The organism is Haloterrigena sp. KLK7 (genome assembly GCF_037914945.1).
Classification (GTDB): domain Archaea; phylum Halobacteriota; class Halobacteria; order Halobacteriales; family Natrialbaceae; genus Haloterrigena; species Haloterrigena salinisoli.
The window spans coordinates 1-113,444 of record NZ_CP149790.1 but is presented as its reverse complement, the minus strand read 5'-3'; the positions used below and the strand labels follow the sequence as shown (position 1 = coordinate 113,444).

Here is a 113,444-nt window from a genome sequence, read left to right as displayed (position 1 = left end):
TGCAGGCGCGGGAACGAGCCGAGACCGACCGGTTCCGGGAACTCATCCGGGGCTCGACCCCGCATTCACGGTACGTTCTCCAAGCGCTCGCGGTCCTCTCGCTCAACACTCCCGACGAGGACGGCTTTCGGACGACCCGGATCTTCGACGTCTACGAGGAGATCTGTCGGCAGGAGGGGTCGGACACGCTCTCCTTGCGCCGCGTCCGCGACCTCCTGAAGGAACACGCCTTCCTCGACATCATCGAGCAGTCCCGCCAGAGCGGCGGCAGCGCCGAGGGGAGCTACACCGAACACCAGCTGCTCGAGGATCCGGACGTCGTTCGGAAGGTGCTCGTCGAAACCGACGACGCGTAGTCGTCGAGACGCCGGCAGAACGAAGTCTCGAGGCCTCGTGGGGCGGGTTCCACCGGAACTCCGGTGTCGGTTTCAGCGGAAGTGCGGCCGCTATTTCAACGGAAACACGGTGTCCCCGTTTCCGGCCGCACGCGTCGGTCGCCCGCCAGCGACCGGAGCTCCGAACCGCTCCGGTCACGATCGAACGTCGTCGCCGGTCTCCCATCCGCGCGGCGAGTCGTTCAGCCGTTCGACGCCGTCCTCGGTGACGACGACCAGATCCTCGATTCGGACGCCGAACTCCCCCTCGAGGTAGATCCCCGGTTCGACGGAGAAGACCATCCCGGGCTCGAGCTCGCGCTCGTCGTCCGCGACGATGTAGGGCGGTTCGTGGACCTCGAGGCCGACGCCGTGGCCGGTTCGGTGGACGAACGCGTCCCCGTAGCCGGCCTCCTCGATCACGTCTCGAGCTGCGCGATCGATCGACCCGGCGGTGACGCCGGGTTCGACGGCGTCGACCGCGGCCCGCTGGGCCTCGCGGACGGTCTCGTGGACCTGCTCGTACCGCTCGTATTCGGCGGCGGGCTCGCCGACGACGATCGTCCGCGTCTGATCGCCGGGATAGCGGCCCGTTCCGTCCTCGAGGTCGGCCTCGACGAACGCGCCGAAGTCCAGCACGATCGGATCGCCGCGCTCGATCTCCCGGTCGCCGCTGTGGTGGTGTGGCCGCGCGCCGTTCGGTCCCGACGCGACGATCGTTTCGAACGCGGGGTCGCCGCCGCCGTGCTCCGCGAGCAGCCGTTCGATCTCGTCGGCCAGTTCCGCTTCGGTCGTCCCGACCAGCTCGGTCCCGCGCGAACGGATCTCGAGTGAGACCCGATCCGCGATCGTTCCGGCTCGCCGGAGCGCCTCGAGTTCGACGTCGTCCTTCCGGATACGGAGTTGCTCGAGGACGCGGCTGGCGAGGTCGAACGTCGCCGCCGGCGCGCACTCCCGCAGATCCTGCGTGAACGTCGCCCACATGCGGTCGTCGACGAGGACCGTCGGTGAGCCGTCGTCCCCTGATGAGCTGCGACCGTCATCGACAGTCGCCAGCAGCTCTGCGAGGACCGCCTCGATCTCCTCGAGTGGATCGTCATCGTCGTCCCACAGCCGCACCGCCAGCGTCTCGATCGGCAGCGTCCGGAGCTGGGCGTCGTACATCGACGGCGCGACGACGACCGGATCGCCGATCTGCGGGACGAACAGCAACAGGTGCCGCTCCGACGGTGACTCCTCGAAGCCGGTCAGGTAGGTGAGGTTCGGGCCCGGAACGAGGACGGCCAGCGCGGCGTCGACGCGCTCGAGTCGGCGCTGACACGCCGCGATGCGGTGTTCGAACGGGGATCGCATACTCGAAAGTTCGGTCGGCCGGGGAAAGAACGTTCGGTCGGGAGGGGTGACTCCATCCCGTCTGTGACCTCATCCCGTCTGTGACCTCATCCCGTTTGTGGCCCCATCCGTCCGTGGCCCCATTTCGGCTGGGACGCGATATCGACCAGAACCGCGATGTCGATGTGAATAGCGATCGGCCCCGAACGGCCCGAAATCACGGTGTAGCGCCCGTCAACGGATACCGATAGGTAACAGCTCGTATATGACTTCCATGCGGTTGCAGGCCGCGGACCGACCCGCGACGAGGTTGTCAATAGCAGCGAATGCGATTTACCGATGCGCGGTTGCCGTCGACGCATCCGAGCAATCGTCAGTTACGGGCCGACGGATACGGCCGCGCGACTGCGGATTCGCGGTCCGACGATTCCGTCTGTCCCGGATCGCTGATCGTCGTTTCGAACCGCCAGCCGTATCGCCACGAGTACGAGACGGAGTCGCAAGGTTCCGGTAGCGGAGACGAGCGATCGACCGGTAATTCGTCGATTACGGTCGACGAGCCGACTGGCGGACTGACGGCTGGTCTCGATCCCGTGGTGCAGGCGTCCGAGGGAACCTGGATCGCCTGGGGCGACGGCGAGGCCGATTTCGACGTCGCCGACGACGACGGCTGTATCGCGGTGCCGCCGGGCGACGAGTCGTACACCCTCCAGCGGATCGATCTCTCGGAGGAGGCGGTCGACTCCTACTACTACGGGTTCAGCAATCGCGTGCTCTGGCCGCTCTGTCACGGGTTTGTCGATCTCATCGAGAACCGGTCGAACGACTTCGAGTGGTACCGAACGGTCAACGAGCGCTTCGCCGACGCGGTGGCCGAACACGCGGAGGCCGACTCGATCGTCTGGGTACAGGACTACCACTTCGGCCTCGCGCCGCGGATGATCCGGGAGTCGGTCCCGCAGTCGACGACCGTCGCCCAGTTCTGGCACATTCCGTGGCCGACGACGACGACCTACCAGCACTGTCCGGCCGGGAGAGACATCCTCGAGGGACTGCTCGGCAACGACCTGCTCGGGTTCCACATCGAACGCTACGCCGAGCGGTTCCTCGACTGCGTCGAGCGATACCTGCCGGCGGCCGACGTCGATCGAACCCAGCGAACGGTCTCCTACGATGGGGGAACGACGCGGGTCGTCGCGACGCCCATGGGCGTCGATGCGCCGTCGCACGACGCGAACGCGCGCTCGATCGAGTCGTCGCAGATCTCGTCGCTGTTCGACCGCTACGACATTTCCAGCGACACCGTCCTCGGACTCGGCGTCGACCGCCTCGATTACTCCAAGGGAATCCCCGAACGGCTGGCGGCGATCGAACGGTTCCTCGAGCGCAGTCCGGAGTGGCACGGCGAGTTCACGTTCCTCCAGACGGCGACGCCGTCTCGGACCGACATCGACGCCTACCAGCGCTACGGCGAACTCGTCAGGAGTGAGGTCACGCGGATCAACCGGCGGTTCGGGACCGACGACTGGGAGCCGATCGTCTACACCGAGGACTACCTCTCGAACGAGGAACTGTCCGGGCTCTATCGCCGTGCGGACCTGATGGTCGTGAGTCCGCTGGTCGACGGGATGAACCTGGTCGCCCAGGAGTACGTCGCCGCGAACGTCGACGGCGACGGCGTGCTCGTCCTGAGCGAGGGGACCGGCGCCCACGAGCGACTGGGGTCGCACGCGCTGACGATCGATCCCACCGACGTCGACGGCTTCGCGACGCAACTCGAGGCGGCGGTCGCGATGCCGTCCCGCGAGCGGCAGCACCGGATGAACACGCTCCGAAACCGGGTCTTCGACGGCGACCTCGAGTGGTGGATGGAGACGCAGTTCGACTGGATTCGCCGGGTACACGCCGACGGAGGACACGACGGCGGTACTCGAGACGACGATTCCAGTTCCGACCACGGCTCCAACCCCGATTCCGACGCCGGCCCGGGTTCTCGGACGGATCGGAACGTAGACCGGACGAATCGATCCGGATCTGACTCGCAGTCGGACTCGGACGTCGACCCGAACGAACCTCCCTCGACCGTCTGATCGATGTCTACCGAAACGCCTCCCCGCCCGGTCGAGACGGAGCGGGAACGGATCCGTTCGCGGCTCACCGCCGGATCGAGGGTGTGCTGCTGTCTGGACTTCGACGGCACGCTCGCGCCGATCGTCGAGGACCCCGACGCGGCGGCGCCGACGGCCGAAAACGAGGCGGCGGTCGCGTCGCTGGCGGCCGACCCGGCGGTCTCGACGGCCGTCGTCAGCGGTCGCGCGCTGAGCGACGTTCGCGATCGCATCGACGGGCCGTCGATCTACGCCGGCAACCACGGGCTGGAACTCGAGCGAAACGACTCGGTCGCCGTCCATCCGGTCGCGCGAAAACGCGCCGCGCGTATCGACGAGGTGTGCGGAATCCTCGAGTCGGTCCTCGAGCCGATCCCGAACGCCCGGATCGAAAACAAGCGATTGACGGGAACGGTACACTATCGGTCCGTTCCGTCCGCGATGCGGCCGATCGTCAGGCGGCGGACCCACGCGGTCGTCGACCGTTTCGGCGGCGACGCCCTCGAGGTGTCGTCCGGGAAACGCATCCTCGAGATCGGGCCGTCGATCCCGTGGGGGAAGGGGAACGCGGTCGCGTTGATCGCGGCGGATATGCCGCCGGGGACCGTCCCGATCTATATCGGCGACGACGTGACCGACGAGTCGGCGTTCCGGACCGTCGAGCCCGACGGCATCGGGATTCGCGTCGGCGGCGACGAGCCGTCGGCCGCGTCCTACCGGCTCGACTCACCGGACGCCGTCGCTCGATTCCTCGAGTGGCTCGAATCGATCACCGCCGAAACGCTCGAGCGAACCGTCTCGCAGGCGAGCGCGCCGGCCGAATCCGCGAGCGGAACGACGAGCCACTAGCCACTGGATGACCGTTCCCGCTCCTGTCCGTCGAGCGGCCGATCACCTGTCGGTACGGGATCATTTCTCGGTCGCATCGACAGCTTACCGCCGTTCGGGATCTCGGTCTATCGATTACCCGGACACTGAAACGAAAGCTGTGTAATTTCTCACTACTCCGTGCGAACACATTCGATTATTCGCCGCTATATTCCGCTTTCAATACCTATCTCAGCGTATAACCCAATCGATAAAGCCGAAAGTATTAGTTACCACTGGAAATATAGTTCCTACCGAGAGTGAACGATAGTGAAACTGCGTCAACCTACTGATTTCCTGATCCTCGAGGCGCTCGAAGAGAAAGGGCGGAACGTCGCGACGAATCTCGCCGAACACACGGGTAAGAGCCGCAAGAACATCAATACCCGACTGCCGGTACTCGAAGATTACGGGCTGGTCCGCAAGATCGGTCCCGCCGAGCGGTCGGGGCTGTACGAGATTACGCCGACCGGAAAGGCGGCGCTCGTCTATCGGGACCGGTACGACGAGGTCGACGATTTCGATTCGCTCATCGAAGGACCCAGCGCCGGCGGCGTCGACGACAACGGGGAGCCACAGGCGAGCTTCGTTCGCGGCGAAGACGAGACCGACGACGACGAGTAATCCGTTTCTGCGCCGGTTCGTCCGGACGGTCGCCGCCTCGAAGTGCGGGTAGCGTGGCGTTGGGCCACTGGGTCCGCCGGCAGTCCGATGCCTGACCGATCGATCGGACCGATCGCCCTCGAGTGGTTCGGGACCGCGATTCGACTCTCGTGTTTCGCTACCGTTGGACGTGAGTATCGCACTCCGTCGTTGCTATCTTTGCCTACCGGTGCCCGCTGCTGTACTCGCTTACCCTATTCCGCTACCGCTGTACGCGGCGAGCTCGCGCTTCGCACAGGGCGAAAACGCCAGACTGAGCTTTCGTCGGTGGTCCGCCGGCTCCGGATACGCGCTCCCGCACGCCGAGCGCTCGACGTCGACGTCGCCGTTCCAGGCGTAACTGCTCAGCATCGGCGTCGCGACGATGGCGTCACCGTCCCGGAACGAGACGCCGTGCTCGTGATCCAGTCCGAGCGCGTGCCCGATTTCGTGGACGAGCACCTGCATCGAGCGCGTCGGCGGTTCGTTCGGGACGATCCACCGGTCGGCGTCCGTCGCCGGCGCCGAGCAGAGTTCGTCGAACGACTCGAGCGAGGCGAGGTGTCGGGCGCCGCCGACCGACGCGACGTGTGGCAGCCCGTACCCGGTCGGCGTCCGTCTCATCTGTCCGTCCGTGACGAGCAGGTTGACGTCGGCGGCGGGAGCGACCGCACCCGGTCCGATCGCTCCCGCTGCGAGCGTCAGCGGCCACTCTCCGTGGCTGGTGACGCGGGCGCCGTCTTCGGTCGAGACGTCGACGGTACCGCCGATCGAGCACTCGAGCGTCCAGTACTCGAGGTCGAAGATCCGCTCGAGGTAGTCGCGGATCCGTTCGCCGACGCCGTCGTACTCCGCGGCGCCGCTCGAGAGCCAGACGCGGATCTCGAGGGTATCGACCGGTTCGCGGGTCGTGTACGCCAGCGTGCCGACCGAGGTGAGCGACCCGACGGCCCCGAGAAACGCGCGTCGTTCCATACCGACGGCACTCGCGGCCGACATCCAGTCCGTGTCGGTTCATATATCCACCGCTTATCGGTGGTCGCGACGGGTGATCGTAACGCGGCGGTCTCGACGCCTGAGTCGCGAGCGGTTCGTCGACGGCGCCGGCTACTCCGGTAGCGACCCGTTCGGGACCGGCCGTCGCGTATCGACGACGCGAGCGCCGCGGCCGTCGATTCGGAGTTCGGCCCAGGCCGGGAGCTCGTCGGTCGGCGTCAGCAACAGCAACGAGCCGTCGCTCGTTTCCACCAGCCGCCGGTCCGGATCCCGCTGTCGAATGCACGGCGTCCAGCGGCCGGCTCGGAGCCGTCGCTCGAGCTGACAGTCGGTGTAGTAGCGACCGTTCGACCCCTCGTAGAGGCGCTCGACCGGGACGTCCGACGTCACGTCTCTGCACCCTCCCGCGAGCAGCGGCCGGTATCCGCCGCCCGAATACTCGTCGTTCTCATCGCAGTCGGAGGACGTCGACGCGTTCGCATTGCCGCTCGGGTTCATATGGGCCTCTTTGAAGATCTCGTGAGTATCGTCACCCGTGATGTGTTCGCCGCCGCGTTCCCTCGTCGAACGCTCCGGTTTCGGCTCGACACACCGCGTTTCCGGTGAACGAACGGTGGCGATCGACCACCGAACGGTTCCGCCGACCGGTCGCCGGTCACGCCGACCGATCGACCCTCGTTCAGGTCGGCTCGGCTCCGCCGCCGGCTTCGAAGAACTCCTCGAGCACCGCTTTCAGCCCCTTTCGGAGGTGCTGGTGCATCGTCGGCGGTGAGACGTCCATCGCGTCGGCGATCTCCTCGCCGGTGCTCTCGCGGGGCCAATCGAAGAAGCCGCTGTAGTAGGCCAGTCGCAGCGTCGTCAGTTGTCGGTCAGTCAGTTGATCGAAGATGCGATCCCGTCGCTGTGCGGCGGTTCGTACCGGGCGGTCGATCTCGCGGCGCGCGACGAGTTCGGTGTTCTCGTAGATCACGGTCAGCGCCTTCGCGATCTCGCGGACGTTCGCGTCTTGGGAGACCTCGACCAGACAGGTTCCGACGCCGTCTTCGACGGTGACGTCGCGGAACGTCGCCCCGTGGTTCGCCAGCGTCTGGACCCCCGACTCCGCGAGGCGCATCTCGATCGTGCAGTTCTCGCAGCCGTCGTGAATGAGCCGACAGCTCTCGACCGACGGGTGTGCGTCGGCTTCCTCGAGGACGGTCTCGCCGTCGAGGCCGTCGATCGTGACGTACTGGACGGTGTGCCCGTTCGCCGTCGTCCCGGCCCACTCCAGTGAGACGGTACAGTCGTAGCGTTCGGAGAGATCGAACGAGAAGGTGTCGCCGCCGTCGATCCGGAACTCGAGCTCGACGACCGTATCGGCGAACAGCAACTGCCGGTTCTTGACGGCCATGATGGTGAAGCCGATCGTTTCGCCGAGCAGCCCGAACCCGGCTCGCTCGTCCTCACCGAAGGCGTCCTCGCGGCCAGCGAGGACCGTCAGGACGCCGTACACCGCCTCGTTGTGACTGATCGGGACGGCGATCGCGGACCTGACGCCGTCCGTCCGGGCGGCCGCGCGAAGCGCTTCGGGCATCGAGTCGCTCGCGGGGATGTTCGTCTCCGTCTGGATCTCGCCCGTCTCGACGGCCTGCTGGACCAGACACGCGTGGCCCTCGTCGAGCTCGCTCGCGCGATCGAGGTACGTGTCCACGTCGCCGGCACCGGTTCGGTAGGCGAGCGTCCCCTCGCCCGTCCGCTCGGCGATCCAGGCCCCGCAGTACAGCTCCGACTCGACGAGTTGGGCACAGACCTCCCGCTCGATGGCGTCCCGGGACGGGGCTTCGACCAGCGTGTCGATCACCTGCCCGACGACCGCACCGATCCTGTTGAGGGTCTCGAGTCGGTCCCGGCGCGATCGCAGTTCGCGCTCCCGTCGGACCCGCTCGGTGATGTCTCTGGCGAGCCAGACGACGGCGTCCTGGTCGTCGATTCGTTCGTCGATCGGGACGACTCGGCCCTCGTACCGGCGGTCGCCGTCGGTCGTCGCCGTCTCGTATTCGATCGACTGCACGGTACCGGTCCGAATCGTTCGATCGATACAGGCCTGCAACTCCGCGGCGACGTCGTCGGGGAACACATCCGTGAGGTGTTCCCCGGGCAGTTCGTCGGCCGACGTCGTGTAGAGATCGGCGGCGTCGGGCCGGACCTTCGCCTCGAGATAGGTGCCGTCAGCGGTGATAACGAAGGCCTCGTCTGGCAGTTCGTCGGCGAGGATGCGGTGGTACTTACCGGCCGACTCCGCCGACGGCCGGCCGGTCGCCGTCGCGGCGACGCCTGCGGCCGGGCCTGCACCGTTCGTCGCTCTCGATCCGTCCGTCGGTTCGTCGTCGGTCTCGCGACCGTCGACCGTCTCCCGGTCGCCGGCCGCCTCGCTGCCCGGTCGAATCGCGTCGACGATCCGCTCGACCGGATCCCCGTCCCCGTCGAGCGGCGCGTACTCGTCGGCGTCGCCTCGCAGTGCCGCCGTCGCGAGCGCTTCACTGCCCGTCGGTGGGGCGACGACCGTCGGAACGTCCCCCCACTCCTCGGAACACCGTTCGAGAACGGACCGCACCTGTGTCGGACACTCGAGTTCGAGGACGACGCCGACGGGAACCGGCCTCTCCGTGTCGGCGTCGCTCTCTCCTTCGGAGACGGTGTCAGACTCACTCCCCGCTTCGGAGACGGTGTCAGACTCGTTCTCACCTTCGGAGACGGTCCCGAGACCGTCCTCGAGGGCCGTCAGTGAGATCGATCGGACGTCGTACGGCGCCGCCTCGCGAAGCCGTCTCTGGAGCGACTCCGATTGGGACGCCGAGATGTGCACGATCGGTCCGAAACGAGTCTCGGGGGACATACGATGAGGACGGGGACGTCGTGACTAACTGAAAGCGTCACTTCGACAAAAGATTCCCTTGGAATAAAAGCGTACTGGTAGATATTCGCTATCCGGTCTCGCCGAGTCGTCGAACGGATCGAACGGGTGGTAGACGGCACGATGAGCGGTCTCTCGAACTGCACCGTGTACACATTCTAAAATGTGTGGACATTCTAGATAGTATCAGTATTTTGTACGATGTATTCGTCAGTACAGGCCGATCGATGGCCGGCCGGAGTTCGATGACCGGCCGGAGTTCGATGACCGGCCGGAGTTCGATGACCGATCAACGGCGACGCTAATCGGACTCGGTCAGAGTCGGCGCATGAACTTCGGCAGGATCCCTCGTTCGCTCGAGTCGGCCGCGGCGGCCGGTTCGGTTCCCGGGTGGTCGAACTCCGCTCCGTCTTCGGTGGACGCGGACTCGTCGACCGAGCCGGCGCTCGCTCCGTCCCGCCCGGCCGTCGCCTGTCCGTCGGTGTTCGATCCGGCCGCTGACTGCGCAGCGGTGTTCGGTCCAGCGGGCTCGGTACCGGGCGTACTCGAGGCCGTCCCGGCGCCCGTTGGCCCGGTGGCTGCGGCGTCGGCGGCTCCACCGGTGGCGGCTCCGGCGTCAGCCGGCGATCCCGCAGTGACTTCGGTCTCGAGGACGGCCTCGAACTCCTCCTGCGTCCGGGGACCGAAGTAGAACGGCTGTTCGGGTCGGAGGTACTCGCGGAACTGGACGTTGGCGTATCCCGCTGCAGCCAGCGCGAGGACGACCAGCGGTTCGACGCCGATCACGGTGGGGCCGGCGGTCAGGACGACGAGAAAGACCGATAGCGGCGAGTACACGTAGTAGGCGAGGAGCCGAAACCAGGTACCCACGTAGCCGTCGACGACGTAGGCGTACAGCCCGTAGGCACCGACGGCCAACCCCGCGTCGGCGTAGAGGGAGACCAGCAGGCCGGCCTCGCCGGCGACGAAGATGTGAATGTGCGTGGCGAGTGCGCCCGTCAGGATCGTCGTCCGATTGACGTACGTCTCGTCTAAGGCCATCCCGACGACGAGCACCGCGAGCTGGATCACCGGCGCCGCTACCCACCAGGGGAGGGAACTGAGGAGGAACCCGAGGGAGACGTCGATCACAGCTGTTCGTGTAGCCGAACCCGTCCCGCTTCCTTTAACGTTCGCTCCGTTTCGAGACTCGATACGAACCGCGAGTCCGTCGCCACTACCTGTAATGGACTGGACAACTCTTCGAAACAATAATTAGTCCGCAGCGAGCATCGTATCCGTATGGCCAAAGATACCGTCAGGTACCCCGACGAGGTCGTCGAGGCGATCGACGAACTGGTCGACGACGGTATGTTCGAGAGCAAGTCCGAGTTCTATCGCTTCTCCGCGGAGTACGTGCTCACCCTACTCAACAACGATCACGAGGTGAAGACGTTCAACTTCGACGAGATCAAGGCCGAACTCGACATCTCCGAGGAGGATCACGCGAAGGCGCTGGGTGCCGACGGTGGAACCTTCTTCCTCGATGCCGTAATCACCGTTCGCAAACACGGGCTTCGAGGCGATTACGAGGCCGCCGAGCGGTTCATCGACACCCATTACGAGTCGACCGACCAGGAGTGTATCATCCTCGAGGAACTGCTCGGGACCTACCGTTCCGACCCCACGTAGACCGACTCGAGTCGCTCGTTCTCGCGGCTTCGCTGTTCGGTCCGTCTCGGAACCGTTAGCGACGCGCTGTCTCGTCCGTGACCCTCGGCTCACGAGTCGAACGGTGGTCCGAGCGCCTCGAGATCGACGTGCTCGCCGACCAGCGCCGCGGCGCGGTCGTACGGCGTCGGTCCGGCCGTCCCGTCATTGCGGCGCGGCCGGTCGACCCCCGCCTCGGACGCCACGGCGTCGAGAAACGCCGTCCGGACCGACTCGTTGTCGAACAGGCCGTGGAGGTACGTGCCGAGCACCCGGCCGCGGGCCGCGCTCGAGTCCCCGAGCGGCCGGGTTATCGCCTCGGTCCCGTCCTCGAGCACTCGCGTTCGACCGGCGTGGATCTCGTAGCCCGACGCGGTGCCGTCGGCGCCGGAAAGCAGCGGCGACGCCTCGCCGTCGACGGGGACCGTCGTCTGCGCGACGCGCTTGGTCCCCTCGAACCGCGTCTCGACCGGCAACAGTCCGAGTCCCTCGACGACGGCGTCGTCGCCGGTCCCCTCGAGATCTGCGTTCGTGATTCGCTCCCCGAGCAGCTGGTAGCCGCCGCAGACGCCGACGATCGGCCCGTCGAACGCCGCGAGCGCGTCGGCGAAGCCGGCCTCGCGGAGCGCCAGCAGGTCGTCGACCGTGTTCTTCGTTCCCGGCAGGACGACCGCGTCGGCGTCGACGTCGGCGAGCGGATCCTCCCGGGAGCCCTCGTCTTGCTCCGTTTCCTCGTCCGTCGGCTCCGCTTCGACCGGCACGAACGCGACCGAGACGCCCGGCTCCGCGGCCAGCGCCTCGAGGTCCGTCGCGTTCGAAATCCTGGGCAGGCGCGGCACGGCGACGGTGATCCGCCGATCGGCGGGGACGCCGTCGTCGTCGCCCAGCACGCCGCGTTCGCTCCGCGATGGCAGGCCGACGCTGTCCTCCTCGGGGAGCCCGGGATCGTCGTAGGGCAACACGCCCAGAATCGGGACGCCGGTCTTCGACTCGATCTCCTCGATACCGGGCTCGAGCAGCGACCGGTCGCCGCGGAACTTGGTGATGACCGCGCCGACGACCCGCTCGCGCAGCGAGTCCGGGAGGAGTTCGATGGTGCCGTAGAGGCTGGCGAAGGCCCCGCCGCGTTCGATGTCGACCAGCAGGAGGATGTCGGCGTCGGCGAACGCCGCGGTCTCGACGTTCGCGAGGTCCCGATCGTGGAGGTTGATCTCGCCGATGCTGCCGGCGCCCTCCGCCACGATCACGTCGTGGTCGGCCGCGAGTCGCCGGTAGGACTCCTCGGCGGCCTCGCGGGCCTCGTCCCAGAACTCCTCGTAGTACCGGCTGGCCGGGACGTGTTCGTGGGCCCGTCCCTGCAGGACCAGCTGGCTCTCCCCGTCGCCGCGGGGTTTGAGCAGGACCGGGTTGCAGTCCGTCGTCGGCGTTATGCGGGCCGCTCGAGCCTGGACGAACTGCGAGACGCCGATCTCGCCCCAGCGGTCGGCGTCCGCTTCGGTTCCGTCCTCGTTTTCGGTCTCGAGTTCTCCCGGCTCCACGCCCTCGGGCCGGACGACCACTCGAGCGTTGTTGCTCATGTTCTGTCCCTTGAACGGGGCGACGTCGACCCCGCGGTCGGCGAGCAACCGACAGAGGCCGGCGGCGACCGTCGACTTGCCGACGTGGCTCGCGGTTCCGGCGACGAGCAGCGTTCTGGTCATTCGCGTGGGTCTCATTCGCGCGGCGTTCGGTATCGTCCTATCGGTTCGGTTCGCTACTCGTCGTCCGATTCCAGCGGCGAGCCCCTCTCGAGGTCGACTTTCTCGTTACGGTGGAGTTCGATGCCCCTCTGTGTAGTAGGGAGGGATCACCAACCACGGAGCAGTGGAACCGAACACAGACACACACCACCGCTGCAAGTGAAACCGTTTCCGAGTGTTCACCGACGTTCGCTATTCCGATGGATCCGGGGTAGGGGTGGGGGAGGGGGGGATTCCAGTGTAAGCCCGATACATTCGACCGGTAGATACCGCTCAAACTGCAGAATTCATCTTCAGTGTCTGAGTTCGCTTCCTCGAGCGGTTGAGCAGTTCTACTCGCATATCGAATCGGTAGTCGACTCGAGCGGACGGCTTCTACAGTTCTTGTCACTGCACCCTGAGAGATTATGAAGCACGAGACCCCCAGTTCCAGTGTACGGGGGGTATTCCAGTGTAGACGTTATCTGCTCATCTCGCGGAGAATTTCCGCGACGCTCTCGAGATGTGGGTCTTCTGCAAGCGCTTCGATCGCGAGTTCGGGATCGATCGAAATCGAATAGAAGTTCGACATCCCGCGGCCCTGTCCACGACCGCGACGAGACTGCGACAGGATATTCTGATGGGCGAGATCGTTGAGTTTCTCTCGTACTGTTCGCTGTGAGACTTCCCCCTATCGATTTTTGTCCTCTTACGAAGCACGGACCAACCACTGTCTAGCGAGAGTCTCTCCTAACGATCTCGCTTGGCAACACTACGGTTCCCCTCTAATTGCTCACTGATGAGAGAGACACCACCCATCCAAACGCTTTACATCTTTTCTAATATTGCGTGTAGTGGGTATGTAGCCTCTCAACTGCAGATCTTCACTTGAATCAGTGGGGTGTCTGTTCCCAAAGGATTTCAGACTCGAGGAGAGGAAACCGATGTCGTGTCTGTCCACTCTACACTGGCAAACTGTCTTCGCGAATCGAAAGCTCCGGAAACAGTGGTGTGTGGATTGGCGTCTTTCCGTATCCGTCTGAGGACAAAAGCTTCGGAAATAGTGGTGTGTGGGTGGTATCTTTCCGCGCCGTTCTGGAGGGTCAAAAGCTCCGGAAACAGTGGTGTGTGAGTGGTGGCTTTTCGTACCCCTCGAGAACCGAAAGCTCCGGAAACGGTGGAGGGAGGGGAGGGATATCTGCGTTGCAGTTCCGTCAGGAGAGTCCTCTCACGAAGTAGTAGTAGTATCCAGAGGGACGGTTCCGCTATCCGAATCGCTCCCACAGCTGTTTTCTGCTCGCAGTCTCTCACGAAGCAACGTTGTAGAAATCGTCCACAGTACCGACTCAAATTACGTTCTTCACATGAAGCTGTGGGGTGTCTCGGAGGCGCTATCGGGACGTACTGCGACTACCGTTTTTCAGATAGCTGCGGCCTGAACCCGGCGGCTTCACGTGCAACGGTGGGGTGTCTCGAGTCTCGGCTGTTCACGTACAAAGATGGGTGCCCGATCGCCGCTCTTGTCAGCTACCTCGCTCTCACTCGCCATCTCGAGCCCGTTTCTCCCATCGCGGTCCGGCCCGACTCGAGAGAACTAATCCAACGATACCGAACCCGATCCCACCAACTCCCAGCGCCACCGCGACGGTCCCAGTAGGCGGCACCACGACGAACCCAGCGACGAGCGTCGGCACGAGCGCGACCCCCACGCCGAGCGTGAACAGCGAGAACCGCACGGCGTCGAAGAGGAACTCGTTGGGATCGAAGCCGGCGATGTAGACGGTCAGCCCGTAGTAGTACAGCGCGTAGCCCGCGAGCAGGACGGCGCCGACGACCGCGTCGACGAGCGTCGCTTCGAACCAGACCACGGCCGCGAGGTACGGCACCGCCACGGTCGGCGCGCCGACGAGGACGAACGCCATCCGTTTCGCTCGGAACACGTCGTCGATCGAGACGGGGTAGGCGAGGTAGGCCTCGAGCGAGTCGAACTGGGTCAGCCAGTTGTACGTCGTGAACGCGGTCAGCCCCAGCACGCCGCCGAAGAAGACCCCCGGTGCCGGCGCGATCCCAGTGATCGAGTCGACGATATCGACGAGTGCGGCCACCAGCGCCAGCAGGATGGCCGCGGAGACGAACGGCTTCGCGACGCCGCCCGAGGAACGGGCCAGATCGAGCAGCGTCTTCGAGACGAGCGCGCTGTCGGCGCCGACCGCCTCCACGGGGAGCGCGTCGCTGAGGCGGGCGAACCGATCGCTGGCGGTTCGCGACGGCCGCCCGTAGGTCGGATCGTACAGGGCGAGCGACGCCGTGCCGACGAGTCCGGTTCCGACCGCCAGTCCGATCGCACTCATCGGGCCGCCGTCGATCGGAACGAACGCGCTCCAGACGGCTCCGCCGGTTCCCGTCAGCCACGCCCCACTGGCGACGACGACGATGGTTCCGGCGATCGCCCACGTCGGCACGCCGCGGGTCCGGACCGCGATCAGCGCGACGGTCAGGGCCATCCCGGCGGCGAACGTCAGCGACAGCGAGAGCCACAGTGCTCCGACAGCCAGCGGCGCGGACGCGGGGCGGTCGACCAGCACCGCGTTCGAGAGCGCCATCGGCAGAACGAACGCGACCGCGTAGAACAGCGCGTCCTTCAGCAGGAAGACGCCCAGCAGCCGCCGCCGAGACAGCGGAAGCGTCGTCGACGACGAGAGGACGAGCGAGAGCTCGCCGAACACGTTCTCGAGCATGTCCGAGCCCGCGAATCCGGCGGTCCCGCTGTAGAGACCGAAGCCGAGCGCGAGGACGTGCAGGCCCGTCAGGATCGTTCCGTCCGCGGTCCCCGTCTCCCGCAGGGCGACCGTCGCGCCCACCGCCAGCACGGCGATGACGCCCGGGAAGAGCGCGAACCGCCAGCCGCCGAACAGCTGGGTGTGGAGCCGCCACTCCTCGCGGAAGAGCACGCCGAGCAGTCGCCGCGTCGAGGGCCCCGATCGGTCGGTCGTCGCTGCCCCGCTCATGCGTCGATCCGTTCGAGCGAGGGCAGGTCTCGAGCGTCCTCGCGTTCGACGCGCTCGAGGAACACCTCCAGGAGCGATTCGTCGCGTTCGCTCTCGACGTCCGCACCGCTCCCGTCGCCGGTGAGCGAGCGCTCGGTGACGATCCGGCCGTCGGCGACGATGCCGACCCGGGTACAGATCTCTTCGGCGACGTCGATGTTGTGCGTCGAGACGAAGACGGCGTTGTCGCCGGCGGCGTAGGAGACGAGGAATCGCTTGACCTGTTCCTGGACCAGCGGATCGAGGTTCGCCAGCGGCTCGTCGATGAAGACCACGTCGGGCTCGTGGATGAACGCCTGCGTGATCATCACCTTCTGCTGTTGGCCCCGCGAGAGGTCCGTGTGCAGCGTGTCGAGTTTGTTCTCGAAGCCGAGTCGCTGGGCCCAGTCGGCCGTCCGCTCGGCGACCCGGTCGGGATCGAGACCGCGAACGTCCCCGACGAACTCGAGGTACTCGCGCGGCGTGAGGAAGCTCGGCGGCGACTGTTGCTCCGGCAGAATACCGACCCGGCGTCGCGTCTCGATCGGCTCGGCCGCCGGATCGGTCTCGAGGACCCGAACGGTCCCCGCGTCCGGTCGGATCTGCCCCGTCAGCGTCCGGATGGTGGTCGTCTTCCCGGCGCCGTTCGGCCCGAGAAACCCGTACAACTCCCCGCGCTCGACGGTGAAGCTCATGTCGGCCACCGCCTCGACGGCTCCGTAGGACTTGCGCAGTCCGTCTACCCGAATTGCACCCATTGAACGTCGATCCATTCACAGGAATTGATAATAATTGTGTTGGTAGGTGAATAGTAACAGGATCGACGGGGCGAACGTTCGCTCGAGCGGCCGCCGCTTCCGCTCAGAATTCGGTTCCGCGCCGGGCCCGCTGCCCGTCGTCGATCGGATGTTTCTCTTTGCGAACATTCGTAACGAGATCGGCCCGGTCCTCGAGGTACGTCGGCTCCGTGTGGCTCCCCGACAGTACCAGTTCGAGGTCGTCGGGTTTCGCGTCGATCAGTTCGCGGACGTCGTCTTCGCCGATCAGGTCGCGATCCGCGGCGTAGAGAATCTCGTCGAGGAGCAGCATGTGCATCCCCGCCTCCGGCGGCGCGTCGAGATCGATCGGGGCCTCGAGGTCGGCCTCCCCAGCCGCCTCGAGTAGCTCGCGGGCGCGCTCGAGACCGGCTCGGGCCTGCGCCTCGTGGTCTTCCTCGTCGCTGCCGTCGGCCATCCCGTGCCAGCCGTAGTGGCCGAGGTTCTCGTAGCTGAGTCCCGGGAGCGCCGCGATGGCGTTGTACTCGCCGCGGACGGCGTCGACGCTCGAGGCGCCGCCCTTCATGAACTGGAGCATATGCACGCGGTAGCCGTGGCCCGCGGCGCGCATCCCCATCCCGAGCGTGGCCGTCGTCTTCCCCTTGCCGTCGCCCCACCAGACCTGTACGAGCCCGAACTCCTCGGGCGCTGCCGGTTCGATCCGTTCGGGTTCGGGCGTCCGTCCCTGCCCCGGCGTGTTCTCGACCGTCGAATCGGGCGTTCGCTCGTCGCTCATACGCGAGTCGTCGGGCCGACCCCACATGTAGTTGGCCACGTGGCCCGGCCGGTCTCCCCTGCCACGCATTTGCGGAACGATTGAACCGGTGGTGTGTCATCGCGATCTCCCTCCGTGGCCGACACGTCCGGCGCTTTCGGGACCAAACGTGTCTTTAGGCTCCGCTTCTAATGTGGTCGCAGTCTATGTCACTCGAGTTCTCATCGTCCGGCGATTCGCCCGATCTCGAGGGCGTCGCTGCCGTGCTGGACGATGCTGACTGTCGGGAGATCATCGCGCTTCTCGAGGCGCCGAAGACCGTTCCCGAGATCGCCGAAGCGGTCGATCTCCCGCTCTCGACGACCTATCGCAAACTCGATCGGCTGACCGACGCCGGACTCGCCAGCGAGACCGTCGGCGTTCGGGAGGGGCGCCACCACACGTCGCGGTACGTGGCGAGCTTCGATCGGATCGGGATCAGTCTCGACGACGAGCACGAGTTCCGCGTCGATATCGGCTGCTCGAACGACCAGTCGCTCGGCATCTGGTCGAATGCCCGCGAGGAGTTCTGACGGCGCCGTCTTCGATCCGGATCGCCCGCCCGACGCAGCTTTCCGGCCGGGCGCACGGCCGCGGCGTACCCTCGGTCGTTAGGCGCATCGGTTACGTCGATCGCTCCCGCAGTGGACGTCGATGACCGACGTTGCCGTACTCGGCGGCGGAATCGGCGGCCTCACCGCGGCCCACGAACTCGCCGAACGAGGGCTCGAGGTGACCGTCTTCGAGGCCACCGACCGCTTCGGCGGCAAGGCGCGATCGATCCCGATCGACGACGGGCCGGCGCCGTTGCACGGCGAACACGGCTTCCGATTCTTTCCGGCGTTCTACCGCCACGTGATCGACACGATGGGCCGCATTCCGGACGGCGGCGGCACCGTCGCGGACAACCTCGTCGAGACCGAAGCGACTCTCGTCGCGAGCGCGGCCGGACCGGGGCGGATCGCCGAGACCCGAACGCCGGAGACGGTGCGAGGCTGGCTCGAGGCGCTTCGACCGGCGTTCGCCGAGGACCTGCCCGCCGACGACGTCCGCTTTCTGCTCGAGCGGCTCCTGTACTTCCTGACCGCCTGCGAGCGGCGCCGAACGGAGGAGTTCGACGACGTCTCGTGGTGGGAGTTCATCGACGCCGAGAACCGCTCGCAGGCGTTTCGCGACCGACTCGCCTACGCGACGCAGGCGCTCGTCGCGTTGCGTCCGCAGGTCGGCAGCGCCAGGACGATCGGCGCGATCTACCTGCAGTTACTGTTCGGCCAACTCGACCCGACCCGTCCCACCGAGCGGGTGCTGAACGCGCCGACCAGCGAGGCCTGGATCGATCCGTGGGTTCGCCACCTCGAGTCGCTCGGCGTCGAGTTCCGGACGAACACGCCGGTGGCGCGACTCGAGTCCGACGGTCGACGCGTCACCGGTGCCGTCGTCGGCTCCGCGAGCGACCCCGAGGGGGCGGCTTCCGAGCGAATCGAGGCCGACGACTACGTCCTCGCCGTTCCCGTCGATGTCGCCCCGAAGTTGCTCACCCCCGACCTGACGCGAACCGCGCCCGCGCTCGGTCGGATCGAGCGCCTCGACACCGCCTGGATGAACGGGATCCAGTTCTACCTGACTGAGGACGTCGCGCTGTCGCGAGGCCACCAGGTCTACGCCGACGCCCCGTGGGCGCTGACGTCGATCTCGCAGCGCCAGTTCTGGTCGGAATCGGACTACGACCTCGAGGACCGCGCCGACGAGGTCGCGGGCGTCCTCTCGGTGATCGCCTCCGACTGGGAGACGCCGGGGGTCCTGTACGAGAAGCCGGCCAGACGGTGCAGCCGCGAGGAGATCGCCGCGGAGATCTGGGAACAGCTGAAGACCCACCTGAACGGTCCCGAGGAGCGGCTGCGGGACGACATGCTCGTCGACTGGTTCCTCGATCCGGCGATCGTCGAGACCACCGTCGCGTCTCCGACGCAACGGGACGACGGCGACGCCGTCGTTACCGGCGTCGAGAACCGCTCGCCGCTGTTGATCAACACCGTCGGCTCGCTGCGAAACCGACCGCCGGCCGACGTCGGCGTTCCGAACCTCGCGCTGGCCGGCGACTACGTCCGAACGAACTCAGATCTGGCTTCGATGGAGTCGGCCGACGAGGCCGGCCGCCGCGCGGCCAACGCCGTCCTCGAGCGTCGCGGCGTCCGCGCGTCACCGGCGCGGATCTGGGACCTCGAGGAACCCATCGTGTTCGACCCGCTCAAACGGGAGGATCGGGTTCGCTATCGGCTCGGGCTCCCCCATCCCGCGGCAGTGACGCAGTCGCTACGGACGGCCACGCGCGGGCTCGTCGGCGGTCGCTGACGCCGCCTCTCTCCCGATAGCGTCCGACACCGACGCGTCAGCGCCCGGTACCGACGCGTCAGCGTTCGGCGCCGACGGTGTCAGCGTCCGGTACCGACGAGATCCGCGTCCGTCGGCCCCTGTCCGTCGAACTCGCGGACGTACTCGTCGAGCGTCGACGGATCCGACTCGCCCGGGAGTTCGGTCGTCGCCGTGGTCGACTCGCCGTCGACGCCCAGTCGATCACAGACGAGATCCGCGGTCGCCTCGGCCATCCGACGATAGGTCGTCAGCTTTCCGCCGACGATGCTGGCGAAGTTCTCGACGCCGTCGGACCCCAGCGCCGGCGGGGACGATTCTTCGTTCCCGTCGGCGGCGTGGTCGAGCAGGTGAAAGCCGCGCGAAATTCCGCGTCCGCCGCCGCGAGCCGACTCTTCGGGCTCGTACAGCGGGCGCACGCCCCACCACGTCCGGACCTGGTCCGCCTCGGCGACGGCCGGGAGGATCGTCGCGCACTCGGCGACCGTCTGCTCGATCTCCCAGTCGGCGCGCTCGTAGTCGTCCGGGTCGTCGACCGGGACGCTCGTCGTTCCCAGCACGGCCTCGTCGGCGTGGGGAACGATGATATCGCCGTCGGCCGGATCGCGACAGCGGTTGAGAACGGGCTCGAGGCCGTCGTAATCGATCGAGACCATGACGCCCCGCGTCGGACGCATCGGGACGGTGACGCCGGCCATCGCCGCGATTCGGCCGGCGTGGGCGCCGGTGGCGTTCACGACGTACGTCGGTTCGACGGTCTTCCGGGCGTCGCCTCCGAGGGAGACCGACGCGATGCGGCCGTTTTCGACGGTCATGTCCGTGACGGGCGCGTGCGGCAGGATCTCGGCGCCGCGGTCGCGTGCGGCCGCCGCGTTGGCCGCGACCAGCCGCGACGGGACGACGACCGCGTCGGGGACCCACATCGCGCGCTCGACTTCCTCGGCGAGACCGGGAACCGCGTCTCGAGCCGTCTCGCCGTCGATCACGTCGACCGGGATTCCGACGTCCTCGCAGGCCGCGCGCTTCGCCTCGAAGTAGTGCGGATCGTCGTCGGCCAGCTGGACGAACAGTCCGCGGGTCTCCCGGACGCACGCGCCGCCGATATCGCGGAGGATTCGGTTCTCCTCGAGGCACTCGCGGGCGCCCTCGGGATCGCTCTCGGCGTACCGAGCGCCGCTGTGCAGCAGGCCGTGGGAGCGCCCGGAGGCGCCCGCCGAGAGCCCGTCGCGTTCGGCCAGCGTCACGTCTACGCCCCGCAGTGCGAGGTCCCTGGCGAGTCCCGTGCCGGTCGCCCCGCCGCCGACGACGAGGACGTCCGGATGGGCCGGTCGACTGTTCATAGTCGGACTACGGGCTCGAGCGGGAGGTACCTTTCATTCTTCGGCCGGCGGGTGGAGCGCGAGACGAGGCGCCTGAAAAAACGAACCGCTGTCGCTACGGACTGTAGTCGGGCGACTGGGCTTCGATCGTGTCGGCGACGTTGTCGAGTTCCTCGCCGATCGTCGCGATCAGGTCGTCCAGCGTCGCGATTCCGGCCAGTTCGCCGTCGTCGTCGACGATCGGGAACCGGCGCACGTTGTGTTCCTCGATCGCTTCCGAGATCGCGAGCGGATCGTCGTCCGCTTCGAGTGTCACCGGGTCTTCCGTCATAATCTCCTCGACCGGGGCCGAGCCGACGTCGTCGCGGTCGTGGATCGCGAGCGCGGCGTCGCGGTCGGTGAGCATCCCGATCGGCTCGTCGTCTTCGGTGACGACGAGCGCGCCGACGTTCTCGTCGTCGAGCGTCTGCGTGGCCTCCTCGAGGGTGCTGTCTGGGCTGGTCGTGACGACGTTTTCGGGGCCGAGTTTGCCGACGGACATGGGTCAGTGGGACCGACGCCGAGAAGGGTATTCAAACTGGAGCCTTCGAGTGACTACAGAACGACATAACCGCGGTGTGCTATCGGGCGTTCCTGCGTCGTATCGATGCGACAGCGATTACATGGCGACCGCTCGGTGGGGTATCGTTCGTCCGAAAAAACGGTGACAGCCGAGGATCGTAGCATGGTGTCAGGGCCGGGTACCGGCGTGTCGTGGGATCCACAGAGGCACAGTGTCACAGGACCACGATAGGTGTCTCGCGTCTGTCTTCTGTCTCGGTTTCTGTTATCATCACCACCTCGATACCAATTACTATCCATCCAATAATAAGGGTTTTTGACCGAGCAATATCTGTTCTGGAGGGGATAATAGTGGAAGAATAAGCGGATATAGGTCCGATAGATGTAGTGTTTTTAATTTTTCATTCGGCGTCGACTATTTCGTGGCTGTTTGCCGAATTGCACTCGGTGTGGCTTCCCTCGAGGCGATTCTATCGCATCCGATGCGACGATACTCTGGTAACTGGGTGCTAGTGGGCGCCTGTCATTCGGATCTCTGGCACGATGGAAACGCGGCGACTGAAGCCGGACCCACCCGGAGAGAATCGTTATCTCGGACGCGCAGTCGCATCGTCGACACGACGACGAAGCCTCGATTCGGGGGTGCGACCGTCAGGCTGACGTCCGTTCGCCCTCGCCCTCGACGTCCGCCGCGAACTTCTCGCGGACCTTCTCGACCTTCGGGGCCGCGTGCATCGTGCAGTAGGCGTCGTTGGGGTTCTTCTCGAAGTAGTCCTGGTGGTGCTCCTCGGCCTCGTAGAACGCCTCCAGCGGCTCGATCTCGGTGACGATTCCCTCGTAGAGCCCCTCGTTCTCGAGTTCCTCCGCGAACGCCTCGGCGGTCTCGAGCTGGTCGTCGTCGTGGGCGTAGATCGCCGACCGGTACTGGCTGCCGACGTCCGGCCCCTCGCGGTCCTTCGTGGTCGGGTCGTGGATCGTGAAGAAGACCTCGAGCAGGTCCTCGTAGGCGACCGCGTCGGGATCGTACTCGATCTTCACCACTTCCGCGTGGCCCGTCTTCCCGGAACAGACCGCCTTGTAGCTCGGGTCCTCGGTGTGACCACCGGCGTAGCCGGAGGTGACCGATTCGACTCCCTCGAGCTCCTTGAACGCCGCTTCGACACACCAGAAACATCCGCCGCCGAACGTGGCTCGTTCCATAGCCACGGGTAGGGCGCGCTCGAGGAAAGATGTGACGGGTCCGGACTCGAGAGAGAGAGAGAGAGAGGTTCTGACTCGATGGAGGGTCCGAATTCGAGAAACGGGCTCTCGGTAGACCGGCTCGGCTCGTCGGCCGCCCATCGTCCCGCTCTCGCGGACCGAGACTGCCGCGGTGCCAAGGGATTTCACGGCGGCCGATGAACCCCGGCGTATGTCCTGGGAGACCGTCGAACTCGAGTGGGACGGCGACGTCGCGACGCTGACCGTGGATCGACCCGAGGCACTGAACGCCCTGAACGTCGAGACCCTCGAGGCGATGGGCGAGGCGATCACCGAAGCCGCGGACGAGGACGCCCGCGCCCTGATCGTGACCGGCGCCGGCGACGACGCGTTCATCGCCGGCGCGGACATCGGCTACATGCAGGACCTCTCGTCCGACGAGGCACAGGACTGGGGCGCCCTCGGCCACGACGTCGCCGACGCGCTGGCGGCGTTCCCGGCACCGACGATCGCCGCGGTCAACGGCTACGCGTTCGGCGGCGGCTGCGAGATGGCCATCGCCTGCGACCTGCGGGTCGCCAGCGAGTCGGCCGTGATCGGGAACACGGAGATCGATCTCGGCATCATCCCCGGCTGGGGCGCGACCCAGCGCCTGCCGGAACTCGTCGGCGACGAGACCGCCCGCCGGATGATCTTCCTCGGCGAGCGACTCGACGCCGAATCGGCCGCCGAGGCCGGGATTTTCGGCGAAGTGGTGGCGGACGACGCCCTCGAGGAGACCGTCGACGAGTTGGCCTCGCGAATCGCCGCGAAACCGGCCGTCGCAATGCGCGCCGCGAAACAGGCGCTCAACCAGCGCCACGAGGGGCCGCAGGCGAGCGGCCTCGAGTACGAGAAGCGAGCGTTCGCGAGTCTGTTCGGAACGCCGGATCAGCGCGAGGGGATGGAGGCGTTCGTGGAGGATCGAGAGCCGGAGTTCGAATAGGTCGTTCAGTTGGACCACTCGTTCGAGTGAAGGTGGTTCTTTATAAAGACAGACACCCCTTCGTTCGAGTGAGTGCTTCGAATCTCCGCGTAGCCCCCGAAATCGTAGTAAAGCAACACCCCTTCCCAATTTGGGCCTGATATATTTACAGACAGTGCGGATACTGTTTATGCTGTACTATATTAAAAGCTGTCCTATAGATTAGAACTAGTTCAGAGAACCCTCAATCGAAACAAATTCACTTGAACGACGGGGTCTCTGAGTCGGTAAACAATATATAAATAAGCCACTCACTTGAATCACTTGAACGGGAGGTAGAAAATTCTAAATCCCCTCTGTGTGATTGCTATCGTAATGAGCCAATTCGCTTTCACACCTGACGACTTTCCGTTCCAGAATCGAAATGCTCTCTTGGACGATTATACTCCCGACGAGATGGTCGGACGAGACGACGAACTGGAGGCATATCACACTGCACTCCAACCGGCGATCAACGAAAGCCAACCTGATAACGTCTTTTTATATGGCAAAACCGGGGTGGGAAAGACTGCCGCTACCAAGTTTTTGCTTGATCGTCTTGAGTCGGCCAGCGAACAACACGATGTCTCGATCAGTACTCACGTCGTCAACTGTGACGGTGTCGATACCAGTTATCGGGTTGCCGTCGAACTCGTGAATTCCTTCCGTGACGATAAAATTAGCGAGACTGGTCATCCCCGCTCCAAAGTCTACGATCTCATGTGGGACTCGTTCGACGATCACGGCGGACTGTTCATCATCGTACTCGACGAAATCGACCATCTGCAGGACGATTCTTTGCTCTATCAACTCTCTCGAGCGCGAGAAAACGACAATATCAGTGATGCGCGAGTTAGCGTCGTCGGTATCAGTAACGATCTCACCTATCGGGACACGCTCTCACCGAAGGTCCGATCGAGTCTCTGTGAACGGAGTATTAATTTCCCCGCGTATACTGCCGACGAGTTGGAGGAAGTGTTGCGCCAACGCCAATCGATCGCGTTTCAAGAGGATATTCTCGCAGACGGCGTTATCCCTCTGTGTGCTGCGTTCGGTGCTCAGGAGTCCGGTGATGCGAGGAAAGCTCTTGATCTGCTTCTGAAAGCGGGAGACATTGCGAATGAAGAAAACGCTGAGATGGTTCGCGAGGAACACGTTCGTCGCGGTCGTAGTCTGCTCCAACAAGAGGAGATCACGAGTGGCATTTTGGGACTCAACATGCACGAGAAAATCCTACTGTATGCATTAGCGTCCTACGTTTCCTCAGATGACTCGCCCGTTCGCTCTCGTGATTTGTACCGACGGTACGAACGGTTTTGCACAGAAGCTGGTCACGATTCGTTGACGAGTCGATGGATGCACGATCATCTCGATGAACTCGAGATGCTCGGATTGATTGCCGTCGAAAAACGAAACGAGGGGAGTACTGGGGGCCAATACAAGACGATCGAGTTAGTTCAGGATTTGACCGCAGTACTCGATGCGTTGGATGAGACGATCGAATCGGTGGGCGTCCATCAGGCGGTACGGTCGACGTTGGATTCGTAATACGACTCGGGCAAGAAACTCCGAGTGGTCGGCTTTTCTAGACACAATCCCCGTCACAAACTCAGGAAACTGCTGTGTGGGAGACCGAATACCGCAGAAACACGGGAAACGGAGGGTATTCTCGACTAGTTTTTCTGGACGCCCCCGGGTCCCCCCCTCCCCCTCGAGGCTCCGGTCGCGAAAAGACACACGAAAACTGGGGTGTGAGAGACGACCGCCAAACTACCGATCAGCTGTCCACTGTCCAGCACAGCAACGCTCCCTCGTCCAACCGTTCGAGGCGCTCGAGACTGAGCGACGGAAACTCCTCGACGAACCCCTCGCCGTCGGCCAGCGTCGGCGCGTCGCGGCCGCCGATTACTTTCGGCCCGACGAACAGCCGCAACTCGTCGACCAGCCCGGCCTCGAACAGCGAGAAGATGAGTTCGCCGCCGCCCTCGACCATGATTCGCTCGAGGCCTTCCCGCTCGAGGGCCGCGAACGCCCGCAGGAGGTCGACCCGGTCGTCGCCCGCGGTCACGAGCTCCGCGTGGTCGGCCAGGTCCATCCGCGGACCGACGGGAGCGGCCTCGCTCAGGCAGACGTAGGTCGTCGCCGCGTCGTCCAGCACCGCGGCGTCGGTCGGGGTACGCCCCCGCGAGTCGACGACGACGCGGGCCGGCTGTTTCGGCTCTCCTCGCTCGAGTCGCCGCTCGCACAGCGACTCGTCTTTGACGGTCAGATGCGGATCGTCGGCGAGGACGGTACCGACGCCGACGACGACGGCGTCGCTGTCGGCCCGGAGTCGATCGACGCGCTCGAAGTCCGCCTCGCCGCTGATCGCGAGCTGTTCGCGACGGCGCGAGGAGAGTTTGCCGTCCGCGCTCGTGGCGGCGTTGACGACGACGTGCATAGGACTCCTGCGTGACGGACCGTAAAGAAACACCGTGTACTGACCGTGTCGTGGTCGAGCGACTCGACGGTCGCCCTACCGGTCGCAACTGTCGCCTCGATCGCGACTGTTGTCGGTCACGACCGCTCCGTCGATCGGCTACTGGACTTCGATGTCGCCGCTCATCGTCGCCTGGTGGGGCTCGCAGACGTACTGGGTCATCTCGCTCGTGACCTCGTCGATCGTGAGGGTCTGGGTCTCGCCTTCCTCCGACATGATTTCGGTCTCGTAGTCGTCGACGACCTCGTCGCTATCATTCAGGATCTGGATGTTGTGGCCGGCGCCGTCCATGTTCTCCCAGATGATATCGTAGGACTCGCCCTCCTGGAGGGTGAGCGTCGGGTTCTCCTCGCCGGCGATCTGGTCGGGGATGGCGCCCTGCCAGGCCTGCGTCTGGCCGCCGAGTCCGATCTCGCCGGGTTCCAGCGCCCCGCTGCTGCCGCCTTCCGACTCGTTACCGCCTTCCGATTCGTTGCCACCTTCTGATTCGTTCGTCTCGTTGCCACCCTCTGTTTCGTTCGTTTCGTTACCGGCTTCCGACTCGTTTGTCTCGTTGTCGCCCACCGACTCGTTCGTCTCGTTGCCACCCGCCGACTCGTTCGCCCCCTCCTCGCCGTTGCCCGACTGATTTTCCTCGCTGCCGTTTCCACCGGGACCCCCGCCGCCGCCACAGCCGGCGAGCAGGGCCGCTACGGCCGTACTTCCGCCGAGTCGGAGCACCGTCCGTCGTGACCGTTGATCGTCTCGAGACATGGACTCCCTCGGGATACGTTGACAAGTGTCATAAGACGATTCCCGGAAGATGCCGGGGTTAGACCGGTTCAGACGGCGAGTCCGACGTCGACGACGACCATCACGACGAATCCGACGACGAACGTCAGGGTGGCCTCGTCGGCGTAGCCGTGGCCGTGGCTCGCGGGGATCATCTCCCGGAAGATGACCGCGAGCATCGTTCCGGCGGCGAAGCCGGCCGCCAGCGGGAAGAGTCCGGTGACGACCGAGACGAGGGCGAAGCCGATCGCGGCCGCGGCCGGTTCGGGAACCGCACCGGAGAGCATCGTATAGAGTATCGTCTTCGGCTTCGAGAGCCCGGTTCGACTCGCCGGAATCGCCATCGCGAAGCCGTCGGGGACGTTCTGGACCGCGATCGCGATCGCGAGCGCGATCCCGACGCCCTCGAGGCCGCCCGCGAAGGCGATACCGATGGCCAGCCCCTCCGGGACGTTGTGAATGGTGATCGCACTGCCGACCAGGATCGCCTGCCGGAGGTCGTCGTCCGGCGCGGGAACGGCATCCTCGTCGCGCGCGTCGGTACCGTCGGTCGCCCCTCCGTCGGATTTCCCCTCGCCGGGCGGTGACTTCGGCTTGGCCTCGAGTTCGACCTCCGACCCCGAGATCGGCGGGTAGGTCCCGTTCGCTTCGCCCGTGATGAGCAGGTGGATGTGGGGAATGAGCCGGTTCGCGACCAGCAGGAAGACGCTCCCCAGGAGGACGCCGGCGACGACCTCCCACAGCGAGCCGAACTCGAGACCGGGGACGACCAGCGCGAAGACGGCCGCACCGAACATGATCCCGGCCGCGAGACCGAGCGCGGCGTCGTAGAAGCGGTGGCTGATCCGCTCGGTCACGTACACCGGTAGTGCGCCGATTCCGGTCGCCGCGCCGGCCAGCGTTGCGATCATCACGACTTCCCCGAGCGTGCTCACGAGTACTTCGACATCGCGGTTACTGGGGGAAAACGTTCACGATCGCTGAAATCCACGACTCACTCCCTCGTCGGTTCGATCTGGACCTCCGGCCGTCGGCCCGGAAAGCATATTACGTGAATGTATATATAGTAGTCAATGACAGTCCCCGTATGGAAACTCACTCGGACATCGTTCGGCCGCCGGGTGTTCGATGCGCTCGCGGATGTGGGGGTGATGTTCTCGCGACTCGAGCAGTTCACGTACGCGTTCGACGGTTCGGTACCGGAGATCGCCGTTCCCGATGCGATTTCCCTTCGCGTCGACGCGCCGGCGGCGTTCTCCCTTTCGGGCCGAATGAATCGACCGGAGCTCTCCGACCGAGACCGACTCGTCGCCGCGGTCGCGAACGGTCGCGTCGTCGGCGTCCAGCCCGTCACGATCGACCGTCCGTTCCCCGTCGAGCCGCTACAGCGAACGATCGAGTTCGACGGCGCGTACTTCTGGGGACTGTACGTCGATCCCGCGTGGCGCCGCCGGGGCGTCGCGACGGCGCTCGTCGCTCGAGCGCTCTCGTTCGTCGCCGAACGGACCGATCGGGCGCGCGTCCAGACGCTCGTCGGCAGCGACAACGTCCCGTCCAAGCGGCTGCTGACCGGTGTGGGATTCGAACGGACGCGCGTGCGCTCGTACTATCGGCTGTTCGGGGCGCGACACAGGGGCCAGCGGAGGGTCTGAGGTGCGCCGTCGACTCGCCCCCGCGGACTACGCCACGCTCGTCGGCTTGGGGCTGGGATGGACGGCGGTCACGCTGTTCCGGCTGGATCGACCCAACGCGGCCACCCTGACGCTACTGCTGGCGTTTCTCTGCGACAAGGCCGACGGCTGTCTGGCGCGGCGCGGCTACGGTTCGTCGCTCGGCCACCAGCTGGACGCGCTGGCGGATGTCGTCATTTACCTCGTTCCGACGGCGATCGTGCTCTCGGCGCTCGTCGCCGGGGCGCCCGTCCTCGAGAGTCTCGCCGGGACCGTCGTCGTCGGATTCGGCGTTCTGCGACTGGCCCGGTACTCCGTCGACGGTAGCCACACCGTCGACGGGACGCCGTACTACAGGGGACTCACGGCATTTCACGTCGCTGCATGGGCGCTCGTCGTCAGACTGGCCGTCGCGTTGACGGCCCTCCCCGCGCCGGTCGGGGCGCTCGCGATCGTCGTCGCGGCGCCGCTGATGATCGCCCCGATTCGGATCCCCGTGACGCGGCGTCAGTTCGTCGGCGCGGTCGTCGTCGGCGGCGTCATCACGTCGGGCACACTGATGTAGAGACGCCCGCGTGCGGGAACGCTTTTTACGTTCCCGTTCGAACTGCGAGTGATGGAACTCGATGACCATGCCGAGGATCTCGCCTCCGACCTCGGTGTCGACAAAGAGGAGGTCAAATCCGACCTGCAGAACCTGGTGGAGTACAGCGTTCCCGTCGACGAGGCCAAACAGAGCCTGCGACGGAAGTACGGCGACGGCTCGAGCGGCGGCGGCACTCCCTCGAGTAAGGACATCGCCGAGATCACGCCCGAGGACGGCAACGTCACCGTGACGGGCGTGGTCCTGACCGCCGGCAAGCGATCGATCCGCTATCAGGGCTCGGATCACGTCATCGTCGAGGGCCGACTGGCGGACGAGACCGGCGCGATCGATTACACCGCCTGGGAGGACTTCGGACTCTCGCCCGGCGACACGATCACCGCGGGCAACGCGGGCGTCCGCGAGTGGGACGGCGAACCCGAACTCAACTTAGGCGAGAGCACCTCGCTGTCGTTCCAGGACGAATCGCTCGACGTTCCCGACGCGTACGCCGACGAGATCGGCGGCGACGCCCAGTTAGCCGACCTCCAGACCGGCGACCGCGCGGTGACCGTCGAGGTGTCCGTCGTCGAGTGCGAGCGGCGGACGATCGACGGCCGCGACGGCGAGACCGAGATCCTGAGCGGCGTCTTCGGCGACGAGAGCGGCCGCCTGCCGTTCACGAACTGGGATCCCGCCCCCGAAATCGAGGAGGGCGGCTCCGTCCGGATCGAGAACGCCTACGTCCAGGAGTTCCGGGGCGTCCCCGAGGTCAACGTCTCGGAGTTCTCGACGGTCACCGCCGTCGACCGCGAGATCGAGGTCGGCGCGGACTCGACGACGATGGACGTCGGCGAGGCCGTACGGACCGGCGGGATCTACGACGTCGAACTCGTCGGTAACGCCATCGCGGTCCGGGACGGGTCGGGACTGATCCAGCGCTGTCCGGAGTGTTACCGCGTCATCCAGAAGGGTCAGTGTCGGACCCACGGCGACGTCGACGGGATCGACGACCTGCGCGTGAAGGCGATCCTCGACGACGGCACCGGCGCCGTCACCGTCGTCCTCGACGACGAACTCACTCAGGACGTCTACGGCGGAACGCTCGAGGACGCCCTCGAGCAGGCCCGCGAGGCCATGGATCAGGAGGTCGTCGCGGACACGATCCGCGAGCGCATCGTCGGTCGCGAGTACCGCGTGCGCGGCCACCTCTCGGTCGACGAGTACGGCGCGAACCTCGACGCCGAGACCTTCGACGAGAGCGACGACGACCCCGAGACGCGTGCCACTGCCTTCCTCGAGGAGGTGAGCGCATGAGCGCGAACGGCGACGGCGAAGACGACGAGGAGATTCCGGGGCGAGAGGTCGCCTACCGGCTGTTCGCCGCGGAGTACGACGACGCGTCGTTCTCCTACGCCGAGAGCGACGAGGAACGGGCGCCCAACTACGTCATCTCGCCGACCGGCGCCCGACTCAACCGCGTCTTCGCGGTGGGCACCCTCACCGAGATCACCGCGGTCAACGACGAGATGGTCCGAGCCCGCGTCGTCGACCCGACCGGCGCGTTCGTCGTCTACGCCGGCCAGTACCAGCCCGACGAACTCGCCACGCTCGAGCAACTCGAGCCCCCCGCGTTCGTCGCGGTGACCGGCAAGGCCCGAACGTTCCAGCCCGACGACTCGGACCAGGTCTACACCTCGCTTCGCCCCGAGAGCATCGCGACGGTCGACGCCGACACCCGGGACCGCTGGGTCGTCAGCGCGGCCGAGCAGACTCTCGAGCGCGCCGGCACGTACGCCGCGGCCGCAGAAAGCGGCGCGAGCGGGGACGCCCTGACCGAGGCGCTCCTCGAGGCTGGCGTCGATAAGGGCCTCGCAGCGGGGATTCCGCTCGCACAGGACCACTACGGGACGACGCCGGCCTACCTCGCGGCCCTGCGCGACTGCGCCCTCGAGGCCGTCGAGGTCGTCGCGGGCGAGCGCGATCAGGTCGAGGCGTTCTCGCTCGCGCCCGACGACTCGAGTCCCGACGCCGACGCCTCGTTCGCGTCGCTGGCCGACCTCGTCGACCTCGATCTCGAGGGTTTCGAGTCGGCGACCGCGGCCGGGGCGGAAGCCGAGCCCGAACTCGAATCAGAGCCAGAGCCGGAACCGGCCGCAGCGACGTCCGGAACCGGCTCGGCCGCAGGCACGGCGACCGGAACGGACCGAGAGTCCGCGTCAGACTCCGATCTCGACGTCGAATCCGAGATGGACGAGGCGCCCGAGGCCGAGGCGGAACCGCCGACGGAATCGACGCCCGAGAGCGCGGCACCGGCCGCCGAGACGGCCGAGGCGGCGCCGACCGGAACGGGCGTGACCGACACCGAAGCGGAGGCGACCGCCGACGTCGCTGACTCCGACGAACCGCCCGTTACCGACTCTGAACCGTCCGAAACTGCCGAACCGACCACCGGATCCGAGGAAACGGACGTCGGCGACTTCGAGACGACGGACGAACCCGCCGAGTCGGACGCTGATCTCGAGACCGGTACCGAGACCGACGTCGACCTCGAGACTGACGCTGAGACGGATGCCGGTCTCGAGACCGGTACCGAAGCCGACGACGAGGGCGAAGAGCTCGGCGACTTCGACGCCGACGACGTCGGCGACGGCGGCATGTACGAGATGGACGAGGAGGAACGCGAACAGCTCGAGGAGGAGTTCGGCGCCGAGTTCACGACCGGCGCGGAAGTCGAGGAGCCCGGCGAGGCCGACATCGACGTGCCGGAGCCCGACGACGAACCCGTCGACGAGTTCGAGACCGAACGCGAGGCGGCTGCGGACGCCGCGGCGACCGACGAACCTGCCGAACCGTCCGACTCCGCCGGAACCGAATCGGTCGACGACGACCTCGGCGCTCCGCCGGAGTCGGGACTCGAGGCCGAATCGGAAGCGGAACCGGCGGAACCGGATGACGACGAGACCACCGCCGAGTCGGCCGAGACGGAATCCGGTGAGGGCGCGGACGACGAACCCGCGGACGACGAACCCGCGGACGACGTCGACCTCGAGGACTACGTCGTCGACACGATGGAAGACCTCGACGACGGCGACGGCGCCGACCGGACCGAACTCGTCGAGCGAGTCGCCGACGAGACCGGCGCGTCCGAGGACGAGGTCGAGGACGCGATCCAGGACGCGCTGATGGGCGGGCAGTGTTACGAGCCCAACGACGAGACCCTGAAGGCGATCTGATCGGCGATCGATGTCCGACGCGCCTCGCTCCGACGCGGCTCGCGATTCGGCACCGCCCCGCGTCGAGCCCGTTCCCGGCGAACCGGCCGCGACCGCCACCGTCGGAACCGAGCGCGTCCTGCTCGTCGCCGACTACCACGCCGGCTACGAGGCCGGCCTGCGCTACGAACGCGGCGTCGACGTTCCCAGCCACGCTCCCGAGCGACGGGAGCGGTTGCTCGAGTTACTCGAGCGCACCGCTCCCGACCGACTCGTCGTGCTCGGCGATCTGATGCACTCGATCGGTGATCCGGGCGGCGCGGAGCGCGGCGAACTCGAGGTCCTCTTCGAGGCGTTCCCGCCCTCACTGTCGGTGACGGTGGTGAAGGGGAACCACGACGGCGGCATCGAGGACTGGCTCACCCCCGAGAGCGAACGCGAGGTCGCCGCGCTCGAGTTCGATCCGGAGTCCGTGACGGTCACGCCAGGCGCCGGCGTCGCACTCGGTGACGGCGCCGTCGGCGTCTGTCACGGCCACACCTGGCCGGCGCCGGCGGTCCTCGACTGCGACGTCGTCTGTCTGGGTCACGAACACCCCTGCGTTCGCCTCGAGGACGAGGTCGGCGGCAGCCGCGTCGAGCGGGCGTGGCTGCGCGGCCGGCTCGATCCCGCCCCGTTCCGCGAGCGTCCCGAGTACGAGGGCGTCTCGTGGCTCGAGCGAGACGACGCGGCGCCGCCGCGGGTCGTCGTGGTCCCGGCCTTCAACGACCTCGTCGGCGGCACGTGGGTCAACCTGGCGAACCAGTCGTTTCTCTCGCCGTTCCTGCCCGCGGGATTGGTCGACGGCGAAGCGTATCTGCTGGACGGGACGCGGCTCGGACCGTACGATTCGGTGTAGTCGGTTCTGGATTCGGCCGCGACACCGCCAGCGCATGTAAGCCGAATCACCATCCCGTGACCGCGAGAACGGGACGTATGCCCATGGAAACGTACCGGCTCGAGCTACGGGAAACGGAGACCAACGGGATCGACGCCGACGTCTACGCTGACGACGTGATCGAGGAATCGACTCGAGTCGACTACGAGGCTCACGACATCGAGCCGCCCGAGTCGCGCGACGAGGAGCCGGCCTACAGCGAAGAGGTCACGGCCGACGTGACGACGCTGGACCTGCAGTACCAGCGCGACGACGGCGGTTTCGAGTTTCGACTGCTGGGCGATCGGGACGAACTGACGCGAATCAGGATCGACGACGAGGAGTGGAATCTGAACTGAGGGGATCGTGGCCGCGATCGGTGCCGGCGATCGACCGTCGTCTCAGGCCTGCCGGGAGGCCTCGGGGAAATTGAGCTTTCGGGCGACGACCGCGGCCAGTCGCTCGGCCAGCGGACTGCGGTCGATCATCGCCGTCCGGTGGAACCACGCCTGAGCGAAACACGGGAGCGCGGCGGCGAGGCTCACGAAACCGCTCACTGCCCACGGTGTCCCGCCGGTTACGAGCCACGCGACGCTTCCGACGCCGACGAGACAGAGGACCGCGCCGCTGGCGACGTACGCCCGCCAGAGCCGCGGTGCTCGAGCCCGTTGCTCGTCGGTATACGAGCGCGCTTCGTAAACGGAGAATCCCCCGCCGACCACGAGGAGGAGCGAGAGGAAGCCGAAGAACACGTTGAGCATACTCGATAGTTCCCCCCGACTCCCCATAACTGTTTCCCGACCAACACGTGGACCGGTCGAGACCGGACGGTGAGAACGCCGTTTCGTAATTCGTGCCGGGTACCGATCCGCCACTGATCGCCGTTACTCCCGCTGGACCGTCTTCGACTCGATGCGGTCTCCGTCGCGCCACTGGTAATAGTAGTACGTCGTTCCGGCGATCTCCTTGACGGTAACCGTCGCCCGTTCCGGGACGTCTGGGGGGTACTCGCGGTCGGAATCGGTAGCGTCGCCATCGTCACTGGCGTCGTCGGTCTCGCTACCGGTATCACTGCCGTGTTCGCCCGGAGTCGAACTCGTCTCCGCACTCGTCGACGCCTCAGACTCCCCTGCGGTCGATTCCGTCCATGCCGCGAGCGCCTCGAGATACTCCCCGATAGCGCGGAGTTCGTCGGCGTCCCGATCCTCGAGTCGCGCCAGCGCCTCCCTGGCGTCGCGGTCGAGATCGGACGGCGGCGTCGGTCGGTCGCGATCGTTCGTCATCGGGTCGTCTCGAGGGTGGGTCGCCGCCGGTAAAACGTCCGCCGGTTCCGGACGACGCGCAGGTAGACTGGCCAGTCCGTTATCCCGGATCGTCTCGGACGTCGCTCAGCGCATTCGCTATCGACTCACACATTTGCTTTCCGACGAAATTCCGTCGAATACGGTACTAGACCCCTTTACTCGATATATACACAATCTACGTGTAGATTTATATACGCGAACGGGGACGATCCCGATGACAATGAGTTCACAGGAGCAGCGATCGCGATCCCGGATCGAACCGGTTCCCGACGACCTCGACTCCGCGCAGGCGAAACTCGTCTACCTCTGTCTCGAGGCGACGGGTGGCGCCACGGCCGACGATCTGGGCGACCTGCTGGCGATGAAGCAACTCTCGATCCTGAGTCTGCTGAACACGCTCTCGAGTGACGGATTGATCGAACAGCGCGGCGAGGAGTACGTCGTCGCGAACTGAGCGGTCGGATCGGAACTGAGGAACTAGCGAGCGTTCTCTGAGCGAACCCAATCACGTCTTCTCGGAGGTTCGATTGAGAGGGTCAGTTAGACGGAGACACCCACCCCATCGTGTTCAGTGTTTTCGACTGGAGGTGGTAACCTTATCGAGATCTACGACTCTATCGGCTAATTAGTGATTCTTTGAGCGTTTTAACAGAACCGACAAGAACTGGTAGCTGGGATTCCCGGGCACCCCATGTTTCCGCTCTATAGAATCCGAGTTCACTTTGTCGTCTCGCCAGTGCAACGGGCACACACCACCTTTCCGCTCTATACCTAACGGAGATACTCTATTGATGGATATTTATACGGAATATGAATAGGGGAGCTCTTCTATTGCGGAAAGAATCGATGATGGCGATACGAATCTGAACTGGAGCTGAGTTGCGAGTATAACTCGTCCTTGCAATCGTCTGAGAACGGTATTCCTGAATAGCCAGAATAGGATTATGCTACCTATATCGATAAATATATAAATAATCATTGAATCTCCGTAGCGCCTTCGAAGCAGTCGATGCTGTACATACCAGATTTCTCTGTGTGCCTCCCTAAGCGTCTCTTATGGATCTATAGAGCGGAAAGGTGGGGTGGGGGTGCTCAATTCTCCTTTCGAACTCATCTCTTGGTTCCTCGTTCAATGATACCACCCACTTCAGGTTCGTTAGAGCGGAAATGTGGTTTCGAAAGACACCCCTCCTTTCCGCTCTATAATCCCTCGAGAGCGCTTCTTCTCCGATCTTTATCTGATATAGAGCGGAAGCATGGCTCTATTTCAGAACTTTTATTTCAATATATCTCAACCAATAAAGTATGCCAACGGATTTCTTCGGAGGGATCTCATCGGTCTTTAAAAACAAGGATATGGTCCAAATAGACTACGTCGTTGACGAGGACCGAATTATCGGTCGCGATGACGAACTTGAGTCCCTTGCACAGTCCTTATACCCGGCAACGAACGGCTCCAAACCCTCTAACTGTCTCGTCTACGGGAAACCCGGGACCGGGAAATCGCTCTCTGTGAAGTTCATCACACAACGCCTCAAGGAAAAGGCCAAAGTAAACGACTACTCGGTCGGAATCGCATACGTCGATTGTTCGCAGAGTTCGAGCGAGACCGATGCGGTCATTCGAATCGCTCAGCAACTCAACGATCCAGACGTCTCCGGTGTCCGAATTCCCGATACTGGCCTATCTACTGGACAGTTCTATCAGCGAGCGTGGGAAGCGATGGACGCCACTCTCGACGTGTCGATCGTGATCCTCGATGAGATCGATAAACATCACTCCTACGACGATCTCCTGATGACGCTCTCGCGAGCGGGCGAGGCCAACAAATTGACTAACTCGTCTCTCGGCGTCATCGGAATCAGCAACAAACCGCGATTCACTGATAAACTCAACGAGCGGACGCTCTCGAGTCTCGGCGAGCGCCGCCACGTGTTCCCGCCGTATACTGCAACTCAGCTCAAGGAAATTCTCGAAGCCCGCAAAGACGCCTTCAAAGAGGGAGTACTTGAGGAGGGAATCACGGCGAGAGTCGCCGCCCTCTCTGCGCGGGAGTACGGTGATGCGAGAAAGGCGATGGATATTTTCAGATACGCCGGTGAGATCGCCAACGAAACCCAGTCTGAAGTCGTCAAAGATGAATTCATTGACGAGGCGTTTGAACGTGCCGAGCGCGATGAAATCCTCGAGATCATCTCGACGCTCCCCTATCATTCCACCCTCGTTATCCAATCGGTCGCCGCGTTAGCAGCCGATCGGAACACTGAGCAAGAGCCCGTCACAACGACAGAAGCCTACAGCCTCTATAAGCGGAAGTGCTCTCTCGAGGAAATCAGTCCGCTCTCGGAACGGCGGGTTCGTGATCTCCTCGAAGAGGCGGAGTTCCTCGAAATCATCACTCGAACTACCAAAGCCGCAGGGAAAGCCAAAGGCAGCCGTACGACGATCACGCTGGTAGACGATCCGGAGAAAACGCTTGAAGCCTGCAAACTGATCGAGCCTGACGAGTGAAAGAGGCTATAGAGCGGAAAGGTGGGGTGGGCGTCCTCAATTTATATAGCTATGTCTGCTTGTTCGACGACTACCGTATCCTGTTTACACTCCGATCACCCCCCCCTCCTCATCAGTTCACGCGGTGTCATCTCTCTCCGCCGTCTATTCGTGTAGCGAGGTCCTGACTGCCACGACCAGATAGAGACACTCTCGTGAAAAGTGGGGGTGGAGGTCCAACGACACCCCTGAATTTCGGCATCCAGCAGACACTCGAGGACCGGAAGCCCCCTCCGTTCCCTACTCGAACGGTCGCTCCTCGAGTCAACGATGCCTCACCGATCGCTGACACACTCGTGGCTACTCTCCTCGAGACTACGACGGAAAAACAAGCGGAACGGAACCGAGGACCGACGCCGATCGGCAAACCTCGACGGTCAGTACTGTTCGAGGTACCGGTCGATCTCCCATTGGGAGACGTCGACGAGGTACTCCTCGAACTCCTGGCTCTTGGCCTCGACGAACTTCGGTGCGACGTGCTCGCCGAGCGCGTTGTAGATGACCTCGTCCTCCTCTAAGGCCTCGACGGCCTCGCCGAGGTTCGACGGCAGCGTGTCGATGCCGTACTCCTCGCGCTTGGCCTCGTCGAACTCGTAGATGTTCTCCCGGACCGGGTCGGGACACTCGAGGTCCTGCTCGATGCCGTCGAGACCGGCGTGGATCATGACGGCGAAGGCGAGGTACGGGTTACACGAGGGGTCCGGCGAGCGCAGTTCGATGCGCGAGGCGGCCGGGACGCGGGCGGCCGGCTTGCGGACCAGCGCCGAGCGGTTGCGGTCCGACCAGGCGACGTAGACCGGCGCCTCGTAGCCCGGCACCAGACGCTTGTAGCTGTTCACGGTGGGGTTCGCGACCGCCGTGATCGCCGGCGCGTGCTCGAGGATGCCCGCGAGGTAGGAGTGCGCGGTATCGCTGAGGTTGAACTCGTCGTCCTCGTCGTGGAACGCGTTCTCGCCGTCCTCGGTCATCAGCGACATGTGCGTGTGCATGCCCGAGCCGTTGATCTTCGGGATCGGCTTGGGCATGAACGTCGCGTGCAGGTCGTGTTCGGCGGCGATGGCGCGGACGACGGTGCGGAAGGTGGCGACGTTGTCCGCGGTCGCCAGTGCGTCGTCGTACTCGAAGTTGATCTCGTACTGGCCGCGAGCGACCTCGTGGTGGCTGGCCTCGATCTCGAAGCCCATGTCCTCGAGGCCGTAGATGATGTCGCGGCGGACGTCCGAGGCGAGGTCTTTCGGCGCGAGGTCGAAGTAGCCACCGTGGTCGGCGGTGTCGGTCGTCGCGTGGCCCTCCTCGTCCTCCTCGAACATGAAGAACTCCGGCTCGGGCGCGAAGTTGACATCGTAGCCCATCTCGTTTGCGCGCTCGATGGCCCCTTTGAGGACGTTGCGCGGGTCGCCCTCGAAGGGTTCGCCCGTGGAGGTGTTGTAGACGTCACAGATCATCCGGGCGGACGCCCCGTCCTCGCGCTGTCTCCAGGGGAGGACGGCGAACGTGTCCGGATCGGGAACCAGACGCATGTCCGATTCCTGAATGCGGACGAAGCCCTCGATCGAGGAGCCGTCGAAGTAGATCCCCTCGGTGAAGGCCTTCTCGGCCTGGCGGGCCGGCACGGAGACGTTCTTCACCGTCCCCAGGATGTCGGTGAACTGCAGTCGAAGGAAGTCGATGTCCTGTTCTTCGATCTCGTCCAGTACCGCCTCTTCCGCGGACGTGAGATTTCCGCTTGTCATCTTCTGTCGAGTAGGACATTGGATTCTAATACTAAAGTTCTACTGATGTTGGCGAATACTCCTATAGAGAGATAAATATGGACGTATGTTGTTTAGAATAGGGTGTATCAGGGGTTGCGACTAACAACGTCTGAAAAACGTCGGAGAAAACTGAATAGACGTGGAGGGGTAACCGAGCGTCCGTGACGAACGGACCGGAGAACGGCACTAACCGGAATCTCATCTGGGATCGCACGCGAGATGCACATCGGTGGGATGTCCACGGCTCAGCGGCACAGTTGACCGAGCACGGACAGCTCGTCAGCGCTGTCGTCGTTCGATCGGCGGGACCGTTATCGCCCCGACGCCCGATAGTCCGACGTCGATGGTCGCTCGCCAGACCCGAATCGTGGTCCGGATCGTTCGCTGCCACGTCGCGGTCGGCCGAGGGGTCGACCGATCGGGCGTCGCGTCGTCGGGACGCGGCCGTTTCGCGAGCGTCGTCTCACAGACGGGGCAGTCGTATTCGACGTGTCGGTCCCGCGTCCGGCGAACCCAGTCGCCGTCGATCGGGTTCGCGTGGTCGCACTCCCAGCAGAACAGGGTCGATTTCCGGGACACTGGCGGACGCTCGTCGGAGGTGGTTGCGGGCCGAGTCATCGACTGGTCCGACGGGGACGGCGCGTAAAGCCGTCGGCTATGGTTCGAATCGTCCACGCGAGTCCTCGCCCGTATACGAGCGATTTCGATCGAAACGGCGCTGTCTCCTGGCGCGACAACCGGTCGCCTCGCCGGCGGCTATGGAGCGGCTTCGAGGGTCGACGATCCAGTCGCGACGACCGATTCGCAGTCACGCTCCTCCCGCCGATTCAGACGAATTCATCCGAGTAGATCGGCGGCGAGTCCGTTCATTACGTCGGATTTCTCCACCCGGAACGTCGTCTCGAGTCGGGTCACGCTGCTGCTGGCCGTCGCCTGCCGCCGTCACCGATTTCAGCGAGAAACCGATAGGGACGGTATGGACGGACCATCCAGCCCGACGTCCCTCGAGACCGGCGACGACCTCGACGCTTTCCTCGAGGACCACGACGTCGCCCTCGTCGAGTTTTACACCAGCGGCTGTACGATGTGTCAGGCGATGGAACCGGTTCTGGGCAACGTCGCCCGCGCGACCGGAGTGCCCGTCGCGTTGATTAATCCCGGCGACGATATCGGTCTCGTCGACCGGTTCGAGATCCGCTCGGTGCCGACGCTGATCGTGTTCGCCGACGGCGAGGAGATCGATCGCCGCGCCGAGGGGTTCGTCGGGGCCGACGACGTCGTGGCGATGCTCGAGGACGACGTGCCCGAGGCCGTCGACGCCGACGCCGCCTGAGTCCCTCGAGTCGCTACTCGTCGTCGGGCTCGAGGTCGGTCGGGTCGACCTCGCCCTCGAGGTATCGCTCCCCTAACTCCGTGATGTCGTACATTCCGATGGCCTGCTTCTCCAGCAGGCCGCGCTTGGTGAGCTCTCGGCAGCGGTAGGCGGCGTGGGGCGCGCGACAGACGCCCTCCTCCTCGATGTGGTCGGGATCGAAGATGTAGTTCTCCCGCATCAACTCGAGGATGTCGTCGTCGGCGGGGTCCATCCAGTCGGCGGGGACGTCCGGTTCCGCTTCGTCAGCATCGTCGTCCGCGCTCGGGGCGTTCTCGTCCGGTTCCTCGTCACCGTCGTTCGCGTGCGGTTCGGTCATGCTGGTTCTCCCCGTGAATACGGTCGCGTCGGCCGGAGAAACGCAATCGGGCTACAAGATACTGTTGCATCGCTCCGTCGCGCTCGGGTCCGGGGCGTTCGTGCTACGACCGCGACTCCTCGGGGGCGGCGTAGTCCACGTGGACGTTCGGGACGGCGCCCGGCGCCAGCCCCGTGATCCGACAGTCGACGAACGTCACGTCGACGAGATCACCGGTGAATCGGAACCGGAGCGTCCCGGTTTCGATTGTCCCCTCGACTGACGATCCCGAGACGATCGTCGCCGACTCGCCGTCGTCGTCGACCAGTTCGATCGTCCCGTCGACCGTGATCTCGAAACTCGAGGGCGTCTCGTGACCGATGATCGTCAGCGTGTTCGACGACGGATCGGCGTCTCGAGTCGTCGCGGCGATCGTCGCGGTCGGCGAGTCGGTCGTCGCCGCTGTGGCCGTTCGACTGGTCGGCTCGATCGCGGCCGCTCGATCGTCGCCGTTCGTCGTCTGCGAGTCGCGTGTCGCGCACTTCCGTTCCATATACCGGATGAAGTCGAGCATACAAGCATAAACTTTCCCACCCAACTATCGATCGGATTTGTTGAAATATGAGATATTATTGCTATTCCGAACGCTATTTTCACCAATCAGTGACGGTCGTCGCATTTGATTCGACGACCGATCACGAAACACTTATGGCCGAATCGGAAGAAGAACCGGCCACCGAATTCTATGTCACTCTCTCGCCTGCTCTCCGGTCTCTTTACCGGATCGGAGCCGAACACTGAGTCACCAGCGACGACACAGCACAGTGGCGAGAGCGATCCGTCGCCGACGGTCATCTACGAGTGTCGCACCTGCGGGACGACCGTCTCGGCGGACACGGCCTGCTGTCCGGCGTGTGACGACGACGATATCGTTCGTTACTCGATCGACTGACTGGGCGTCTCGACGTCGGACTCCGCTCCGCTGTGCTCGTATCTGGTCGTCTCGAGCGATTCGTTTTCGTCGATATCGAGGTAAATCGCGAACCCGAGTGCGATCAGGCCGAGCAGGAAGGCCACGAACGAGCCGACCGCACCGGTGAACCCGTCCTTTCCGCGGAGGGTTCGGACGACCGCGTTGCCGATTCCGGCGCTCCCGCCGAGGAGCCCAGTGGCGCCGGCGCCGTACAGGACGACGGCCGGATGGAACTTCTCGATCACGTATCGGGTCTTCAGCCGCCAGATGAAACTCCGGAGCAACAGCAGCGAGACGAACCGCACGAACGGGACGTAGCGGATGCTGCTGGTCTCCTCCCCGTAGACGGCCGACATCGAGACGTCCGCGACGCGACACTCGTTGACGTTGAGGTGCGTCAACAGGTGGTTGAGGAAGCCGTATCGATCGGTAATCGACTCGAGATCGAGCCGTTCGATCGTCTCCCGCGAGATAGCGGTGTAGCCGTTCTGCGGATCGCCGACGGTCCAGTAGCCCGAGGCGAACTTCGAGAGACCGGTGAGCAGGGCGTTGCCGAAGAACCGGAACGCCGACATCCCCTCGCGGTCGTCGGGGTGGAGGAGGCGGTTCCCCTTCGCGTAGTCGGCCTCGCCCTCGACGACCGGGTCGATGATTCGATCGAGGATCGCGGGGTCCATCTGGCCGTCCCCGTTCATCACGGCGACGACGTCCATCTCGTCGTCGGCGGCGTGTTTGTACCCGGTCTTGACCGCCGCGCCGTAGCCGCGGTTCTCCTTGTGGCGGATCGGCACGACCCGCCGGGCGTCGCCGCCGTCGGCCAGCGCGAGCGCCGGCTCGGGTTCGGCGTCTTCGTTGATCCGCTCGGCGACGCGCTGAATCTCTCGCCAGCTGTCGTCCGGCGACGCGTCGTCGACGGCGTAGATCCGATCGACGAAGTCCGGAACCGTCTCGAGGACGGTCCCGACGAACGACTCCTCGTCGTAGGCCGTGACGACGACGCCGATTCGTTTGCCCTTATACATCGTCTGCCCCAGCGTTCTCGAGGGTGCCGTCGGTTTCCGTCGCTCGCTCGTCGGTGCCGCCGTCGGCGGTCAGCGAGCGTTCGTCCGCCGCGATCGCGTCCGCTCCGCCGTTACCCCGCGGCGGCCGTCCGTCCGCCGTTCCGCCGAGGGTGTATCTCCGGTGTGGCGTTCCCGAGAGGTCGACCGCGTCCCGGCCGTCGACGACGATCATCGGCTCGAGGTCGGCCCACGGAATCGACTCGAACTCGGCGTGAGGCGTCACGACGACTGCGGCGTCGAACGACTCGTCCGCAAGATCGTCGAGATCGACCGCTCGAGCGCCGTAGTCGGCGGGATCGACCAGTGGATCGACTCCAGCGACATCCGCGCCGGCGTCTCCCAGCGCGTCGATCACGCCGATCGCCGGCGACGCGCGCGTTTCCTCGACGCCGGGCCGGTAGGTGATCCCGAGGACGACGACGGACGCGTCCTCGAGGTCGGTGCCGGTCGCCTCGAGTTCCCGCTCGAGTCTGTCGACGGTGACGGCCGGCATCTCGTCGTTGATCCGGCGGGCCGTCCGCGTCAGGTCCATCGGCGCCTCGGCCTGCGACAGCAAGAAGTGCGGGTAGAAGGGGATGCAGTGGCCCCCGACGCCCGGCCCGGGATCGTGGAGCTGGCACATCGGCAGGTCGTTGGCCGTCCCGATCGCCTCGCGGACCGAGATGCCGAGTTCGTCGGCCAGCCGACCCAGTTCGTTGGCCAGTCCGATGTTGACGTCCCGGTAGACGCCCTCGAAGACCTTGACGGCCTCCGCGGTCGTGGCGTCCGAGACCGGGTGGACCTCGTTGTCGGAGAGTTCGTCGTAGACGACGGCCGCGGCCCGGGTGCTCTCGTCGTCGATCCCGCCGACGACCTTGGGATACGCGCCGCGGATGTCTTCCAGCGCGCGGCCGCTGGACGTCCGCTCCGGACAGAACGCCAGTCCGAACTCGTCGGCCGCGAGGCCGCTTTCCTGTTCCAGGTGCGGCTGAATGACGTCCCGGCAGGTTCCCGGCGGGAGCGTCGACTCGGCGATGACCAGGTCGCCCGGCGCCAAGCCGGCGGCGATGTCGTCGACGACCGACTCGACGGTCGCCAGGTTCGGTTGGTCGTCCTCGTCGAGCAGCGTCGGGACGATGATCACGTGGATCCGCGCGTTCGCGGCCGCCGCGGGGCCGTCCGTCGTCGCCTCGAGTCGACCGGCGTCGACCTGTTCGGCGACGAGCTCGTCCAGTCCGGGCTCGCCGATGACGTGGCTCTCGCCGTCGTTGATCCGCTCGACGACGTCAGGGTCGATGTCGACGCCCGTGACGTCGCCCGTCGTTTCGGCGTAGACCCCCGCCAACGGCAGCCCCATCTTCCCGAGGCCGTAGACGGCGACCGGGATCTCGCCGTCGGTCAGCAGCTCGCGCTGGCGCGCCGGTTCGATCGCCGCGTCGTAGAGGCCGGTGTCGATTTCGTCGGCGGAGTCGTCGCCGACCATCAGGCCTCCACCTCCCGTTTCTCGCTCTCCTCGGTGACCATCGAATCGATCGTCTGGACGGTCTCGAGGGCCTCGATCCCGTCTTCCGCGGTGACGACCGGCTCGGAACCGGTCCGGACGGCCTCGACGAACGCCTCGAGCTCGTGGCGCAGCGGCTCGCCGTTGTCGACGCGCGGCCGTTCGACGACGCTCTCGTGGCGGTACCGGCGCTTCCCGTCGTCGGTGAGGTACTCCGGATAGGAGTCGCGGTGGATCAGCACCGACTGCTCTAAGTAGTCGACCTCGACGAGACACTCGCGGGCGGTGACGGTCAGCGTCCGGACTTTCTTCTGCGTGACGCGACTGGCCGTCAGCGAAGCGACGACGTCGTCGAACTCCATCGTCGCCGTCGCGTACTGACCGCCTTCGGTTCCCGTCGCGGTCACCGAGTCCGGCTGATCGTCGAGCAGGGCCCCGACGACGTCGATATCGTGGACCATCAGATCGAAGACGACGTTGCCCAGCGCGGTGCGATCGAGCGGCGGGCCGAGCCGCTCGGCCTCGACGCTGATGACGTCGAGATCGTCGATCAGGTCGGTCACCGTCTGAACGGCCGGGTTGAAGCGCTCGATGTGACCGACCTGGAGGACGAGACCCCGTTCGTCGGCCTGCTCGGCCAGATCGCGGCCCTGTTCGGTCGTCTCGGCGATCGGCTTCTCGACCAGGACGTGGACGCCGGCGTCCAGACAGGCCGAGACGACGTCGTAGTGTGCCCGCGTCGGGACGGCGACCGTGACGACGTCACAGCGCTCGAGGGCGGTCTCGAACGGGACGGCGTCGGTGGCGTACGCGTCGGCGACTCGCTGCGCGATCTCCTCGTCGTGGTCGGTAACGCAGGCGAGTTCGACATCTTGTAGTTGACTGTACACGCGCGCATGGTTCTCGCCCATGGAGCCGACGCCGATGACGCCGGCCCGAATCGGTCGTGAAGGTGTTTCGTTCATTGGGGGTGGAAGTGGTCGGTCACTGCTTCGACGACGGTTCGGCGGTCGCGCTCCGAGAGGGTCGGATGCACCGGCAGCGAGAGCACGGTTTCGGCCGCCCGCTCGGCCTCGGGGAGCGTCGCTGCGGCCGTACTCACCGTCTCGTAGGCCGGCTGTCGATGGATCGGCGTTCCGTAGTAAACGCCGGTGTCGACGCCACGCTCGTCGAGCGTCGCCGCCAGTTCGTCGCGCTCGTCGGTCCGGATCGTGTACTGGTGGTAGACGTGTCGGTAGCCGTCCGGTTCCGTCGGCGTCTCGACCGGTAGGTCGGCCAATTGTTCGTCGTAGTAGGCGGCGTTTTCTCGGCGTGCCCGGTTGAATTCGGGCAGCCGCTCGAGTTGCTCGCGGCCGATGGCGGCGGCGAGGCTCGTCATGCGGTAGTTGTGGCCGAGGTCGACGTGCTCGTAGCTGCCGCCCTCGCCGACGTCTCGGCCGTGATTGACGAAGCTCGCGGCCCGGTCGGCGAGGTCGTCGCGATCGGTCGTGATCATCCCGCCCTCGCCGGTCGTCATGTTCTTCGTCGGATAGAACGAGAAGCAGGCGGCGTCGCCGAACGACCCGACGCGGTCGCCGTCGATCGCCGCGCCGTGGGCCTGGCAGGCGTCCTCGAGCACGAACAGGTCGTGGTCGTCGGCGATCTCGCACAGCCGATTCATGTCGGCCGCCAGTCCGTAGAGGTGGACCGGCAGCAGGCCGACGACGTCGTCGCGCTCCTCGAGGACGCGTTCGACGGCGTCCGGATCGAGCGTGTACGTCTCCGGATCGATGTCGGCGAAGACGGGCGTGGCGCCGGCGAGTCTGATCGCGTTCGCGCTCGCGACGAAGGAGAACGGCGACGTGAGAACCGCGTCGCCCGCGTCGAGATCCAGCGCCTCGAGGGCCGCGTGCAGGGCGGTCGTCCCGTTGGACGTCGCGACGGCCCGGTCGGTCTCGCAGTAGGCGGCGAACTCGTCCTCGAAGTCCCTGACTTCGGGGCCGTCCGCGAGCATGCCGCTCTCGAGGATCTCGTCGACCCGTTCGACGGCGTCGGCGCTGAGCGTCGGATTCGCGATCGGGACGGAGTCGCCGGTCTCAGCGCCCTCGTCGCTCGGCTCCGGTGCCGACGCGTCGCTCTCCGCCTCGGCGACGCCGCCGTCGGCCTCCGCCACCGGGCCGGCGTCGGCGTCGGTTCCGGACCCGCTTTCGCTGTCGATGTCGGTGTCGGGATCAGTCATGCGATCTGGTTTGCTCCCTCGAGCGGTTCGGGCAACGCCTGCACCGTCGCCGGCGTGCCGACGGCGAGCGTGTCCGGTGGGACGTCCTCGGTGACGACCGCGCCGGCGGCGACGAAGGCGTTCTCGCCGACGGTGACGCCGGGCAACAGCGTCGCGTTCGCGCCGATCGATGCGCCGTCCTCGATCGTCGGTCCCTCGAGGCCGTCGTCCGTCCTGATGGGGTACTCGTCGTTGGTCAGGGCCGCGCTCGGCCCGATGAAGACGTTATCCCCGATCGTCGTCTCGGTCGGAATGTAGACGTTCGTCTGGAGGCTGACGTGCGAGCCGATCGTCGTCTGGCCGTCGATGACCGTCTTCGTGCCGACGAGGACGTCGTCGCCCATCCGCGTCCCTTCCCGGACCAGGACGTCGTGGCCGGTCGTGAACTCGTCGCCGATCGTCACGTCGCCGTAGACGATCGAGCCGGCCCTGATCGTCGCGCCGTCGCCGACTCGCGTCGGCTCGTCGAACTCGCCGTGACCGACCGTCGCATCGTCGTCGACTGTGCAATCGTCGCCGTGGACGAACCCGCTCACGGCGGTCCACCTCCGGAACCGATCCTCGAGTCCGTGCCGTGGGTGCGGAACTGTCGTGTTGGATGATGCATCATTGAGTACTCGATACCCGCGTGGGCAATCATCCGAATACAGCCGGTAGCACGGCTTTGTTATCCCCGCCCTGAGGGTCGCGTAGTCACGAACTATACTGACGCCGACGGTCGTCGCGGAGAAATTACCGCGATACAGCGGGTCCCGACCGCGTTCAGTCGAATCGGACGGCCAGTTACGCCGAAATGTCGACGTAGACGTCAGTCACGACCTGCAACTGGTATAAATCCCTTTCGCAGGGGTAGCCGAGTGATAGTAAAGTGCCAATCCCTCCCATTCGGTGACGTGAGGTATCCGAATAGCCCCGGAACCCGGATTCGGAAACCGGTTTGGGAACGCGAGGACGCCTATGTCTGAACACGAACTGACACAGGCCGAACTGTTCGACGTCTTCAGCAACGCTCGTCGGCGGCGGACCGTCCAGTATCTCAAGCGGCAGGGCGGTGCCTGCGATCTCGCCCCGCTCGTCGAACAGGTCGCTGCCTGGGAAAACGACGTCGACCCGGACGAAGTAACGCGCACGCAGCGTCGGCGGGTGTACATCTCCCTGTACCAGACCCACCTGCCGATGCTCGAGGAACACGGGATCGTCGACTGGGACCCCGACGATCACACCATCGATCTGCTCCCCCACGAGGACGTCTTCGACCCCTACCTCGATCACCGACTCGAGGACCAGCGGGAGTGGCACCGGCCGTACGTGACGGTAACGGCGCTTGGCGTTCTCGGACTCGTGGTATCGTGGCTCTCGATCGGCCCCCTGACGACGGCCGTCGCCCCGGTCGTCGCACTGGCGCTTTGTCTGTTCGTTCTCGCCCTCGCAGTGGTTCAGCACGTCTCGCGGCGACCCGATCTCGAGTTGCCGCTCGGATTGACGAGCTGAACGGCCGTTCGCCCCTGCGCCCCCCAACTGGTTCCGTGCGCCCTTCGATCCCTCGAGACTCGAGTCCGTCCCCGTCCGCCGATCAGCCGGCGACCGAGTCGCGAGCGCGCCGCTCGAGGAGTTCGATCGGATCGATCCGGTGCGCCGTCGGTCTCGGGCTGCTACGGGCGGATCGTCCGCCTGCGGAGTATCCTTTCGGGGAGAGCGGTCTCCAATCACGGACTAACTGACGGGCGTCGACTGATGATCCCTGAACGGCGACCCGGTCTCGGAGTTCCGGCCGATCCCGATTCGACCGTCAGTTCGGACTGACGTGAGCGACGACGGTCCGGGATACGATTCGCAGACAGAACGCCAGTCGCGAGCGGCAGCGGCGATCGATGGCGACGACCTCACGGAGGGCGACGTCGCGGACGCGTCACTCTCCAACGGTGACCCAGAAGTAAGTGTCCTCTTCGGCGTTCTCGTTCGTCGGCTCCTCGGGTGGCTCTCCCTGGTACAGGAGGACGCTAACGCGGACGGTTTCGCCCTCCGACGCCGTCGGCGTGACGTTCAGTTCGCCGTTCCCCGTCGTCCCGTCGTCCAGGGTCGTCTCGAGGCTCTCGAGCCGCGTCCGTTCGACGACGGTGTCGTTTTCGATCACCTGCTCCTGAACGACGACCGTGTAGTCCGTCGATTCGCCCTCCTGATTCGTGATCGAGACGGTCACCGGAACGGATTCGCCGGGCGCGACGTCGTCGGTGATGTTGCCGGCGACCTGCTCCTCACCGTCGGCGCCGCTGTACAGCGCCAGTTCGGTGTAGCCGCCGGTAGACGGCGGGACGAGAAAGCCGAGCAGGAGCGCGCCCGCCGCCAGTCCGATCGTGAGGACGACCAGTATCGAGGACGCCGTCGCGACGGCGCTCTCGTCTCGTCGGAGTCGGGCGAGCGACGCGAGCGGGGAGACGGAAAACCGCTCCGACGCCGGCGTTCGGAACCGCCGGACGACGCCGACCTGTGCGAACACGACGGTGACGGCACAGAGCGCCGCCGCCATCGCGACGGTCGTAAAGCCCCACTGGGTAAACGGCAGGACGAGTCCGACGATCGGAACGATCGCCAGCGAGAGCGCGACCGACAGCCCCAGTCGCTCGAGGACGTCGATGCCCCGCCGCTGCCGATCGATCCGCGTCGACAGCGCCTCGCGCCCGCTCCGTTCGGTCGCCGGGAACAGGACGGAGACGAGCGCGTACCCCGGGAGAAAGAGCACCAGCGGGAAGGCGACGAGCAGCCGCAGTGCGTTCCCGTCCGGCATGGCCGTTGCGATCCCGTACGCCAGTATCGCGGCGACCGAGACCACGGCGAGATCGAACGGATACTGGCGGATGACACCGACTCCCGTCAACCGACTCGTTCCGTGACTCATCTGTTAGACACCGGGTATCGGCCGAGAGGGTGCGATCTGTCTGGAGACGACGCGTAGAGCATTCTCGCTTCGTCTTCTCTTCCGGGAATCGCTTTGTTATGGTCGGGTTATCGCGTCACCGGCCGATAACCCCCCGTTGATCGTCGACGCTGGTCGAGTGCGTGATAAACGTTCACAGTTGGACCACCGATCGATATCGGTCGCTGCCTCCTCATCGGGACTCTCGGAATCCCATGTCAGAAATCGACGTACTGTTCTTCCCACTCCCGACGTTCCTGGATGCGCTCTCGTCCGGTCTCCGTGATCGCGTAGTAGTTCGTTCGTCTGTCGAGTTCCCCTTTCTCGACGAGCTCTTTGTTGACGAGCGTGTCGAGGTTCGGATACAGTCGACCGTGATTGATCTCGGAGCTATAATACTTCTCGACTTCGTCCTTGACGGTCTGTCCCGACGGCTGATCTGCGCCTGCGATCACGTACAGGAGGTCCCGCTGGAAGCCGGTCAGATCGTGCATTGCTCAATCACAGTGACCATTCCCCTGAGTAGATATTTGTTATCCGTATCATACAGCGGTGTTAGAGCTCCTTTCAACACATATTCTCGGAACTAAAGTGCACGTTCCGGCGATTCTCACTCCAGAGAGACGGTCCGTGCGCACGACGTCAGGCGACGATCGCTACTCGCACGACGTCAGGCGACGATCGCTACTCACACGCCTCTCGGCGTCCCCCGTTAGTCTACGCAGGCAGGCAGACCCCCACACTGAGACCGATCGGTTCGTCCGCGCTCACTCGTCGGTGGTCGGCATCGAGACGTCGATTCCGTCCGCCTGAATCTGCACCTCGAGCGTCTCGATCGTCGCCTCGTAGGCCGTCGTATGCGAACCGTCGTCGTCGAAGCGAACGCACTCGGACAGCAGTCCGCTCTCGAGAAGGTTATTGATTCGCCGATAGACCGTCGCCGACGAACTGTCCGTTCGTTTCGTCAGCTCCTTCGCCGTCTTCGGGCCGTCGCTCGTGGCGACGAGAATCATTCGCGCACATTCGTCGCCGAGGACGTCGAGTTGGGCGGACGGGTCGGGCGTGGATTCCGTTCGTGTATCGCTTGCTTGCATTGACATCGTCGTGTTCACCGAGTTCGGGGAGATCGACTTCGTTCGCTCTCGCGGGAGAGGATTCGATGCGGATCGACTGGGAGTGGTCCGTCCCGGTCGCGGGCGCCACCGTTACATTCCAGCACGACGATCGGTAAGCGACAGTGGTATTTTATAACGATGTACCTTATGCCGTGGAAACATCAGTATTCGTCGGCGAAACCCGACGTTTCTCGATCGAAATAGCCCGTTTCGATCCCTTGCGAGACGTTCAACACGCCCTTTGGACGCCGAATGCGGGCAAAGCCATCTGAATTCACTGTCCCATGTTATGAGACGGAATCCCGACAGGTGCTGCCTCGACAGCCGTACGGCGCGCTACGGACCGGAAACTGCTTATTTCGCGGTTCTCGGAACCACTCGCGAGGTGAACGGTCTCGGTCCTTTATTCGTATCTGCTCCCCTCGATAGGATGTCGTTCGGACGAGTGCGATGGTCTCGCGGCCGGACCCGCCGCTGTTGGCCCGCCGCGACTCACCACTGCTCGTCCGCGCACCACCCCCCAACCATGAAATCCACCCAACAAGACTGGAAGCCCATGGAATCGTCGACGGCAGGCGCTCGCTGTCGAAACTGCGGCACACACGTCACACAGCAGTTCGCGCGCGTTTTCGGTGACAACGGTGATATCGTCCACGGGTGTCCGGCCTGTACGACGTACCGCGAGATGCAGTCCGGCGGCCATCTGCCCGGTGAGTGACTCGCTGGGCGGTTCGGCTGCGACGTTCCGTTCGCGGTCGACTGTTTTCGGAGCCGACGTCTGACTCGAGTTCTCGAGCGACCGATTGCCGACCACCGCCGACTCCGTTCCGATCGCTATCGATCACTTCCGCCGCGACGCGCAGTCCATCGAACCGACGCGCTCTCGGAGACGACCGTCGGCTCGCGATGCGACGAGAGTCGCCCGCCTCGATCGGACGCCATCGCGGTCGCAGTGTACCCTGGCCTTACTCGAGTGCCCGCGGCGCCGCGCGCGTTCAGCGTCGGACGGCGACCTCCTAGCCTGCAAAAGTTAAAGTCAGTGGTCTGCGAAAGGGAAGCGTGCATGGTAGCTGGTGGTGGACTATTCGTGGAGCACGCGTTCTCTTCCTGATCGATGTCTGTCCAGACGAACCGAACTGAGTCGCTCGAGGAAAGTGAAGTGTTTCACATCCTCGGGAACGACAGACGGAGAGCGATCGTACAGTTGCTCGCCGAAGAGGCCGGACAGGTCGACGTCTCGGATATCGCCTCGGAGATCGCCGCCAGCGAGACGGACACGACGCCCGTTCCGAACAACCTCTACAAGAGCGTCTACGTCTCCCTGCAGCAGACGCATCTCCCGCAGCTCCAGGAAGACGCCGTCATCGAGTACGACTCCGATTCGAAGACGATCACGCCCGGGCCGAACTTCGATGACGTCTTACAGTACATCGACGGCCACGGCGAGCTTCAGCCGTCGGTCCTGCAACTCCACCTCGCCCTCTGTATCGTCGGCCTCGGGATCATCGCGCTCGCCGGGCTCGGACTCCCGCTCGTCTCGAGTATCGATCCGGTACTCTCGAGCGTCCTCGTGCTCCTGATCGTCGCCGCGAGCAGTCTGTATCGGCTGCTCAGCTGACCGTCTTCGCGTCTAGTCAGGCGGAACCGCCGTCGCTTCTCCCCGTAGCGCGCTCCAAAAAAGATCGGCTGCCTGCGTCGCGCGACTCGGATCAGTTCGCGGCAGTGGTGTTGCCCGTCGCGTTGGCGCTCTCGTTGACGGTGGTGTTGGCTTCACCGTCGACAGAGACGGTATCGTTCTCGAGGTCGCCGTCGCCGCTCGTCGCCGCGGTGATCTCGATCGGGCTGACCTCGCCGGAGAACTCGGTGAGGACCATGTGGACGTACTGGCCGGGCTCGAGGTCGCTCGTGTCGACCTCGAACTCGACGTCACTGGTTTCGCCGGCTCCCAGCGTTACCTCCTGCGCTTCGACCAGGTCACCGTCCAGACGGAACTGCGCCGCTTCGGTCCGCTCTTCGTCCGTCGGGTTCGTGATCGTTGCCGTGACGGTCAGCGGCTCACCGACCGCGGCAGTGTCCGGTGCCTGGAGGTTCTCGACCGTGAACGAGTCAGCGGTTTCTTCTTCCTCAGCTGGCTCTTCGGTCTCGCTCGGTTCCTCGGTGACGGGTTCTTCAGTCTCGTTCGGCTCTTCGACGACTGGTTCTTCAGTTTCGTTCGGCTCTTCAACGGCCGGTTCTTCGGTTTCGTTCGGTTCCTCAACGACCGGTTCTTCGGTCTCGTTCGGCCCTTCAACGACCGGTTCTTCAGTTTCGTTCGGCTCTTCAACAACCGGTTCTTCGGTCTCGTTCGGTTCCTCAACAACCGGTTCTTCGGTCTCGTTCGGTTCCTCAACAACCGGTTCTTCGGTCTCGTTCGGTTCCTCGACCGGCTGCTCGGGCTGCTCTTCGGTCGGCTGCTGAGGGAGCTCGCCGATGTCCCCGATGAACACGAAGACGGTCGCTTGTTCGATGACGATATCGGCGTTGCCGTTATCGGTCGCTCCGGACTGGGCCTCGGTCGGTGATTCGGTCTCGTTGGACTGCTCGTGGACCGAATCGCCCATTCCGTCGTGGTGGTCGCTCATTCCGGACTGATGTTGGCTGGCCGGAACGACCGTGACCTGACCGATCGTGACGTCTATCTGCTGCTCGCCCATCTCGAGCGTGCTCTCGGTCGCAGCATCGGTGTCGCTACTCGTATCGGTGTCGCTACTCGTATCGGTGTCGTTAGCAGTATCGGTACCGTTCTCGACGGAGATTCCGTCTGCGTTGTACCCGGAGTCGCTCTCATTGGCTGCGGGCATGTCCGGGTGGTCGGACATGTCCGGGGGGTCTCCGAGGAACACGAAGACGGTCACGTTTTCGATGTGGACGCTTATTCTGCCGTCATCGGTCTCGTTGGGCTCCTCGACGACTGGTTCTTCGGTCTCGGTAGGCTCCTCAACGACCGGTTCTTCGGTCTCGGTAGGCTGCTCGACGACCGGCTCTTCAGTTTCGTTCGGTTCCTCGACGACCGGTTCTTCAGTCTCGGTAGGCTCCTCGGCTGCCGTTTCGCCGACGGTGACGACGGCTTGGTCGGTTACCGGATCATCCGTCGCCGTCAGGTACGGAATGTCTGCTGCACCCTCGGTTTCGACGAAGTCGTACGTCTCGTTCGCGTTCGTGTCGCGATGCGGCATCGCGATCAGCGTCTCGTCTTCCGCGAGCGGTTCGTCGAGCGTCACTTCGACGTTCTCGTGCGTTCCCGCCTCGAGATACGCGGACGTCCCGATGACACTCGAGAAGACGTTTTGACCGTCGGCCAGCAGGCTGCTGTCGTGAATCACGACGAATCCGCCGCTGGCCATCGTCACGTTATCGATGACGACCGTCTCGCCCTCGGTCGCCTGATCGCTGAAGTTCACGTAGGCGTTCTGCTCGCCCTCCGTTTCTTCATCGATCGGTCCGGCCATCTCTTCGCCGTCACTGTCGTCCGATTCCTCTGCGACACTATCGTTCGACGCGTCCTCGGCTGTCGATGTGTCGTTCCCCTCCTCGAGTCCCTCGGGCTCATCGTCGTCGACTTGGTTGTGCTCGTCGACGGTTGCCGGTGCCGCACCGACGACCATCGCCCCGCTCGAGCACACCATCATCAACGCGGTGAGTACCACGAGTAGCTGATTGCGTGCGTTCATGTCTGTGCCGTGATGGCACTGATTACTCCGTGCGTTCGCCGCATAAACCGCCACAACCATTTCGTCACGTAACAGGAAACTACGGCCACGAGCGCCGGATCAGGATTGCAGGTCGATCCCGGAAAGCAATGGTTGGTGATAGGTTCACAATCCTCATTCGTTTCTCGGCTGTTCGGGCGACTGAGAAGCGGTCGGTTCGTGGCCCGGTAGACAGACCAGGTTCTCGCGACCGAGTCGGAGTTTCGTGATGCGATCCTCCTCCTCGAGTTCGGCGAGCAGTCGACTGACCTTCGCTTTCGACCAGTCGACGTCGTTGACGATCTCCGACTGTTTCATCCGCCCCCCGTTCTCGCGGATGAGTCGCTGGACGTGCTCGCGATCGGTGAGGAACTCCTCGTGTCGCGGTTCCGGATCGGCCACGAAGGCGTTCTGTTGATCGAACCGGTTGCGGGCGACGAGGACGCCGCTCAGGAGAGCGAGCGCGACGATGCCGGCAAGCGCCGCGAAATGCGGGCTCCACTCGATCTGTAGCGGCCGAGTCAACGAGACGACACCGCTCAGTGACTCGAGGTGGTGTGTCGGAACGACTGACTCGATGCCGATGCTGCCCGGACCGAAGGCGGCGATCGTCGCGAGACTAACTCGGAAGTGAATGCTCATGTGGATTGGATGGGGGTTGATTCGCTCACGTTTCCCTGTACCGTCGATACCGCTCTTCAAAATGTTTTTTATCAGTCATTTATCGTTCCTGTGCAGTATTTCACGATCGGTGATGGTGTCGGTCGTTCAGTCGCTCGTCGAGGGATTCCCGCCGCGCGATCCCTCCCCGCCCGGTGCGCGCCGTACCGGCATCTCGGTCCACGCGGCTCCGCCCGCGGTGGCTGTACAGTCGACCGAATCTCGACTGCCGGACCTGTCGACGGAACTGACGATGATGGCAGGCGCGATGGTGCTTCGGAGAGCCGTAGACCGAGGATTCGAATAAACTCGGTCGGACGTTTGAAACGACTAGCCGGGATTCGTTCCGATTCAGATGGTAAGCAATCAATTCGATGACTGTCTCGATAATCGAAACGGGCTCAGCGCCGGTCAGTCTCCTTCTCGAGCCGGTTCCGCGCCGATCCTCCGCGAGACGTCATCATCACTCGAATGACGTGAACCGGGACGCTATCGAGGCGGACCGTCGATGACGGCCCGACCGGTACCGTCGAGCAGTGCCGGGTCCGGTGGGCCGGTCTCGCGGCTTCCGTCGCGCCGGCTCAGTCGTCGACGTCGATCGGGCCTGGGCCGTCTCTCCGGAAGCCGCCGAATTAGCGGTGTCGCTGCGCTCGAGGCTGCCTCGACTCCCGATGCGGCCGAACGCTCGAGGCGAATACCGGCGCTGTGAGCGACCGCGAACGCCGCGGTGGCGTAACTCCCGGCGTGATCGAACTAGTGGGCACAACGGCTCTGCCGCGATGTCGCTGGCGCCGGTTCCGGCCGCCGGACCTGACCGACGCGCTTTCGAGGCCGAGACGGAGCATTGTCGGACGGTAGCCGTGTGAGTACGGAACCGAGACCGAGCAATCGCGGTGGACGACGCTGTCGCGGACGCGATCGCCCGCCCTAGACGCCCGGCACGCCGGCGGCCTCGAACCCGGTCACGCCGATGAGCGCGAGGACGTAGAGGACGATCAGGACCGATAGCCAGGCGACGATCGTAATCGCGGCGGCGTCGATCCAGCCGCCCGGATACCGAGCGTTGACCACTGCGAGATAGGCGACGAAGACCAGTAGCGGACCGAGCAGCGGGATCCAGCCGAGGAAGAACCCGACGACGCCCCAGACGACCGCCCCGATCAAGGCCGTGACGAGTGCGTACGTGTAGTCCTCGGCGTCGACGATGACCTTCGCGCCGACGTAGATGCCGACGGCGCCGATCAGCAGGCTGACGGCGAACACGACGAGGCTCTGTCCCGGTGTCGCGCCGCTCTGGCCGGGAATCGCGGCGAGCCCGGCGAGGGTCTGGATCATATCCGTCCGTGAGGCGGCGTATTCCGTTAGTTATCTTTCACCTACACTCACGGAAACGCCGTTCTATCCGCTACTAACTCGGTCTCCGAGCGGATCTCGTAGCGGACGATACCCTCACAGATATCAAACAGCGGGATATAGCGGCGTCTGCGGCCGTTTGAAAGCCCGTCCGCCGGTCAGCTGATTGTGCTTTCCTCCTGGATCGGCTCGGCGTCGGTGTCCACCGGCGCGAGTCGCGTCCCGTCAACGAGCGATTGAATGCCGCTCTCGAGGGTCACCCGCGGCTCGAACCCGAGCGTTCGCCTGGCCTTGGAGATGTCCGCACCGCTGTGTCTGATGTCGCCGGGACGGGGATCGCGGTGGACGATCGGCGAGTCGGAGTCGGTCGCGTCCCTGATCGTCTCCGCCAACTCCTCGATCGACGTCCGGCTTCCCGTACCGATGTTGTACGCCTCGCCGACCGCGTCGGTCGTCGCCGCCCGGAGGTTCGCCCGGACGATATCGCTGACGTGGACGAAGTCCCGGGTCTGTTCGCCGTCGCCCTCGATCGTGATCGGCTCGCCCGCGCGCGCCTGCTCGAGGAACGTCGAGATGACGCCGCTGTAGGGGCCCTGCTGGCGCGGTCCGTAGGCGTTGAAGTACCGCAGCGCGACCGTCTCCAGATCGTAGAGATCCGCGTAGCGGCGGGCGTACTGGTCGACGGCGAGCTTCTGGATGCCGTAGGGAGAGGTCGGTTCGGTCGAGGCGGTCTCCGACACGGGCAGTTCGTCGGGGTGGCCGTAGACCGCGGCGCTCGAGGCGACGACGACGCGGGCGTCCTCTTGGCGGGCCTGTTCCAAGACCAGCAGGCTCGCGTCGAGGTTCGTCTCGTTGCTCCGCCGGGGCGCGTCGACGCTCTGCGTGACGCTGACGAGCGCGGCGTGGTGGAAGATGATATCGACGCCGCGGGCCGCCTGCTGGAGGGCGATCGGATCGGCGACGTCGCCCTCGACGGTCGTTACGCTCTCCGGGAGATACGCGCGGTCGCCCGACGAGAAGTCGTCGAGGACGCGAACCTCGTTGTCCGGCGCCAGCGCCTCGACGAGGTGACTCCCGATAAAGCCCGCGCCGCCGGTGACGAGCACCGTCTTGTCGCGAATCGCTGTCGAATCCATTGGATCCTACCACCAGCGACCCGGTGTTTAGTATCCGATTCGTACCCCTGGGATTCCGCGACCCCCTCCCTCGTAAGCACCACTTACGGCGGCGCGTCGGCCGTTGGACCGCTGGACCGCCGCGCTCGTCGCCCGCCGAATCGACGCGTTCGCCGGCCGGGACCGGTCGGCACGGCGCCGACGTCCCGGCGGGGGCCGTGACTCGTTTGGGGAAGCTATATGCGCGACCCTCAGCAACCTCTCGGCAATGACCGTTGATCTCGTCGTACGCAACTGTACCGTCGTCACGCCGGCGGGCCGCTCGCCCGACTCGGGCGTCGCCGTCGAGGACGGTGAGATCGTCGCCGTCGGCCGCAGCGACCGGCTTCCCGACGCGGACCGCGTCGTCGACGCCGAGGGGAACGTGTTGGTGCCGGGCATCGTCGACTGTCACATCCACAACCGCGAGCCCGGCCTGGAGTACAAGGAGGACTGGGAGTCGGCCACGCGGGCCGCGGCCGCCGGCGGCGTGACGACCGTCGTCGGGATGCCCAACACGGATCCGGTCATCGACCGACCGGACCACCTCGAGTTGAAGTTCGAGCGCGGCGAGGCCTCGGCCCACGTCGACTTCCAGAGCTACGCGGTCGTCACGAGCGAGAACCTCGATCGCATTTCCGACATCGACGCGGTCGGTCCGCTCGGGTTCAAGATCTTCCTCGGGTCGACGGTGGGCGACGTCCCGCCGCCGAACGACGGCGAGATCCTCGAGGCGATGGAGAAGATCCGGGAGACCGGCAAGCGGCTGGGATTCCACGAGGAGAACGGCGAGATCATCGACCACTACACGGAGAAGTTCAAGGCCGAAGGCAGGAACGACCCGATCGACCACTCCCACTCCCGGCCCGTGATCGCCGAGCGGGAGGCCGTCGAGCGGATGATCACCTTCGCCGAGGAGACCGGCGCGAAGGTTCACATGTTCCACGTCTCCTCGGGGTCGGCCGCCGAGGCCGTCGCCCGCGGGAAAGAGCGCGGCGTCGACGTCACCGCCGAGACGACGCCCCACTACCTCTGGTTCACCGAGGAGGTCATGCGCGAGAAGGGCAACCCGGCCCGCATTCAGCCCCCGATTCGGGACGCCGCGGAGCGCGAGCGGTTGTGGGAGGTCGGCATCGACGAGGGCGCGATCGACGCGATCGCGACCGACCACGCGCCGCACACCCCCGAGGAGAAGAAAGTCGACGATCCGTTCGGGAACACCTGGGACGCCATTTCGGGATTCGTCGGCCTCGAGACCGAGATTCCGGTCATGCTCACCTTCGTCGATCGCGGGCGGCTCTCCCTCGAGGAGTGGGTGCGACGCCACTCGACGCGACCGGCGCAGGTCTGGGGGATGTATCCGCAGAAGGGTTCGCTGCAGGTCGGCACCGACGCCGACTTCACGATCGTCGACCCCGACTTGGAGTGGACCCTCGAGGACGCCGACGAGTTGCACTCCAAGAACTGCGTGACGCCCTTTATCGGCGAGTCCTTTACCGGCAGAGCGGTGGCGACCGTCGTCCGCGGCGAGGTCGTCTACGAGGACGGCTCGGTCGTCGGCGACTCCGGCTACGGGACTCGAGTCGCGGTCGACGAGGCGAGCGACGTCGGCGACGCGTAACGGTGGTCGCCGATCGCGGTTGCCCGTCAGCGACCGCGATCGACCGCCGACAGCGCCGTTCGTTTTCGACCGGTAGTCCGATATCCGTCCGACCGAGGTTCGATATCCGTCCGACCGGGAACGGATGTCGTTAGTCACGACGATTCTCATCTCCTGAAAGCGGCGGTGGGTTTATATTCACCGTCCGATCCATCGGATTCGATGAGGGTCACCACCTATGACGGAACCCGAATCCGAGGCAGACGAGGACCGAGAGACGGACGAGGCAGACAAGACGGCGGAGCTTCGGTCGGTGTACCTCTCCGTGACCGACGGTGACACCGATCCCGTCGTCGAGTCCCAACAGGAGGACTCGACGAGCCGGGAGATCCGCGAAGAACGCGCCGACGAGGCCGTCGGGCCGGCGGAACTGCACGGGCTCGACGACGCGATCGACGACGCCGAACCCGCCGACTAACAGTCGGCGTCGTTCGCGTTCGTCGCGGGCCGCCCTTCGCTACGGAGGACCGTCCCCGCCGTGCCCGCTATCTGCGGGCCAAATTCCGTTACTCGAGAGCCACAGCCGCGAGTCACGCTTGTCGCTACTCGAGGTCGGCTCCGACCGCGTCCTCGACCGACGAGAACCCGTCGCGCTCGAGCAACGCGACCAGTCCCCGGTTGATCCGCTTGGCCGTCGACGGTCCCTCGTAGACGAAGCCGGTGTACAGTTGTACCAGTGACGCGCCCGCGCGAATCTTCTCGTAGGCGCTCGCGGCCGAATCGACGCCGCCGACGCCGATAATCGGCAGTTCGCCGTCCGTGTACTCGGCGACCGTCCGCACGACGGCCGTCGATCTGTCTTCGATGGGGGCGCCGCTGAGCCCGCCCCACTCCTCGCGGGCGGGCGACTCGAGGCCCTCGCGCGTCGTCGAGGTGTTGGTCGCGACGATGCCGTCCAGCTCGAACTCCCGAACGATGTCGACGAGGTCGAGCACCGACTCCTCGGGTTCGTCGGGGCCGATCTTCACCAGCAGCGGGACGTCCGCGTCGTTTTCTGCCTCGAGAGTCTCGAAGATCTCCCGGAGATGGTCGGGCGAGGCCTCGTCGAACTCGTCGGGCGTGTTCGGACAGGAGACGTTGACGACGACGTAGTCGGCAAAGGGCGAGAGCCGATCGAAGACGCGCCGGTAGTCCTCGATCGCCTCCGCCTCCGTCGAGGAGTTCATCTTCCCGATGTTGACGCCCAGCGGGAAGCCGGGCGCGCCGTCGGCCTCGAGTCGCTCCTTGACGGCCTCCATTCCCTGCCCGTTGAAACCCATCCGGTTGATCATCCCCTCGTCCTCCCGGAGGCGGAAGAGCCGGGGGCGGTCGTTGCCCGTCTGCGGGTAGGGCGTGACGGTGCCGATCTCGACGAAGCCGAAGCCCAGCGCCTCGAGGGCGTGGGTCACTTCGGCGTTCTTGTCGAAGCCGGCCGCGATCCCGACCGGGTTCGGAAACGTGGTGCCGAAGAGATCGACCTCGAGGGCCGGATGGTCGTATCGGTAGGCCGCGGCGAGGGCCCGCCGCGTCGGCCACGTCGACTGGGCCGCCCGGAGCGTCCGCTTGCCGAGATCGTGAGCGGTCTCGGCCGGCAGTTTGAACGCGAGGGGGCGAACCCGCGAGTACAGCGTCATTTGCTGGTAGTCGGAACGGCCGATAAGTAAACGTCTCGAAGACGGGATCGTCGACTGCGGCCTCGAGCGACGATCGGTCCGGAGGGGGCGGTTCCTGTCTGGGGTCGTGGCGGGAGTTCGGACGGATCAGTGACTCTCGAGCAGTCCTATGATTATGCCGCTGCCGATACTCGTCCCAACGAAGCCGCTCTTGACGTCGGGGTCCAGTAGCCGTCGACGTCTCCGTGGAACTTCGCGCGCCGTCGACGAGGACGATGTCGCTCTCGGGGCCAGTAGTGAGCATCGTGGGTTCGTCCACTCGAGTTCGTTCACTAGTAGCACGACTCCGGACCGAGTGTGGTTTCGATTCCTCCCAAGAGAACTGCGGACGCGGTGGTGTCCCGTAGACAGGCACACCGCTCTGTCCGCAGTTCCGTAGCCGAGAACGAAATCAGAACAGCGGACACGGTGGTGTGGGGTCGATCAGTCCATCACTGTTTCCGCAGAAGTTCCGTACGGAGAGGGTGGCGTGCAAGGCGGTGCGTCACGCGATATTTATATAACCACCGTGTCCGGAGTGTCCGAAGCTCTGTTATTTATATATCATAGACGGACACACCCACACCACTATGTCCGCTGTTCTCTGTCCCTTGCTGATCCGTTGGTCACTCTCGTACTGTGAGGAAAGGGGCCTACCGCCGTTTCAGCAATTCCGACCGAGCCGTAACGGGTGACCGTTGATGGACCAAGTCAACACCCACCTCTGTTTCAGCAATTCGATCGCGACTCTGGGGAACTGTGATTAGGTCGGCACCTGATGCACCCCCACCACCGTTTCAGCAATTCACTACTCCCTCCCCCCGTTATCGAAGTGTAAACCGACGATCGATCAATGGACTAATACAGAGAGATACCGCCTCAAGGAGGCGAATCAGCGAGGAACCTCAACTGTTCAGTGTGGCTTGAATACAGAAGAATTTATTATAGTAGGATAGAAACTGTATCCGTAATATAGTTACAAGTAATGTAGGTTAGTGATGTAGTTTTCGTCTCGTGTAAGATTCCCTATGTCCTCTTTACTGCTCTTCTTTAGCTCGAGATTCTTCCAACTGAACTCACTGCGACCTGAAGCAACTCCCCACATGACGCCTAACGATCCGACCTGTGCCGGATTTACACTTCGATAACGGGGGGAGGGGCTGAAGGAGAGCGAGCGCCGAAAGGATCAAATCCCGTTCATCGAAGTGACTCTACCTTCGGTCTGACTTCGAGAGCAGTTACACTCCGATAACGGGGGATGACTGGTTGAGTGGAAATCAGTTCTCGTGGAACTCTCTAAGTTGCGTGATAACGATCGTCTGGATCGGCTCATCATAATCCGCGACGTTCGCAATTCGCGAATCCTCACTGAGTCGGTCTAGTACTCCCGCCGGGTCTCCGGTGAACGTGAATTCCATATACATACCGCGGCCCCGACCCCTACTCTTACGGGTCGTCGCAACGAGGCCATACGTCGAGAGTTCCTTGACGTATTTGACGTACGTCTCTCGAGTCATTTGATCAGTATCGAGTTCGTCAGTCAGCCACTGGTAGACCTTGAACCCGACTGGACTCGGTACGGAGCTACTCGACCGATTCGAGTACTGAGCGACCGCTCCTGTTGCGTACAGCGAGACCTTTTTCTGAGTAGTGAGGCCATCGATGAGTTTCATCGACCGATCTTTGTCGATCTCCTCTTGGGAATCACGAACGTGAACTTCAGTGACCACCTCGTCGCCGCGCTCATCTGCGAGATCGCCGGCTCCGCGAAACAGATCGATGGCCTTGCGAGCATCGCCGTGGCTCTGTGCCGCAAACGCTGCGACGAGCGGGATTACGTCGTCGGAGAGTGCATTAGGTCGAAACGCGTCGCGGCGATTCGTAAGTATCTGACGCAGTTGATTCGCATCGTAATCGGGAAAGTAGACGTCTCGAGGATTGAACGAACTCTCCGCTCGACCGTCGATATTCTCCATGAAGCGCGGATCATTCGTCAGCGCTGCGACTGATACTCGACCTTCGATATCGTTCGTGCTACTCGCTTGAGACAATTGGTAGAGTAGCCTCGAATAGGCTGGTTCAACGTGGTCCGGACGTCCGACAAGGAGATCGATTTCGTCGAGAATGAAAATGACCGAATCGTAGTGATCGTTGATCAGTTCGTAGAGGCGACGATACTTCCGCTGGGTTGAGACACCCGTTTCGGGAACGCCGATCTCGGTACCGACATCAGTCGCGACAGTCTTTACGAGTTCGTATACCGCTTGATCGAGCGTATTAATCGCTTGGCAGTTAATGTCGATAACACCGAAGATAACTCCGTTGGATTTGCACAAGTCGATTATTTGTTGCGTAACAGCGTTAATTATCAGCGATTTTCCCGTCCCTGCCGGACCATAGAGGAGCATATTCGGCGGTCGATTTCCCTGAAGCGCCGGTCGCAAGAACGACACGACTGACTCGAGTTGATCGTCCCGACCGACGATTCGTTCCTCGTCGATGATCGTTTCCGGTTCGACGAGATCGCGATTAACGAACACGGAGGTGTTTTCCTCTCCATCGAGCATTTCTCGAATCGTACGCTGCGTGTTACTCGTTGCGGTTTGAGGTGTTCCCGCTTCCGAGTTGTGGTCTTCCGGCGCCGAGTACAGCTCAGAATCATCTGTCCTCTGCTGTGATTCATTGCTCGACGTTATTTGACCGGCTTCATCTTGTTCGCTCTTATCCATATGATTACTGTATGCTCTATATTGAAAATATTTCCCTATTCGATGTGTATACAGATGATATTCTGAGCGTAGGCCTTTATCCTCGAAAAACGGGATTCCTTCTATTTCACCTCTATCGAAGTCTATAGTCCTCCGGCTGCGTCCCGACCTCTCGGACTACCCCGACCGGCTGCGCGGTCGACGACGCGGCGCACTCGCGTTTCAGCACCATCGACGTTGCTCGAGACCTGAGTGACGATCGGTCCGGTCAGTAGCTCTCGAGCAGTCCCATGATCGCGCCGCCGCCGCCGATACTCATTCCGACGAAGCCGCGTTCGACGTCGGGATCGTCGCGGATCTGGTAGGCGAGGCTGGCCGCGAGCATCCCGCCGGAGGCACCGATGGGGTGGCCGAACGCGATCGCGCCGCCCTGCGGGTTCATCTTCTCGCGCGGGATGCCGACGCGATCCATGACGTAGACCGCCTGCGCGGCGAAGGCCTCGTTGATCCAGTAGGCGTCGACGTCCTCGACCGCGAGCTCGTTGCGCTCGAGGAGCTTCTCGACGACGTCGCCGACGGCCTCGTTGAACCGGTCGGGATCGCGGTAGGCGGTCGCGTAGTCGACGAGCCTCGCCATCGGCTCGAGGTCCCGATCGCTGGCCGTTTCCTCGTCGGCCAGCAGCACCGCCCCCGCGCCGTCGCTGAGTTTCGAGGCGTTGCCCGGCGTGATGGTTCCGTCCTCGCGAAACGACGTGGGAAGCTCGGCCAGATCGGACAGCGTCGAGTCGGGGCGCGGTCCCTGATCTTCGGCGACCGTTCCGCCGCCGGTCTCGACGGGGACGATCTCGGCGTCGAACCGCCCCTCTTCGATCGCTTCGGCGGCCCACCGGTGGCTCTCGAGGGCGTACTCGTCCTGTTCCTCGCGGGAGACCCCCTCGCGGTCGACCATCCCCTCAGTGATCTCGCCCATGTGAACGTCGAGGTTGACGTCCCACAGCGAGTCCAGCAGCATCGAGTCCTTGATCTCGACGTCACCGTGGCGACGTCCCTTCCGGTAGTCGGGGAGGATCCACGGCGCGTTGGTCATCGACTCGAACCCGCCCGCGATCGCCAGTTCGGCGCGGCCGGCGGCGATCCGATCCGCTGCGAGCCCGATCGCGCTCATCCCGGATCCGGAGGCCTCGTTGATCGTCGTCGCGCGCGTCTCGTTCGGGAGGTCGGATTCGACGACGACCTGCCGTCCCGGCACCTGACCGATGCCGGCCTGAATGGCGTTCCCGAGACCCACCCAGTCGATATCGCCCGTGTCGACGTCGACACGCTCGAGGAGACCGTCGATCGCCGTCCGGCCGAGTTCGACCGCCTCGACGTCCGCGAGCGATCCGAGCAGCGTTCCGTGGGGCGTCCGCGCGCCGTCGACGAGGACGACGTCGGGTTCGCTGTCAGCGCCGGTCATGGACGCCCGGTCGACGCGAACGCGAATTGAGGTTGGCCGTGAACGCGCGCCGCGAGACCCGACCCCTCGCTCGGAGCTGGTGCCACGTTGGCGCAGTCACTCGGTCACCGTCTCCCGAATTCGTTCCGATTCACTACCTGAATCAAACGGTATTATTACGGCTAGAAAACTGGTCATATGTCTAGTTATAGATCTATCACAAATACATTTCACACAAAGTATATGCCGAACCGACCGTCAGGATGCGACGACAGTAACGAATGACTGTACTAGACGAACTATTCGACCGCATCGGCGGCCTTCGCGAGGTCGGCGAGCGAACGACCGTCCACTACGAATGCCGCCGCTGCGGGCTCACGCTCTCGAAGGACGCCATCGGGTGTCCGTCCTGTGGCTCCGACGAGATCGCGGCCATCCCTCTCTGACCGGATCCCAGGCGTCGCGGGGGCCCGCATCGCGAGGCCTGACACCACGGAGTCGGCCGCCCAAAGGTCCCGCTCTCGACGGTTCGCTCCGCCGCTACAGATCCTCGGGCTGGGTCCCGATTCCTTCGGGCCAGCCCGGCGGTGCCGCCGCGGACGGCTCGGCGTATTCGCGTTTCAGCACCATCGGCGTCCGCTCCAGGCTCAACACCAGATCGCCGTGCTGGTTGTACGCCCGGAGTTCGGTCTCGACGATGCCGACGTGGTCGCGGGACTCGAGTTCCCGCTTGCTCAACACCTCGCTTTCGGCGAAGATGGTATCGCCGTGGAAGACGGGCTCGTGGTGTCGGACGTCATCGTAGCCGAGATTGGCCGTCGCGTTTACGGAGACGTCGATGACGCTCATCCCGACCGCCAGCGCGATGACGAACGTGCCGTCGACGAGGCGCTCGCCGAACTCCGTCTCGGACGCGTAGGCCTCGTTGAAGTGCATCGGGTTGAGGTTCATCGTGACGTTGGTCATCCAGACGTTGTCCGTCTCGGTGACGGTTCGGCCGAACGGATGCTTGTAGATATCGCCGACCGCGAAATCCTCGTAGTAGCGGCCGTGCCAGCCCGAAACGAGTCGCTTCTCGGCTGATTCGTCGGCGCTCCGTGCGGTGGCGGTATCGTCCGGTGAGTCGGTCATCTCTCCCGTCTACCAGTCGTACGTACGTAGTCCCAACCGCCAGCAAACCCGTCGTCTCGCGGGACCGCGGCACGCTCGAGGCGAGCTCGGGAGAGAACGAGATTCGAGAAGGCGGGTCACTCAGCGTCGGAACCGCTCGCGTCCTGCCGCCGGCGATACGCCTCGCCGACCCGTTCGGCGTCGGGGCCGAACTCGTCCTCGAGCAGTTCGGGCACGTCCGCGGGCCGGACGTTCGAGTACCACTCGTCGCGGGGTTGGATCGCGATCGCCGTGCCGTCCTCGCTGCACAGTCCCAGACAGCCGGTTTCGACCACCGAAATCGGATTCCAGAACGCGCCGCGCTCGCGCAGCCAGTCGGTGACCGCCTCGAGGGTCGCCTGCCCGCCGACGTCGGCACAGCAGGCGTGGTCGGAGTCGCGGTCGTTCGTACAGACGAACACCTGTGCGTCGAGTCGGTCGCGCTGTCGGTCGGTTTGCCGTTGCATCTCAGGGACTCGCCGTGAGCCGATCGCCCGATTCGGCTGTGTCCCCCGCGGGTTCGGCCCGCCGCCGGAGCCGATTGAACGTGCCCGCGATCAGCACCCAGATCGCGGCCTGGCTCAGCGCGGCCAGCGCCTGATACGTCGTGACGAGTTCGCCGGCGACGTCGGGCTGTGTGACTACCGTCGGCGTGACCAGCGGCAGGACGATCGCGACCGCGGCGATCGGCACTGCGGCGGCGAGCACGCCGAGCGCCGGGTGCCGGGGCGCCGTTCGCCCGTACGCGAGGATCGCCGCCGCCGAGACGATCGCACCGAGGACGACGAGACCGACGTAGATGCCGATCCTGGCGTCGACGCCGTAGAGGTGGTCGGCGCCCGGCGCTGCGGGCGGAACCACCAGCCACGGCGTCGCCGAGACGGTCAGGAATCCGGCGCCGGCGAGAACGTACGACTCGAGTCCGTCGCGGCCGGGAAGCGCCGGCTCGAAGAGGTACAGCGCGACGGCGAAGAGCCCGCCGAGGAGGATCGCCCAGAGGACGCCGCTGCCGACGCTGACCAGCGCCGTCGTCGTCTCGGAGACGACGTGTTCGGCGCCCTCCTGTGCGTGGCCGTGGCCGTGACCGCCAGCGGCGTGATCGTGGCTGTGGCCGGCGTGGTCGTGGCCGGCGTCGTGGACGTACTCGGTGAGCGGGTTCGCGACGAACGCGACGTACAGCCCGTACGCGAGGCCGGCGACGACCCCCGCGAGGACGCCGCGCTGCAGGTAGTCGGCGAGCATCGCTCAGTGACAGACGATGCCGGCGCCGTGCCGGAAGTTGTGCATCGCGTCGTGGGCGAGTGGCTCCTGCAGGAAGAGCAACGTGAACGCGATCGCCGCCGCGAACAGCAGACCTGCCGCGACCTGCATCGGCGTCAGTTCGGTGCGTGCGGTCTCGATTCGACCGTGAACGGTCTCGTTCGTTGCCGTCATGAAATTCGATTTGCGATAGAACAAGTGTGGTTGTAAAAGTACCGGTCGGCCGGCTGATCCACGAGTTGACCCGTGTTATCGCCGCGACGGAAAACGCGGCCGTTCGTCGTGACCAAGCCGTGAAAATCCAGCAAATCGACCGGCAGTCTGGCAGATAACGAAATCGTTTTCCTACAGGTGGCGCTTGACTCGACTAACGACGAGTCTCATGAATATCCATCGACGGTCACCAGGAGGGATGTGCCGTGGCGGCTGAACGCGTACTCGTACCGCTGTCGGACACGGTGACCGTCCGACAGACGGTCGGCTACGCGGTCCAGTCGGGCCTCGAGTCGGCCGACTCCCTCGAGTGCCATCTGGTCATCGCCCTGCCCTACGACGTCGACCTGCCCGAAGGGAAGCGGTCGAACGAGGAGGCCGAGGACCTGCTCGAGCGGGCGGAAAACTGGGTCGAGGAGGACGCCGGCGGGACCGACGTGACGATCGAGACGGCCGTTCTCGGGACCGACGAGTATCTCTTCGGACCCCGAGATTACGCCGAAATCTTCCGGACGTACGCCGACGACCACGGAATCGATCGTCTCGTGCTCGATCCGGAGTACAGCCCGGGCGTCACCGCCTCGATGCTCCAACCGCTCGAGCGGGAACTCGACCGCGTCGGCCTGACCTACGACGAGGCGCCGGTCGAGCGGCCGGCCCGCCACGGCCGCCTCGTCGGGTCTCACGAGGGGTTCGATCGCCTGTTCGCGACGTTCTGGATCTCCTTCGGTTTCTATCTCGTCCTGGGTGATCCGTTCTACTGGTTCGATCTCCTCACCGGCGCGGCGGTCGCCGGCATCGTCTCGGTCTCGCTGGCCCACGTCACCTTCTCGGTGCCCCTGGACAGGGTGCAGTCGCCGCTGCGGGCCGTCCGGTTCGTCTTCTACATCCCGTATCTGCTCTGGGAGATCGTCAAGGCGAACATCGCCGTCTCGGCCGTGATCCTCCGGCCGTCGATGCCCATCGAGCCGACGCTGACTCGCGTCAACGCACGGGTCCGCAGCGGTCTCCCGCTGCTCGCGCTGGCCAACAGCATCACGCTGACGCCGGGCACGCTGACGGTCCGGGCTAACGATCAGCAGCTGCTCGTTCACACGCTGATCCCGTCGGCTCGCGAGGACCTCTTCGACGGCGGCCTCGAGAAGGCGATCCGCTTCGTCTTCTACGGGCGCGAGTCGGCGGCGATCCCGTCGCCGAAAGAACGCGACGACGCCGAGATCGTCGGAGGTGACGAACTGTGACGCCCGTTCCGCTCGAGGACATTTTCCTCGTGGCGGCGGCGCTGTTCGTCGTTCTCGCGATCGTGCTCTTCTACCGCGCGGTCGTCGGCCCGACCACGCAGGACCGGCTGCTGGCGGTCAACGTCCTCGGGACGAACACGGTCGTCATCCTCGCCCTGCTGGCCGCGGGGCTCGATCAGTCGTGGTTCCTCGACGTGGCGCTGATCTACGCGCTGCTGAACTTCCTGATGTCGATCGCCATCTCGAAGTTCACCGTCGAGCGGGGTGGTGTGCTGTGACGGAGCCGATCCCGCTGCAGGCGACCGCCGAGACGCTCCGGTTCTGGGCGATCGTCGTTTGCCTGGGGCTGGGCGTGTTCTTCACGCTCGTCTCGACGGTCGGCGTTATCCGCCTCCCGGACATCTACGCGCGGGCCCACACGGCGTCCCAGACGGACACGCTCGGCGCGGGCTTCGCACTGGCCGGCGTCGCGATCGCCTTCGGCTGGCAGCACGCGGCGGTCTACACCGTCCTCCTGCTGTTCTTCGTGTTCATCACGAATCCGACGGCGGCCCACGCCATCGCCCGCTCTGCAGCGGAGACGGGCGTCGACCCCGTTCTCGAGGAGGAGGGCGCCGACGAGACCGAGGCCCACGCCGAACCCGAGGGTGAGACGCGATGAGCCTGTTCGCCTACTCCCTCGCGGTCTTCATCCTCGCGACGGCCGTCGCGACGGCGCTGTTCCGCGACGTGCTGTCGGTGATCATCGTCTTCGGCGCCTACAGCCTCGGCATGGCGATCCTCTACACGTTCCTGCTGGCACCCGACGTGGCGATGACCGAGGCCGCGATCGGCGCCGGCGTGACCACGCTCCTGCTATTGTTGACGATCGCGCGCACGACCCGACCCACGACCGATCGGCTCGCGGAGCGGATCCACGTGCCGGCGGTCGTCGCCGTCGGCGCGCTCGTGCTCGTGCTGTGTACCGCGGTCCTGCCCGAGATGTACGCGGTCGGCGGAACGGAGACGCCGGTCTGGTCGAACCCCGAGGTGACCCAACACTACATCACGGAGACCTACGAACAGACCGGCGTCGAGAACGCGGTCACGTCCGTGCTGGCCGCCTACCGTGGGTTCGACACCTTCGGGGAGGCGGTCGTCGTCTTCGCCGCCGGCGTCTCGACGCTCGTCGTGCTGAAACGCGAGGTGTTCGCCTAATGCCCGAATCCTTCGACGATACCTACACCGAGAGTCAGGTGATCATGACCGCCGTCAAGATCATCGCACCGTTTACGCTCACCTACGGGCTGTTCATGACCTTCCACGGGGGCGACGCCCCCGGCGGCGGCTTCCAGGGTGGAACCATCGTCGGCGTCACGATCCTCATGCTCGCGTTCGCCTTCGGGATCGAACCCACCCGACAGTGGCTTCGAAACTCCCTGCTCGTCGGCCTCGTCACCGGCGGCGTCGTCATCTTCGGTGCGATCGGCCTCGCGATGATCGCGCTGGGCGGGGACTTCCTCGAGTTCTATCAGCTCAAGGAGGTCTTCCACATCAAGCCGAAGTGGGGGCTCGAGGCCGTCGAGATCGCCGGCATCTCGCTGATCGTCTCGGGGACCATCATCACCCTCTTCTTCGCGATGGCGGCGGGATTCGAACCCGAACGCCCGAGCGGGACCGGGGGTCTCGAGGAGCGCCGCGGATCGGCCGACAGGGAGGTGAGCGACGATGATTGAACTCCTCGCGAGCCGCTACACCTACGTGCTGCTGTTCGTCCTGCTGGGTATCGGGATCTACATGGTGATCGCCAGCGAGAACCTCGTGAAGAAGCTGATCGGGGTGAACCTCTTCCAGACGGCGATCTTCCTGTTTTTCGTCTCGATGGCGTACATCGACGCCGACGGCGCGTCGGCGCCGATCGTCCCCCACCACGGCGAGCCCGGGGAGGTCATGGTCGCGAGTCCGCTGCCCCAGGTCATCGTGCTGACCGCCATCGTCGTCGGCATCGCGCTGACGGCGGTCGGGCTGGCGCTGATCATCCGCATCTACTCGGAGTACGGGACGCTCCGCGAGGACACCCTTCGGGAGGTGCGTGCCGATGAATAGCAGTCTCGTCGAACTGCTCCCGCCGCTGCTGATCGTCGTCCCGATCCTCGCGGCGACGCTCCCGATCGCGCTCGGCCTGTGGTTCGACCGGACCGGGTGGGCCGTCGCCGCGGTCACGACGACCGGGCTGTTCGCCGCCGCCGCCTCCCTCGCGAGCGTCGTCCACGCCGACGGCCAGGTGACCCACGCCCTCGGCGGGTATCCCCGCGAGTACGGGATCGAACTCGTCGCCGACCAGTTCTCGATGCTGATCGCCCTGCTCGTGACGGGGGTCGCCACCGGTGTCCTCGCGTACACGCGACGCGGGGGCCCGCGCGGGAACACCTTTTACACCGCCTACCTGCTGCTGGTCGGCGGCCTGCTCGGCATCTCGCTGACCGGCGACGTCTTCAACCTGTTCGTCTTCCTCGAGATCACGAGCCTCGCGACCTACGCGCTCGTCGCCGCCGGCGACGGTCCGGAGTCGGCGGTCGCCGCCCTGAAGTACCTGATCCTGGGGACCGTCGCCGCGTCGATGTACCTGATCGGCGTCGCCTTCGTCTTCATGGAGACGGGGACGCTCAACATGGTCGAGCTGGCCGAGGCGATCCCGAACGCGGACCGTCCACTCCTGATCCGCGCCGGGTTCGCGTTCATCGTGGTCGGGTTCGCCACCAAGGTGGCCCAGTGGCCGCTGCACAGCTGGCAACCGAGCGCCTACCAGCAGGCCCCCGACGGCGCGACGCCGCTGATCGCGTCGCTCGTCTCGACGGCCTCCGCGTACGCGTTCGGCCGGCTGATCGTCACCGTCTTCGAGGTCGACTACCTCGCCGGGATGTCGAACGCGGCCGCGATCGTCCTCACCGTCGGCTGCGTGAGCGTCCTCGCGGGGACCGTCCTGGCCGTGATTCAGACCGAGGTCAAGCGGATGCTCGCGTACTCGTCGGTCTCGCAGTTCGGACTGGTGATGGCCGCCTACGGGGTCGTCGTCGCCGGCGGCTCCGAGACGGCGTTTATCGGCGCGGCGATCCACCTCGTCGGCCACGGAATCCTGAAGGCCGGCCTCTTCCTCGCGGTCGCGATCGTCGCGACGAGCCACGGCGCTCGCACCGTCGACGAGTACGCCGGCCTCGCCAAGCGACGGCCGGTCGTCGCCGGCGCGATGGCCGTCCTCCTGCTCTCGCTGGTCGGCGTCCCGCCGGCCGTCGGCTTCGTCGGCAAGTGGTACATCGCGCTGGGCGCCGTCGAGGCCGAGCTGTGGCCCGTCGCCGCCGTCATCTTCCTCAGCACCATGCTCACCCTGGCATACGTCGCCCGCCTGCTCGAGAAGATGTACTTCACGCCGACTTCGGTCGTCGACTCGCCCAGTCCGTCGGGGGTCGCGACCGACGGCGGCGACGATTCCACTGACCCGGCCGGAACGGACGACGGCGCGATCGAGACTCCGCTCGCCGCGGGCGTCTCGTACGATCCGTCCGGCGGTCCCGGTCGCGACGGCCCCGGCCGATCGGCCGATCCCGTCTCGACCGGCATGGTCGCGGTGGTCGTCGTCGCGGCGGTCGTCGCGGTCGCGCTCGGCTTCGCCGGTGGCGCGTTCGCCGACTTCCTCGAGCCGTTCCTCACGGAGGTGTTTAACTAATGGTTGCAGACCTACGACCGCTCGCCGCCGTGTTGGTGTCGGCGGTCGCGATCGTCCTGATTATCGCGTCGCATCGCCGTCCGAATCTCCGCGAAGGCTGGTCCGTGCTGGCCGCCCTCGGGAAGTTCGGAATCGTCGCCAGCATGCTCCCCGCTGTCATGTCCGGCACCGTCTACAGATGGAGCCTCTACGAGAGCACGGGGATCCGGTTCCTCCCGGGCGTCGACTTCGCGCTGCGGGCGGATCCGCTGGGGATCTTCTTCGCCTTGCTGGCGAGTTTCCTCTGGATCTTCACGTCCTTCTACGCGGCGGGCTACATGCGCGGGCTCGACGAGCACGCCCAGACGCGATTCTTCGCCTCGTTCGCGGCGAGCCTCTCGGCCGCCGTCGGGATCGCCTTCGCCGCGAACCTCGTGACGATCTTCGTCTTCTACGAGCTGCTCTCGCTGGTGACCTATCCGCTGGTCGCACACAACGAGGACAGCGAGGCCCGGATCGCCGGCCGGAAGTACCTCACCTACACGTTCTTCGGCGGCGGGGTCTTCCTGCTGGCGGGGACCGTCATGGTCTACTGGCTGACCGCGTCCGTCAACGGCGATCCGACGCTGGCCTTCGAATCCGGCGGGATGGAGGCGCTCGCGACGGCTGCACAGGCCGAACCCGGCTTCGCGCAGGCCGCCTTCTTCCTGCTGATCGCCGGCTTCGGCGTCAAGGCGGCGCTGATGCCCTTACACTCGTGGCTCGCGGACGCGATGGTCGCGCCGACGCCGGTCTCCGGGCTGCTCCACGCGGTCGCGGTCGTCAAGTCCGGCGCCTTCGGCGTCGCGCGGGTCATCCTCGACGTCTACGGCCCCGGCCTGATCCGCGATCTGCCCCTCGACGTCCCGGGGATCGGCGAGGTCGGTCTCAACATCCCCGTCGCGATCGTCGCCGCGTTCACGCTGACCGCGGCGAGCATCATCGCGATGCGCAAGGACCACCTCAAGCGCCGGCTGGCCTACTCGACGACCGCACAGCTGTCCTACATCGTACTCGGACTCTCGATGCTGCATCCCTACGCGATGGTCGGCGCCCTGTTCCACATCCCCGCTCACGCGTTCGCGAAGCTCACGCTGTTCTTCTGTGCGGGGGCGATCCACGTCGAGACTCACACCGACTACATCAGCGACATGGCCGGCATCGGGAAACGGATGCCCCTGACGATGAGCGCGTTCACGATCGGCGCGGCCGGGATGGCCGGCCTCCCGCCGATCGCCGGCTTCGTCAGCAAGTTCTACATGCTGATCGGCTCCGGCTACATGGGCGGCGAGTACTGGATCTTCGCCGGCACGCTGCTCCTCTCGGGCGTGCTCAACATCGCCTACTTCTGGCCGGTCGTCTACACCGCCTTCTTCGAGAGCGAGGACCGCCACGACGCGAAACCGGTCCTCGAGTTCCCGCGCGGCGGGATCTTCGAGTCCTACGGCGATACCGCACAGGGCCAGAAGGAACACGTCGCCACCGACGGGGGTCCCGATCGGTCCGAGCGGGAAGCCCCGGCGGACGCGGACGACGGGGTAGACGCGTCGACGACGGACGACGCGTCCACCGGTGACGCCGTCGACGACACCGACGAGGACTACGAGTACGCCGTCGACCGGTATCCGAGCGATCACACCGTCTCCGAGAACACGCAGGGCGAACACGTCAGCTCCGTCGATCACCACGGCGACCACGACGACCACCTCACCGGCGGACCCCCGGCCGGCGGCTGGCAGCGACACTCGCCGTTCGGCGAGAGCACGTGGCTCATGCTGGCGCCGATCGCGATCATCGCGACCGGCGCGGTCGTCCTCGGGATCGGCCCCGACTACGCCGTCTTCCTCGAGCTGGCGACGCGCATCGTCGAGGGCGTCTTCGGCGTCGACTCCTTCGACCAACTGCAGGGCCTGTCCCTCGAGGAGGCCCTGGAGGTGATGTCCGAATGATCGAGAGCGACCTGCTGACGATGGCCTACCCGCCGCTGCTCGTCTTCGCAGCGGCGCTGCTCGTGCTCGTGCTCCCGCGGATCGTCGGCTTCGCCGCCGGGGCGCTCAGCCTCGCGGGGGTGCTGGCGGTCTCGGTGTACGCTCCCGGTGGAGAGTACCTCACCGGTACCTTCCTCGGCTTCGACGTCGTCGCCTTCTACGTCGACGGCTTCTCGCAGATGATCGGCGTCGGGCTGGGCTTCCTCGGGATCTGTACCGTTATCTACGCCTACTCGAGCGGGGCGAGCCGGGAGCTGGTCGCGATCGCGCTGACCTACGTCGCCTCCTCGCTGGGGGCGGCCTTCGCGGGCGACTGGCTCGTCCTCGTCTTCATGTGGGAGCTGATGGCGGTGACGAGCACGCTGGTCGTCTGGCACTACGGCGGCGACGCCGTCCGGGCCGGCTTCCGCTACGCGCTCTTCCACGGCACCGGCGGCGTGATCGTGTTGCTGGCCGTCGCCGCCCACTACGTCGAGGCCGGCACGTTCGTCTACGACGGGAGCGGGATCGCCGCCGGACTGCCGGCGATGCTCGCGGTGCTCGGGATGGGCGTCAACGTCGGCTTCGTCGGGCTCCACACGTGGCTGCCCGACACCTACCCGCGACCGCACTTCGCGGCGTCGGTCTTCCTCTCGGTCTACACCACGAAGACGAGCGCGTTCGTCCTCTACCGAGCGTTCCCCGTCGGGGCCGAGAGCGATCTGGGCATTTACATCGCGTACATGGGCGGCCTGATGTCCGTCTACGGGGCGACGTTCGCCCTGTTACAACACGACATGCGGGCGCTGCTGTCCTACCACATCCAGGCCCAGCTCGGCTACATCGTCGCCGGGATCGGGATGGGCGCCTGGATGGTGGAGACCGAAATCGCGACCGCCGGGGCGATGAGCCACCTGTTCAACAACATCCTGTTCAAGAGCCTGCTGTTCATGGCCGTCGGCGTCGTCATCTTCCGCACCGGCGAGGAGGACCTCTACGAGCTGGGCGGACTCTGGCGCGAGATGCCCCTGACGGCGATCGGGTTCGCGCTCGGGGCGCTCTCGATCACCGCGATCCCCGGCTTCAATGGCTACATCAGCAAGGGGATGCTCTTCGACGCGGCCGACCCCCACTACTACGGGGTCCACGAGTTCGAAGCGCTGTACTGGCTGCTCTGGCTCGGGGCGATCGGCACCCTGCTGTCGTTCATCAAACTCGGCTACTACGTCTTCCTCCACGGCGAGAGCGACATCTCGGTGTCCGACGCCAAGCCCGGCCAGACGGTCGCGATGCTCGGGATGGGCGGGGCCTGTCTGCTCTTCGGCGTCTGGTGGCAGGGGCTGGCCGACCTCGCGCCGACGCTGCACGCCCACGGCGGCGGCGAGTTCACGTTCGCCTATCCGAACGGCGGCGAGGGCCACCTCCATCCCTACAGCTCGAGCCACCTCGAGACGGCGGGGATCCTGACGGCGGTCGCGCTCGTCACCTTCGTCGTCGTCCGCAAGCCCCTCTCGAAGCTCGATCTGGGCGATCCGGCGCGAGTCGTCTTCCCCGCGGGCTACTACGTCGGCCGGTGGTCGATGCTCGCGACGACCGAGCTCTACCGGGTCGTCGACGCCGCGGCCGTCGGCCTCGTCAAACGCTGCTACTGGGTCGGCAACAACCCCGTTCTGGCCGTCGACGCGGCCGCCCGTCGGCTTCCCATGGTCGACGTCGAGGAGCGACAGCCGACCGACGGCGGTCGGCCGTCGACGATTCACCTCCGAATGGGTATCGGAACCACCGTTCTCCTGTTGACCATCGTGCTGACGGTGATCCTGTGGCTCCTGGTCAGCTGACGGGCGCGGGGCGGGGTTCGGATCGATCAGTATCGGAGAAATAGCCTCTTTTCAGCCGTCGTCCGCCCGGTCGTCTCGCGTGCTCGAGTCGACGTCGATCACGACCGGTCGGTCTTCCGGGACGGCGAGCGTCCGTTCGAGGACCGACGCGCGCAACGCGGGGCTGGCGTCGGTCGCCTCGCGTCGATAGTCGTCGCCGTCCTCGCCGTCACCGCCGACGCCGCGGGGCGTCAGGTAGTCGCCGTCGACGTCGACGTCGGCCGCCGCACAGAGCCGTTTGAGCACCGAGCGGGCGCCCTCCGTCGTGATCGCCGGCGGGGCGATCGACCGATCGCGGGCGAGTCGGCTCGCCGTCCGCTCCTCGAGGAGCGACTCGATTCGCGCCTCGTCGTGGCCGCGCTCGGCCAGGACCTCCCTGACCCGGCGAGCGATCGAGGGCGCGTGGCGGGTCGGGAACAGCGGCCAGTCGTTCGACGGCGGGTCGAGGACGACCCGATACCGGCGCAGCGGCGTCCGGGCCGGCGCCGGCAGCGGCACGTCCTCCATTCGCTGGGACTTGCCCAGCACGCGGATCGTTCCGGTGTAGAAGTCGACGTCGTCCCACGTCGCCCCCGTGCGCCGCTCGTCGTCCGGGACCCGAAACAGCTCGGAGCCCCGGACCCCCGAGTGGGCGAGGACGGCGACCATCGCGTACTCCCGGAGCCGGTTACAGCGTTCGTCGCGGTCGCCCGGCTCCGCCGTGGCCTCGAGGGCGCGCTCGCGGACGTGGGTCTCGAGGCGGCGGCGCTGACCGGCCGTCCAGAACTCGCTGTCGGGTCGTTCCTCGGCGGTCGGAAGCGCGGATTCGGCCGCGTCGGTCGCGGCCGGGTTCGTCTCCAAGATCCCGCCGCGGACGCACCACGAGAGAAAGGCCCGGACGACCGCGTAGTAGGTGCCGGCGGTGGAGGCGGCGTACTCGCCCCGGTCGGCTCGGGCCCGCAACTCGTCGGCGTACGATCGCATGTGCTCGACCTCGAGGGCGAACAGCGACCGGACGTCGTGTTCGACCTCGAGCCAGTCGGCCCACCGACGCAGGATCGACTCGGCGTTCGAGGCGTAGGTGCCGGCGCCCGGGCCGTCCGGATCGCCGACCGCCTTCCGCTGGAGGTAGGCGTCGACCGCGTCGACGACGGTGACGCCGGCGTCGGAGTCAGTCACGGCTCGATCACCCGCCGAGAACGCCACGTGAGATCGGCGCCGCTGATCATCTACTCGTACGGTACTGCGCCACCGTCCTAAATCTGTGTTTCGGTCCCACGGAGTCGAAAAAATCGTCTCGTCGTCAGTTCGTCGCGCCGAACCGACGCACGTCCGGGTGGTCGCTGATGAGCCCGTCGACTCCGGCCGCCGCCAGCCGGTCGGCCTGATACCAGGTCTCGAGGGTGAAGACGTTCACGTCTCGACCCTCCTCGTGGGCGACCGCGAGGAGATCGATCTCGTCCCAGCCGGCGCCCTCCTGGTAGTGCTGGTCGGCGTAGAACGGCGTCCCGCGGATCATGTCGTACGGCGGGTGGACCGCCTCGGCCTCGTAGCGGCGGGCGACTTCGACGCCGGCCTCGACGGAGTCCCAGAGCAGCGGCGCGACCGGGTAGTCCGAGGCCTCGCGGGTCGTCGCCAGCGCCGCCTCGTAGAACGACGAGAAGAGGTACTCGTGGTCGAAGTCGTCGACGACGTCGAGCACGTCGGCGACGAACGGCCGCCAGATCTCCGTCTGGGCGCTGAGTTCGTCGGACGGCAGCGATTCGGCGAACCGGACGTCGAACGAGCCCGGATTCTTCAGTTCGACGTTGACGCCGACGTGGGGCGGAATCGCCTCGAGGGTCTCGCGCAGTCGGGGGACGGTCTCGCCGCTCTCGAGGACCTCGGCGCTCGTGACGGTCTCGGTGTCGGTCTCCCAGACGACGCCCTCGGCGTCGGTGAGACCGCGCTCGCCGCCGTCGCGTTCGGCGAGTCGATCGTCGTGGAAGACGACGACGTCGCCGTCTGCGGTGGGGACGACGTCGATCTCGATCACGTCCGCCCCGCGGGACGGCGCGTACGGCGACTGGACGCCGCGGGCCGACGCCTCGACGGCGCCGACGGTGTTCTCGGGGTACAGCCCGGCGAACCCGCGGTGGGCGATCAGCGCCGGTTCGTCGGGGCGATCGACGAAGCCGCGTTCGCGCGATCGGTCGTGACGTCGATTTTTCGGACCGCCGGATCGATCGCGATTGGCTCCGCGACCGCGATCGGCGCTCGCGACGCCGATCATCCCGGTCGCCGACGCGCCCGCCGCGGCGATGAACGATCGCCGGCGGAGCGCGGAACCCGAGGTATCTGGATGGTCGGTCCGTCTCTCGTCGCCGTTCGTCTCCGACATCTGTACGAGAGCGGACCCGCGACACAAATAATAATTCTTATATTTACAGTCAGTAGTAAATAGTGGCGGTATCAGTGTCAATTTCTCCCAATGAGCGGCTGGGGACGACTATGACCGGTTCCGCGGCGCGTCACCTGCCGGGCGGGAATCCAACGACCGATCGGAGAGGCGGACTATCCGTTCGGACGGACGCTCGCTCCCAGCGACTGTCGGCATTATACCGTTCGGTAACGTACGCCAACGTATGACACCCACGGCGTCACGACGGTCGATCCTGGCCGGGATCGCCGTCGGGAGCGTCGCAGGGACGGCCGGCTGTCTCTCTGACGGCCGCGACGCCGAGGAATCGGTCAGCGAACGGCGTTCCGCGGCCGACCTCTCCGCGGTGGCCGTCTCGACGGCGATCGGCGACGTCGCCGTTCGATCGACGCCTCGAGACCAGATCGTGGTCGACGGGCGAAAGGCCGCCGTCAGCCCGGACGACCTCGAGACGATCGGGCTCGAGACGGCCACCGACGGCGATTGCCTCGAGCTGGCGGTCGAACGCGACGAGTCGCGGACGCTCTTCGGTCTCCGTCCAGATCCGGTCCTCGACCTGGCCGTCGCCGTACCGGACCGCCTCGCAGTTCGGGACGTCGACACGAGAGCGGGCGACGTCGCCGTCAACGACGTCCGGGGCGATCTCACCGCCGCGACGGAAACCGGCGACATCCGCGTTGCCGACGTCGATGGAACCGTCTCGGCAGCGACCGACGCGGGAAGCGTCGAGATCGTCGATCCGACCTCGATCGATCGTCTCGAGGCCGACTCCGGCGATATCACGGCGACGCTTCCGGGGATCGACGGCGACGCGACGATCGAGACGTCGTCCGGCGCCGTCGAACTGCGTCTGCCCGACCGACTCGATCTGACGCTGGACATCACGACCGAATCGGGCGAGATCACCGTCTCCGACGTGGGGGATCTGCCCGAGATGGCCGGGGACTCGCTGATCGAGGCCGTCGTCGGGCAGGGAACGCACCGACTCGAGGTGCGGACGGAGACGGGCGACGTGACGGTGACCGGACGAGAGTGACCGACCGACTGAGCCGCAATCGACGCGCTACTCGCGACGAAGCCCGGGCGATCGCGTCGCGCCGGACAGTTCGACGTTCGTGACGACGACCCGACAGACGAACGCACCGACGATGGCGACGGCGGCGCGACCGCCCAGCCCCACCGAGGCGCCCACGAGAGACGTGACCGTACTCGTCATCGAGAACAGCACGACGGCGGGGAGCACCCAGCCGACGATCAGTATCCACGGCTCGGCCAGCGCGTCGAAGCGGCCGGCGCCGGTGCGGAACTCCTCGACCGCCTCCGGCCGCAGGATCCACCCGGCGATCGCGAGGAACGCGAAGAGCCCGAGCGACAGCATGACGTCGACGAGCGGCCCGGAGACGAACTGGAAGACCGAACTGGCGAGCGCCAGCCCGCTTCCGGTGACCGCGATCAGACCCGATACCGACAGCGTCGCCTGTCGGCGCGAGACGCCGTACTCGTCGACGAGCGTCCCGACGGGTACCTCGAGCATGCTGATGCCGCTGGTCACGGCGGCCAACAGGACGGTCGCGAAGAAGGCCGTCGCGACGACGGCGCCGCCCGGGAGCGATCCGAACACCGACGCGAGCGCGACGAAGAGCGCCCCCGGACCGCCCTGTCCCGGATCGATACCCTGTGAGAACAGCAGCGGGATCACGATCAGTCCGGCGAGCACGCCGATGAACGTGTTCGAAACCGCGATGACGAGCGTGTCGCGCGGAAGCGACGCGTCGTCCTCGAGGTAGGACGCGTAGGTGAGCATCGTCCCGGCACCGAGCGAGAGCGTGAACAACGCCTGTCCGGCCGCCGGACCGAGAACGCTCGCGAAGTTCGCGGCGAGATACTCGCCGTCGAAGCCGAGATAGAACGCGTAGCCGGCGGCGGTGTTCGGCTGCGTCGCCGTCCACGCGCTGAGGCCGACGAGGAGCACCACGACGGCCGGAAGCATGACCTTCGAGACCCGTTCGATGCCGCGGCGCACGCCGAAGAAGACGATTCCGGCGACGAGAGCGAGAAACGCCAGATGGAACCCCACGGCTTCGAGGCCGTAACTCATCGCTCCGAAGTACTGCTGGGGCTGGCCGAAGTACGCCCCGTTCGGTGAGACCAGCGTATAGCGGAGAATCCAGCCGCCGACGACCGAGTAGAACGACAGCAACACGGTCGTCGTGACCACGGTGAACCAACCTACCACCGCTCCCTCGGGCGAACCGATGAGCGAGCGAAGCGCCCCGGTCGGCGTCTGTTTCCCGCGTCGCCCGAGAACGAACTCGGCGAGCAGGCCCGGGACACCGACGCCGATGATGAGCAGTAGATACACCACGAGGAACGCGCTCCCGCCGTTCTCGGCGGTCAGCCACGGGAACCGCCAGATATTCCCGAGGCCGGCCGCGCTGCCGACCGCGGCGAGAACGAAGCCGAGATTCGAAACCCACGAGTCGCGAGTAGCCATCAGTGACTGACGGTCACTAGGGGAGAGACAAGTCTGTATTGGTTCGATCGGTCACGTCGACCGAGGCTGACACGTCGTCGCTCCACTGATTCGTTTGATTCCTCTCACCGAGGTAGTCCATCGGTAGTTCAGCCGTCGGAGCAGGTAGCGGGTCGGGGACCACTGTGATCTCGATTTCCTCGTCAAAATTCCGTATATCGATATTCAGTTTATCCACTTCGATACAACGGCTGAATCTCCCGATATCACCCCATATGTGGCCTGAGGGCTCGATGTAGCCGACGAGGGGTATGCACAGTACATTAGCCCAATAATGTACGGTGCTATTTTGAGGGTCGACGCCGTCGGTGAAGCCGAGCCGATGGACCCCACAGATTCCCGGTCGTCAGCGGGGAAGTCCCTCGAGAAGGCCAGAAACGAGTTCGTCGACGAACGCGACGGCAACTACGCGTCGAACCTCGAGTACGTCCTCGACAACTGGATCGACTGGACGCCCGACCACGTCCGGACGCTCGAGGACGTCTCGAAACGCACGATGAGAAACTACGCGGCCCACCTCAAGCGCCGCGAAACGGCCGATGCGATCAGCGCTCCGACCGCCCGCACCTACTACAACTACGTCTCGGCGCTTCTGAACTGGGGCGTCGAAACCGGCACGCTCGTCGAGAATCCGGCAGAGAAAACGAACGCGAAGAAACCGCTCCCGTCGGGGACGACCAACAGCAGCGAACAACAGTTCTGGCAACCCGAGCAACGGCGGGCGATCACCGAGTACGTCGACGAACGCGCTCGCGAGGCGATCGCCGCCGACGGCACCGACGCCTTCGAGGAGGTACGGGATCGGGCGGTGATCTACACCCTCGCCTACACCGGCGTCCGCGGGTCGGAAGTGCTGGCCGATTCGCGCCACGACGACCGCAACGGGCTGCGGTGGGAGAACGTGAACCTCGAGCGCGGCGTCATCACGGTCTTCGGGAAGAGCCAAGACGAGGAGGAGGTCGGGCTGACGGGCCAGACTATCGAACCGCTCCGGCGCCTGCGAACGCTGGTCGACCCGCCGAGCGCGTCGTGGCCGGTCTTTCCCTCTCGGCACCCACCGTCGCTGTACGATGCGATCGATAGCGCGGGCCACGAGAAACCCGACGGCGACGCGTGGGAGTACGTCTGCGAGCACGGTATCGAACCGCCGTCGATGAGTACCTCCGGGGCGCGAACCCTGTTGAAACGCCTCTCGGAGGAAGCCGAGGTGCCGGGGCTGGATCTCGAGGGCGGCGAGTATCTAACCTTACACGGCGCGCGACGCGGCGTCGGCGAGGCGCTGTACAGGGAACACGGCGCCCAGCGAGCACAGCGGACGCTTCGCCACGCCGACCCGAAAACGACCTCGGAGATGTACGCTCACATCGAAGCGAGCGAACTGGGCGAAGACAATACGGCGGTCTTCGACGACGAGTGAGCGTCCGTCCGATATCGCGAGGCCGCTATAATCGACGATCAGATTCAGGTCCTCACTGAAGCGATTCGGTTCGCAATCCCCGATACTATCGTGACGCGTAGTCAGACCTCGAGGTCGCCCGAATCGCTCGAGTCCGGATCGAAGACGAATCGTCCGCGCCAGACGGTACTCGAATCGACTCCCGGAACGAACCGATGACCGACGCGCCCCTCCGCCGCAGTTGGGTTATCTCTGCCGCGTCGCTCGCGCTCTGGGCCGTCAGCGTCCTCTCGCTGGTCGGCTATATGGCCGTTATCGGACGCGCCGGCGTGCAGCGACAGGCCGCCGACCAGCTCTCGAGGCGCGCCCTCGAGACGAATCCCGAACCGCTGATCGTCCTGCTGGGATCGACGCTCGCGCTCGGTGCGTGTGCCGTCCTCTCGCTGCTGTACTACACCTACGCGCAGTGGCGACACGTGAAGCGGCGGCGACGGCGACTCGAGTCCGAGTCGGAGCCCGACGCCGACCTCGGAGTCGAACGAACGTAACGGAGACGGTTCGGAACTACGTCTCAGCCGTCCTGCTCCGGGCCCGCGGTTTCGTTCTCGGTGTCGTTCCCCTCGCTCTCGTTGGCGTCCGGGGCGTAGCCCGTCGGATCGCCCTCCTCCTCCATGTCCTCGCCGACCTCGTCCGGGTGGTCGGCCTGTTCGTCCTCGCTCGCGTTAGCTTCGCTGTCGTTCGCGTTCTCGCCGCTTTCACTCGCGTTCTCGCCGCTGTCGCTCTCGTCGGTCTCGTTCTCGCCGCTCGGACCGCTATCGCTACAGCCGGCCAGTAGCGTCAGCGATCCGACCGCGCCGAGTCCCAGTTCGAGCGTCCGTCTGCGGGAGCAGTCCATCGTCGTCCGGGTGCTATTCGGGACTGGAGGATATCGGCGGTGCTTGCGATGCCGTCCGAACGTCGTCACGTCGCCGACTCGAGCCGATCCCGACGCGGCCCTCTCAGGACGGATGCTGGTGCCTGACCTTCTCGGCGATCTGTCCCGGAACGGGCGTCCCGCAGTCCGTGCACTTCCAGCTGGGCGACGCGATCCCCGGCTCCTTTTCGAGGTCCTGCTTGAACTCGAGGAGGGCGCCGCAGGTACAGCGGTATGTCGTGCGGGTCATATCCGATCGGTCGCGGCGAACGGAAGTAAATGAATGGGCCGACGGCGAACCCGTCGGCCTTCGCTCGAGAACCACGGGTGACACGGAACGGCAACGCATACGGATGCCACCGCCGTCGAACCGACCGATGACCGAAACGGACTACCGGATCGCCGTGGCCGACGGGGAGGCGGTCGCCGCCGTCCACCACGAGGCCCCCGGCGACGACTGGATCGTCTACTGTCACGGCTTTCTGAGCGACAAGACCGGGAGTTACGAACGTCGCTGTCGGCGCGCGGTCGAGCGCGGCTACAACGCCGTCCGGTTCGACTTCCGCGGCCGCGGGGAGTCCGACGGCCGGTTCGTCGACCAGACGCTGAGCGACAAACTCGCGGATCTGCGCGCGGTCCTCGAGCACTTCGCGCCGCCGTCGGTCGTCCTCTTCGGCTCGAGTTTCGGCGGCAAGGTCGCGTTCCACGCGGCCGCCGACGACGAGCGGGTCGCGGCGGTCGCGACGAGAGCGCCCGTGACGTACAACCGCGCGTTCGATGACTATCGCGAAATCGTCGAGCGCGAGGGCGAGTGCGAGTTCGACACCGGCGACCGGATCGACGAGCGCTTCTTCGAAGACTTCGAGACGTACGAGTTCGACGACGTCACGGCGTCGCTGTCGGTTCCCGTCGCGATCTTCCACGGGAGCGACGACGACTCGGTCGCCGTCGACGACAGCTTCGAAGCCGCGGCCGCCCTGGAGACGGACGTCCTCCTCGAGACGTTCGCGACGGAGGGCCATCGGTTCTCGACCGACGCGGAGGACCGACTGCTCGAGCGACTGTTCCACTGGCTCGAGACGCAGTGATTTCGTCGACCGTCTTCGATGTGACGCGATCCGTTATAAACCATATGCTGATATACTAATTATGGCCTGCAGAAGTCAGACACGTCACGGATGATCGGTCGGATTTGAAACCCTCATCGTCCGACCCGACGAAAATCATATATTGTCAGCAACTCTTAGAAATAAATATGGTGTCACCGCTCCGCGTCCACACTCTCCCTGCAACATGGCGATTCGCACTCATCGGTGCGCTAGCCTCGCTACCTATCACTGCCATTCTAAACTGGCTGCCGAACTCGGAGGCGACCATCGGTGGCGGTATCATGATAATCGGAGCGCTCATCGCAGGAGTCATCGCTGCAATCCGCTCGTCAGATCCAAGTGCCGCTGGACTCCGCACTGGTTTCATTGGTGGCGTTATCGGACTGTTCGTATTCGTAGTGACAGTCGGTACGACGGCGACATGGCCGCTACCCAGAGTCGCATTTTTCGTCTTCGCCAGCGGACTGGTAGTCTGCGGTTCCTCCCTCTTCGGTCTCGGATTCGGTCGTGTCGGTGGTTGGGTGGCAAACACCGCTGCCTCCCGTTGACATCCCCCCTAGCGTAAATGGAGAGGGAGCGAAGATCCCTCAAGCAGTCGGACATAGCTCGACGACACCGAGGCTTCCCGTACTGCAGGTGTTCTGAGCGTCTGTTTCATATCACTCGAGACAGTGGCGGCCGAACTCGGATCCGGCAAATCGGCCCGACCGAGAGCGAATTTTCTCGGCCAGAAAAACCGGACCGTTTTTCATACCGATAGGGAAACGAACAGGTAGCAGTGAGTGAGGATACCGATCTGTCGACGGTGCTCGCCGTACTCGACGACGAGTACGCACGTGAGATCCTCACCCATACGAGCGTCGAACCCATGTCTGCCAGTACCTTGAGCGAACGGTGTGATGCGTCCCTGCCCACGATCTACCGACGGCTCGACCGTCTCGAGGAGTGTCGACTCGTCTCCGAAGAGACCGAGCTCGCCCCCGACGGCAACCACTACAGCGTCTACAGCGCGAACCTCGAGTCGCTCGAACTCTCCCTCGGTGACGGCGAGTTCGAACTCGAGGTCACGTATCAGGACGAAGACGTCGCCGACAAGTTCACCCGAATGTGGGAGGGGATGCGATGAGCCAGGACGTCGTTCGAATCGACGAAGCGCCGCTGTTCGAACTGCTGACCGTCGCGAGTCTCTTCCTCGTCGCACTGATCGGAACGATCATCGCGTATCAGGCGTATCGGGGCTACCGTCGCAACGACGCGTCGTCGATGCTCTATCTCGCCGTCGGCTTGCTCTTTCTCACGCTCTGTCCGTTTCTGATCAACGTGACGGTCACGACCGCGCTGCGGACGGATCAGGTCGTTACGGTTTTTCTCGAAAACGTCAGCAGACTCGTCGGACTGATCGCGATCATGTACTCGCTGTACGGACAGCACTGAGGGTCTGCAGCGACGAGAACCGATTTCGATGTATCCCCCGTTGGGCCGAAGCGAACGGCGGGGACAGCGGAGACGGATGAATCAGGACGACCTGGAATGGGGAGAGCCGCCCTGACGCTCGGAGTGGGGCTAGACGATGGGGGATGATCGGATTCGATGGGGAGAGTGCCGTCGGGAGTCGGGAACTCCGCCCCGGTCACTCCTTTCGGCCGTTCCCTAATAGTGCCACGAGCGCGTTTTCTGGGTCGGAAAATCCTCGATAGTCGTCGACCGCGCCGCCGATCGCCGCTACTGTGGCGTCCCAACGGTCCGAACGGCGGTTCCACAGGTTCTTTGGGCCGCCGCTCGAGGATCCGATATGCACTATCTCGTCGGAACGACGTCGGTCCACACGACGGCAGCGATCTGCGACTATCTCGACGAGCGGGCGACGGCCGACGACACCGTCACGGTCGTCGCCGTCGCGCCGACGGACGACGCGACGGCTCGCCGGGACGCACAGGAGGCGCTCAACGTCGCCCCCGTCAGACTGGCGACCGTCGGAACGGTTCGGACGGAACTCCGCGAAGACGGCGATCCGGCCGCGGTCCTGCTCGACGAAGCGACGACCGCCGAGGCCGACGAACTCCTGCTCACGCCGCGCGAGGTGACTTCCGACGCCCCGTCCGGCGTCGGGGAGACCGTCCGCGCCGTTCTCGAGCGGAGCTCGATTCCCGTCGTCGTCGTCCCGTCTCCCGAACTGTAACGCTCTCGGAGGGACGAGTGCAGCCGCCGGTCGCGCTACCAGCGTCGTGTTTGGCCCGCACATAGTCTCCGAACCCGTACACTCAATTCGTTCGAAACGACTGCCTTCTCCACGGTAGCGGACGGCTACTTAATCGACTCGTCAGTGAACCGTTCCCACGATGAGCGAGGAGATTCCGCTATTCGAAATTCCGTGGGACGAGAACGACGTCGCGAACGCCGTCGATTCGCTCACTCGCGGCTCCTACTGGGCGAACGGGCCGTATATCGAGGAGTTCGAGCGCGGACTCGAGGCGTATCTCGGCGTCGACCACGCGATAACGGTCAACTCCGGGACGACGGCGCTGGTCGCCGCGCTGACGACGCACGGTATCGGCGAGGGCGACGAGGTGATCGTCCCCTCGTTCACGTTCATCGCGACGGCGAACGCCGTCCGACTCGTCGGTGCACGACCGGTGTTCGCGGACATCGAACGCGAGACGTACGGGATCGATCCGGAACACGTCGCGACGCTGGTGACCGACGATACGGCCGCGATCGTGCCCGTCCACCCGTACGGTGCCCCCTGCGAGATCGGGCTGCTCGAGGACATCGCCGCCGACGCGGACGTGGCGCTGATCGAGGACGCCGCCGAGGCGTTCGGCGGCGATTACCGCGGTCGAACGCTGGGAACGATCGGCGACTCGGCCGCTCTGAGCTTCTGTCAGAACAAGATCTTGCCGACCGGCGAGGGCGGGGCCGTCGTTACCGACGACGACGAGATCGCTCGTCGACTCGACCGATTCCGCTCTCACGGCCGGGCCTCTGACGACTACTTCGGCTCGAGCGACAGCGGCGAGTACGTCGACTTGGGAACGAACGTCCGCATGTCCGACCTGGTCGCGAGCATCGGCTGTTCGCAACTCGAGAAGGTCGAAGACCACATCGCGAACCGACGGCGGGTCGCGACGCGCCTCTCCGAGGGGCTCGCCGACGTCGCCGGTGTCGAACCCCATACGGCGGCCGGCCGCGGCCGTCACGTCTACCAGCTGTACACCGTCACCCTCGACGAAACGATCGATCGCGACGTCGTTATCGACACCTTATCTTCGCTGAATATCGCGTCAAAGATCTATTGGGAACCGGCCGTTCATCTGACGCAGAGCTACCGCGATGAATACGGCTATCGGCGAGGTTCGCTCCCCGTAACGGAGGAAATCGCGGGACGCGTCATCTCGTTACCGATGCATCCAGCGCTTCCCGCGGACCAGATCGACCGTATCACGTCGGCCGTCGAAACCGGTGTCGAACGCGGACGGGAAGTCGATACGGCGGACCGACCGAATCCGGCGAACTGAACCCTCTCGCGACTATTTCGCGGCGACGATCGTCTCGATCCGGATTCGCCCAGCAGGTGCGAATCCGTCTGGAAAACTGACTGACTGTCAGGCCAACCGACCCATAACAAAGGGGAACAATCCGGTCCGGACGAATAGGCCGCGCTGACGCCGGTACGAGACCGCGGATGCTGCGGCAGTTGGGGTTACAAGTCACCTATGAGATGGTCAGTTACAGCCGATACAGGGACGTCGATCCGGGAGGCGCTCACGCGGATCGACCGCTCCGACTACGGAGGTATCGTTGTCGTCGACGACGAGGACCGGCTCGTCGGAACTGCGACGGCCGATCGACTCAGACGGAGCCTACGTGACGGCGTCGCGCCCGACGCACCGGTGGCGACTGCCGTCGACGATGAGCCGACCGTCGTCGACGCGAGCGGCTCCGAGCGAACGGTCGAGAACGAGACGGAGTCTCGCGGAAACGAGACCCCGGAAACGGTCGTCACGCCCGTGATCGACGAGGACGAGACCGTCATCGACGTCACGACCGTCGAACGACTCGACGGAATCGCGGCCGACGTCGAACCGACGACCGGCGGCGTCGAGCGGGTACTCGTCGTCGGCGGCGCGGGATACCTCGGCTCGGTCCTCTGTCGACAGCTCCTCGAGGAGGGGTTCGACGTCCGCGTCCTCGATCCGCTGCTGTACGGCGACGCGGGAATCGCCGAACTCGCCGACGACGATCGGTTTACGCTTCACCGGGGCGACGCGCGATCGGTCGAAGCGGTCCTCGAGGCGATCGACGGCGTCGATGCCGTCGTTCATCTCGGCGGAATCGTCGGCGATCCGGCCTCCGAAATCGATCCGGAGAAGACCCTCGAGTACAACCTCCACTCGACGCAGCTCTTGGCGTCGGTCTGCAAGTACCACGGCATCACGCGGTTCGTCTTCGCCTCGACGTGTAGCGTCTACGGTCGGTCCGACGGCGACACCGGGCGACTCGCCGAGGGCGACGCTCGCAACCCCGTCTCGTTGTACGCCCGGCTGAAGATCCAGTCCGAGCGCGTGCTCCGCGAACTCGCCGACGAGCACTTCGCCCCGACGATTCTCCGGATGGCGACGGTCTACGGCCGGTCGCCGCGGATGCGGTTCGACCTCGTCGGAAACGTCCTCCCCGCGAAAGCGTACTCGGAGGGCGTCGTCCCCGTCTTCGGCGGCGACCAGTATCGGCCGAACGTCCACGTCGCCGACGCCGCTCGCGCGTACGTCGAGTGTCTCACGGCACCGATCGAGGACGTCGGCGATACCGTCTTCAACGTCGGATCGAACCGGCAGAACTACCGGATCGACGAACTCGCGACCATCGTCGAGGACTGCTTCCCCGACGCGTCGATCGAATTCCACGAGGACCGAACCGACGAACGGAGCTATCGCGTCGCGTTCGACAGGATCCGATCGGTACTCGACTTCGAACCCGAACGAACGATTCGTGATCACTGCCTCGAACTGCGAGACGCGTTCGAAGACGGGATGTACGGCGAGTACACGGCCACCAGGTACAACAACTACGAGACGCTCGACCGGGCACCGAGCTTCGAGAACACGACGGCCGTTCTCGAGTCCCACGACTCGTCGACGGCCGAGCGACCGCACGAGAAACTCCCCTCCGGTGAAGTGTAGTCCGAGCCTCGTTCTCTTCGGACGCCGTCGGGTTGTGCGACGGCCAGACGGCCGTAATCGTCTGTCTGATCCCGTTTGACAGGACGACGGCAGCGAGTCCGAGCGACGATTGGACTCCGGTCGCCCTCGAGACCGATTCGCTCGTCGTTCGATCACCTCGCTATTCCAGAGTACCAGTTCGATACGGAGTAACACACCCGTTTTACGGTATTGGATACCGTACTCGTTCCCGATGTGCTCGCTCGACGTCGATCCACTGGACGCCCGGGTCCTCGCACGCAACTACGAGTACGCGCAGAAGAACGTGCGCCTCCTCGCGCTGTGGTACGAGTGCGATATCCAGCGGATGCTCGAACTCCTGGCGGAACACGACATCGAACTCTCCAGAAACGATCGACTGCAGTTCGGAGCGGACTATCGAACGGCACGGCAGGCCTCGTGCAAGTAGCGCGAGCGCCCGTCGTCAGACCATACTGCTCGCCGAGTCTCGAGTGGTATCACGCGGACGTTCGGTCGCACGACCAGTGGTAACGCGAGCGGTACGTCACCGGTCCATAGTCTCGGCTCCGTTCACGAACGGACCTTCCGATTCCTTCCCGATTAATCGATATATTTCGCGAAACGGGAGCGATGTAGCGGTTTTCCGACACAATTGATCGTTCAGTGACCAATTATACCGGGAGATGACAAGGCTGAAGGCCGTAACCGAAAACTCACCGCTGTGCGCTACAGTTCGGCGGCGAAACGCGCGATTGCTGACCTCCGGAGCGGTGGCCGCGGGAAGATACTGCTCGCCGTCGCCTTCGGCTGGTTCCTGTCGATCAGCGTCCGGATGATCTACCCGGCAGTGTTACCGGACATCCGCGGTGCGTACGGTCTCACGCTGACGTCGTCCGGTTTCCTGTTGACCGTGCTCTGGATCGCGTACGCGTGCGGACAGCTTCCCGGCGGGATCCTCGCCGACTGGACCGGGGAGCGTCCGCTGTTGATCGCCAGTTCGCTCCTCGCCGCGGCGATGCTCGCGCTCGTCATCCTCGCGGACTCGGCGATCATCCTGTTTCTGGCGACGGCGCTGTTCGGCGCGGGAACGGCGCTGTACGGCGTCTCGCGGTTCACGATCCTGGAGAAGATCTATTCCGAGCAACTCGGCACTGCAACGGGCGCGACGATGGCCGCCGGCGATATCGGGAACGCGGTGATGCCGCCCGCCGCCGGGTTCATCGCGACCGCGTTGGCCTGGCAGTACGGCTTCGGGTTCGCCGTTCCGCTCTTCCTGCTCGCTGCGGTCGGGCTCTGGGCGACGCTGCCGAAACAGACGTCGACAGCGACGTCGCTGCGAGAGTCCCTCGTACTCGACGGTGTCGTCTCGACGTTGTCTCGGCCGACAGTGTTGCGTGGTACCGCACTGCTCGTGGTATGGGCGGTGATTATTCAGGCATTCATGGGGTTCTACCCGACGTATCTGATCGACGTGAAGGGGTTCTCAGCGCGGATCGCGACCGTTCTGTTCGGCTTCTTCTTCGCGCTCGGCATCCTGATGAAGCCGATCGCGGGTCGGGCTTACGACAGCATCGGCGTTCGAGTCCCGCTGTTAGTGATCATGAGTACGGCCAGTCTGGCGCTCGCCGCGCTTCCGTTCGTCGGTGCGGCGTGGCTGTTCGTTCCCTTGACGGCGCTTGCGAGCAGTCTTCTGGGATTCGAAACGATCGTCATCTCCGATCTGACCCGTCGCCTTCCGGACGGGACGCAGGGAACGAACTTGGGCGCGCTCCGGTCGGTCTATCTCGCGCTCGGTGCGTTGAGTCCGGTCCTCTTCGGAGCGGTCGCCGACCGAGGATACTTCGACGAGGCATTCCTCGGTATCGCCGCGCTCGCCGGCGTGGTCGCTCTCACCGTGTTCGCCTCTATCGATTACTGAAGCTCACACGCGCGTTCCGATGGACGCGCTCTCGTCGGAGAACGACTACGAAGACGACGAATTCAGGGAATTCGTATGGAAGAACGCTGTGAACTACTGCGATAACTCACGGTGCGTTGTCTCGTGTACGTTACCGGGTTTTCGCTCGGCTCACCGTTCTACCGAGCGAACGGTTTCGTACCAGTAATTTAAGCGTGCATGTAGTGCTGTGTATTACAATCGAGACGAAGACGATTTCACTCGACGAGGAAGCCTAAGAGCGGCTGAAGGCTCGGAAGAGAGAGGGAGAGAGCTTCAGTGAAACCGTCAAGCGCCTCGCCGGAGAACGGCCGTGGAACGAAATCACAGGAATTCTCTCCGAGGACGAGGCGGCAGACCTCGAGGCCGCTATCGAGGAGGGCCGAACGAAGTTCGGAGAGCGGAGTGACCGCTTCACAGCGGAGTTAGACGAAAGCCGTAGGCGACGAGACATCGAAATGATTCAGGACACATCGTTCATTATCGACTTACTACGTGGCGATGAAAACGCAGAGCGACTTCTCGATATCGTTGAAAAAGAAGCACGACCGCAAAAAGTGTCCTCCGTGACGGTTTTGGAACTCTACGAGGGCGTTGCTCGGTCTCAGATATCGGACACGAAGCGAGAGTGAATTCTCGAGATACTAGAAACGAAGCACGTCGTGAGTGCCGACCACACCGTGATGCGAAAAGCCGGAAAACTCTCCGGTGAGCTAATCAACGGCAGCGAACGGATTGACCGAGAAGACTGTATTATCGCTGCGACTGCGCTTCTCAACGACAAACCGGTTCTCACGAGAAATACCAAGCACTTTGAGCGTATCGACGGCCTCGAAGTACGGTCTTACTGAGGATTTGACTGCGTGAGAGGCTACCTATACTTTGTTCAGGTAGTCGTTATCCAATGTGCGAACTACTGAAACGCAGTCTAATACCACAAAACCACTATTGGTGGTAAGATTCTTTGTCTATGGCACCATAGTCATATTAATGTCAGCAGAAACGGACGGGCAGGGGAGGCTGTACATCCCCAAAGACGTACGAGAAAAATACGGCGAAAAGTACCACATCGTCACGTACGAGGACAGAATTGAACTCGTTCCGGTTGCAGACGACCCGCTCGCTGCAGTCCGCGAGGCGGCAGGCGAGTTACGTGATGCCTCCGTCGATGATATTCGTGCGGACATCGAAGCAGAAGCGAAAGCTGAGGCTCGCGAGAACGGGGACGATAGATGACGGTTTACGTCGAAACTGACTTTCTACTCGCACTCGCCAAAGACTCGGACTGGTTGCAGCAATCAGCAGAAGAGGCACTCGACGAGTACGACGTAGAAACGTCGTCCTTCTCCTATCTCGAACTCCTTCTCGCCCGAGAACGGTACGAGTTCGATTACGTCCCACTCGTGGCAAACTTGCTCGAACTCGTCCCTGTCCGAGACGAGGAAGAACGACAAATCGTTCTGAAGGCCGTCAACTACTACGACGAGGGAATGACGGCGTTCGATGCGTTCCACGCAGCGACTGCGGAAACACGTACGCTGAACGTGCTCTCATCGGAGAAAGACTACGAGGACATTGAGGTGGAACGAGTCCCGCTAGAACCGGCTGATGAATGACGTAGCAATATTCCCGTCGCGTGCTACCGATTCTCGCGCTGCTCGACCTTGTTCAGCTCGATCAGCAGTCGGAAAATCGCCTTCACGAGGTTGGCGTCGACGTCGAACTGCTCGGCGTTCTCCCCGGCCCGCTCCATCACCTGTTGTTCCTGTTTCTCGTCGGTCGTCGGCAGACCCTGTTCGTCCTTGACCTGTGCGATCGTATCGGCGACGTAGGTGCGCTGGGCGATCAGTTCGACGATCTCGCGGTCGATCGTCTGGATCTCCTCGCGCAGTTCGTCGAGCGTCATCTCGTCAGGTAGTCGGTTCTCTGTCCCACCGTCCGTCGCTGTCTCGGAGTTGCGAGTCATATCGTTTGTGTCCCGTCCGTTCGCGTCGCCAGTAATCGTGTCGTTCCGTCGCGGTCGTCCCACCGCTCTCGGGCCGCCTCGAGCGTCGATCGGTCGCCGACGGCGACGTAGCTCGGTCCCGTTCCCGACAGCGAGACGCCCTCGACGTCGGGCAAGACGTCCATCATCGGTCCCGTCGGGAACTCGAGGGCGGCCGAGAAGGCGAAGCCGTTGACGGTCATCGCCTCGCCGTAGCGACCGTCGAGGGCGAGTTCCGCGACGAGCTCGGCCATCGGCGCGACGCGCTCGCAGGCCGAAATATCGGCGTCGGCGCTGAACGACTGTTCGGGCGGCGTGTAGACGAGTGCGTCCCAGTCGACCGCCTCGCGAGCGAGCAACTCGTCGGTCGCGTTGTCGGTGACGGTGACGCCGCCGAGCATGCTCGCGCTGGCGTCGTCGAACGCGCCCGTCGCGGTGACGCCGGCGTCGCGGGCCGCGCGGACGCCCAGGCGACAGGCGTCGACCCGATCGATCGTGTCGGCGATCTCGAGGGCGTCCAGCGTCGCGAGCACGGTCGCGTTCGCCGCGGCGCTGGAGCTCTTCAGGCCCGAGGCCATCGGTACCTCGCTGTCCGTTCGGACTCGAGCGCCCACGGCCGACGCGTCGAGGCCCGCGTCGTCGGCGTACTCGGCGAGCGTCATCGCGACGCAGCGCTCGACGAGCGTCGTGTCGGCGTCGGGCTGCCCGGCGATTTCGGCGTCGATCTCCCCGGTATCGGTGAGTTCGACGGTGGCTGTCGTCTCGAGGTCGATCGCGAACGCCGAGCCGGTCCCGGTCGCGAGCGCGTTGAGAACCGTTCCGGCGGCGGGGGCGACGGCGCGGCCGTCCATAGTCACACTCTCTCAGACCGCGTACTTACGGCTGACGGTTCGCCGGATTCCCGAAACGATCACCGTCTCGACGTCGCAGGCCGAGTCGATCCCGCTCGCTGGCCGACGGCTCGGACGCGTCGGCGTCGACGGACCGACGACGGAACCGACCGTTTTTCCGGGATCCGACCGAACGAGCGACCAATGAGCGCGCGCAACAACGTCGCACCCAGTACGATCGGCGTCGACTTCGTCGAAGGGGGCGTCGTCGTCGAGTATCTCGACGGTCGGGACGTCTTCTATCACGGCCCGCCGAAACCCGTCGAGGGAGCGATCACGACGCCACCGGGAAAGGAAGTCCACGTCCTCGTCACCGATCCCGACGGCGTCGAGGGCGTCATGACCTACGTCAACGACCGCAACACCCACGACGACATCCTCGAGTCGACCGGCGTCGGCCGCGTGATGCTCGAGCGAGACGACGAGGAGGAGCTGTTCCCCGGCGTCACCGTCTCCACGGAGGGCTACTCGATTCGCGTCGAGGCCGATCTCGAGGTCGTCGACGGTCGCGTGTTCGTCTTCGCCGAGGACGAGATGAGCGAGCACGCCTACGAACTCGTCGAGCACGTCGAGACGGAGGCCACCGCGACCGACGACGGGGAGGGATCGACCGACGCAGTGGACGGCGACGGGACCGAGACCGGCACCGAGTGGGGATAACGGATGCCGCTGCAGAAACCGTGGCGCGACCTCGGTCGGGACGCGGTCTCGAGTGCCCCCGATCGGCCCGGCGTCTACGAGTTCGGCGACAGTTCGGGGAACGTACGGGCGGTCGACCACGGCGTCCTCCGCGACGAACTCAAGACGGCGCTGGCCTACGGCGACGCCGACCGCGTGCGGTGGACCGAAACCCACACGCTCGAGCAAGCCCGCGAACTCGCCGCCGACCATCGCGAACGACTCGAGTAACGGAGCGTTCGGTATCGGGCGCGCTGTGAGATGCTCCTCGTTCTCGTTCGATGACGGCTTTTCTCCGGAACCGATCCACATTGGCAGAACTCTCCGGAATCTGAACGACTCTCCGTCGGGTCAACAGCTGTTAGTACGGGCCAGCACGCTCGTCGCTACCCATCGCAACGATCGGGGACCGTCAGTATCGTAAAAGAGAAACGAGACTTCCTCAATAGCGAGGAGTCCCGTTAGAGAGCGTCATCCATCGATTCTAATCGCCCCCACCTCTTTCTGCTTTTAGTAGTCTCCGTGTTTCTTGTGGCCCTTGCCTTTGCCTTTCTTGTGGCCTTTACCGCGTTTCTTCTTCTTCTTGTGACCCCTCTTTTTGCCTCTCCCCCTCTTGCTGGCCTTTTTATTACCGCGCGCTCCGCTTTCCTTTGATTTGTGTCCAGGCGGCGTTTTCTTCTTTTTACCGTCGTCTTTTCCACTTGCCGAAGCGGCGCCGGTGAATCCGATCGCGGCGAGACTCGCCGTCCCCACAGCTTGGAGGATACCTCGGCGGTCGCTGGTTTTCTTGCCTTCAGTCATTTTCGTTCTCGGGCGGGATTCCGCCCGTCAGAAGGGCACTCCGGGGATCTGTATTAACGGCTACAATCGTTACAACCGTTGGTCACAACTGTTACAATCGTTTCGGGGTGTCAATTCTACATACTAACTATTCCCGATCGGGTGAATAAATCCGGGAAGATTCGATGAAATTTAATGGCTCTTATTCATTCTAGGGAAAGTAACTTGATCTCGTTACTTAGACACGGGTCCAGACACGAGCGTTCACCGAAGGCGGCAAACCGCGTCGTAACCGGGCCGATAATTTCGATCGATGGGAAGGACCGATTTATGGCTCCCCCATACTGGTTCAGTTACAGTTCGTTACTAGCGGGACGTTTCGATATAGCGCTCGAGGGCAACTGAGACGGCTGAGTTGATTTCGGACGGAACGCTACGTTCAGCGTGCGCGGTACTGAGGTAAACGATCAGTAGCACCGTTTCAGCGGCCGATGCCGAGTACTTGCCCCGATCGCAGTGACGAGTGGCGGTTCGCTGAGAATTCCGCGACGTGATTGTCAACGGAAACGTATCGCGTGAGAACCAGTAGTCAGGGTCAGACGCGCGTAAAAGTACGTTCACCGAGTCCCGTGCTGGATCGCCGTGATTTCAGTTTTCGTGTCAGCGTTATCACGTGTGCTATCCGGTGATTGTTCCCAGTGCCTACCTCCGAGCGACCGACCCCGAGAATCGGGTCTCTGCATAACCGTTTACCGTTTCAACCGCTACTATTCGTAACCAATCGCCGGTTACCTCATAGCGACACATTTCCACTTTTGATAACGTTATCCCATAGGGAGAGAGTATAACCAACGGGCGTGCGCTGACGACGGACCGCGACAGACGGCACCTCGCCCGCGCCGGTGATGCGGACGACAGCGACCACTATCAGGCCGTCTCGAGGGTTCGCCGACGGATCCACGAGAATATCGGCGAAGACGTCGAGCTGCGCCAGGAGTACAATCCGCGTCTGCTCGAGGAACTACAGGGCGTCGTCTGCAAATCGACGGAAGACGACGATCCGTTAGACGAGGCCATCGAGCACATGATCGACGCCCTCGAGAGCGTAACCCGCGTTCGCAGTCGGCGGTACGAGGCTGGAACACAGGACGCCCGAGATCGGTCGGTCGACAGCGACGAAGACGATGATAACGGGGACCAGTCCGCAACCGAGGACGCTCGCATCGAGACGGCACTGGACCACATCGACGCCGCCCGACGAGCGCTCGTCGACGACGTCCGGCCGTTCTCGCTCTTCGTTCGTCACCGCTCTCCGTTCTCGCCATCGAGATCGAGCTGCAGTTTTCTCCACAATAACACGTGTACCGCTGTACGACCTATTCCGGATTCTCGGGTTCGAATCACACGCTCGACTCGAGTGACCGCCATCGGGGTTGAGACCGGTTGCTTACTGAATGTACGACGGATCGGAGTCGTCGCAGTGGTTCTCGTGTTCGGTCGCGTCTGACTTCTCGTCGAACAGCAGCCCGCAGCTCTCGCACTCCCACCAGGTCGCGTCGTCGCGCTCCGTCTGGAGTACCATACGGGAGGCGTCACCGCGAACGGCAAAATGCGTTTCTCCGAGTACGGAGCCGGTACTCGTCACTTATCGATCTCGATGTTCGTGTGAGTGTTCGACCGCGACTGTGCCTCCGTGGAATCGTCGTCCAACAGTCGCTGCATCTCGCGCTCGAACTCCGCCTCGCTGATCTCGCCCGCGACGTACTGCTCTTTGAGTTGCTGTCTGCGATCTTCGGTCGTCGGCTCGACTCGCTCCGAGACGTCGAACTGGCGCAGGATCGGGTACTCTCGCTCAAGGCGTTCGACGAGCGACGCCAGCCGGTCGCTCCGGGGAAGCGATTTGGCCCGAAGCACGGAGACGACCGTCGCGGTCAGAAACGCGACCGCGAGCAGTCCGAGGACGATCCCGACGACGACCCACTCGGCGGCCGCCCCGAGCATCGCCAGCAGCAGGAACTCCTCGCCGTAGGTCGCGCCACCGGAGAGCACGGAGAGCGCGTCCAGGAGCCCGACCAGACCGACGCCGACGAGCAGGACCCCGGTGACGACGAAGCCGCCGAAGTACAGCCAGTGACGCGATACCATGACCGATACTCAGTCACGAAACGAATTAAGGATACGGGATCGACCCGGCGGAACGGCCCACCGCGTAGGCGTCGCTCCGGCAGTCCTAGGCGTCGAGCTCGGTCAGCTCCTCGACGTCCGGAATCTTCTCGCTCGCGGTCGTGATCTGTTGCATGCGCTGTTCGTGTTTGGTGTAGGCGTACTCGGCGAGCTCCGACGGGCTCGGACCGGGTCCCTCCTCGGTGCTGGCCCCGCCCTCGCCGGCCAGACTGTCCTGAACGAGCGGGACCAGCTCGTCGACCGTGTCCCGGAGCACGTCGGGGTCGACCTCGCCGTCCATCACGAGCGACTTGAGCTGGGCCATCCCGAAGCCGACGTGGCGACCCTCGTCGCTGCGGACCAGTTTGAGCCCCTCGACCAGCCCCGGCAGGCTGGGGAGGCCGGGTTCCCGCTCCCCGTACGCGAGGGTCAGTCCGTAGTAGCCCGTCTGCGCGAGAATGCCCTCGATCGTCAGGTGGTAGTGACAGTGGGCCTTCGCGCGGTTCTCCGGCGTGTCGTCCTCGAGCAGGCGCGCCATCGCCCGCTCGTTGCGCTCGAACAGTTCGTCGTAGGCGTCGTTGAACCACTGCTCGTCGGTCGGCGACGAGAGCTCCTGCCCGCGGCGCTCCTCCTCCGCGTGGATCACTTCCCGCCAGTAGCGGTCGAAGAAGTCGGTGTGCTTCGACTCCTCGTAGAGCTGGGTCGTGATGAACAGCTGGTCGTCGACGTCTTCGAGGACGACCGCCAGCGGCGCGAGGTCCTCAGTCACCGACTCCTCGCCGGCGCCGAACAGCGCAAGCGACTGTTTCAGTCCCTCGAACGCCGGCTCCGGGAGTTCGGTAGCGCCCTCGCGGTCCGCCTCGAGATCGATCTCGTGGGGGTCCCAGTGCTTCTCGACGGCGTTCCGATAGTATCGATGGGAACGCGTCGACGAATCGAGTCGCATCTCGGGCTGCGCATCGAGCGGCATGCGAATAGCTACGCTCGAGATCCCGATGAACCTGTATCTCACACAGTAGGGTGTTTAAGTAATATCGGACGAACGTGATCGTATGGGGCTCATCGCGGAGTTCCGATTGACGTCGCTCGAATTGCCGCTGACGGACGCGGTCGCGGCCGTCCCCGAGGTCACGGTCTCCATCGAACGAATCCTCGTCGTCGACCCCGAGCGACCGGTCGCCCTCTGTCGGGTCGTCGACGATCCCGACGACGAGTTCGGCGCCGCGTTGACCGACGATCCGACGGTCGCCGAGCACGTTCCGCTGGACGAATCGAGCGGGAGCACGCTCTACCGAGTCAGACTGCGCGACCCGCCGGTCCCGATCTACCGAAAGTACGTCGAACTCGGTACCACGCCGCTGGGCGGAATCGTGACCGTCGACGGCTGGTGGGGGCGGGCACGGTTCCCCGACCGCGAGGCGCTGGCCGAGTATCGCGCGTTCTGCGTCGATCGGGGTGTGACCTTCCAACTCGAGCGGCTCACCCGGGAATCGACGGCGGACGATCCGCCGTTCGGTCTCACGCGAGAACAGTACGAGGCCCTCGTCGCGGCCCGCGAGGCGGGCTACTTCGCGGTGCCGCGAGAGGCGTCGACCGAGGCGGTCGGCGAGCGACTGGGTATTTCGGGCCCGTCGGCCTCCGAGCGCATTCGTCGGGGGATCGATCGACTGCTCGAGAACGCCCTCTAGCGAGGACGACCCTCGACGTGACGCCGCCGACTTCAACGCCGATTGACAGGACAATTCTCAAGGCGACGCGGGCGAAAGGACCGCCCATGAGTGAGTCGGATTCGGACGGCGTTTCGCTGACGGTTCGAGCCGCCGAAAAGCGAGACGCCGGACGCGGTGTCGCACGGATCCCGGAGCTGGCGCGGCGTCAACTCGGCGTATTGAGCGGCGACACCGTCGTCATCGAGGGCGAGACCGCGACCGTCGCGAAGATGTGGCCGGCCGATCCGTCGGTCCCGGAAAACGTCATCCAGGTCGACGGGGACACGCGCGCGAACGCCGGCGTCCACGTCGGCGATACGGTCACCGTTCGAACGAAGGACACGTCGGCGATCGCCGAGGCCGAACGCGTGACGCTGACGCCGCCGCCGACGCTGACGGACGACCAGTTAGCGGTCGCCGAGCGCGAGGCGACCAAGACGCTCCGGAACCGACCCGTGCGAGCCGGCGAACAGATCCGGATCGAGGGCGTCGATCAGGAGGCGTTCCGGGTCACCGACACCGACCCCGACGGCGACGTTCGAATTACGAGCACGACTACGGTCCGGATCGTGGGCAGCGACGCGGGCTCGAGCAGCGGGGCCTCGAGAACCGACCGGAGCGATGGACGAACCCGCGACGACGGGTCCGCCGATCCGTCGGAGGGCGGCGCGGCCGCGACCGCGCCCACCGAACCAACCTCCGGCGTCACCTACGAGGACATCGGCGGGTTGGACGAGGAGCTCGAGCTCGTCCGGGAGATGATCGAACTCCCCCTCTCCGAGCCCGAGCTGTTCCGCCGCCTCGGCGTCGATCCGCCGTCCGGCGTCCTCCTGTACGGCCCGCCGGGCACCGGCAAGACGCTGATCGCCCGCGCGGTCGCCAACGAGGTCGACGCCAACTTCGAGACGGTCTCCGGACCGGAGATCATGTCGAAGTACAAGGGCGAGAGCGAGGAACGGCTCCGCGAGGTGTTCGAGCGCGCCGAGGAGAACGCGCCGACGATCGTCTTCTTCGACGAGATCGACTCCATCGCCGGCCAGCGCGACGACGACGGCGACGCCGAAAACCGGATCGTCGGCCAACTGCTGACGCTGATGGACGGCCTCGACGCCCGCGGCGAGGTGATCGTCATCGGCGCCACGAATCGGGTCGACACCATCGATCCCGCGCTCCGTCGGGGCGGCCGCTTCGACCGCGAGATCCAGATCGGCGTCCCCGACGCAGAGGGCCGCCGGGAGATCCTCGAGGTCCACACCCGCGGGATGCCCCTGGACGACGACGTCAACGTCGACGCGCTCGCCCGCCGAACGCACGGGTTCGTCGGCGCGGACCTCGATTCGGTCGTCAGCGAGGCCGCGATGGCGGCGATCCGCGGTCGGCCGACCGAGAGCGACGAGCGGGCGGCGTGGAACCGGGATCCGACGGTCCACAAGCGGCACTTCGACGAGGCGCTGGCCTCGGTCGAACCCTCCGCGATGCGCGAGTACGTCGCCGAATCGCCGAACACCGACTTCTCGGACGTCGGCGGCCTCGAGGAGGCCAAACAGCTGCTTCGGGAGTCAGTCGAGTGGCCGCTGACCTACGACCGGCTGTTCGAGGAGACCAACACCCAGCCGCCGTCGGGCGTCCTCCTTCACGGCCCGCCGGGCACCGGAAAGACGTTACTCGCACGCGCGCTCGCGGGAGAGACGGACGTCAACTTCGTCCGCGTCGACGGGCCAGAGATCGTCGACCGCTACGTCGGAGAGTCGGAGAAGGCGATCCGCGAGGTGTTCGAGCGCGCCCGCCAGTCGGCCCCGTCGATCGTCTTCTTCGACGAGATCGACGCGATCACGAGCGCCCGCGGCGAGGGCCACGAGGTGACCGAGCGGGTCGTCTCTCAGCTCCTGACGGAACTCGACGGGATGCGAGAGAACCCCAATCTCGTCGTGTTGGCCGCGACGAACCGCAAGGAGCACATCGACCCCGCCCTGCTCCGTCCCGGACGACTCGATACGCACGTCTTCGTCGGCGAGCCCGACCGCGAGGCCCGCGAGAAGATCCTCGCGGTCCACACCCGCGGCAAGCCCTTGGCCGACGACGTCGACGTCGCAGAACTGGCCGGCGAACTCGAGGGCTACACCGGGGCGGACCTCGAGGCGCTCGTCCGGACGGCCTCGATGCAGGCGATCCGGGAAGTCGCCGACAAGTACGATCCCGAGGACGCCAACGAACGCGCCGACGAAGTCGTCATCGAGCATCGACATCTCGAGGCGGCGCGAGAGAACGGCGCGCCGACGCGGTGAGAGTGAGTGTGTGTGTGGGATGCCACCCCATCGCTTCCGCTGTTAGTGTCCCTTAGAAATCCGACGCGACGCGGATTTCGGGATTCGGCTGCTCGTCGATGTAGTTGCTGTCCGACGGCGGGATCACCTCGAGCTCGAGCGTCCCGATGTCCTGATCGGCGCGGAGGCTCTGATCCCCGTCGAACTCGAGGAGCGCCTCGTGGTCCTCGAGACCAGCCCCGTCGCCCGTCTCGGCTTCGACGACGCCGTCGAGTTGGGCCGAACCGGCCGTCGCGATTACCCGCGCGTTTTCGACGTTATTACCGTTCTCGTCGATGACCGAGACTTTGACCTCGCCGTCCGTTCCACCCGCGTCGGCCTCGACGAGTTCGTCCTCGATCTCGACGGAGACCTCCGTATCGCCGACGTCGCCGATACCGCCGAGCATGTTGAGCATGAGCGCCAGCGCGGCGACGCCGACGACCAGAGCGATGACCAGCCGAATCGGGAGGCCTTCGATCGCGCGGTCGTCCCCACCGAACGAAAGCCGCGAGCGATGCGTCCTGTCGGCGGCGTCCGCCGCCGATTGGTCCGAAACCATACGCTCCCTGGCCCCGGCTTCGAACTTAAACTACAGACCGACGGTTTACGTACGAAGGGTCGGCCAGATGGGCCGTGATCCGCTACGTCCTCGCGGCCGTGCTCGCGCTTGCGCTGCTTGCGGCCGCCGTTCCCGCACTCGAGTACGGCGCCGCAATGAATACCGAGCGAACGCTCGATGCGGGCGTCGAGGAGCTCGACCGAGCGGCGACGTCGCTCGTCTCGAACGACGATCCCACGCCCGACACGCACCCGGATCCGCGGCGGGTCGTCACCGTCTCGCTACCCGAACGGTCGCTGACGACGGCGGGCGTCGATCACTTCGAGGTCGTGCCCCACGAGGACGGCGACTTCAGTGCCGCGCGGTACGTCCTCAAGGACGGCACGACCCGGACGGCGACCATCGACGAGCGGATCGTCTGGCTCGAACCGACGGAGCGCGAGCCGATCGAACTCGACGGTTCCGGGAAGCGAGAGCTCGTGCTGACGCTGGAAACGGACGCGAACGACGAACCGATCGTCGTCGCGCAGCGGGCGTGAGTTTATACCGGAGCACGCGGCCAGTGGCCCCATGACGGGAGACGGATCTGCGGGCGGCCTTCGATCGGTTATCGGCGGGTTCGGCGTCGATCGCGTGTTCGACGGCCTCGAGCGCTTCGGCGACTCCGAGCCACCGGACGCGTGTTCGTGTCGCGTCGCCGCCGAGGGCGAGACGCTCGTCCTCGACGCCGGCGACTGCGACGGCGATCTCGCGACCGCGCCCGCGTGTCGCCGGACGGCCATCGACGCGCTGACCGACCGCAACGCACACCGGATCGTGGTTCGGACGGACGGTCTCGAGTACCAGTATCGCGGCCGCGGCGTCGAACTGCTCGCCGCGGCCGGGCGGTTCGTCGACCGACTGGGAGACAGGGACGAAGCGTTGCTCGCGACCGCACGGCGGGATCCGCTCGCGATCGACGACGCGCTCGGATCGCGTACCGGCGTCGAGGCCGACATCGTCCGCGAGTCTGCCCTCGTCGACCTGGCACGAGGGATCGAGGACTACGGCTCGGTGCTGTCCCCAACGGTCGGACTCACGATCGGCCACTACCGGCTCGACCGAACGATCCCCGACGACACGCGGTTGCGAGACGTTCGGTCGCTCGAGACGGGCAGCGAGGTGCGGATCTACGATCGACCCGGCGGTGTCACGGAGTACGCGCTCGACGTCGTCGATCTGACGCTCTCTGCGGCCGAACGGTCGCGGCTCCTCGAGGGCTACGAGGCCGTCGCCGAGGGCGTGGTCGACGGCGAGCGCGCGGCCCCGCAGGCGATCGAACGCGTCACCGACGGACCGGCCGATTCACTGGAGATAGACGTTCTGACGAAGCATACGAGCGGCTACGGGATTCTCGAGGATTTGTTCGCCGATCCGCGGCTCTCGGACGTCTACGTGACGTCGCCGGTCCCGCGAAACCCGCTCCGCGTCATCGTCGACGGCGAGTCCATGGCGACGAACGTCTATCTGACGCCCGAAGGCGCACGCGCGCTCGCGTCCCGGGTTCGGCGGACGAGCGGCCGAGCGTTCTCGCGAGCGAACCCGACGGTCGACGCGACGGCAATCCTCGAGAACGGCACCGGCGTTCGCGTCGCCGGCGTCACCGATCCGGTCGCCGACGGCGTCGCCTTCGCGTTCCGAGAGCGAGCGGACGATCGGTTCACGCTCCCCGAACTCGTCGCGAACGGAACAGTTCCGGCGGAGGCGGCAGCGTTCCTCTCGGTCGCCGTCGAACGGAACGCCGCCGGACTGATCGCTGGCACTCGCGGTGCGGGGAAGACGACGCTGCTCGGGACGCTGTTGTACGAACTGCCCCCCGAGACGCGAACTGTCCTACTCGAGGACACGCCCGAACTCCCGGTCGCCGCGCTCCAGTCGGTCGGGCGAAACGTGCAGGCGTTACGGACCGGCAGCGAGGACGGCCCGGAGATCACCCCCACGGAGGCGCTCAGAACGGCGCTTCGGCTCGGCGACGGCGCGCTCGTGGTCGGCGAGATCAGAGGAGAGGAGGCCCGCGTGCTCTACGAGGCGATGCGAGTCGGTGCCAACGCCAACGCCGTCCTGGGAACGATCCACGGCGACGGGGCCGGCGAGGTCTACGAACGCGTCGTCTCCGACCTCGGTGTCGCGTCCTCTTCGTTCGGCGCAACGGATCTGATTGCCACCGTTCAGTCCCGACGCACGCCGGAGGGTCGCCGCCGACGGCTCGCCCGCATCGAGGAGGTCATCAGCGACGGCGACGACCACTGGTTCGAACCGCTGTACGAACTCGAGGACGGAGCGGCCGCACCGACCGGCCGAATCGATCGCGGTGAGAGCCGACTCGTCGATCGACTCGCCGGACCGGACGAGACGTACGCCGACGTTCGGCGCGCACTCGAGGCGCGAACGAACCAGTTGGCGGCGCTCGCGGCCGACGGCCGTACGAGTCCGCGCGAGGTCGCTACGGCCTGTGCCGAGCGGCAGTACGACGGGTGATCGATCGATGGCCCGCCCATCCGACTCCGCCGGCGTCTCCGACACCGGTGCGACCGAGATCACTGATACCACCGAAATCACGGACGAGATATCCGAAACTACGCGCTCGGCCGGCCAGCGCGTGACGCTCGTTCGCTCGCTCGCCGCGCTCTATCCCGCCGCCGTCGAGCCGTCCGCCGACCTCGAGGAGGCGCTCTCGTTCGTCGATTCGCCCCACGATGCGGAGACGATCGTTCGGGCGGGATACGGGGCCGGAATGCTGGCGGTCGTGCCGCCGCTCCTGTTACTCCCGCTGGGCGCACCGCTCACGTTCGTCCTCTTTTTCGCCCTCGTGACGCCGATCGCGACGACCTACACGGTTCGCTCGCTCCCGCGACTTCAGGCCGCGTTCCGGCGGACCGAGGCCCTCGGCGAGACGCCGAATCTCGTCGGTCGCGCGGTCCTCCGGATGCAGATCCAGCCGTCCCTCGAGAGCGCCGTCCGGTTCGCGGCAGATACCGGTTCCGGGCCGCTCTCGGACGATCTCGCGGCGCATATCGACCGATCGATTGGCACATCGAAGACGGGACTGCTCTCCTTTACCGAGGCGTGGGCCGATCGGTTCCCGGCGCTCCGGCGATCGGCGCACCTGCTCGCGGCGGCACAGGACGCACCGGCGGGCGAACGCGAGCGGACGCTCGATCGATCGCTCGCGGCCGTCCTCGACGGGACACGCAGCCAAATGGCGGAGTTCACGGCGTCGATTCGGACGCTGACGACCGGACTGTTCGCGTTCGGGATCATGCTCCCGCTGGCGCTGATCGCGCTCGTCCCGACCGTCCCGATGGTGGGCGTCTCGATCAATATCTGGATCCTGGTCTTCCTCTACGACGTCGCGCTTCCCGCCTGTCTCGTCGGCGCGGGAGCGTACCTGCTCGTTCGCCGGCCGGTCGCGTTTCCGCCGCCGACGATCGGCCACGACCATCCCGACGTTCCCGACCGACTGTGGCTCCGGGCGCTGTGGGGCGTTCTCGCCGGCAGCGGCGTCTACGCGATCGTGGTCGCAGTCGGCCCCGCGCACCTCGCGCCGGTCGTCGCCGGCGGTTTCGGTCTCGGCGTCGCGCTGCTGGCCGTCTACAGCCCGATTCTCGCGGTCCGCCACTACGTTCGCGACGTCGAGGACCACCTCACCGACGCTCTCTACATCGTCGGCCGGCAGGTCTCCGACGGCGAGTCCGTCGAGTCGGCCGTCGAGCTCGCGGCGACCCGCGTCCCGGGAGCGACCGGCGCCGTCTTCGAACACGCCGCCGGCCTGCAGCGGCGCCTCCAGATCGGCGTCGAATCGGCCTTCCTCGGCAGCCACGGCGCGCTCGAGGACGTTCCGAGCCCCCGCGCTCGAGGCACGGCGGCGCTGCTGGCGATCGCCTCGAGCGAGGGCAAGCCCGCCGGGCGCGCGATCGTCTCGATGGCCGACCACCTCGAGGAGCTGTCGGAGGTCGAAGCCGAGACCAAACGGAACCTCGCCAAGGTGACGGGGACGCTCGACGCCACGGCGGCGTACTTCGCACCGATGGTCGCCGGCGTCACCGTCGGCATGGCCGCGATGATGGCGAGTCAGGACGTGTTCACCTCGAGCGAGGTCGACGCGGCCGCGTTCCCCGCCGAACCCCTCGCGATCGTGATCGGGATCTATCTCGTCATGCTGTGTTTCATCCTGCTCCCGCTTTCGATCGCGCTTCGTCACGGCGTCGACCGAGCGCTCATCGGCTACCACGTCGGTCGCGCGCTGACGACCTCGATGGTGCTGTACGCCGTGACTGTAGGGGTTATTGACTTCTTCTTCTGACTCCTACGATGGACAGGGCGTCTGGTACAGAAGTAGGTATATAAATCACACCACTACTTCCGCTGTAACTCCACTCGTTGAATCATATACGCAGCGCATTCGAATTAGCCCCACCCCACCAGTTCCGCTGTTAGCAATTCAACGGAGGCCCCACCTACCACTGTTTCGTGTATCCCCTCCCAGCCTTTGGGAGAAATCTGGACTGACGGACTCCAAGCGGACCGAGAGATAGGCTATGATCACTGACTGATCGTACACAAAGAGAGATGCGTATCGCCTAACGGAGTCCATGATCAATGAGAATCAGTACTCCTTTCGAGACACGTAGGTTAATTTACCCGACGAGTCGCCTGATGAGTGTTACACCCCACTATTTCCACTAGTTAACGTACAAGATGAGAGTTGACGGTTGTACCCACCTACTCTCCCCCCACGATTTCCAGTTAAACTAACGACGAAGGTCTCTCGAACTCTACCGCTATTTTATTTTGTCTGGGAGGATCTAAAATAAATCCCCTCTAGCTCTCCTATGGACTAACTCAAGCGCTATTGTGATAAATGTTTTGCCATATCAGAGTCTGCTAAATGGTTCTCTTTCATGGCGCTTTACTGGAAACAGTGGGGTAGGGGCGCCCCGTCATGTCCGACGGCAGAATCCCCCGCAGTATACTGGTTCAAATTTTTGTCGAGTATACTGGAAATGGAGGGGTCTGTCCTGTATATAAAGAACTATTTACTGGAAATACCGGAACCCGGTGGTTCTTCCCTCTCTTGTGACCTGCCAGCTGGAGTTACCGCGAATTACTGGAAACGACGGGGTGGGTCAGTCACTCGTGATCTGATGTCTTTACTGGAAATAGTGGGGAGGTTCCTCATCAAGAGTCGGTTCGTCTGGGAGCCTGCCACGTGACAGCCAACACGACATTTTCCCAATAAACTGGAAACGACGGGGTCGATATCAAATAGTGGAAATCAGACCCCCAGGTGGTTATACTGGAAATAGCGGAAACAGTGGTCGAAACAATTATGATTCTAGCTTGAATCAGTTGAACACAATATGGCTCCTCGATTCCAGCCGGACGATACGTTGTACAAACGTCGGAATACACTCAAAGTCGAGTACGTTCCAGACGACATCGTCGGTCGGGATAACGAGATTGAGGAGTACGAAGCGGCCCTACAGCCGATCATCAACGGTGAGTACCCCGACAACATCTTCATCTACGGTAAGACCGGTGTCGGCAAGACTGCGGTGACGAACTTCTTACTGAACGAGCTTCGGGAATCAGCGAAACATTTTGAAGTTGATCTCTCTGTCATCTCACTCAACTGCGACGGCCTCAGCACGAGCTACCAGGCCGCGATTAGTCTGGTGAACAATCTCCGAGACCCTGAACACCACATTGCCGAAACCGGCCATCCTCAATCCAAAGTCTATCGTCTTCTCTGGGATGAACTCAATAAGCTCTCTGGGACCGTGATCATTATTCTCGACGAGATCGATCACATCACGGACGACACGTTCCTCTACCAGATTTCTCGTGCCGACAACAACGGATATATCGACAACATTCAGCTCGGCCTCATCGGGATCAGTAACGACTCGACGTTCCGGGAGCAGCTCGATGCGAAGGTTCAATCGTCTCTGTGTGAAACCGAGATTTCGTTCCCGCCATACGGCACGGAAGAGCTCCAGAAGGTCCTCGAACAGCGGGCCGATATCGCATTTCACCAGAACGCACTCGAAGAAGGAGTGATTGCGTTGTGTGCAGCCCTTGGTCGTCAGGACGGTGGCGACGCCCGACGAGCGATTACACTCCTTCGGAAGGCTGGCGATCTTGCACGCACCGAGAACGCGGATTCAGTGACGACTGACCACGTCGAACGCGCTCAGGAGAAACTCGAGGCACAGCAGAGCATGAACATCATGCGTGACCTCACTGAACACGAGCAACTCACACTTTACGCGTTGACCACACTGGCAGCAGAGGATACTACACCAGCCCGGTCACGGATTGTCTACCAGCGCTACAAAGAACTCTGTGAGTTCCAGGGTCGTGATCCCCGTACTGCCCGCCGAATGCGCAGTTTCCTGTCCGATTTCGAGATCCTCAATCTAACGCTTTCGCACATGGAACACCGCGGTCAGAAGGGTGGAACGTACCGTGAGCATGAACTCAATCGCGACATCGCGACTGTCGTCGACGCGCTACAGACGATTATCAGCGAATTCGGTGCACATCGGAGTCTCATCGAGTACCTTCCTGACTCCGGTGAAGAATTCACGACGATTTAGCTAAAAGACGAAATCGGTCACAAGACGCTGATGACAATAGCATTCTCGAGACGGACGCTCGAGTCTAACATAGACACCCCAGCACTTCATGTGTTCTCCGAGGACACACCACTGCTTCATGTGTTCCTATGAAGCACATCAGACACACCACCGTTTCATGTGTTCTGGCAAACGGACACACCATCGCTTAATCTGTTCTCAAAAGGGCCTCTCACTACACTCCAATCGAGTCGAACGAAATCGGTTTACCCGCACCGCCGTTACGACCGGCCAGTGACCGACGAACGTGCTTCGGAAGCGACCGGTGGCGAGAGCCAGCGACCCGAGGATTCAGCGGCCGGCGAGGACAGCGATCCCACCGGAGACGAGCAGGACGACGAGCAGTTCACGCTCGCGGACTTCCACGACGCATCGCAGGAGGCGGGCCGACCGGTGCTCACCGCCGCGGCCCTCTCCCGAGCCCTGGATATCACGCAGGAACGCGCCCGCGAAGAACTCGAGTCCCTTGCAGATCGAAACGATATCCAGCGCCTCTCCGTCGAAACGGATCCCGTCGTCTGGTATCCCAGCGAACTCGAGGACCTGACCGACCGGGAGCGGGTCGTCGTCTTCCCGAAGCGCCGCGAGATCGTCGTCGATCGGCCGGACCAGTTCACCCGTGCACAGCTCGCCCAGTTCGCCCACCTCGCGGACGGCAACGGCGAACAGGGGTATCGCTACGTCGTCAGGCCCGAGGACATCTGGCAGGCGCCCCACGACTCCTGGGAGGCGCTGGCCCGGACGATGCGCCAGGCGCTCGGCCAGCGCTCAGAGGGACTCGAGGAGTGGGTCCGCAGCCAGTGGGATCGAGCCCACCAGTTCCGGCTGACGACCCACGAGGAGGGCTACACCGTCCTCGAGGCGAAGAGTCCCGAAGTGATGGGTAACGTCGCCCGGCAGAAACTCGACGAGGAACACGTCCACGCGCCGATCTCGGACACCGAGGACTGGGTCCGGGAGGGCTCGGAGGCAGCGATCAAACGGATCCTCTACGAGGCGGGCTACCCGGTACAGGACCACCGCGAACTCGAGTCCGGCGAGGACCTTCCCATCGATCTCGAGGTTCGACTCCGAGACTACCAGCGGACGTGGGTCGACCGCTTCGCGGAGGCCGGCGAGGGCGTCTTCGTCGGACCGCCGGGCAGCGGGAAGACGGTCGCCGCGATGGGGGCGATGGCCCACGTCGACGGCGAGACGCTGGTGTTGGTGCCGAGCCGCGATCTGGCCCGGCAGTGGGCCGACACGATCCTCGAGTACACCTCGCTCGAACCGGAGCAGATCGGCCAGTACCACGGCGGGCGCAAGGAGGTCCGGCCGGTGACGATCGCGACCTACCAGATCGCGGGGATGGATCGGCACCGCTCGCTGTTCGACGACCGCGAGTGGGGACTGGTGATCTTCGACGAGTGCCAGCACGTCCCCTCGGACGTCTACCGCCGGAGCACGCACCTCCAGTCCAAACACCGACTCGGCCTCTCGGCCAGCCCCATCCGAGAGGACGACCGCCAGAAGGAGATTTTCACCCTCGTGGGTCCACCGATCGGCACCGACTGGGAGGCGCTGTTCGAGGCCGGCTTCGTCGCCGAACCGGAACTCGAGATCCGCTACGTCCCGTGGGGCGACGACGAGCAAGGGAACGCCTACGCCTCTGCCGACGGTCAAGAGAAGTACCGGATCGCCGCGAAGAATCGCGGGAAAGTCGACGAGGTGCGATACCTGCTGTCGGCCCACCCCGACTCGAAGGCGCTGGTCTTCGTCGACTATCTCGAGCAGGGACGAGACCTTTCGGCCGCGCTGGACGTCCCCTTCCTCAGCGGCGAGACGCCCCACCACGAGCGCCGACGGCTGCTCGACGAGTTCCGCCGGAACGAACGCGATCTGCTGATCGTTTCCCGGGTCGGTGACGAGGGAATCGACCTCCCGACGGCCGATCTGGCGATCGTCGCCTCGGGACTGGGCGGCTCGAGACGGCAGGGCACCCAACGGGCCGGCCGAACGATGCGCCCGGCCGGCGGCGCGCTCGTCTACGTGCTCGCGACGCGGGGGACCCGCGAGGAGGACTTCGCCCGCAAACAGCTCCAGCATCTCGGCCGAAAGGGGATGACGATTCGCGAGCAGACCGTCGAACGCGACGACGGCTCCGAAAACGGTGTCACCGACGAAAGCGATGAAACCGGCGATGATGAAATCGACGATGACGAAATCGACGATGACGAAATCGATGAGGACGCAAGCGACGAGAGCGTCGCCGACAAGTAGCTACTCCTCGCGAGCCTCGAGAATCTCGTCGATCACGCCCTCGGTGTCCGCCGCCGCGAGCCGGAAGACGGCGTCGTAGAACTCGCGACCGGTCAGATCGCGAACGTCGTGGTCCGTCCGCAGCTGTGCATCTACTAACGCGCGCGCGTCGTCCAGATCGGCGAGCGTCTCCGGACGGACGTACACCGTCTTCTTCTCGGTCGCGTCGAACGGGAACGCCGTCGGGTCGTCATCACCGGCATCGTCATCGACATCGGCATCGGTATCTCCCGTCTCGGTGCTCGAGTCCGATTCGGATCCGCTCGAGCCGCCGCCGCTCTCGGATTCGGGTGCGGGCGCATCGTCTTCGGCCGTCGGCGAATCGGTCTCCTCGCTCGAGGACTCGGTAGCCACCGATTCGGCGTCCGATTGCTCGTCGGGGTCGTCCTCGACGGCGTCGCTCAGTCCGGCGAAGCGGTTGTCATCGGGCATCGGCGACACCTCCGCGCTCGACGATGGCGGCGAGTTCGTCCAGGCGATCGAGCATGTCGTTGTCGGGGTCGTACTCGGCGAGCGGGACGCCCTCGCGCCAGGCGCGGCGGAAGGCGATCCGTTCGCGCAGGCCGGGGCCGGGCGAGTCCGGATCGTCGAAGTGCTCGGATCGGGCGAACTGCGGCAGGAACTCGCTGAACTGAGATTCCTCGAGGTCGTTGATGATGCGCTTTTCCTCGTTGTCGCCGGCCAGCGAGTTGGGGACGATGGCGAGGATGTCGAGGTCGATCTCCTTGCGGATCGGCCCGATCTGCTGGGTGTACATCCGTTCGAAGCCGCTGACGCTGGGCTCGCTCATCCGCAGCGGGACGATGACGTTCTGCGTCGAGATGAGCGAGGCGTCGGCCAGCGGTCCGAGGTTCGGCGGCGAGTCGACGACGACGTAGTCGTACGTCTCGCCGAGCACCGGATCGACGATCTCGTTGCGGATCCAGAGCTCGCCGAAGGTCGCGCTGCGGATGCTGTTCTCGACGCTATCGAGGTCCTCGTGTGCGGGTAACACGTCGAACGCGTCCGCCGAGCGGATCACGTCGCCGAGCGTCGTCCCGGTACCGTCCTCCAAGACGTCTCCGATGTGGACGTCGCTCGTGTAGGCCTCGCTCAGGCCGACGCCTTCGGTGGCGTTGCCCTGCTGGTCTAAGTCGACGAGCAGGACGTCGTTGTCCCGGTTGGCGAGTCGTTCGGCGAGGTTGATCGCGAGGGTCGTCTTGCCGACGCCGCCCTTCTGCAGGGCGACGCTGACGGCGCGTGGGGTTTCAGTCGTCATGCGTGGGTTCGCCTCCATCGCCGCGTCCGATCTCGAGCGGGGACCGGTCCGGACATCGCGGACTGTTCTGACATTGGAGACGGAGCCCACTGTCCACACTGTTCGAACAGTGGAGACCGTCTCGAATGTGAAACCAATCGATGTCTCCGTCGGCTCGTGCTGGAATCCACGCCGACGGTCCGTTGTGGATAGTCCAGACGGCGTTCAGACAGTCTACACATTGTGAACAGTGTTAGCTGTGTGGAATGTGTAAACTGTGTGGGTGGTTCGAACCGTGTCGAACGCTGGATCCAGATCCGAACGTTCGGGTGCGCGGACGGTCCTCGAGGTGCGGGCAGTGGACACCGTGTACACAGTGGAGACATCGTTCGGTCGTGAGTCGGCGCGATCGGTCGCGGCGAGTGACACGTCTATCATCCGGCCACCGTGACTTAACAGTAGCGGAAACCGTCTACACGTTCTACACAGTCCACACCGTTCACAGTGGACGATAATAGACACAGTGTGAGAAGTTTAGAAGGTCTCTGGTAATTCGCGTCCGAAA

The 113,444-nt window shown here is 64.7% G+C and carries 112 protein-coding genes (1 of these 112 running past the window's edge); 57 read left to right on the top strand and 55 right to left on the bottom strand.

The features are described 5' to 3' along the window. Positions 1-356, top strand: partial view of an orc1/cdc6 family replication initiation protein gene (locus WD430_RS22170; RefSeq protein WP_339106338.1) — the end only. It extends 850 nt beyond the left edge of the window; the window shows 356 of its 1,206 coding nt (coding positions 851-1,206); its start codon lies off the left edge, out of view; the stop codon is at positions 354-356. Between the two features lie 174 nt (positions 357-530). Here the strand turns inward: WD430_RS22170 and WD430_RS22165 are convergent, their stop codons facing one another. After that, positions 531-1,727 (bottom strand): aminopeptidase P family protein, encoded by a 1,197-nt coding sequence (locus WD430_RS22165; RefSeq protein ID WP_339106337.1) that lies wholly within the window; start codon positions 1,725-1,727, stop codon positions 531-533. Positions 1,728-2,032: 305 nt separating this feature from the next. Here WD430_RS22165 and WD430_RS22160 point away from each other — a divergent pair, with 305 nt between their 5' ends. From WD430_RS22160 to WD430_RS22150, 3 genes are all read left to right on the top strand, one after another. Next, the gene (locus tag WD430_RS22160) at positions 2,033-3,796 is read left to right on the top strand and encodes a trehalose-6-phosphate synthase (RefSeq protein ID WP_339106336.1); all 1,764 of its coding nucleotides are present in this window, start codon (positions 2,033-2,035) and stop codon (positions 3,794-3,796) included. A 3-nt stretch (positions 3,797-3,799) separates the two neighbouring features. Continuing rightward, on the top strand, positions 3,800-4,663 hold the full coding sequence (otsB, locus tag WD430_RS22155) for a trehalose-phosphatase (protein ID WP_339106335.1): 864 nt from the start codon (positions 3,800-3,802) through the stop codon (positions 4,661-4,663). A 288-nt stretch (positions 4,664-4,951) separates the two neighbouring features. Further along, a complete protein-coding gene (locus tag WD430_RS22150; protein WP_339106334.1) occupies positions 4,952-5,305 on the top strand; it encodes a winged helix-turn-helix domain-containing protein in 354 nt (117 codons plus the stop codon). 228 nt (positions 5,306-5,533) lie between these two features. Here the strand turns inward: WD430_RS22150 and WD430_RS22145 are convergent, their stop codons facing one another. The 4 genes from WD430_RS22145 to WD430_RS22130 all read right to left on the bottom strand — a co-directional run bounded on the left by WD430_RS22145 (position 5,534) and on the right by WD430_RS22130 (position 10,343). Further along, positions 5,534-6,298 (bottom strand): peptidase M10A and M12B matrixin and adamalysin, encoded by a 765-nt coding sequence (locus WD430_RS22145; RefSeq protein WP_339106333.1) that lies wholly within the window; start codon positions 6,296-6,298, stop codon positions 5,534-5,536. Positions 6,299-6,430: 132 nt separating this feature from the next. Further along, the gene (locus tag WD430_RS22140) at positions 6,431-6,709 is read right to left on the bottom strand and encodes a hypothetical protein (protein ID WP_339106332.1); all 279 of its coding nucleotides are present in this window, start codon (positions 6,707-6,709) and stop codon (positions 6,431-6,433) included. 289 nt (positions 6,710-6,998) lie between these two features. Next, positions 6,999-9,194, bottom strand: coding sequence for a bacterio-opsin activator domain-containing protein (locus tag WD430_RS22135; RefSeq protein ID WP_339106506.1), 2,196 nt, complete (start codon positions 9,192-9,194; stop codon positions 6,999-7,001). Between the two features lie 333 nt (positions 9,195-9,527). Further along, the gene (locus WD430_RS22130; protein WP_339106505.1) at positions 9,528-10,343 is read right to left on the bottom strand and encodes a hypothetical protein; all 816 of its coding nucleotides are present in this window, start codon (positions 10,341-10,343) and stop codon (positions 9,528-9,530) included. A 150-nt stretch (positions 10,344-10,493) separates the two neighbouring features. Between WD430_RS22130 and WD430_RS22125 the strand changes: the two genes are divergently transcribed. Continuing rightward, on the top strand, positions 10,494-10,883 hold the full coding sequence (locus WD430_RS22125) for a CopG family transcriptional regulator (RefSeq protein ID WP_339106504.1): 390 nt from the start codon (positions 10,494-10,496) through the stop codon (positions 10,881-10,883). 89 nt (positions 10,884-10,972) lie between these two features. Here WD430_RS22125 and WD430_RS22120 read toward each other — a convergent pair whose 3' ends face one another. The 4 genes from WD430_RS22120 to WD430_RS22100 all read right to left on the bottom strand — a co-directional run bounded on the left by WD430_RS22120 (position 10,973) and on the right by WD430_RS22100 (position 17,196). Further along, positions 10,973-12,601, bottom strand: coding sequence for a cobyric acid synthase (locus tag WD430_RS22120; RefSeq protein ID WP_339106503.1), 1,629 nt, complete (start codon positions 12,599-12,601; stop codon positions 10,973-10,975). Between the two features lie 1,556 nt (positions 12,602-14,157). After that, positions 14,158-15,627: a hypothetical protein gene (locus WD430_RS22110; RefSeq protein WP_339106502.1), complete on the bottom strand. Its 1,470-nt coding sequence runs from the start codon at positions 15,625-15,627 to the stop codon at positions 14,158-14,160. After that, positions 15,624-16,403 carry an ABC transporter ATP-binding protein gene (locus WD430_RS22105; RefSeq protein ID WP_339106501.1) on the bottom strand — a complete coding sequence of 260 codons (780 nt, stop codon included), beginning with the start codon at positions 16,401-16,403 and terminating at the stop codon, positions 15,624-15,626. The genes WD430_RS22110 and WD430_RS22105 overlap by 4 nt, the downstream gene beginning before the upstream one ends. Positions 16,404-16,506: 103 nt before the next feature. Then, positions 16,507-17,196 (bottom strand): cob(I)yrinic acid a,c-diamide adenosyltransferase, encoded by a 690-nt coding sequence (locus tag WD430_RS22100; protein WP_339106500.1) that lies wholly within the window; start codon positions 17,194-17,196, stop codon positions 16,507-16,509. A gap of 185 nt (positions 17,197-17,381) precedes the next feature. On the opposite strand from WD430_RS22100, the gene WD430_RS22095 reads away from it, so the two are divergent. Continuing rightward, a complete protein-coding gene (locus tag WD430_RS22095; RefSeq protein WP_339106499.1) occupies positions 17,382-17,747 on the top strand; it encodes a helix-turn-helix domain-containing protein in 366 nt (121 codons plus the stop codon). 121 nt (positions 17,748-17,868) lie between these two features. Further along, positions 17,869-19,566 carry an FAD-dependent oxidoreductase gene (locus WD430_RS22090; RefSeq protein WP_339106498.1) on the top strand — a complete coding sequence of 566 codons (1,698 nt, stop codon included), beginning with the start codon at positions 17,869-17,871 and terminating at the stop codon, positions 19,564-19,566. Positions 19,567-19,646: 80 nt separating this feature from the next. On the opposite strand, the gene WD430_RS22085 is transcribed toward WD430_RS22090, so the two are convergent. From WD430_RS22085 to msrA, 3 genes are all read right to left on the bottom strand, one after another. Next, positions 19,647-20,924 (bottom strand): FAD-dependent oxidoreductase, encoded by a 1,278-nt coding sequence (locus tag WD430_RS22085; protein ID WP_339106497.1) that lies wholly within the window; start codon positions 20,922-20,924, stop codon positions 19,647-19,649. Between the two features lie 94 nt (positions 20,925-21,018). After that, positions 21,019-21,444: a CBS domain-containing protein gene (locus tag WD430_RS22080; protein ID WP_339106496.1), complete on the bottom strand. Its 426-nt coding sequence runs from the start codon at positions 21,442-21,444 to the stop codon at positions 21,019-21,021. A 671-nt stretch (positions 21,445-22,115) separates the two neighbouring features. Beyond that, a complete protein-coding gene (msrA, locus tag WD430_RS22075; protein WP_339106495.1) occupies positions 22,116-22,664 on the bottom strand; it encodes a peptide-methionine (S)-S-oxide reductase MsrA in 549 nt (182 codons plus the stop codon). A 211-nt stretch (positions 22,665-22,875) separates the two neighbouring features. Here msrA and WD430_RS22070 point away from each other — a divergent pair, with 211 nt between their 5' ends. Next, positions 22,876-23,649 carry an enoyl-CoA hydratase-related protein gene (locus WD430_RS22070; protein WP_339106494.1) on the top strand — a complete coding sequence of 258 codons (774 nt, stop codon included), beginning with the start codon at positions 22,876-22,878 and terminating at the stop codon, positions 23,647-23,649. A 354-nt stretch (positions 23,650-24,003) separates the two neighbouring features. Next, positions 24,004-25,215, top strand: coding sequence for an orc1/cdc6 family replication initiation protein (locus WD430_RS22065; protein ID WP_339106493.1), 1,212 nt, complete (start codon positions 24,004-24,006; stop codon positions 25,213-25,215). A gap of 229 nt (positions 25,216-25,444) precedes the next feature. Here WD430_RS22065 and WD430_RS22060 read toward each other — a convergent pair whose 3' ends face one another. From WD430_RS22060 to WD430_RS22050, 3 genes are all read right to left on the bottom strand, one after another. Then, positions 25,445-26,107, bottom strand: coding sequence for a 2,5-diamino-6-(ribosylamino)-4(3H)-pyrimidinone 5'-phosphate reductase (locus WD430_RS22060; RefSeq protein ID WP_339106492.1), 663 nt, complete (start codon positions 26,105-26,107; stop codon positions 25,445-25,447). A gap of 138 nt (positions 26,108-26,245) precedes the next feature. Beyond that, positions 26,246-26,899 carry a plastocyanin/azurin family copper-binding protein gene (locus WD430_RS22055; RefSeq protein WP_339106491.1) on the bottom strand — a complete coding sequence of 218 codons (654 nt, stop codon included), beginning with the start codon at positions 26,897-26,899 and terminating at the stop codon, positions 26,246-26,248. Between the two features lie 68 nt (positions 26,900-26,967). Then, a complete protein-coding gene (locus WD430_RS22050) occupies positions 26,968-27,852 on the bottom strand; it encodes a ZIP family metal transporter (RefSeq protein ID WP_339106490.1) in 885 nt (294 codons plus the stop codon). Positions 27,853-27,990: 138 nt separating this feature from the next. Here WD430_RS22050 and WD430_RS22045 point away from each other — a divergent pair, with 138 nt between their 5' ends. The 6 genes from WD430_RS22045 to WD430_RS22020 all read left to right on the top strand — a co-directional run bounded on the left by WD430_RS22045 (position 27,991) and on the right by WD430_RS22020 (position 33,660). Next, the gene (locus tag WD430_RS22045; RefSeq protein WP_339106489.1) at positions 27,991-28,569 is read left to right on the top strand and encodes a GNAT family N-acetyltransferase; all 579 of its coding nucleotides are present in this window, start codon (positions 27,991-27,993) and stop codon (positions 28,567-28,569) included. Position 28,570: 1 nt separating this feature from the next. Further along, positions 28,571-29,152 carry a CDP-alcohol phosphatidyltransferase family protein gene (locus WD430_RS22040; RefSeq protein ID WP_339106488.1) on the top strand — a complete coding sequence of 194 codons (582 nt, stop codon included), beginning with the start codon at positions 28,571-28,573 and terminating at the stop codon, positions 29,150-29,152. A 51-nt stretch (positions 29,153-29,203) separates the two neighbouring features. Then, entirely contained in the window at positions 29,204-30,487 is a 1,284-nt protein-coding gene (locus WD430_RS22035; RefSeq protein WP_339106487.1) for a Single-stranded DNA binding protein, read from the top strand. After that, positions 30,484-32,406 (top strand): hypothetical protein, encoded by a 1,923-nt coding sequence (locus WD430_RS22030; RefSeq protein ID WP_339106486.1) that lies wholly within the window; start codon positions 30,484-30,486, stop codon positions 32,404-32,406. The genes WD430_RS22035 and WD430_RS22030 overlap by 4 nt, the downstream gene beginning before the upstream one ends. A gap of 10 nt (positions 32,407-32,416) precedes the next feature. After that, on the top strand, positions 32,417-33,283 hold the full coding sequence (locus tag WD430_RS22025; RefSeq protein ID WP_339106485.1) for a metallophosphoesterase: 867 nt from the start codon (positions 32,417-32,419) through the stop codon (positions 33,281-33,283). A 77-nt stretch (positions 33,284-33,360) separates the two neighbouring features. Continuing rightward, positions 33,361-33,660, top strand: coding sequence for a hypothetical protein (locus WD430_RS22020; RefSeq protein ID WP_339106484.1), 300 nt, complete (start codon positions 33,361-33,363; stop codon positions 33,658-33,660). A 42-nt stretch (positions 33,661-33,702) separates the two neighbouring features. On the opposite strand, the gene WD430_RS22015 is transcribed toward WD430_RS22020, so the two are convergent. Together WD430_RS22015 and WD430_RS22010 are read right to left on the bottom strand one after the other, a co-directional pair. After that, the gene (locus WD430_RS22015; protein WP_339106483.1) at positions 33,703-34,062 is read right to left on the bottom strand and encodes a hypothetical protein; all 360 of its coding nucleotides are present in this window, start codon (positions 34,060-34,062) and stop codon (positions 33,703-33,705) included. Between the two features lie 123 nt (positions 34,063-34,185). Then, positions 34,186-34,584 carry a hypothetical protein gene (locus WD430_RS22010; RefSeq protein ID WP_339106482.1) on the bottom strand — a complete coding sequence of 133 codons (399 nt, stop codon included), beginning with the start codon at positions 34,582-34,584 and terminating at the stop codon, positions 34,186-34,188. A 241-nt stretch (positions 34,585-34,825) separates the two neighbouring features. Between WD430_RS22010 and WD430_RS22005 the strand changes: the two genes are divergently transcribed. Beyond that, the gene (locus WD430_RS22005; RefSeq protein WP_339106481.1) at positions 34,826-35,059 is read left to right on the top strand and encodes a MarR family transcriptional regulator; all 234 of its coding nucleotides are present in this window, start codon (positions 34,826-34,828) and stop codon (positions 35,057-35,059) included. An 851-nt stretch (positions 35,060-35,910) separates the two neighbouring features. Beyond that, positions 35,911-37,116, top strand: a complete 1,206-nt coding sequence (locus WD430_RS22000) for an AAA family ATPase (RefSeq protein WP_339106480.1) — start codon at positions 35,911-35,913, stop codon at positions 37,114-37,116. A 416-nt stretch (positions 37,117-37,532) separates the two neighbouring features. Here the strand turns inward: WD430_RS22000 and glnA are convergent, their stop codons facing one another. Beyond that, positions 37,533-38,888 (bottom strand): type I glutamate--ammonia ligase, encoded by a 1,356-nt coding sequence (gene glnA / locus WD430_RS21995; protein WP_339106479.1) that lies wholly within the window; start codon positions 38,886-38,888, stop codon positions 37,533-37,535. Between the two features lie 300 nt (positions 38,889-39,188). Continuing rightward, a complete protein-coding gene (locus WD430_RS21990; RefSeq protein WP_339106478.1) occupies positions 39,189-39,527 on the bottom strand; it encodes a hypothetical protein in 339 nt (112 codons plus the stop codon). Between the two features lie 358 nt (positions 39,528-39,885). On the opposite strand from WD430_RS21990, the gene WD430_RS21985 reads away from it, so the two are divergent. Then, complete coding sequence (locus WD430_RS21985; RefSeq protein WP_339106477.1) at positions 39,886-40,242, top strand: thioredoxin family protein; 357 nt, start codon at positions 39,886-39,888, stop codon at positions 40,240-40,242. A gap of 13 nt (positions 40,243-40,255) precedes the next feature. Here the strand turns inward: WD430_RS21985 and WD430_RS21980 are convergent, their stop codons facing one another. Further along, on the bottom strand, positions 40,256-40,600 hold the full coding sequence (locus WD430_RS21980; protein ID WP_339106476.1) for a type IV toxin-antitoxin system AbiEi family antitoxin domain-containing protein: 345 nt from the start codon (positions 40,598-40,600) through the stop codon (positions 40,256-40,258). Between the two features lie 103 nt (positions 40,601-40,703). Further along, a complete protein-coding gene (locus WD430_RS21975) occupies positions 40,704-41,132 on the bottom strand; it encodes a hypothetical protein (RefSeq protein ID WP_339106475.1) in 429 nt (142 codons plus the stop codon). 192 nt (positions 41,133-41,324) lie between these two features. Here WD430_RS21975 and WD430_RS21970 point away from each other — a divergent pair, with 192 nt between their 5' ends. Further along, positions 41,325-41,531, top strand: a complete 207-nt coding sequence (locus tag WD430_RS21970; protein WP_339106474.1) for a hypothetical protein — start codon at positions 41,325-41,327, stop codon at positions 41,529-41,531. Here WD430_RS21970 and WD430_RS21965 read toward each other — a convergent pair. Genes WD430_RS21965 through WD430_RS21945 form a run of 5 tightly spaced genes read right to left on the bottom strand, consistent with a single transcriptional unit; the run spans position 41,516 to position 46,886 of the window. Next, the gene (locus tag WD430_RS21965; RefSeq protein ID WP_339106473.1) at positions 41,516-42,574 is read right to left on the bottom strand and encodes a glycosyltransferase family 2 protein; all 1,059 of its coding nucleotides are present in this window, start codon (positions 42,572-42,574) and stop codon (positions 41,516-41,518) included. The two genes, WD430_RS21970 and WD430_RS21965, sit on opposite strands and share 16 nt — an antisense overlap. Then, positions 42,567-44,075, bottom strand: coding sequence for a nucleotide sugar dehydrogenase (locus tag WD430_RS21960; RefSeq protein WP_339106472.1), 1,509 nt, complete (start codon positions 44,073-44,075; stop codon positions 42,567-42,569). The genes WD430_RS21965 and WD430_RS21960 overlap by 8 nt, the downstream gene beginning before the upstream one ends. Continuing rightward, entirely contained in the window at positions 44,075-45,058 is a 984-nt protein-coding gene (locus WD430_RS21955) for a Gfo/Idh/MocA family oxidoreductase (RefSeq protein ID WP_339106471.1), read from the bottom strand. Before WD430_RS21955 ends, WD430_RS21960 begins: the two co-directional genes overlap by 1 nt. After that, positions 45,055-46,311 carry a DegT/DnrJ/EryC1/StrS family aminotransferase gene (locus WD430_RS21950; protein ID WP_339106470.1) on the bottom strand — a complete coding sequence of 419 codons (1,257 nt, stop codon included), beginning with the start codon at positions 46,309-46,311 and terminating at the stop codon, positions 45,055-45,057. The genes WD430_RS21955 and WD430_RS21950 overlap by 4 nt, the downstream gene beginning before the upstream one ends. Further along, complete coding sequence (locus WD430_RS21945; protein ID WP_339106469.1) at positions 46,308-46,886, bottom strand: acyltransferase; 579 nt, start codon at positions 46,884-46,886, stop codon at positions 46,308-46,310. Before WD430_RS21945 ends, WD430_RS21950 begins: the two co-directional genes overlap by 4 nt. Before the next feature lie 421 nt (positions 46,887-47,307). Between WD430_RS21945 and WD430_RS21940 the strand changes: the two genes are divergently transcribed. Next, on the top strand, positions 47,308-47,841 hold the full coding sequence (locus WD430_RS21940; RefSeq protein WP_339106468.1) for a hypothetical protein: 534 nt from the start codon (positions 47,308-47,310) through the stop codon (positions 47,839-47,841). Between the two features lie 418 nt (positions 47,842-48,259). Here WD430_RS21940 and WD430_RS21935 read toward each other — a convergent pair whose 3' ends face one another. The 3 genes from WD430_RS21935 to WD430_RS21925 form a co-directional block, all read right to left on the bottom strand. Next, on the bottom strand, positions 48,260-49,246 hold the full coding sequence (locus WD430_RS21935; RefSeq protein WP_339106467.1) for a DUF1616 domain-containing protein: 987 nt from the start codon (positions 49,244-49,246) through the stop codon (positions 48,260-48,262). Positions 49,247-49,482: 236 nt separating this feature from the next. Further along, positions 49,483-49,758, bottom strand: coding sequence for a PadR family transcriptional regulator (locus WD430_RS21930; protein WP_339106466.1), 276 nt, complete (start codon positions 49,756-49,758; stop codon positions 49,483-49,485). Between the two features lie 273 nt (positions 49,759-50,031). Next, entirely contained in the window at positions 50,032-50,364 is a 333-nt protein-coding gene (locus tag WD430_RS21925; RefSeq protein ID WP_339106465.1) for a winged helix-turn-helix domain-containing protein, read from the bottom strand. 1,129 nt (positions 50,365-51,493) lie between these two features. Here WD430_RS21925 and WD430_RS21915 point away from each other — a divergent pair. Then, positions 51,494-51,997 carry an ArsR family transcriptional regulator gene (locus WD430_RS21915; RefSeq protein ID WP_339106464.1) on the top strand — a complete coding sequence of 168 codons (504 nt, stop codon included), beginning with the start codon at positions 51,494-51,496 and terminating at the stop codon, positions 51,995-51,997. A 91-nt stretch (positions 51,998-52,088) separates the two neighbouring features. Here WD430_RS21915 and WD430_RS21910 read toward each other — a convergent pair whose 3' ends face one another. From WD430_RS21910 to WD430_RS21895, 4 genes are all read right to left on the bottom strand, one after another. Next, positions 52,089-54,089, bottom strand: coding sequence for a hypothetical protein (locus WD430_RS21910; protein ID WP_339106463.1), 2,001 nt, complete (start codon positions 54,087-54,089; stop codon positions 52,089-52,091). Positions 54,090-54,242: 153 nt separating this feature from the next. Further along, a complete protein-coding gene (locus WD430_RS21905; RefSeq protein ID WP_339106462.1) occupies positions 54,243-54,749 on the bottom strand; it encodes a helix-turn-helix domain-containing protein in 507 nt (168 codons plus the stop codon). A gap of 945 nt (positions 54,750-55,694) precedes the next feature. Then, complete coding sequence (locus tag WD430_RS21900; RefSeq protein ID WP_339106461.1) at positions 55,695-56,102, bottom strand: hypothetical protein; 408 nt, start codon at positions 56,100-56,102, stop codon at positions 55,695-55,697. A 176-nt stretch (positions 56,103-56,278) separates the two neighbouring features. After that, complete coding sequence (locus WD430_RS21895) at positions 56,279-57,256, bottom strand: NAD-dependent epimerase/dehydratase family protein (RefSeq protein ID WP_339106460.1); 978 nt, start codon at positions 57,254-57,256, stop codon at positions 56,279-56,281. A gap of 247 nt (positions 57,257-57,503) precedes the next feature. On the opposite strand from WD430_RS21895, the gene allB reads away from it, so the two are divergent. Next, on the top strand, positions 57,504-58,895 hold the full coding sequence (allB, locus tag WD430_RS21890; RefSeq protein WP_339106459.1) for an allantoinase AllB: 1,392 nt from the start codon (positions 57,504-57,506) through the stop codon (positions 58,893-58,895). A 217-nt stretch (positions 58,896-59,112) separates the two neighbouring features. Beyond that, positions 59,113-59,352, top strand: coding sequence for a hypothetical protein (locus tag WD430_RS21885; RefSeq protein WP_339106458.1), 240 nt, complete (start codon positions 59,113-59,115; stop codon positions 59,350-59,352). A gap of 124 nt (positions 59,353-59,476) precedes the next feature. Here the strand turns inward: WD430_RS21885 and WD430_RS21880 are convergent, their stop codons facing one another. The 3 genes from WD430_RS21880 to WD430_RS21870 form a co-directional block, all read right to left on the bottom strand. Next, positions 59,477-60,547 (bottom strand): quinone-dependent dihydroorotate dehydrogenase, encoded by a 1,071-nt coding sequence (locus WD430_RS21880; RefSeq protein ID WP_339106457.1) that lies wholly within the window; start codon positions 60,545-60,547, stop codon positions 59,477-59,479. Between the two features lie 1,295 nt (positions 60,548-61,842). Then, complete coding sequence (locus tag WD430_RS21875) at positions 61,843-63,132, bottom strand: orc1/cdc6 family replication initiation protein (RefSeq protein ID WP_339106509.1); 1,290 nt, start codon at positions 63,130-63,132, stop codon at positions 61,843-61,845. A gap of 409 nt (positions 63,133-63,541) precedes the next feature. Then, positions 63,542-64,729, bottom strand: a complete 1,188-nt coding sequence (locus tag WD430_RS21870; RefSeq protein ID WP_339106456.1) for a thiolase family protein — start codon at positions 64,727-64,729, stop codon at positions 63,542-63,544. Between the two features lie 260 nt (positions 64,730-64,989). On the opposite strand from WD430_RS21870, the gene WD430_RS21865 reads away from it, so the two are divergent. Further along, a complete protein-coding gene (locus WD430_RS21865; protein WP_339106455.1) occupies positions 64,990-65,154 on the top strand; it encodes a hypothetical protein in 165 nt (54 codons plus the stop codon). 94 nt (positions 65,155-65,248) lie between these two features. Here the strand turns inward: WD430_RS21865 and WD430_RS21860 are convergent, their stop codons facing one another. The 4 genes from WD430_RS21860 to WD430_RS21845 form a co-directional block, all read right to left on the bottom strand. After that, positions 65,249-65,839, bottom strand: a complete 591-nt coding sequence (locus tag WD430_RS21860) for a MaoC family dehydratase (RefSeq protein ID WP_339106454.1) — start codon at positions 65,837-65,839, stop codon at positions 65,249-65,251. A gap of 116 nt (positions 65,840-65,955) precedes the next feature. Beyond that, positions 65,956-66,324 (bottom strand): (2Fe-2S) ferredoxin domain-containing protein, encoded by a 369-nt coding sequence (locus WD430_RS21855; RefSeq protein WP_339106453.1) that lies wholly within the window; start codon positions 66,322-66,324, stop codon positions 65,956-65,958. 1 nt (position 66,325) lies between these two features. Continuing rightward, on the bottom strand, positions 66,326-67,099 hold the full coding sequence (locus WD430_RS21850) for a CbtA family protein (protein ID WP_339106452.1): 774 nt from the start codon (positions 67,097-67,099) through the stop codon (positions 66,326-66,328). A gap of 3 nt (positions 67,100-67,102) precedes the next feature. After that, entirely contained in the window at positions 67,103-67,291 is a 189-nt protein-coding gene (locus tag WD430_RS21845) for a CbtB domain-containing protein (RefSeq protein WP_339106451.1), read from the bottom strand. Positions 67,292-67,536: 245 nt separating this feature from the next. Here WD430_RS21845 and WD430_RS21840 point away from each other — a divergent pair, with 245 nt between their 5' ends. Genes WD430_RS21840 through WD430_RS21800 form a run of 9 tightly spaced genes read left to right on the top strand, consistent with a single transcriptional unit; the run spans position 67,537 to position 76,097 of the window. Then, positions 67,537-68,571 carry a monovalent cation/H+ antiporter subunit E gene (locus tag WD430_RS21840; protein ID WP_339106450.1) on the top strand — a complete coding sequence of 345 codons (1,035 nt, stop codon included), beginning with the start codon at positions 67,537-67,539 and terminating at the stop codon, positions 68,569-68,571. Next, a complete protein-coding gene (locus WD430_RS21835; protein WP_339106449.1) occupies positions 68,568-68,849 on the top strand; it encodes a cation:proton antiporter in 282 nt (93 codons plus the stop codon). The genes WD430_RS21840 and WD430_RS21835 overlap by 4 nt, the downstream gene beginning before the upstream one ends. Continuing rightward, positions 68,846-69,232 carry a monovalent cation/H(+) antiporter subunit G gene (gene mnhG / locus WD430_RS21830; RefSeq protein WP_339106448.1) on the top strand — a complete coding sequence of 129 codons (387 nt, stop codon included), beginning with the start codon at positions 68,846-68,848 and terminating at the stop codon, positions 69,230-69,232. Before WD430_RS21835 ends, mnhG begins: the two co-directional genes overlap by 4 nt. Next, a complete protein-coding gene (locus tag WD430_RS21825; protein ID WP_339106447.1) occupies positions 69,229-69,768 on the top strand; it encodes a DUF4040 domain-containing protein in 540 nt (179 codons plus the stop codon). The genes mnhG and WD430_RS21825 overlap by 4 nt, the downstream gene beginning before the upstream one ends. After that, entirely contained in the window at positions 69,768-70,286 is a 519-nt protein-coding gene (locus WD430_RS21820) for an MnhB domain-containing protein (protein ID WP_339106446.1), read from the top strand. The genes WD430_RS21825 and WD430_RS21820 overlap by 1 nt, the downstream gene beginning before the upstream one ends. Further along, complete coding sequence (locus WD430_RS21815) at positions 70,279-70,656, top strand: cation:proton antiporter subunit C (RefSeq protein ID WP_339106445.1); 378 nt, start codon at positions 70,279-70,281, stop codon at positions 70,654-70,656. Before WD430_RS21820 ends, WD430_RS21815 begins: the two co-directional genes overlap by 8 nt. After that, complete coding sequence (locus WD430_RS21810; protein WP_339106444.1) at positions 70,649-72,274, top strand: proton-conducting transporter membrane subunit; 1,626 nt, start codon at positions 70,649-70,651, stop codon at positions 72,272-72,274. Before WD430_RS21815 ends, WD430_RS21810 begins: the two co-directional genes overlap by 8 nt. After that, positions 72,274-74,241, top strand: coding sequence for a proton-conducting transporter membrane subunit (locus tag WD430_RS21805; RefSeq protein WP_339106443.1), 1,968 nt, complete (start codon positions 72,274-72,276; stop codon positions 74,239-74,241). The genes WD430_RS21810 and WD430_RS21805 overlap by 1 nt, the downstream gene beginning before the upstream one ends. After that, positions 74,238-76,097 (top strand): Na(+)/H(+) antiporter subunit D, encoded by a 1,860-nt coding sequence (locus WD430_RS21800; protein ID WP_407067163.1) that lies wholly within the window; start codon positions 74,238-74,240, stop codon positions 76,095-76,097. The genes WD430_RS21805 and WD430_RS21800 overlap by 4 nt, the downstream gene beginning before the upstream one ends. A gap of 51 nt (positions 76,098-76,148) precedes the next feature. On the opposite strand, the gene WD430_RS21795 is transcribed toward WD430_RS21800, so the two are convergent. After that, positions 76,149-77,294: a recombinase XerD gene (locus tag WD430_RS21795; RefSeq protein ID WP_339106442.1), complete on the bottom strand. Its 1,146-nt coding sequence runs from the start codon at positions 77,292-77,294 to the stop codon at positions 76,149-76,151. Between the two features lie 124 nt (positions 77,295-77,418). Further along, positions 77,419-78,495: a glycerophosphodiester phosphodiesterase gene (locus WD430_RS21790; RefSeq protein ID WP_339106441.1), complete on the bottom strand. Its 1,077-nt coding sequence runs from the start codon at positions 78,493-78,495 to the stop codon at positions 77,419-77,421. A 244-nt stretch (positions 78,496-78,739) separates the two neighbouring features. Between WD430_RS21790 and WD430_RS21785 the strand changes: the two genes are divergently transcribed. Beyond that, positions 78,740-79,570, top strand: coding sequence for a DUF4097 family beta strand repeat-containing protein (locus WD430_RS21785; protein WP_339106440.1), 831 nt, complete (start codon positions 78,740-78,742; stop codon positions 79,568-79,570). 27 nt (positions 79,571-79,597) lie between these two features. On the opposite strand, the gene WD430_RS21780 is transcribed toward WD430_RS21785, so the two are convergent. Beyond that, entirely contained in the window at positions 79,598-81,028 is a 1,431-nt protein-coding gene (locus WD430_RS21780) for a sodium-dependent transporter (protein WP_339106439.1), read from the bottom strand. Positions 81,029-81,389: 361 nt separating this feature from the next. On the opposite strand from WD430_RS21780, the gene WD430_RS21775 reads away from it, so the two are divergent. After that, positions 81,390-82,484 (top strand): tyrosine-type recombinase/integrase, encoded by a 1,095-nt coding sequence (locus tag WD430_RS21775; RefSeq protein WP_339106438.1) that lies wholly within the window; start codon positions 81,390-81,392, stop codon positions 82,482-82,484. Between the two features lie 194 nt (positions 82,485-82,678). After that, positions 82,679-83,011, top strand: a complete 333-nt coding sequence (locus WD430_RS21770) for a hypothetical protein (RefSeq protein ID WP_339106436.1) — start codon at positions 82,679-82,681, stop codon at positions 83,009-83,011. 23 nt (positions 83,012-83,034) lie between these two features. Here WD430_RS21770 and WD430_RS21765 read toward each other — a convergent pair whose 3' ends face one another. Beyond that, positions 83,035-83,358 (bottom strand): hypothetical protein, encoded by a 324-nt coding sequence (locus tag WD430_RS21765; protein WP_339106435.1) that lies wholly within the window; start codon positions 83,356-83,358, stop codon positions 83,035-83,037. 103 nt (positions 83,359-83,461) lie between these two features. Continuing rightward, complete coding sequence (locus WD430_RS21760) at positions 83,462-83,626, bottom strand: hypothetical protein (RefSeq protein WP_339106434.1); 165 nt, start codon at positions 83,624-83,626, stop codon at positions 83,462-83,464. Positions 83,627-83,753: 127 nt separating this feature from the next. On the opposite strand from WD430_RS21760, the gene WD430_RS21755 reads away from it, so the two are divergent. The 12 genes from WD430_RS21755 to WD430_RS21695 all read left to right on the top strand — a co-directional run bounded on the left by WD430_RS21755 (position 83,754) and on the right by WD430_RS21695 (position 93,214). After that, complete coding sequence (locus WD430_RS21755; protein ID WP_339106433.1) at positions 83,754-84,464, top strand: alpha/beta hydrolase; 711 nt, start codon at positions 83,754-83,756, stop codon at positions 84,462-84,464. Positions 84,465-84,631: 167 nt separating this feature from the next. Further along, positions 84,632-85,033 carry a DUF5518 domain-containing protein gene (locus tag WD430_RS21750; protein WP_339106432.1) on the top strand — a complete coding sequence of 134 codons (402 nt, stop codon included), beginning with the start codon at positions 84,632-84,634 and terminating at the stop codon, positions 85,031-85,033. Positions 85,034-85,263: 230 nt separating this feature from the next. Beyond that, the gene (locus WD430_RS21745; protein WP_339106431.1) at positions 85,264-85,611 is read left to right on the top strand and encodes a winged helix-turn-helix domain-containing protein; all 348 of its coding nucleotides are present in this window, start codon (positions 85,264-85,266) and stop codon (positions 85,609-85,611) included. Then, the gene (locus WD430_RS21740; RefSeq protein ID WP_339106430.1) at positions 85,608-85,919 is read left to right on the top strand and encodes a hypothetical protein; all 312 of its coding nucleotides are present in this window, start codon (positions 85,608-85,610) and stop codon (positions 85,917-85,919) included. The genes WD430_RS21745 and WD430_RS21740 overlap by 4 nt, the downstream gene beginning before the upstream one ends. Positions 85,920-86,277: 358 nt before the next feature. After that, entirely contained in the window at positions 86,278-86,664 is a 387-nt protein-coding gene (locus WD430_RS21735) for a universal stress protein (RefSeq protein WP_339106429.1), read from the top strand. A 160-nt stretch (positions 86,665-86,824) separates the two neighbouring features. Beyond that, positions 86,825-88,000 (top strand): DegT/DnrJ/EryC1/StrS family aminotransferase, encoded by a 1,176-nt coding sequence (locus WD430_RS21730; protein WP_339106428.1) that lies wholly within the window; start codon positions 86,825-86,827, stop codon positions 87,998-88,000. 198 nt (positions 88,001-88,198) lie between these two features. Continuing rightward, positions 88,199-89,662, top strand: coding sequence for an NAD-dependent epimerase/dehydratase family protein (locus WD430_RS21725; RefSeq protein ID WP_339106427.1), 1,464 nt, complete (start codon positions 88,199-88,201; stop codon positions 89,660-89,662). A gap of 232 nt (positions 89,663-89,894) precedes the next feature. Beyond that, a complete protein-coding gene (locus WD430_RS21720) occupies positions 89,895-90,110 on the top strand; it encodes a hypothetical protein (protein ID WP_339106426.1) in 216 nt (71 codons plus the stop codon). A 273-nt stretch (positions 90,111-90,383) separates the two neighbouring features. After that, positions 90,384-91,580 (top strand): MFS transporter, encoded by a 1,197-nt coding sequence (locus WD430_RS21715; RefSeq protein ID WP_339106425.1) that lies wholly within the window; start codon positions 90,384-90,386, stop codon positions 91,578-91,580. A 263-nt stretch (positions 91,581-91,843) separates the two neighbouring features. Then, the gene (locus tag WD430_RS22660; RefSeq protein WP_407067164.1) at positions 91,844-92,230 is read left to right on the top strand and encodes an antitoxin VapB family protein; all 387 of its coding nucleotides are present in this window, start codon (positions 91,844-91,846) and stop codon (positions 92,228-92,230) included. A gap of 358 nt (positions 92,231-92,588) precedes the next feature. Continuing rightward, positions 92,589-92,834 (top strand): AbrB/MazE/SpoVT family DNA-binding domain-containing protein, encoded by a 246-nt coding sequence (locus tag WD430_RS21700; RefSeq protein WP_049889560.1) that lies wholly within the window; start codon positions 92,589-92,591, stop codon positions 92,832-92,834. Next, positions 92,831-93,214 (top strand): PIN domain-containing protein, encoded by a 384-nt coding sequence (locus tag WD430_RS21695; RefSeq protein WP_339106423.1) that lies wholly within the window; start codon positions 92,831-92,833, stop codon positions 93,212-93,214. The genes WD430_RS21700 and WD430_RS21695 overlap by 4 nt, the downstream gene beginning before the upstream one ends. A 23-nt stretch (positions 93,215-93,237) precedes the next feature. On the opposite strand, the gene WD430_RS21690 is transcribed toward WD430_RS21695, so the two are convergent. Next, a complete protein-coding gene (locus WD430_RS21690; protein WP_339106422.1) occupies positions 93,238-93,564 on the bottom strand; it encodes a chorismate mutase in 327 nt (108 codons plus the stop codon). Continuing rightward, positions 93,561-94,433: a shikimate kinase gene (locus WD430_RS21685; RefSeq protein ID WP_339106507.1), complete on the bottom strand. Its 873-nt coding sequence runs from the start codon at positions 94,431-94,433 to the stop codon at positions 93,561-93,563. The genes WD430_RS21690 and WD430_RS21685 overlap by 4 nt, the downstream gene beginning before the upstream one ends. A 183-nt stretch (positions 94,434-94,616) precedes the next feature. On the opposite strand from WD430_RS21685, the gene WD430_RS21680 reads away from it, so the two are divergent. Beyond that, on the top strand, positions 94,617-95,132 hold the full coding sequence (locus WD430_RS21680; RefSeq protein ID WP_339106421.1) for a DUF5796 family protein: 516 nt from the start codon (positions 94,617-94,619) through the stop codon (positions 95,130-95,132). A 3-nt stretch (positions 95,133-95,135) separates the two neighbouring features. Beyond that, on the top strand, positions 95,136-95,381 hold the full coding sequence (locus tag WD430_RS21675; RefSeq protein ID WP_339106420.1) for a hypothetical protein: 246 nt from the start codon (positions 95,136-95,138) through the stop codon (positions 95,379-95,381). A gap of 279 nt (positions 95,382-95,660) precedes the next feature. Here the strand turns inward: WD430_RS21675 and WD430_RS21670 are convergent, their stop codons facing one another. The 5 genes from WD430_RS21670 to WD430_RS21650 form a co-directional block, all read right to left on the bottom strand. Further along, positions 95,661-95,951: a hypothetical protein gene (locus tag WD430_RS21670; protein ID WP_339106419.1), complete on the bottom strand. Its 291-nt coding sequence runs from the start codon at positions 95,949-95,951 to the stop codon at positions 95,661-95,663. 1,042 nt (positions 95,952-96,993) lie between these two features. Continuing rightward, a complete protein-coding gene (locus tag WD430_RS21665; RefSeq protein WP_339106418.1) occupies positions 96,994-97,236 on the bottom strand; it encodes a hypothetical protein in 243 nt (80 codons plus the stop codon). A gap of 141 nt (positions 97,237-97,377) precedes the next feature. After that, entirely contained in the window at positions 97,378-97,512 is a 135-nt protein-coding gene (locus tag WD430_RS21660; RefSeq protein WP_339106417.1) for a hypothetical protein, read from the bottom strand. Between the two features lie 59 nt (positions 97,513-97,571). Beyond that, a complete protein-coding gene (locus WD430_RS21655) occupies positions 97,572-98,075 on the bottom strand; it encodes an SHOCT domain-containing protein (protein ID WP_339106416.1) in 504 nt (167 codons plus the stop codon). 85 nt (positions 98,076-98,160) lie between these two features. After that, positions 98,161-99,063, bottom strand: a complete 903-nt coding sequence (locus tag WD430_RS21650) for a ribonucleotide-diphosphate reductase subunit beta (RefSeq protein ID WP_339106415.1) — start codon at positions 99,061-99,063, stop codon at positions 98,161-98,163. 82 nt (positions 99,064-99,145) lie between these two features. Between WD430_RS21650 and WD430_RS21645 the strand changes: the two genes are divergently transcribed. Both WD430_RS21645 and WD430_RS21640 read left to right on the top strand, forming a co-directional pair. Continuing rightward, positions 99,146-99,781: a helix-turn-helix domain-containing protein gene (locus WD430_RS21645; protein ID WP_339106414.1), complete on the top strand. Its 636-nt coding sequence runs from the start codon at positions 99,146-99,148 to the stop codon at positions 99,779-99,781. Positions 99,782-99,867: 86 nt separating this feature from the next. Next, complete coding sequence (locus WD430_RS21640) at positions 99,868-102,087, top strand: AAA family ATPase (RefSeq protein WP_339106413.1); 2,220 nt, start codon at positions 99,868-99,870, stop codon at positions 102,085-102,087. Positions 102,088-102,139: 52 nt separating this feature from the next. Here WD430_RS21640 and WD430_RS21635 read toward each other — a convergent pair whose 3' ends face one another. Next, positions 102,140-102,667, bottom strand: coding sequence for a hypothetical protein (locus WD430_RS21635; protein ID WP_339106412.1), 528 nt, complete (start codon positions 102,665-102,667; stop codon positions 102,140-102,142). 74 nt (positions 102,668-102,741) lie between these two features. Here WD430_RS21635 and WD430_RS21630 point away from each other — a divergent pair, with 74 nt between their 5' ends. From WD430_RS21630 to WD430_RS21610, 5 genes are all read left to right on the top strand, one after another. Continuing rightward, the gene (locus tag WD430_RS21630) at positions 102,742-103,206 is read left to right on the top strand and encodes a hypothetical protein (protein WP_339106411.1); all 465 of its coding nucleotides are present in this window, start codon (positions 102,742-102,744) and stop codon (positions 103,204-103,206) included. Between the two features lie 31 nt (positions 103,207-103,237). Further along, the gene (locus tag WD430_RS21625) at positions 103,238-105,184 is read left to right on the top strand and encodes a type II/IV secretion system ATPase subunit (protein ID WP_339106410.1); all 1,947 of its coding nucleotides are present in this window, start codon (positions 103,238-103,240) and stop codon (positions 105,182-105,184) included. Between the two features lie 7 nt (positions 105,185-105,191). Further along, on the top strand, positions 105,192-107,009 hold the full coding sequence (locus tag WD430_RS21620; RefSeq protein WP_339106409.1) for a secretion system protein: 1,818 nt from the start codon (positions 105,192-105,194) through the stop codon (positions 107,007-107,009). A gap of 1,057 nt (positions 107,010-108,066) precedes the next feature. Continuing rightward, positions 108,067-109,305 (top strand): orc1/cdc6 family replication initiation protein, encoded by a 1,239-nt coding sequence (locus tag WD430_RS21615; RefSeq protein WP_339106408.1) that lies wholly within the window; start codon positions 108,067-108,069, stop codon positions 109,303-109,305. Positions 109,306-109,578: 273 nt separating this feature from the next. After that, positions 109,579-111,603 carry a DEAD/DEAH box helicase gene (locus WD430_RS21610; protein WP_339106407.1) on the top strand — a complete coding sequence of 675 codons (2,025 nt, stop codon included), beginning with the start codon at positions 109,579-109,581 and terminating at the stop codon, positions 111,601-111,603. On the opposite strand, the gene WD430_RS21605 is transcribed toward WD430_RS21610, so the two are convergent. Beyond that, positions 111,604-112,074, bottom strand: a complete 471-nt coding sequence (locus tag WD430_RS21605) for a hypothetical protein (RefSeq protein ID WP_339106406.1) — start codon at positions 112,072-112,074, stop codon at positions 111,604-111,606. It abuts the gene before it with no gap. After that, entirely contained in the window at positions 112,064-112,900 is an 837-nt protein-coding gene (locus WD430_RS21600) for a ParA family protein (RefSeq protein WP_339106405.1), read from the bottom strand. The genes WD430_RS21605 and WD430_RS21600 overlap by 11 nt, the downstream gene beginning before the upstream one ends. Positions 112,901-113,444 lie beyond the last annotated feature (544 nt).

Coding starts and splice junctions, on each gene's coding strand:
- WD430_RS22165 (WP_339106337.1), bottom strand. CDS start 1,727: ATGCGATCCCCGTTCGAACACCGCATCGCGGCGTGTCAGCGCCGACTC.
- WD430_RS22160 (WP_339106336.1), top strand. CDS start 2,033: ATGCGATTTACCGATGCGCGGTTGCCGTCGACGCATCCGAGCAATCGT.
- otsB (WP_339106335.1), top strand. CDS start 3,800: ATGTCTACCGAAACGCCTCCCCGCCCGGTCGAGACGGAGCGGGAACGG.
- WD430_RS22145 (WP_339106333.1), bottom strand. CDS start 6,298: ATGGAACGACGCGCGTTTCTCGGGGCCGTCGGGTCGCTCACCTCGGTC.
- WD430_RS22135 (WP_339106506.1), bottom strand. CDS start 9,194: ATGTCCCCCGAGACTCGTTTCGGACCGATCGTGCACATCTCGGCGTCC.
- WD430_RS22125 (WP_339106504.1), top strand. CDS start 10,494: ATGGCCAAAGATACCGTCAGGTACCCCGACGAGGTCGTCGAGGCGATC.
- WD430_RS22120 (WP_339106503.1), bottom strand. CDS start 12,601: ATGACCAGAACGCTGCTCGTCGCCGGAACCGCGAGCCACGTCGGCAAG.
- WD430_RS22110 (WP_339106502.1), bottom strand. CDS start 15,627: ATGAGCGGGGCAGCGACGACCGACCGATCGGGGCCCTCGACGCGGCGA.
- WD430_RS22105 (WP_339106501.1), bottom strand. CDS start 16,403: ATGGGTGCAATTCGGGTAGACGGACTGCGCAAGTCCTACGGAGCCGTC.
- WD430_RS22100 (WP_339106500.1), bottom strand. CDS start 17,196: ATGAGCGACGAGCGAACGCCCGATTCGACGGTCGAGAACACGCCGGGG.
- WD430_RS22095 (WP_339106499.1), top strand. CDS start 17,382: ATGTCACTCGAGTTCTCATCGTCCGGCGATTCGCCCGATCTCGAGGGC.
- WD430_RS22090 (WP_339106498.1), top strand. CDS start 17,869: ATGACCGACGTTGCCGTACTCGGCGGCGGAATCGGCGGCCTCACCGCG.
- WD430_RS22085 (WP_339106497.1), bottom strand. CDS start 20,924: ATGAACAGTCGACCGGCCCATCCGGACGTCCTCGTCGTCGGCGGCGGG.
- WD430_RS22080 (WP_339106496.1), bottom strand. CDS start 21,444: ATGTCCGTCGGCAAACTCGGCCCCGAAAACGTCGTCACGACCAGCCCA.
- msrA (WP_339106495.1), bottom strand. CDS start 22,664: ATGGAACGAGCCACGTTCGGCGGCGGATGTTTCTGGTGTGTCGAAGCG.
- WD430_RS22070 (WP_339106494.1), top strand. CDS start 22,876: ATGTCCTGGGAGACCGTCGAACTCGAGTGGGACGGCGACGTCGCGACG.
- WD430_RS22065 (WP_339106493.1), top strand. CDS start 24,004: ATGAGCCAATTCGCTTTCACACCTGACGACTTTCCGTTCCAGAATCGA.
- WD430_RS22060 (WP_339106492.1), bottom strand. CDS start 26,107: ATGCACGTCGTCGTCAACGCCGCCACGAGCGCGGACGGCAAACTCTCC.
- WD430_RS22055 (WP_339106491.1), bottom strand. CDS start 26,899: ATGTCTCGAGACGATCAACGGTCACGACGGACGGTGCTCCGACTCGGC.
- WD430_RS22045 (WP_339106489.1), top strand. CDS start 27,991: ATGACAGTCCCCGTATGGAAACTCACTCGGACATCGTTCGGCCGCCGG.
- WD430_RS22035 (WP_339106487.1), top strand. CDS start 29,204: ATGGAACTCGATGACCATGCCGAGGATCTCGCCTCCGACCTCGGTGTC.
- WD430_RS22030 (WP_339106486.1), top strand. CDS start 30,484: ATGAGCGCGAACGGCGACGGCGAAGACGACGAGGAGATTCCGGGGCGA.
- WD430_RS22025 (WP_339106485.1), top strand. CDS start 32,417: ATGTCCGACGCGCCTCGCTCCGACGCGGCTCGCGATTCGGCACCGCCC.
- WD430_RS22020 (WP_339106484.1), top strand. CDS start 33,361: ATGCCCATGGAAACGTACCGGCTCGAGCTACGGGAAACGGAGACCAAC.
- WD430_RS22015 (WP_339106483.1), bottom strand. CDS start 34,062: ATGCTCAACGTGTTCTTCGGCTTCCTCTCGCTCCTCCTCGTGGTCGGC.
- WD430_RS22010 (WP_339106482.1), bottom strand. CDS start 34,584: ATGACGAACGATCGCGACCGACCGACGCCGCCGTCCGATCTCGACCGC.
- WD430_RS22005 (WP_339106481.1), top strand. CDS start 34,826: ATGAGTTCACAGGAGCAGCGATCGCGATCCCGGATCGAACCGGTTCCC.
- WD430_RS22000 (WP_339106480.1), top strand. CDS start 35,911: ATGCCAACGGATTTCTTCGGAGGGATCTCATCGGTCTTTAAAAACAAG.
- glnA (WP_339106479.1), bottom strand. CDS start 38,888: ATGACAAGCGGAAATCTCACGTCCGCGGAAGAGGCGGTACTGGACGAG.
- WD430_RS21990 (WP_339106478.1), bottom strand. CDS start 39,527: ATGACTCGGCCCGCAACCACCTCCGACGAGCGTCCGCCAGTGTCCCGG.
- WD430_RS21985 (WP_339106477.1), top strand. CDS start 39,886: ATGGACGGACCATCCAGCCCGACGTCCCTCGAGACCGGCGACGACCTC.
- WD430_RS21980 (WP_339106476.1), bottom strand. CDS start 40,600: ATGACCGAACCGCACGCGAACGACGGTGACGAGGAACCGGACGAGAAC.
- WD430_RS21975 (WP_339106475.1), bottom strand. CDS start 41,132: ATGGAACGGAAGTGCGCGACACGCGACTCGCAGACGACGAACGGCGAC.
- WD430_RS21970 (WP_339106474.1), top strand. CDS start 41,325: ATGTCACTCTCTCGCCTGCTCTCCGGTCTCTTTACCGGATCGGAGCCG.
- WD430_RS21965 (WP_339106473.1), bottom strand. CDS start 42,574: ATGTATAAGGGCAAACGAATCGGCGTCGTCGTCACGGCCTACGACGAG.
- WD430_RS21960 (WP_339106472.1), bottom strand. CDS start 44,075: ATGGTCGGCGACGACTCCGCCGACGAAATCGACACCGGCCTCTACGAC.
- WD430_RS21955 (WP_339106471.1), bottom strand. CDS start 45,058: ATGAACGAAACACCTTCACGACCGATTCGGGCCGGCGTCATCGGCGTC.
- WD430_RS21950 (WP_339106470.1), bottom strand. CDS start 46,311: ATGACTGATCCCGACACCGACATCGACAGCGAAAGCGGGTCCGGAACC.
- WD430_RS21940 (WP_339106468.1), top strand. CDS start 47,308: ATGTCTGAACACGAACTGACACAGGCCGAACTGTTCGACGTCTTCAGC.
- WD430_RS21935 (WP_339106467.1), bottom strand. CDS start 49,246: ATGAGTCACGGAACGAGTCGGTTGACGGGAGTCGGTGTCATCCGCCAG.
- WD430_RS21930 (WP_339106466.1), bottom strand. CDS start 49,758: ATGCACGATCTGACCGGCTTCCAGCGGGACCTCCTGTACGTGATCGCA.
- WD430_RS21925 (WP_339106465.1), bottom strand. CDS start 50,364: ATGTCAATGCAAGCAAGCGATACACGAACGGAATCCACGCCCGACCCG.
- WD430_RS21915 (WP_339106464.1), top strand. CDS start 51,494: ATGTCTGTCCAGACGAACCGAACTGAGTCGCTCGAGGAAAGTGAAGTG.
- WD430_RS21910 (WP_339106463.1), bottom strand. CDS start 54,089: ATGAACGCACGCAATCAGCTACTCGTGGTACTCACCGCGTTGATGATG.
- WD430_RS21905 (WP_339106462.1), bottom strand. CDS start 54,749: ATGAGCATTCACTTCCGAGTTAGTCTCGCGACGATCGCCGCCTTCGGT.
- WD430_RS21900 (WP_339106461.1), bottom strand. CDS start 56,102: ATGATCCAGACCCTCGCCGGGCTCGCCGCGATTCCCGGCCAGAGCGGC.
- WD430_RS21895 (WP_339106460.1), bottom strand. CDS start 57,256: ATGGATTCGACAGCGATTCGCGACAAGACGGTGCTCGTCACCGGCGGC.
- allB (WP_339106459.1), top strand. CDS start 57,504: ATGACCGTTGATCTCGTCGTACGCAACTGTACCGTCGTCACGCCGGCG.
- WD430_RS21885 (WP_339106458.1), top strand. CDS start 59,113: ATGACGGAACCCGAATCCGAGGCAGACGAGGACCGAGAGACGGACGAG.
- WD430_RS21880 (WP_339106457.1), bottom strand. CDS start 60,547: ATGACGCTGTACTCGCGGGTTCGCCCCCTCGCGTTCAAACTGCCGGCC.
- WD430_RS21875 (WP_339106509.1), bottom strand. CDS start 63,132: ATGCTCGATGGAGAGGAAAACACCTCCGTGTTCGTTAATCGCGATCTC.
- WD430_RS21870 (WP_339106456.1), bottom strand. CDS start 64,729: ATGACCGGCGCTGACAGCGAACCCGACGTCGTCCTCGTCGACGGCGCG.
- WD430_RS21865 (WP_339106455.1), top strand. CDS start 64,990: ATGACTGTACTAGACGAACTATTCGACCGCATCGGCGGCCTTCGCGAG.
- WD430_RS21860 (WP_339106454.1), bottom strand. CDS start 65,839: ATGACCGACTCACCGGACGATACCGCCACCGCACGGAGCGCCGACGAA.
- WD430_RS21855 (WP_339106453.1), bottom strand. CDS start 66,324: ATGCAACGGCAAACCGACCGACAGCGCGACCGACTCGACGCACAGGTG.
- WD430_RS21850 (WP_339106452.1), bottom strand. CDS start 67,099: ATGCTCGCCGACTACCTGCAGCGCGGCGTCCTCGCGGGGGTCGTCGCC.
- WD430_RS21845 (WP_339106451.1), bottom strand. CDS start 67,291: ATGACGGCAACGAACGAGACCGTTCACGGTCGAATCGAGACCGCACGC.
- WD430_RS21825 (WP_339106447.1), top strand. CDS start 69,229: ATGAGCCTGTTCGCCTACTCCCTCGCGGTCTTCATCCTCGCGACGGCC.
- WD430_RS21820 (WP_339106446.1), top strand. CDS start 69,768: ATGCCCGAATCCTTCGACGATACCTACACCGAGAGTCAGGTGATCATG.
- WD430_RS21815 (WP_339106445.1), top strand. CDS start 70,279: ATGATTGAACTCCTCGCGAGCCGCTACACCTACGTGCTGCTGTTCGTC.
- WD430_RS21810 (WP_339106444.1), top strand. CDS start 70,649: ATGAATAGCAGTCTCGTCGAACTGCTCCCGCCGCTGCTGATCGTCGTC.
- WD430_RS21805 (WP_339106443.1), top strand. CDS start 72,274: ATGGTTGCAGACCTACGACCGCTCGCCGCCGTGTTGGTGTCGGCGGTC.
- WD430_RS21800 (WP_407067163.1), top strand. CDS start 74,238: ATGATCGAGAGCGACCTGCTGACGATGGCCTACCCGCCGCTGCTCGTC.
- WD430_RS21790 (WP_339106441.1), bottom strand. CDS start 78,495: ATGTCGGAGACGAACGGCGACGAGAGACGGACCGACCATCCAGATACC.
- WD430_RS21785 (WP_339106440.1), top strand. CDS start 78,740: ATGACACCCACGGCGTCACGACGGTCGATCCTGGCCGGGATCGCCGTC.
- WD430_RS21780 (WP_339106439.1), bottom strand. CDS start 81,028: ATGGCTACTCGCGACTCGTGGGTTTCGAATCTCGGCTTCGTTCTCGCC.
- WD430_RS21775 (WP_339106438.1), top strand. CDS start 81,390: ATGGACCCCACAGATTCCCGGTCGTCAGCGGGGAAGTCCCTCGAGAAG.
- WD430_RS21770 (WP_339106436.1), top strand. CDS start 82,679: ATGACCGACGCGCCCCTCCGCCGCAGTTGGGTTATCTCTGCCGCGTCG.
- WD430_RS21765 (WP_339106435.1), bottom strand. CDS start 83,358: ATGGACTGCTCCCGCAGACGGACGCTCGAACTGGGACTCGGCGCGGTC.
- WD430_RS21760 (WP_339106434.1), bottom strand. CDS start 83,626: ATGACCCGCACGACATACCGCTGTACCTGCGGCGCCCTCCTCGAGTTC.
- WD430_RS21755 (WP_339106433.1), top strand. CDS start 83,754: ATGACCGAAACGGACTACCGGATCGCCGTGGCCGACGGGGAGGCGGTC.
- WD430_RS21750 (WP_339106432.1), top strand. CDS start 84,632: ATGGTGTCACCGCTCCGCGTCCACACTCTCCCTGCAACATGGCGATTC.
- WD430_RS21740 (WP_339106430.1), top strand. CDS start 85,608: ATGAGCCAGGACGTCGTTCGAATCGACGAAGCGCCGCTGTTCGAACTG.
- WD430_RS21735 (WP_339106429.1), top strand. CDS start 86,278: ATGCACTATCTCGTCGGAACGACGTCGGTCCACACGACGGCAGCGATC.
- WD430_RS21730 (WP_339106428.1), top strand. CDS start 86,825: ATGAGCGAGGAGATTCCGCTATTCGAAATTCCGTGGGACGAGAACGAC.
- WD430_RS21725 (WP_339106427.1), top strand. CDS start 88,199: ATGAGATGGTCAGTTACAGCCGATACAGGGACGTCGATCCGGGAGGCG.
- WD430_RS21720 (WP_339106426.1), top strand. CDS start 89,895: ATGTGCTCGCTCGACGTCGATCCACTGGACGCCCGGGTCCTCGCACGC.
- WD430_RS21700 (WP_049889560.1), top strand. CDS start 92,589: ATGTCAGCAGAAACGGACGGGCAGGGGAGGCTGTACATCCCCAAAGAC.
- WD430_RS21695 (WP_339106423.1), top strand. CDS start 92,831: ATGACGGTTTACGTCGAAACTGACTTTCTACTCGCACTCGCCAAAGAC.
- WD430_RS21690 (WP_339106422.1), bottom strand. CDS start 93,564: ATGACTCGCAACTCCGAGACAGCGACGGACGGTGGGACAGAGAACCGA.
- WD430_RS21685 (WP_339106507.1), bottom strand. CDS start 94,433: ATGGACGGCCGCGCCGTCGCCCCCGCCGCCGGAACGGTTCTCAACGCG.
- WD430_RS21680 (WP_339106421.1), top strand. CDS start 94,617: ATGAGCGCGCGCAACAACGTCGCACCCAGTACGATCGGCGTCGACTTC.
- WD430_RS21675 (WP_339106420.1), top strand. CDS start 95,136: ATGCCGCTGCAGAAACCGTGGCGCGACCTCGGTCGGGACGCGGTCTCG.
- WD430_RS21670 (WP_339106419.1), bottom strand. CDS start 95,951: ATGACTGAAGGCAAGAAAACCAGCGACCGCCGAGGTATCCTCCAAGCT.
- WD430_RS21660 (WP_339106417.1), bottom strand. CDS start 97,512: ATGGTACTCCAGACGGAGCGCGACGACGCGACCTGGTGGGAGTGCGAG.
- WD430_RS21655 (WP_339106416.1), bottom strand. CDS start 98,075: ATGGTATCGCGTCACTGGCTGTACTTCGGCGGCTTCGTCGTCACCGGG.
- WD430_RS21650 (WP_339106415.1), bottom strand. CDS start 99,063: ATGCCGCTCGATGCGCAGCCCGAGATGCGACTCGATTCGTCGACGCGT.
- WD430_RS21645 (WP_339106414.1), top strand. CDS start 99,146: ATGGGGCTCATCGCGGAGTTCCGATTGACGTCGCTCGAATTGCCGCTG.
- WD430_RS21640 (WP_339106413.1), top strand. CDS start 99,868: ATGAGTGAGTCGGATTCGGACGGCGTTTCGCTGACGGTTCGAGCCGCC.
- WD430_RS21635 (WP_339106412.1), bottom strand. CDS start 102,667: ATGGTTTCGGACCAATCGGCGGCGGACGCCGCCGACAGGACGCATCGC.
- WD430_RS21625 (WP_339106410.1), top strand. CDS start 103,238: ATGACGGGAGACGGATCTGCGGGCGGCCTTCGATCGGTTATCGGCGGG.
- WD430_RS21620 (WP_339106409.1), top strand. CDS start 105,192: ATGGCCCGCCCATCCGACTCCGCCGGCGTCTCCGACACCGGTGCGACC.
- WD430_RS21615 (WP_339106408.1), top strand. CDS start 108,067: ATGGCTCCTCGATTCCAGCCGGACGATACGTTGTACAAACGTCGGAAT.
- WD430_RS21605 (WP_339106406.1), bottom strand. CDS start 112,074: ATGCCCGATGACAACCGCTTCGCCGGACTGAGCGACGCCGTCGAGGAC.
- WD430_RS21600 (WP_339106405.1), bottom strand. CDS start 112,900: ATGACGACTGAAACCCCACGCGCCGTCAGCGTCGCCCTGCAGAAGGGC.